Raw genomic sequence first — 114,410 nt, forward strand, 5'->3', positions numbered from 1 at the left:
GGAGCTGGGGTCGCGCTCGGACGGCTTGAGGATGAAGCAGTTGCCGCAGACGATGGCCAGCGGGTACATCCACAAGGGAACCATGGCCGGGAAGTTGAACGGTGTGATACCGGCGACGATACCCAAGGGCTGGAAGTCGGACCAGGCATCGATGTTGGGGCCGACGTTGCGGCTGTACTCGCCTTTGAGTACCTCAGGGGCTGCGCAGGCGAATTCGACGTTTTCGATGCCGCGCTTGAGTTCGCCCGCCGCGTCTTCCAGCGTCTTGCCGTGCTCTTCACTGATCATCTGCGCGATTTTGCTTTCGTTCTGCTCCAGCAGTTGCTTGAAGCGGAACATCACCTGGGCGCGCTTGGCCGCCGGGGTCTTGCGCCAGGCCGGGAAGGCGGCCTTGGCGGAGTCGATGGCCAGTTGCACGGTTTCGCGGCTGGCCAGGTGCAGTTTGCGGATGGGCTGGCCGGTCGACGGGTTGAAGACATCGGCCGTACGGTCGCCGCTGGAAACCAGATCGCCGTTGATCAAGTGTTGGATAGTGCTCATGCAAAGGGCTCCTGAGGAAAAGGGTCAGTCGATCTGGTTGAGGGCTTCGCCAACGGCGTCGAACAGGCGGTCAAGGTCTTGCGGCTGGGCATTGAAGGTTGGGCCGAACTGCAGGGTGTCGCCGCCGAAGCGCACGTAGAAGCCGGCTTTCCATAACTTCATGGAGACTTCATAGGGGCGCACGATGGCGTCGCCATCCCGCGGTGCCAGCTGGATTGCACCGGCAAGGCCGTAGTTGCGGATGTCGACGATGTTTTTCGCACCCTTGACGCCGTGCAGCACGCTTTCGAAATGCGGTGCCAGTTCAGCGGCGCTCTGCACCAGGTTTTCGCGCTGCAGCAAGTCCAGCGCGGCAAGGCCGGCGGCGCAGGCTACAGGGTGGGCCGAGTAGGTGTAACCGTGGGGGAATTCCACGGCGTACTCGGGCGTCGCCTGGTTCATGAAGGTCTGGTAGATCTCGGTGCTGGCAATCACCGCGCCCATCGGAATGGCGCCGTTGGTGATCTGCTTGGCGATACACATCAAGTCCGGGGTTACGCCAAAGGTGTCGGCGCCGAACATGGCGCCGGTGCGACCGAAGCCGGTGATGACTTCGTCGAAGATCAGCAGGATGTTGTGCTGGTCGCAGATTTCCCGCAGACGCTTGAGGTAGCCTTTGGGCGGCGGCAGGACGCCCGCCGAACCGGCCATGGGCTCGACGATCAGGGCGGCAATGTTGGAAGCGTCGTGCAGCTCGATGACCTTGAGCATTTCGTCGGCCAGGGCGATGCCGCCCTCCTCCGGCGATCCTTTGGAGTAAGTGTTGCCCGGCAGCAGGGTGTGCGGAATATGGTCCACGTCCATCAATTGGCCGAACATCTTGCGGTTGCCATTGACCCCGCCCAGGCTGGTGCCGGCGACGTTGACGCCGTGGTAGCCACGGGCCCGGCCGATCATCTTGGTCTTGGTGGCCTGGCCTTTCAGGCGCCAGTAGGCACGGACCATTTTCACGGCGGTATCGCAGCACTCGGAGCCGGAGTTGGTATAGAAGACGTGATTGAGGGTGCCGGGGGTCAGGTCGGTGATCTTTTCCGCCAGCTGGAACGACAACGGATGGCCGTACTGAAACGCGGGCGAGTAGTCGAGCACACCGAGTTGGCGCGACACCGCTTCCTGGATTTCCTTGCGCGTGTGACCTGCACCGCAGGTCCACAGACCGGAAAGGCTGTCGTAGATCTGGCGGCCCTTGTCATCGGTCAACCAACTGCCCTGGGCCGCGACGATGATCCGAGGATCACGTTGGAAGCTGCGGTTGGCGGTGTACGGCATCCAGTGAGCGTCCAGCTTGAGCTGGCTGGTCACGCCGACGGGGGCGTTCTCGGGCATGTTCATGGGCACAAACCTCTTTGAGCGATTGAAGACGCGTTGACAAGCGTGTTGCCCCTACGGTGTCACGGCGATAAAGTCTGGAAAATTCAACTTTTGCGATCTTCAGTCAGGCATTCACTAAACTATGAGCCGCCGTCCCGATCCTCTCGCGCAGGTCAGTGATTTCGATATTCGCCTGCTGCGTATTTTCCGCAGCGTGGTGGAGTGCGGCGGTTTTTCCGCGGCGGAGAACGTGCTCGGTATCGGTCGCTCGGCGATCAGCCAGCAGATGAGCGATCTTGAGCAGCGCCTGGGTCTGCGCTTGTGCCAACGAGGCCGGGCCGGTTTTTCGCTGACCGAGGAAGGTCGCGAGGTGTATCAGTCGGCCCTGCAGATGCTGGGTGCGGTGGAGAGTTTTCGCACCGAGGTCAATGGCCTGCATCGTCATTTGCGCGGTGAACTCAACATCGGCCTGACCGACAACCTGGTGACGCTTCCGCACATGCGCATCACCCATGCGTTGGCGCAGTTGAAGGACCGCGGGCCGGACGTGCGCATTCAGATCCGCATGATCGCTCCGAGCCAGGTCGAGCAAGGGGTGCTCGACGGCAGCCTGCACGTGGGCGTGGTGCCGCAGGCAAGTCCGCTGTCCGGGCTTGAATACCAGCCGTTGTACAGCGAGCGCTCGCTGCTGTACTGCGCGGTGGGCCATCCCCTTTTCTACGCCGACGATACGCAGCTGGCCGATGCACGGCTGGATGCACAGGAGGCGATCGCGCCGACCTTTCGCTTGCCGGCCGAGATTCAGGCTTGTTACCAGGCGCTCAACTGCACGGCCAGCGCTTCGGATCGCGAGGGCATGGCGTTCCTGATTCTGACCGGGCGCTATATCGGCTATCTGCCGGACCACTACGCGACGTTCTGGGTGCAGCAGGGACGACTGCGCGCGCTCAAGCCCGCCGAGCGGTTCTATGACTTGAGCCTATCCTGGGTCACGCGCAAGGGTCGGCGCCCGCATTTAGTGCTCGAGAGCTTTCTGGAAAGTTTGTACGAAACGCGCTGACTGCCCTATCTCATTGATCCCCAAAGCGTTGTGAACACCGCGCGGTAAAACCTGAGCAGTTGGACAGCTTTTTGCACGGCTGCCTTGCAAAGCGAGGACTGACCCCAGCCCATCGCCCGTGCCGAGACTCCGACGCCATGCCTACCGATACGTCCATGCCCAGCGAACTGATCTACGGTCTGCATGACCGTCCGGCCCCCATGACGTCGATGCTGGCGGCTTTGCAGCACGTACTCGCCGCTTTCGTCGGGATCATCACACCGCCGCTGATCATCGGCTCGGCGTTGGGCCTCGGCACGCATTTGCCGTATTTGATCAGCATGGCGCTGTTGGTGTCCGGCATCGGCACCTTCATCCAGGCACGCCGTCCGTTCGGGATCGGCGCGGGCATGATCTGCCTGCAAGGCACCAGTTTTGCCTTTCTGGGGGCGGTGCTGTCGGCGGGCTTCATCGTCAAGCAGCGCGGGGGCAGCCCGGAAGACATTCTGGCCATGATTTTTGGCGTGTGTTTTTTCGGCGCGTTGGTGCAGATCGTATTGAGCCGCTTCATAGGTCAGCTACAGCGTGTCATTACCCCGCTCGTGACCGGTATCGTGATCACGCTGATTGGCGTCAGCTTGATCAAGGTGGGTATCACCGACCTGGGTGGGGGCTTCAACGCGCCGGATTTTGGTGCGCCGGGCAACCTCGCCCTGGGCGCGTTCGTGTTGGTGGTAATCATTCTGCTGAATCGCAGCACCACGACCTGGCTGAGGCTGTCGGCGATCATCATCGGTTTGGCGGTGGGCAGCCTGGCCGCCTGGTTCAGTGGCAAGCTAGTGATCCAACCGCTACCTGACCTGCCGCTGATCAGTGTGCCGGTACCTTTCAAGTTCGGTTTCGCGTTCGATTGGACGGCGTTTCTGCCGGTGGCGCTGATCTACCTGATCAGTACCCTGGAGACGGTGGGCGACCTGACGGCGAACTGCATGCTGTCGCGGCAGCCCATCAGTGGGCCGAGCTATATCGAGCGACTCAAGGGTGGCGTGCTGGGCGACGGCGTGAGTTGCATGCTGGCCGCTACGTTCAGCGCCTTTCCCAACACCACGTTCGCGCAAAACAACGGAGTGATCCAACTCACGGGCGTGGCCAGCCGCTACGTAGGGCTGTACATCGGCGTCGTGCTGATGCTGCTCGGGCTGTTGCCGATGATCGGTGCCGTGTTGCAGCAGATCCCCAAGCCGGTGCTGGGCGGCGCCACCTTGGTGATGTTCGGCAGTGTCGCCGCGGCTGGGGTGCGGATCCTGGCGCAGTCGCCGCTGGATCGGCGCAACATGCTGATCATCGCCACCTCGTTCGGCGTGGGCCTGGGAGTGGCCGCGCAGCCCCAACTGCTGCACCGCATGCCACAGCTGGTGCAGAACCTGTTCGACTCGGCGATCACCAGTGGCGGGGTCACTGCGCTGATCATGTGCCTGTTGTTGCCCGAACCCAAGCACAGTGGCGAAGTGTCGACGCAGCGACTGGAAAACGAGCCGGTCTGAGCGACATTTTCGCAACGATGCTTGTCGGATCGGAACAGGTGCGTTATCAACGCATCTGCCTAACCCACACGATTGGCTCGGAACCACCCCATGATGCTTGAAGTCCCCGCGCACAGCGCCTCGGCCAATGGCAAGCCTGCCAGCCGCATCCGCCAGAGGAATGAGGAAGCGATTCTGAAGGCGGCCGAAGACGAATTCGCCCGGCATGGTTTCAAGGGCACGAGCATGAACACCATTGCGCTCAACGCCGGGCTGCCTAAGGCCAATCTGCATTATTACTTCACCAACAAGCTGGGCCTGTACATCGCCGTGTTGAGCAACATCATCGAGTTGTGGGACAGCACCTTCAACACGTTGCAGGCCGAGGATGATCCAGCCCAGGCGTTGACCCGCTACATTCGCGCCAAGATGGAGTTTTCCCGTCGCCAGCCGCTGGCGTCGCGGATTTTCGCCATGGAGATCATCAGCGGTGGCGAGTGCCTGAGCGAATACTTCAGCCAGGACTACCGCAGCTGGTTCGCCGGGCGCGCCGCGGTGTTCAAGGCCTGGATCGATGCCGGTAAAATGGACCCCGTCGACCCCGTGCACCTGATCTTCCTGCTGTGGGGCAGCACCCAGCATTACGCCGACTTTGCCACGCAGATCTGCCGGGTGACCGGCCAGGCGCGGCTGACGCGGGAGGATTTCGAACAAGCCGGTGACAACCTGATTCGCATCATTCTGAAAGGATGCGGACTGACCCCTGCGGTGTGATCACTGCAACAGCCAAGAGATAGCGATGCCTTCCACCCTGCTGGGCCCTTGCGAGTTTCGCGAAGAGATTCGCAAGAGTCGATTCATCACCCTCGCCGCGCCCATTGCCAGCGTGCAGGACGCCCAGGCGTTCATCGAACAGAACAGCGATCTGGCGGCCACCCACAACTGCTGGGCGTGGAAAATGGGTGACCAGTACCGCAGCAACGACGACGGCGAGCCAGGCGGTACGGCGGGCCGACCCATTCTGGCGGCCATCGAGGCGCAGGACTGCGACCAGGTGGTGGTGCTGGTGATTCGCTGGTACGGCGGTATTCAGCTGGGCACCGGGGGATTGGCCCGCGCCTATGGCGGCGGTGCGAACAAATGCCTGCAACAGGCACCCAAGCGTCTGCTGATCGCGCGGGTGGCAGTGTCGTGTTCCTGCGCGTTCAGCGAGCTGGTCCTGGTCAAGCTTCGCGTGGCCGAGGCTGAAGGGTTGGTGACTGCGGAAGATTTCACCAGCAATGGTGTCGACCTGCAGTTGGCAGTGGCCAGTGAAGTCATCCCGACCCTGGCGCAGCAGCTGGCCGACCTTTCGCGGGGGCGGATCGTGCTGCAAGACGCTGTTTCATGAACATGCGGCCTGTCCACGGTGAGTGCTAGTCTGTTTCCTTTTCCAGGAGCGTCGCGATGACAACTGCAAAGAAAGCGCTGGTGATCGGTGCCTCCCGTGGCCTGGGCCTGGGGCTGGTGGAACGCTTGAGCGAGGATGGCTGGGAAGTGACGGCCACGGTTCGTGATCTGGGCAATGTCCCGGCCGGGCTGACGGCCACCGGGGCCACGGTGGAAGCGCTGGAGATGACTCGGCTGGAATCGATGGATGCATTGGCCCAGCGTCTGCAGCAGCAGCGCTTCGCTCTGCTGTTCATCAATGCCGGGGTGTCCGGACCGGCGGGCTACAACACCGATCAGGCCAGCGATGCGCAGATCGGTGAGCTGTTCGTCATCAACGCCGTGGCACCGATCCGCTTGGCCCAGCGACTGGCGGGCAATGTCGCCGACGGCGGTGCGATTGCGTTCATGAGCTCGGTGCTCGGCAGCGTGGCGATGCCCGAAGGGTCGCCCATGGCGTTGTACAAGGCGAGCAAAGCGGCCTTGAATTCGATGACCAATACGTTCGTGACCGAGCTGGCGCGGCCTGCGCTGACGGTACTGGCGATGCACCCGGGGTGGGTGAAGACCGACATGGGCGGTGAAGGGGCCAGTCTGGACGTTGCCACCAGTACCCGGGGATTGGTGGATGTGATCACCGGGCAGTTGGGCAAGGGTGGGTTGCAGTTTCTGGATTATCGGGGGGAGAGGATTGATTGGTGAGGGGTTTGCAGGGGTGTCAGAGGAGGCCTCTTCGCGGGCAGAGCCCGCTCCCACAGGATACGGGTTCTACCAGTGGAATCTGGTTTAGAGGCCCAGGATCGATAGCATGATGAAGGTTGCGAACAGTACGAAGTGAGTCATGCCTTCGATGGCGTTGGTTTCGCCGTCGTTGAGGTTGATTGCGCAGACCAGCAGGGTGATGAAGATCATCACGGTCTGCACGGGGGTCATGGCCATCTGGAACGGCTGGCCGCTGTACAGGGCCAGGCCTTCCATGACCGGCACTGTGAGAATCACCGTCGACAGCGAGGCGCCCAATGCGATGTTGACCACCGACTGCATGCGGTTGGCCAGCGCTGCGCGCAAGGCGGTGAGGATTTCCGGAGCGGCAGAGATGGCCGCCACCAGGATGGCGGTCATGACCGGCGGTGCGCCGGTGCCTTCCAGGCCCAGGTCGATGGTCTTGGACATGACTTCGGCCAAGGCGCCGATGATGACGATACCGAACACCAGGGTACCCACTGACCAGCCCAGATGGACCGGCTTCTCGGGTTCCGTGGTCACGCCCTTGCGCTTCTTCTTTTCCGGGTAGTTGTAGCTGAAGAAGTAGCTGTGCGGGCCGACCTGCATGCGCAGGAACAAGGCGTAGAGCACCAGCATGGCGCCGATGGTGAAGCCCGAATAGACCTTCCAGTTGCCCTCAGGGATGAACTCGGGGACCACCATGGACACGCCCATGGCGGTGAGGATCATGACGCTGTAGCTGCGCGCCGAATCGTCGTTGTAGGACTGTTCGCCGTGCTTGAGGCCACCCATCAGCGCAGCGAGGCCGAGGATGCCGTTGATATCGAGCATCACCGCCGAATAGATGGTGTCGCGCACCAGGGTCGGGGACGGCTCGTTGCTCATCATGATGCCCAGTACCACCACTTCGACCAGTACCGCCGAGAGGGTGAGGATCATGGTGCCGTAGGGGTCGCCGAATTTTTCTGCAAGCAATTCGGCATGTCCCGCCACGCGCACCGAGGCGAAGATGATCGCCACGACCAGGGCGATGCCTGCGCCCAATGCCACGCCTTGGCCGTGGCTGAGCAGGTAGTGCTCGGCCGGAAAGGCGACGCATGCGGCGATCACCGCCAGAAGTAGAAATTTTTCCTGCTTGAGTAACGCGATCATGGCCTGCCTTCGCTGATTGCTGCGACCTGTGCCGCGGTAAGTAACTGGATGTAACAAGAATCAGCGGATGAGAGTATGCAACAACGGCAAAGGTTCAGGGCCGGACCTGTGCCTGGGCCACCAGCCAGTCATGGATGGCGCGTCGAGTGGGGGTATTGAGGGCGCCTTCGCGGTACGCCAGCACGTATTTCTTGCGCGCCTGGATCGGCCATCCGAACGGCACGATCAGCGAGCCCTGTTCCAGCTCGTCGGTGATCAACGCCCGGCGAGCGATGGCCACACCCATGCCCATGCGTGCGGCGTCGATGGTCAGGTGGTTGCGATTGAAGGTGTGTCCACGGCGTACGTCGATGCCTTCGGCGCCGATGGCCGACAGGTAGAACTCCCACTCCGCGTATTCATAACTGCCACGCCAGGCAGTAATGTCGTGCAACAGCGGGAAGTGCACCAGTTGGCCTGGGCTGTCCAAGGGTGGCCGACCTTCGAGCAGCAGTGGCGAGCAGACCGGGAACAACTCTTCCTCCAGCAAGGGCGTGGTGACCAGGCCGGGGTAGCTGCCATCGTTGAGGTCGATGGCCAGGTCGAAGTCATCGTCGCGCAGGGAGCCGCTGCTGTCTTCGGCGATCACGCGCAACTGCAGCTCGGGAAACGCCCGTTCCAGGCTGGGCAGCCGTGGCATCAGCCACTTGCTCAGAAAGGAGGGAATGCTGCGCAGCTTGAACACCCCGCCGATCGCTCCGGAATGCAACAGCCGCAATTCTTCGTCGATGCGGCTGTGCACTTCGTTGGCAACCACGGCAAGCCGCTGGCCCTGTGCAGTCAGTTGCAGACCGCGCCCCACGCGGTGAAACAGCGGAAAGCCGAGCCGATCCTCCAATTGCTTCATCTGCTGGCTGATGGCGCCAGGGGTGACGTGCAGTTCGTCGGCGCAGCGGGTGAAGGACAGATGCCGCGCGGCACAAGCAAACACCTGCAGCCAGGCGTGCATTTGGGCATTGAGGATTTTGCTCATCGGTGAGCCCCGCTAAACAATGACTTAGTAAGTATCGTTTGTCTGAAATGTCTGTCAGCCCAAAGATAAGGTACGAGTGTATAGAGAGAAATTGGGGCAGACATGGCTATCAGCGTATTCGACATGTTCAAGATCGGCATCGGCCCGTCCAGTTCGCACACGGTGGGGCCGATGCGCGCTGCTGCCCTGTTTGCCAAACACCTGACCGAGCAAGGCATGGCGCCGCTGGTGGAGCGCATCGAGGCTCGCTTGTATGGCTCGCTATCGGCGACCGGCGTGGGTCATGGCAGTGACCGCGCGACCCTGATGGGCTTGATGGGCGAATGGCCCGACCGGGTCGATCCGCAGACCGTCGGGCCACGGGTCGACGAGGTGATCCAGCGGCAATGCCTGCACCTGGGTGATCATGCGATCAATTTCGACTGGCAACGCGACATGCTGCTGCTCGATGAGAGCCTGCCCTACCACCCCAACGGCATGACCCTGCTGGCGCACCTGCAGAACGGCGAGGTGCACGAGCAGACCTACTATTCGGTCGGCGGCGGGTTCGTGGTCGATGCCGAGCAGGCTGCCAGTGGTGTGCTGGACAACGACACCACGGCCCTGCCCTACGATTTTTCCTCGGCAGCGCAGTTGCTGAGCCTGTGCAAGCGCACCGGCCTGAGCATCTCGGCGCTGATGATGGAGAACGAAAAGGCTTGGCGCACCGAAGAGCAGATCCGCGAGCAACTGGCGGTGATCTGGCAAGCGATGCAAGCCTGCGTGGACAAGGGCCTGACCGGGCAAGGCATTCTGCCCGGCGGGCTGAACGTGCGACGCCGTGCCTATCGCCTACACCAGAACCTGCAGGAAATCGGCAAGCCCAACGTCATCGGTTCGACCTTGAGCGCCATGGAGTGGGTCAACGTCTTTGCTTTGGCGGTGAACGAAGAGAATGCCGCCGGCGGGCGCATGGTGACCGCGCCCACCAACGGCGCGGCTGGCATCATTCCGGCGGTGCTGCACTACTACATGAAATTCTGCCCCGAAGCGTCGGCCGACGACGTGGTACGCTTCTTCCTGGCAGCGGCGGCGGTAGGCATTCTCTGCAAGAAGAACGCTTCGATTTCCGGTGCCGAGGTAGGGTGTCAGGGCGAGGTCGGTTCGGCTTGTGCCATGGCAGCGGCTGGCCTGGCCGAAGTGCTTGGCGCGACGCCCGAGCAGGTCGAGAACGCGGCCGAAATCGGCCTGGAACACAATCTGGGCCTGACCTGCGATCCGGTCGGCGGCCTGGTTCAGGTGCCGTGCATCGAGCGCAATGCGATTGCCGCCGTCAAGGCGATCAACGCCGCGCAGATGGCGCTGCGCGGTGATGGCGAACACTTCATCTCGTTGGATCATGCGATCCGGACCATGCGCGACACCGGCGCCGACATGCACGACAAGTACAAGGAAACCTCGCGCGGAGGTTTGGCGGTCAATCTGGTGGAATGCTGAGGCAGGTCCATCGTTTCGAGGGTGAGCGAAAGCGTGCGAATCACTCGTAAAAGAGAATGTTTTTTGATCGCGACAGCCTGATATGGAATAGTACCCGCCGTTTTTGCACGCCTGCCCCAGCGTGCACGCTTACAGCGAAGGTACTTGTCCATGCGCAGCTCCCGCCTCATCTCGTTGATCGCCGTCAGTACGCTGGCCCTGTGTGCCAAGCTGGCGGTCGCCGCGCCCATCACGATCGAGGATGGTCAGCACACTGTCCACCTGCCCCAGGCGCCACAACGCGTGGTGGTGCTGGAGTTCTCCTTTCTCGACAGTCTTGCGGCCGTGGGCGTCACCCCGGTAGGGGCCGCTGACGATGGCGATGCCAACCGCGTGTTGCCACGGGTTCGCCAGGCGATTGGCCAGTGGCAGTCGGTGGGCTTGCGCGCCCAGCCCAGCATCGAACAGATCGCTCGGCTCAAACCTGACCTGATCATCGCCGATCTCAACCGCCATCAGGCGCTGTACAGCGATCTGGCGAGCCTGGCACCAACCCTGCTGCTGCCCTCGCGCGGCGAAGACTACGAAGGTAGCCTGAAGTCCGCCGAGCTGATCGGCCAGGCCTTGGGCAAAAGCGAGGCCATGGCAGCGCGGATCGCGCAGAACCGCCGCAGCCTGGCTGACATCGCTGGGCAGGTGCCCGCCGGGACCAAGGTGCTGTTCGGTGTGGCCCGCGAAGACAGCTTTTCCGTACACGGACCGCACTCCTATGCGGGCAGCGTACTGAAAGCCATTGGCTTGCAGGTACCTGCGGTGCGCAGCAACGCCGCACCGACCGAGTTGGTCAGCCTGGAGCAACTGCTGGCGCTGGACCCCGCCTGGCTGCTGGTCGGGCACTACCGGCATCCGAGCCTGGTAGACACCTGGAGCCAGCAGCCACTGTGGCAAGTGCTGGGCGCGGTGCGCAATCACCAGGTCGCGGAAGTCGACGGTGACACCTGGGCACGCAACCGTGGGGTGATGGCGTCCGAGCAGATTGCCGAGGATGCATTGGCCATTCTCAAAGGCGGCAAAGCCGCCATGACGCCCTGAATGAAGCGTGGGTGGGCGATGGCGCTGGGCGCGGTGGCCGTCGGCGGGCTGTTCTGGATGTCGCTCTATGCCTGGTCGCCGTTCAAGATCAGCCAGGCCGATGCGTTCAACGGACTGTTCAGTCAAGGCCGTGAAGGCGGCAACATGGCCTACATCGTTGCCCAACTGCGGGTGCCACGAGCGCTGTGCGCGGCCTTGGTCGGTGCCTGTTTGGGGCTGGCTGGCGCCTTGATGCAGGGCATTACCCGCAACCGCCTGGCCTCGCCGTCCCTGTTCGGGGTCACGGCGGGTGCGGCGCTTGGATTGGCATTGTTTTCCACAGGCCTGGTGGCCCTGCCGTTTGCCGGCGGTGCACTGCTGATGACGTGTCTGGGTGGCGCCCTGGCCTGGGTGATCGTCTTCAGCCTGGGTGGCGCCTGGTCGCCGGCGGCGGCGCAAGGTCGACTGGTGCTGGCCGGAGTTACGGTAGCAGCACTCTGCGCGGCATTGACCCGGCTGACGGTGATACTGGTCGAAGCGCAGGCGCAGAGCGTACTCAACTGGCTGGCCGGATCACTGGCCAACGTGGGTGCCGCGCAACTGCAACTGCTGTGGCCGTGCACCTTGGTGGGCGCAGTGTGGGCCATGTTCTGCGCGCCGCGCCTGAACCTGGTGAACCTGGGCGAGGACGCGGCGCGCTCCCTGGGCGTCGGAATCGCCAGCCTGCGCCTGCAGGTGTTCTTCGCCAGCCTGCTGTTGGTGGGCGCCAGCGTCTGCGCGGTCGGGCCCATTGGCTTCGTCGGCCTGATCGCGCCGAACATTGCCCGGCAGTACCTGGGCAACGATTATCGCTGGCTGATTCCAGCCAGCGCCTTGCTGGGAGCTGCGATCGTGCTGGCGGCCGACCTGCTGAGCCGCGCCGTGGCCTTTCCGGTGGAAACGCCGGCTGGGGTAGTGACCGCCCTGATCGGCGCACCGTTCTTTCTATACCTTGCCAGGCGTACGCGATGACTCGGCCCTACCCTCGCCTGCTGGCCCTGCTCATGCTGCTGCTCGCAGCTCTATGGCTGAGCTTGAGCGCGGGCACCTCCTGGCTTGCACCAGGCGCAGTGTTCGATCACCTGTTGGCCCACGACCCGCTGGATTTCGAGGTGTGGAACCACCGTCTGCCGCGCGGGCTGATCGCCATCCTGGCAGGCAGCGCTTTGGGCCTGGCAGGTGCCTTGGTGCAGGGGGTGATCCGCAACCCCCTGGCCTCGCCGGAAATTCTGGGCGTGACCCAGGGCGCCGGGCTGGCCCTGACCATTGCCATCATCGCTTTCCCGCAGTTGCCCTTTACCTGGCTGCCGTTGGTAGCGGGCGTGGGGGGTGCCGGCGGCGCGCTGCTGTTGGCGCTGTACAACAGCGGCCTGAGTTTTTCCGGCGTACGCTTTGCGCTGTCCGGGGTGGCAATCGCCGTCACCTTGTCCAGCATCACCGAATTTCTGATTCTGTCGCACCCGCTGGACATCAACACGGCCCTGCTCGCCCTGACGGGGAGCCTGTGGAGTCGCAACTGGCATCATGTCGCGCTGGCCCTGCCGTTCCTGCTGCTGATGCCGTTGGCGCTGAGCCTGGCAAAACCGCTGAACCTGATCGGCCTGGGTGATGAGGCGGCGCACAGCCTGGGCACCGCGCTTGCGCGCACGCGCTGGCTGGCGATGGGCATGGCGGTGCTGTTGAGCAGCCTGGGCGTGGGCATCATCGGGCCGGTGGGCTTTCTCGGCCTGGTCGCGCCGCACATGGCGCGGCGACTGGTGGGGGGGCATCATCAGCACCTGCTGCCCGCTGCGATGCTGATCGGCGCGCTGCTGCTGGTGCTGGCCGACACGCTGGGGCGTACCCTGATCGCGCCCAGCGAGATCCCGGCAGGCATTTTGACCGCAGTGATCGGTGCACCCTACTTTCTCTGGCTGCTGGCACGTTTCAAGGGCTGACCTCATGAGTATCATCAAGGCCGACCAGGTCGATATCGGCTACGGCGCCAAGCCCATCGTACGCAACCTTTCGTTCACGCCCCCCGCCGGGCAGGTGACTGCGCTGATCGGCCCCAATGGGTGTGGCAAGTCGACACTGCTCAAGGCGCTGGCGCGCATCATCACGCCGCAATCGGGCACGGTGAGCCTGGATGGCCAGGCATACGCACAACTGTCGTCGCGTGTGCTGGCACAAAAGGTCGCGTTTCTGCCGCAAGTGCTGCCCATTCCCGAAGGTGTCAGCGTCGCCCAACTGGTGGCCTATGGACGCAGCCCGCACAACAGCTTCTGGGGGCGACTGAGCGGCGCGGACCGTGGCGCCGTGGATCAGGCCCTGCAGCGCATGGGCCTGGCACCGCTCGCCGATACCGCGCTGGCGGACCTCTCCGGCGGTCAGCGGCAGCGGGCCTGGCTGGCCATGGTGCTGGCGCAGAATACGCCGGTGGTGTTGCTCGACGAGCCCACCACCTACCTGGATATCAGCCATCAAGTGGAGCTGCTCGACCTGATGCGCGAGCTGGCAGCCGAAGGCAAGACCGTGGTCACCGTGTTGCACGACATCAACCAGGCCTGTCGCTACGCCGACCACGTGGCGGTGATGCACCAAGGCCGCCTGGTGGCCGATGGCACGCCTGCGCAGGTCATCGATGCCGAACTGATGCAGCGGGTGTTCGAGGTGCAGGTGCAGATCGTTCGCGAACCGGTGGCGGGCACGCCGATGTGCGTGGTGGAAAAGAGCACGCGCGCCTCGGTGTGAACACTGCCGGGTCCTGCCCAGGCTCGGCCGAGCGTCGGCGCGACCCTGCCGGCCAGCCCTGCGCGGCTGCGAGTCAGGGGCAATACCTGTAGAATCGGGCCCGATTGCACCTGATGAGAGAATGAAGACACCATGTACGACTGGCTCAATGCCTTGCCCAAGGCCGAACTGCACATGCACCTTGAAGGCTCGCTGGAACCCGAGCTGCTGTTCGCCCTGGCCGAGCGCAACAAGATCGCATTGCCCTGGAATGATGTAGAGGCGCTGCGCGGAGCCTATGCGTTCAACAACCTGCAGGAGTTTCTCGACCTGTACTACCGCGGTGCCGATGTGTTGCGCACCGAGCAGGATTTCTACGACCTGACCTGGGCCTACCTGTTGCGCTGCCAGGCGCAGAACGTGGTGCACACCGAACCGTTCTTCGACCCGCAGACCCACACCGACCGTGGCATCGCCTTCGAAACGGTGCTCAACGGCATCACCGCGGCACTCAAGGATGGCCGCAGCCAGTTGGGCGTCGACAGCGGTCTGATCCTGAGCTTCCTGCGCCACCTCAGCGAAGACGAAGCGCAGAAGACCCTGGACCACGCCCTGCCGTTTCGTGATGCGTTCGTGGCCGTCGGCCTGGACAGCTCGGAGATGGGTCATCCGCCGAGCAAGTTCAAGCGTGTGTTCGACCGTGCTCGCGACGAGGGCTTCCTGACGGTGGCGCATGCGGGTGAGGAAGGTCCGCCCGAGTACATCTGGGAAGCCCTGGACCTGCTTAAGATCCAGCGTATCGACCACGGCGTGCGGGCCATCGAGGACGAGCGCCTGATGCAGCGCATCATCGACGAGCAGATTCCGCTGACCGTGTGCCCGCTCTCCAACACCAAGCTGTGCGTGTTCGAGCACATGGGCCAGCACAACATTCTGGACATGCTCGAGCGTGGCGTGAAGGTCACGGTCAATTCCGATGATCCGGCCTACTTCGGTGGCTACGTCACCGAGAACTACCACGCGCTGCACACCCATCTGGGCATGACCGAAGATCAGGCCCGGCGCCTGGCGCAGAACAGCCTGGATGCGCGTTTGATCAAGCCGTGAGACAGGCGGCGCTGCGCGCCGCCTTGCCTTCCCATCACGTACCCAAACGGCCGATCTCGCTCATGCCCAACCGGGTCACCTGCAGCGAGCGGCTGTCTTCGTTGAGCTTGAGCCAGCCCGATTGCAGGAACAGGGTCAGCAGCCCTGCACCCAGCGCGCCGCCGACGTGTGGCCGCTGGGTGCTCCAGTCGCAGCAGCTGTTCAACGGCTGGCGCTCGCGATTGACCAGCGCCTGGGTATAGATACCGCGACTGGCCAGACGGCTGCTGCCCAGCGCCGTGACTTCGAGCCGTTGCTCATAGTGCTCCAGCCAGCCGTTCTGAACCATGCGCTGGAACAGGTCGGCCGCCAGTACACCCCCCAGATGATCGCCGCACAGCCGCGCCTGATGCAGGGCTTTGGGTGAGCGCAACAAGGGGACGCTGATCGGCGCCGCCATCTGCGTATTGGCCTGCACCAACGAGACGCTGGCCAGTGCTTCCACTGCGGCGCCCACCTCTGGCTTGGCCAGGCGGAAGAAGCGCTTGCGTCCACGGGCCTCGAGCGTGAGCAGCCCGCCCGCCGACAGCCGCGCCAGGTGCGCGCCTGCAGAAGAGGCCGATACACCTGCCAACGATGCCAGCTCGTCGGCGCCTCGGGTGGTGCCGTCGATGAGGGCCCAGAGCATGGCGCTGCGCTTGGGGTCGGCCAGCAATGTGGCGATCTGGCTGATGCAAGGTGTTGGTTGCATGTGTTCACTCCCTGTGGATACGTTCGTCAATCTGGCAATGGTTGCCGGGGTGATTATATGCACCCTGCGGTTGTACGGAATTGGACGAAATCGTCGGGGCTGATCCTCGAATGCGAGGGATATGCAATACCCTGTACTTGTATTCACTGTGCTTACCGGCGGCATTTTCCAGGACATTTGCTCAAGTGCCCGCAACGTATCGCTCGCTTGCCGAAAAGCCGATTGAAGACAGGGGTGAATGCAGGTTAGACCTCACAGCCAATACGGATTTTTCCCGCAATGCCCGTCCTTTCAGACCTACATGATTGTCTTGGAGGCAGTACGGCCGCCGTCAGTCCGACAGGCAGCCGGCGACGCTCGCTGGCTCGAAATGAGGACTACACTGGGTCCTCATCTCGAGCCCGAGGACATCGCAATGAACGTTCTTCTTTCCGAGTCGAAGCAAGCGCGTGGCAGCCGTTGGCAGGTGCGCATGGACCAGCACGTGGTGTCGTTTCGCAGCGAGGCCGAGGCGCGGGCTTTCATCGCCACGCTCGAAGCCCGGCTGCAGGCGCCCCATGGCCTGCCGCAGGCGCAGCAGGCCAGCGCCGGCTAGGCGACTACCTGCAGGTCGCGGCGCTGCTGGCAGCGGCGTGTCAGTACCGCTGCGCAAACGGCCAAGATGCCGCAACCGGCGATCACCGATGCCATGGGCATGGCGGTGCCGTCGTGCAGTACACCCACCAGGGATGCAGCACCGGCGGCGAGGCTGAATTGCAGGCACCCCAGCAGCGCCGAGGCGCTGCCGGCGCGTGAACCCTGTCCGTTCATGGCGCACGCCGAAGCGTTGGGGATGATCGCACCCAGGCTCGCCAGGCAGACGAACAACGGGACCAGCAACGGCCACAATTGTGCTGGCTGCATTGCGCTGAGTGCGAGCAGCACGATGCCTGCTGCCATATAGACCCAGACGGTGCGCGACAGCAGCCACGCCGGGCCGCGACGTGACAGCAAGCGGGCGTTGACTTGCGCCGTCAGGATGAACCCGGCGGCGTTGCTGCCAAACAGCCAGCCGTAATGCTCGGCCGGTACGCCATAAAGCTTGATGAACACGAAGGGTGAACCGGCGATATACGCGAACATGCCGGCCATGGCGATTCCGCCGGTCAACGCGTGGCCCATGAACACCGGGTCCAGGAGCAGTCCACCGTACAGCTTCGGCGCGCCGCTGAGTGGGCGTCTCGGCCGGTCCGCCGGCATGCTTTCGGGCAGGCCCAGGGCGACGGCCAGGGTGCAGCCGGCACTGAACAGCGTCAGCAGGATGAAGATCCACTGCCAGCCCCAACTGTTGACCAGCACGCCGCCCAGCATGGGTGCCAGGATGGGCGCCAGGCCCATGACCAGCATCAGTTGCGAGAAGACCTTGGCCGATCCGACCGCGTCGCATTTATCGCTGACGATGGCCCGGGCCAGCACCATGCCTGCGCAACCGCCCAGGGCCTGGACGAATCGGGCGACGATCAGCCATTCCAGAGTGGGTGCGAAAGCGCACGCGAGCGACGCCAGGGTGAACAACGAAACGCCCACCAGCAATGGCACTCGGCGACCGAAGCGATCCGCGACCGGGCCATAAATCAGCTGGCCGATCGACAGACCCAGGAAGTAGGCCGCCAGGGTGGTCTGGATGTGTTTTTCGTCGGTGGCAAAAGAGAGCGCCATGGCCGGGAAGCCAGGCAGGTAGAAGTCGATCGCCAAGGGGCCGCATGCGCTGAGCGCCCCCAGGATCAGGATGGTCTTCACGTTCATCGGGTATTCACTACGTCCAGGCATAACAGGCGAGCTAGTTTAACCGGGTTGCACGAGCACCGGGGTGAAGGTTCCGTCGAGGGGGTTGGCCGTGTGTAATGCCAGTCGCGGTGTGTCCGGGTGAACGCGTTGCGGCCGGACGCGGCTTGCACCGCTGCTACAGGGACGGTGTTGGCCGTAGGTGGGTTATGCGAGGGACGCGCTGTAGCCTTCTTCAGCGATGAGCTGAACGATTCGCTCGGGCGGCAGGTGGCTGTTGGTTTCGACCTTGCCGGCAGCCAGGTCGACCTGGACCTGGGCGGCCGGGTCGTGAGCGCTGATCGCCTGGGTCACGGCGCGTACGCAATGGCCGCAGGTCATGCCTTGCACGTTGAACTGTTGCATGGGGGATACCTCGCTGGAAGGAATTGAGACCATTGTCAACCTTCCCATCGGGGCAAGGTCAAGTTCTGGGCAGCGCGGCCGGGCTGGAATTCCTGGCGTCGCTCGTCCAAGCTGGACACTGACCCCATTGGCAGGAGAGATTCGATGCGCCCGATGATTCCATGGCTGTTCGGGATATGTGCCCTGGCGGCACAAAGCGTCTGGGCCGGCGCGGGTACCGGTCAACCGTATGGGATCCTGATCGTCTCTCGAGAGCGGCTGGAAGTGGCCACGTCCTGCGAGATCGGGGTCTACCTGCAAGACCAACTGGTCGGGCGGCTGTTTCAAGAGCAGGCGACGTCCTTCAACTTGCCACCAGGACCCGTGTCGGTGGGCCTGCGCCAGCTACCGGGGCAAATGCCCGGTTGCGCGCCGGGCATCACCGAGTACAAGCCGGTAATCGTGACGTTGCAGGCCGGGCAGATTCAAAAATTCCGCATCGCTGCGAGCAGCGCCGGCCTGTACCTCAAGCCCGAGCCGCTGGACTATTGACCTTGCCCAAGAGGCAAGGTTGATACTAGCGCAAACGCTACCGAGGATACACGAGCATGAACATTGGCCAGGCCGCCCGTGAAAGCGGCCTCAGCGCAAAGATGATCCGTTACTACGAATCCATCGGACTGCTCAAGCCAGCCCTGCGCAGCGACAGCGGCTACCGCCTGTATCAGGCTGCAGACCTGCACACACTTGGCTTCATCAAGCGCTCACGAGATTTAGGGTTTTCCCTGGAAGAAGTGGCGAAGCTGTTGACGCTGTGGCAGGACCGCCAGCGCGCCAGTGCCGATGTGAAGCAGTTGGCACGCAGGCACATCGACGAGCTCGACCGCCGCATTGGCGAGCTGAGCAACCTGCGTGACACCCTGGAGCATCTGGTAGACCACTGCCACGGCGACGACCGCCCGGACTGCCCGATCCTTCAGGAACTGGCGTCCGGGGGCTGCTGCAACTGACACTGGGGAAGAACTACCCCATTGCATGACCGACGGTTTACTGCAACCAGGGCGGTGGCGGTTCTTCGGTGGTCTTGGTCGGCTGATCGTCGGCTTCGCGCGCGGCACGTCGGCGAATGTCGTCCAGGCGCGCGGCCTCGATTTCACGCATGACGCCGCCGACATCGGCCTCCACTTCCTCTTCGGCGAACTCGCCCGTCAGCACACTGGCAGGGTGCAGCTTGCCTTCTTCGTACAGCGCCCACATTTCCTTGGCGTAGCGCGTCTGGCGAAGCTCGGGGGCGAAGCGACCGAAATAGCTGGCCATGTTGCCAACGTCGCGCTCCAGCATGCTGAAGGCATGGTTGTTGCCCGCCGCGTCCACGGCCTGGGGCAGATCGATGATTACCGGGCCGTCGGGGGTGAGCAGTACGTTGAACTCCGAGAGGTCACCGTGCACCAGACCCGTGCAGAGCATGAGCACGATCTGGTGGATGAGGAACGCGTGGTATTCACGGGCCTGATCGGGCTCCAGCTCGACGTCATTCAGACGTGGCGCCGCATCGCCGTACTCGTCGCAGATCATCTCCATGAGCAGCACGCCCTCGAGAAAATCGTACGGCTTGGGCACACGCACACCGGCGCTGGCCAGCTTGAACAGCGCCGCGACCTCGGCGTTCTGCCAGGCATCTTCGGTTTCCTTGCGGCCGAACTTCGAGCCCTTGGCCATGGCCCGCGCCTGTCGGCTGTTGCGCACCTTGCGGCCTTCCTGATACTCGGCCGCCTGGCGAAAGCTTCGTTTGTTCGCCTCCTTGTAGACCTTGGCGCAGCGCAATTCCTTGCCACAGCGCACCACATAGACAGCTGCTTCTTTACCGCTCATCAGCGGTCGCAGCACCTCGTCCACCAGACCGTCCTCGATCAGCGGTTCAATGCGTTTTGGAGTCTTCATCAGCTTTTATTCTGGGTCCTTCGTAGCCAAACACGCGAATTCTGACGGCATCCTCTCACAGCGAGCGCGGCTTGCCGACCCGAGCCTGTAAAAGGATGCAAACAACTCGCCAAGCGATGGGCGATCATAGCGCTTTCGCAGCCTGCGGACCGCGCCGCTCGCCCATTAAAGTTCGCCCGGGGTGAAGCCGAACAACCCCTTGAATGCGGCGATGAAGGCGGATGTCGATTCGTAACCGTTGTTCAGCGCAGCGGTGGTCACGCTGTCACCCTTCTCCAGGGCTTGCAGCGAGGACAGCAGCCGCATGCGCTGGCGCCAGGCGCGGAAGCTCAGGCCGGTTTCGCGCTGGAACAAGCGCATCAGGGTTTTCTCCGAGGTGCCGAGACGGCCAGCCCATTGCGTCAGCGTGGTGGTTTGATCGGGAGCGGCGATCAACTCGTTGCACAGGGCCAATAACCGATGTTCCCTGGGCAGGGGCAGGGAGAACGCTACCTCGGGCAGCACCGCCAGTTGATCCAGCAACACCTGCACCAGCCGCGCCTGCGCGGTGTCGCCTGCCGGGTATTCGTGGGGCAGCTCGCAGAACCCCTTGATCAGCTCGCGTGCCAGCGGTGTGACCTCGAGCACCTTGCAATGCTGGGTAAGCCACGGCGATTCATCCCGGCGTACGTACAGGCTGCGCATCTCGGCGCGCATCGAAGTGACGACCTTGTGTTCCACACCGGCCGGAATCCAGATGCCCCATTGCGGCGGCGCGAAGAAGTTGCCTTCGTCGGTATGCACGCCCAGAACGCCGCTGATGGCGTAGGAAAACTGCGCCCAGTCGTGTCGATGGGCGGGTGTCCACGACCCTGCGCCCAGGCTTTCGGCGCGTGCATACAGGGGCCGAGGCAGACTGACCAGGGCAGGAATGGCGCGTGGTGGCGAAACTTGTCCGTTTGCCGGCATTGATTGGCCCTCTATCGCGAGACGGTAGGAGAGTGCCTGAGTTAGCCTGTGGATCTCAATGTCCATCGACGTACAGGCGATTCACTCATGCACATTTTCAAACACCTCAAGCGCGTGGTGACCGACTGGTTTCTCTGCGGCATGGTGCTGGCGGTCTTTCTGGCCTGGCTGTTTCCGCGGTTCGGCGCCACGGGCGGGGCCATGCATGCAGGCCTGGTGACCAATATCGGCGTGTTCATCGTGTTCTTTCTGCATGGCATGAACCTGTCCAGCGAGCAGATTCGCCATGGCTTGAAGAACTGGCGCCTGCACGTCATGGTCCAGGCCTTCACCTTCGTAGTATTCCCACTCCTGTGGCTGGCCTGCGACAAGACACTCGGTGCCTTCATACCCGGGACTCTGATGGTGGGCTTCCTGTACCTGGCCGCCTTGCCGTCGACCATCTCGTCATCGGTGGCACTGACCGGCAGTGCGGGCGGCAATGTGCCGGCGGCGATTCTCAATGCCAGCCTGTCCAGCGTGCTGGGTATCTTCATCACGCCGTTTCTGTGTGCACTGGTAATCGGCGGTGGTTCGGGCGGCATCGACCTGGGTGAGACCCTGCTGGACCTGTGCGCCATGCTGCTGTTGCCGCTGGTTCTGGGGCAACTGTTGCGGCCGTTGTTCGGCACGTTTTTCGGACGGCACAAGCGCTACACCAACCTGATCGACAAGGCGGTGATCCTGCTGCTGGTGTATGCGGCCTTCTGCAACTCGATGGTGTCGGGGTTGTGGCAACAGCAAGGGCCGTCAGTACTGGCCATGGCGGTCGGAGGCAGTGCCCTGCTGTTGGCGCTGATTCTGTTGCTGACCACGCGCACCGCCAAGTGGCTGGGGTTCAACCACGCCGACAAGGTGGCTGCGGTGTTCTGCGCCAGCAAGAAATCCCTGGCCGCCGGCGCGCCGATGGCGGCGCTGATTTTCAACGGCAACCCCGGCCTGGGCCTGATCCTGCTGCCGATCATGATCTACCACCCGCTGCAGTTGATCGTGTGTTCGATCATGGCGGAAAACTATGCCAATCGGCTGCGCATGGAAGCGGCCGGCCTGCCCCTGGACGCCACCGTCACCGCTCGATGATAGCGGTGACGCCCTGACCGCCGGCGGCGCAGATGGAGATCAGACCGCGGCCGCTGCCTGCGGTCGCCAGAAGCTTGCTCAGGTTGCCCAGAATACGGCCACCGGTGGCCGCGAACGGGTGCCCTGCCGCCAGGGAGCTGCCCTTGACGTTGAGGCGGGAGCGATCGATCGACCCCAGGGGTGCATCCAGCCCCAGACGGGTACGGCAATAGTCCGCGTCTTCCCAGGCCTTGAGCGTGCAGAGTACCTGTGCGGCAAAGGCTTCATGAATTTCGTAGTAGTCGAAGTCCTGCAGGCTCAAACCGTTGCGGGCCAGCAGTCGCGGTACCGCGTAGACCGGGGCCATCAGCAGCCCTTCCTCGCCGCCGACGAAATCAACCGCAGCGGTTTCGCCGTCGCGCCAGTACGCAAGTACGGGCAGCCCGCGCTCCTTTGCCCATGCTTCGCTGGCCAACAGCACCACCGAAGCGCCGTCGGTCAAAGGCGTGGAGTTGCCTGCCGTGAGCGTACCCTGCGGGCCTTTCTCGAACACCGGCTTGAGCGCCGCCAGTTTGTCCAGGGTCAGGTCGGGACGCAGGTTATGGTCACGCACCAGACCACCGAACGGCGTACTGAGGTCGTCGTGCCACCCTTGGGCATAGGCCGCCGCCAGGTTCTGATGGCTGAGCAGCGCCAATTCATCCTGCTCCTGGCGAGGAATGGCCCAGTGTTGCGCCATCAGCTCGCAGTGCTGTCCCATCGATAATCCAGTACGGGGCTCGCCGTTGCGTGGCAATTCGGGTTTCAAATGCTGTGGTCGCAGTTGCAACAACGCCTTGGCCCGTTCGCCGAGGGATTTCGCACGATGGGTTTGCAACAAGATCTGACGCAGGCCTTCATCGACCGCGATCGGTGCGTCGGAGGCACTGTCGACGCCGCCGGCAATGCCGCATTCGATCTGGCCCAGGGCAATCTTGTTGGCCACCAGCAGCGCGGTCTCCAGGCCCGTGCCGCAAGCCTGCTGGACATCGTAGGCCGGGGTCTGCGCGGACAGCCGCGAGCCGAGTACGCATTCACGGGTCAGATTGAAATCGCGGGAGTGCTTGAGCACCGCGCCAGCCACGACTTCGCCCAACCGCAGGCCGTGCAGCGCATGGCGTTCGATCAGGCCCTCAAGCGCGGCGGTGAGCATGGCCTGGTTGCCGAGCCGGGCGTAAGGCCCATTGGCACGCGCGAACGGGATACGGTTGCTGCCGACGATGGCGACCCGGCGCACCGTATTCGTGTCAAGGTTCATGGCGGACATCCTGGGTTGGAAGAAACGTGCTGCAAAGGACCCAGGCGAACGACGCGGGCCTTGCCGTGGTCCACACTTTGAACCCTTTGACCCGGAGCACGTTCCATGTCCGATCGATATATCGACTTCGCCAACTCCGACCTCGGTCGTCGCCTGGTAGGTGCTGTCGGCCTGCCATCGCCGGCGCGTCTGGAGCGATGGCAGGCCGGGCGATTGCGACCTGTGGAAGGCGCCCTGCTGTTGGGCGGCGGCGCTCTGGCGAACAAAGTGGCCGGCTTTGCCCAACGCTTGACCGACACCGCCTACGGTGTCGGCGACCTCCCAGATTGGACGGCAGGGCTAGGCCCCAAACTCAAGGCTGTGGTTTTCGACGCCAGCGCCATCGCCGACAGCTCGCAACTGGCACGCCTGCGCGAGTTCTTCCAGCCGGTGATCAAGAGCCTGGACCACAACGCGCATATCGTCATCCTTGGACGCAACCCGCGCGACCTGGACGATCCCGAAGCGCACATTGCCCAACGCGCGATAGAAGGTTTCAGCCGGTCGCTGGCCAAGGAACTGCGCAACGGCGGTACTTTGCAGTTGCTGTATGTCGCGCCACAAGCCGATGAGCAACTCGAAGGTGCCTTGCGCTTTTTTCTCTCGCCCAAGAGCGCGTTCGTGTCTGGCCAGGTGCTGTCGCTGCAAGCCAGCAACTCGCAGGTCACCGACTGGACCCGCCCCCTGGCCGGCCGCAAGGCACTGGTCACAGGTGCCGCACGTGGTATCGGCGCCTCGATCGCGGAAACCCTCGCGCGCGACGGTGCCGAGGTGATCCTGCTCGACGTGCCCCAGGCCCGCCATGACCTGGAAGCGCTGGCAGCGCGCCTGGGCGGCCGTACGATAGACCTGGATATCTGCGCCAGCGATGCGCCCAGTCGCCTGATCGAAGCGCTGCCCGAGGGGGTCGACATCGTCGTGCACAACGCAGGCATCACCCGTGACAAGACGCTGGTCAACATGACGCCCGAGTACTGGGACTCGGTCCTTGCGGTCAATCTGCTCGCCCCGCAACGCCTGACCCAGGCGTTGTTCGACAGTGGCACCTTGCGCGATGACGGCCGAGTGGTGCTGCTGTCGTCGACCTCAGGCCTTGCCGGTAACCGCGGGCAGAGCAACTATGCAGCCAGCAAGGCCGGACTAATCGGCCTGGCCGAGGCGTTTGCGGCCCGGCTGGCCACGCGCGGCGCAACTATCAACGCCGTGGCGCCGGGCTTCATCGAAACCGGCATGACCGCGCAGATGCCCTTCGCCCTGCGCGAAGCCGGCCGACGCATGAGTTCGCTGGGCCAGGGAGGTCAGCCCCAGGACGTTGCCGAAGCGATCGCCTGGTTGGCGCAGCCCGGCAGCGGCGCCGTCAATGGTCAGGTCCTGCGCGTGTGCGGCCAAAGCATTCTGGGAGCCTGACATGGCCATCCATTGGCAGACCCTGACGCGCAACCCCGACCTGCCCAGCGCCTACTTGAAAGCTGCGTTCAACCGCAAGGTCACCGGCGAGCGCCTGCCCGAGCTGGGTCTGCGCTGCAGCCTGTCGGCCGACCCGCGGCACCTGGCGGCCTACCGCGAGCGGTGCGGATTCGGTGAGGGTGGCATGTTGCCTGCCACCTACCCGCACGTCCTGGCGTTTGCCTTGCAGATGCACCTGCTGACCGATAAACACTTCCCGTTCCCCCTGCTGGGCCTGGTGCATCTGCGCAATCGTATCCAGGTATTGCGCCCCTTGGGCGGCGTTGCCGGCGTACGGGTCAGCGTACACGCGCAGAATCTGCAAGCCCATGAGAAAGGCGTGACGTTCGACCTGGTAACCCAGGTCGATGACCCTTTAGGTCCGCTCTGGCAGGAACACAGCACAATGCTGTGTCGCCAGGCCCGGATCGAAGGTTTGTCACAGCCGGTGCAGGCCCCGGCTCAACCGGCCGAGCCGGCGCTGGTGGCCGTGCATCGCTGGTATGCCGCCGCCGATACCGGGCGACGCTACGCGCGGGTGTCGGGCGACTACAACCCGATTCACCTCAGTGCCCTGAGTGCTCGCCTGTTCGGTTTTCCCACTGCCATCGCCCACGGCATGTGGAGCTTGGCGCAGACCGTGGCGGCCTTGCGCGAACGCCTGCCGCGGAGCAATTACCAGTTGGCGGTGGAATTCCACAAGCCAGTACGTCTGCCCAGCGAGTTGATCCTGAGCGCCAGTGCCGCAGGCCTGGATGGGCAATTGGCGCTGCATGGCCGCGACGATCTGTTGCACATGAGCGGAACCTGGGGGCCGGTGGCCCAGTAGCTATTGCGTTCGGCAAAGTTCGGCTTGAAGCTATGCGCCTTCAGGAGCTTTGCAATGAACCTAGACGCACTTATCCAACGCCTGCACCAGATTCGTGAAAACAACGACTGGCGGCGTTTCCACAGCCCGAAAAACCTGGCCATGGCGGCCAGCGTCGAGATGTCCGAACTGCTGGAAATCTTCCAGTGGCTGACCGAAGACCAGTCGCGACAACTGTCGGCCGAGCAACTCGAACACGCCGGCCAAGAGGTCGGCGATGTGGTGCTGTACCTGTTGCTGCTGTGCAGTGAACTGGGGCTGGACATGGATCAGGTGGTACGCGCCAAGCTGGCCGACAGCGAACGGCGGTTCGCTCGATGAGCGACCGCCATTTCGATCAGCTGGCGACCCGTTTCGCGGAAAAGATCTATGGCGGCGCCAAGGGCGCGATCCGACTGGCCGTGCTTCAGGCCGATCTGCTCGAAGCGTTGCCGAAGCGATCCCTGCGCGTGCTGGACGTCGGTGGTGGCCTGGGCCACATGGCCTTGTGGCTGGCCGAGCAAGGCCATCAGGTCACCTTGAGCGAACCAGCCGAGCCGATGCTCGACGGCGCCCGCGAGCGCTTTGCCGCCGCAGGCCAGAACGCCACGTTCATCCAGGCGTCCTGGCAACAGTTGCCCGAGCTCGAGCTACCTGCATTCGACCTGGTGATCTGCCACGCGGTGCTGGAATGGCTGGCCGAACCCCATGCCATTCTGCCCGTCCTGCATTCGCTGACCGCCGCACATGGCTGGCTGTCGCTGGCGTTCTACAACCGCGATGCGCTGGTCTATCGCAACTTGCTCAAGGGTCACTTCCGCAAGCTGCACAGCAATGAGCTGGCCGGCGAGAAGCAGAGCCTGACGCCCCAGCAGCCGCTGGACCCACGCGAGCTGGCCACGCAACTTGAAGGCACATGGCGTGTCGAATCAACAAGCGGTGTCCGCGTGTTCCATGACTACATGCCCATCGACTTCCAGAAGCGCGCCGACCTTGAGCAACTGGTGGAAATGGAGCTGGCCCATCGTCGGCATCCGGCATTCGCTGGCCTGGGTCGCTACCTGCACTGGATCTGCCGCCCCGCTTGATCGGTATTCTTGATCGGTATTAGTGGAGACTGCCATGCGTCGCCTGTCCCTTTGCGCTGTTTGCCTGGCCTTGGCGGCCTGTCAAAGCCCCAACCCCTACGTCGCCAGTTCCAGACCCTTGCCGCCGGCACCTGCGCAAGCGGCACAGACGTTCGATGCCAGTGCCTACCCGGCACCCCCGCGCGATTACGCTCGGTACCGCAATTGGGCGTGGGTCAATGGCCAACTGCCTGCTGGCACCAGTTGGGCGGACTCGGCACAGATTGCCGAAGCGGTCAGCAACGCGCTCGACCAACGTGGCTTGCGACCCCAGCGCGGCGGTGACACTGCAGACCTGCGAGTCGGCACCAGCCTGCGCATGGAAACCCGCCTGCAACAGACCCGCGACGACGTTGGCTACGGCGCTGGTTATGGGGGCGGTTATGGCCCCTACGATCGCTATGACCGCTTCGGTGGCTATGGCAGTTATCCAGTGGTGCGCACCTACCAGATCCAGGTAATGGTGGTGCGCATCGACCTGTTCGACGGCAAAAGCGGCCAGCCTGTCTGGAGCGCCAGTGCTGAAACCAGCAGCCAGGGCAGCCTGAGCGATCGTAACGAGGCGTTACGTAACGCGGTGCAAAAGGCGCTCACGGCTTATCCTCCGTCCTGATCCACAGGAGATTTCATCATGTTGCGTCGTCTTGCCGTTCTACCGTTGGCCCTGGTACTGGCCGCGTGCCAAACCCCTCGGGTCAATCATGACTTCGATGCAAGCCGCGACTTCGGGGCCTACCGCAGTTGGGCCTGGAAAGAGCCGGCGGTGCAATATCGGCCGGACGATCCACGGGTCCGCAGCGATCTCACCGAGCAGCGCATTCGCCAGGCGGTAAGCAGTCAACTCGATCAGCGCGGCCTGCGACCTGCCGCTGCCGGTGGCCGTGCCGACGTGACCTTGCAAGCGTACCTGATCGTCGACAACCGTCAGCAGCAGGTCACCACCAACTACGGCGGCGGTTGGGGCGGTGGTTACTGGGGGCCGTACTGGGCCTCACCTGCCATGAATGAAACGCGCAACATCGACTACAAAGTGGCGACCCTGCAGCTGGACATGCTCGATGCCCGGGACGGCAAGTTGGTGTGGCGTGGCAGTACCGAACAGTTGGTCAACGACAATGCCGTGTCGCCCAATGAACGCAGCACTGTCATCCAGAAGGCAGTGAACGACATTCTTTCCACCTACCCGCCACGCTGAGCCACTGCGGGCGCGTGAAAAAAAGTGTGGCAGCCACCCCATCGTCGAGCGCGAGGCGTCTAGTCTGAAAACAGAAGGCCTGTTTCAGAAGTGATCCACTGTCGTACTCAAGCGGGTGCTGCCATGCCAAGTCTCGTTCTTCTGTTGTGGTTTACCCTGTGTGCCGAACAGGACATCCGCCATCGGCGCATCGCCGACACACTGACCGTTGGCGCAGGGGTGCTGGCGCTGGTGTGCCTTTTCTCCACTGGGCACACCTGGATCGGCTCGAGCATGGTCGAGGCGGCAGCGGCACTGGTGCTGAGCATGGCTCTGACCCTGCCGGGCTACCTCAATGGCCGGCTGAGCTGTGGCGAGGTCAAGCTGCTCTGGGCGCTGGCCCTGGCGTCAGACAGCAGCCACCTGATCGGAACTCTGATCGGCGGCATCATCGCCCTGGTGTTGTGGGTGTTCGTCACACCCTTGATCTGGCAGCGCCTGAGCATTCGCTATCGGCGCAAGGCGGTCTACCTGGACCCAAATGCGGCGACGGTGCTGCCGCTCACTCCCTTCCTGCTCGCTGGATTCGTGCTGACCCTGTTCTGGTTGAGCTGACGACACGCTCAGTCGACGACGGTCAATTCGACCCTGGCCGTCTGCCCTGCTTCATCCAGCACACTGACCTGATAACGTCCCGTGCGCTCGAACACGGCGTTCAGACTGCCGTCGTCGGCGAGTTGCTCCTGGGGCGCGCCATTGATGAACCACCACCGCAAGCCTTGCCCGCCGAGCGTGGCGAGGTGCAGCCGCAAGGGACCGCTGTGGGGCGTTGGATGGCGCAGGCGATCGCCACTGCGTGCTCCGACGATCGATAGCGGCGCCATGGCCGGCAAGGGCGGCGCGGGGCACTCAGGGTCTTCATCTGGCAATCGTAGTGCGCGGTGCTCGGCCTTGGGTAGCCAAGGTTCAAGGGCAGCAGGCCAGAGTGCGATGGATCTTGCCTGAGCACCAGGGCAAGAGACGCTCGCACGTAGCCCGCGGGGCGAAAGCCAGACCTGCTCCAGCAGACCCGTCCCAAGTGGCTGATCCAGTGCCTGCAAGGTGGGCGGGACGGTGTTGTCCAGGGTCCAGGCAAAGCGCTGGCGGCGGCAGTTGGGGTCGCCGCGATCCAGCGGCTGGCCCAGGGGCCAGCAGATCGCAGCCACGCCGACGCTGGACGGTACGGGCTGGATGGGCGCAGCGATAGCCCGCTGCGTGTCGCGGTTGCTTAGCACATCGTGTACCTGCAGCATCAAGGGTGCGGCCGAGGCCAGGCCGAACTGGCCGGGTACCGGAGTGCCATCGGGCCGACCGATCCACACCCCGACCAGATAACGGGGCCCCACGCCGATCGACCAGGCGTCCCGGAAGCCATAACTGGTACCGGTCTTCCAGGCCAATGCCGGACGCTGGACGAGGTTGGCGTGCAGGTCTTGATCGGGCCGCGCCTGACCGCTGAGGATGCGCCGCACGATCCAGGCCGCGCCGGCCGACATCATGGGCCGCTCGTGCAGTCCATCCTGCGGCTGCCAGCGCAGCGCAGCGCTGTTGCCGCCTCGCGCGAATGCGCTGTAGCCGGCCACCAGATCGTCGAGCCGGCTGCCCACGCCACCCAGGATCATCGCCAGATTGGGCTCGGCGGCCAGAGGCCAGCTCAGGTTCAGGCCACCGTTGCGCAACTGCGCAGCGAAGCGCCTGGGGCCCAAGGCTTCGAGCAACTGCACGGCGGGCAGGTTGAGCGACAGGGACAACGCCGAGCTGGCTGCAACCGGACCGCTGAACCCTGCGGAGAAATTGCCAGGGCGGTAGTCGCCGTACCGACGCGGGACATCCTGCAGCAGCGACTCGGAGTGAATCAGGCCCGCATCCATGGCCATGCCATAGAGAAACGGCTTGAGCGTGGAGCCCGGCGATCTGACGGCACTGACCATGTCGACATGGCCGAAGCGCCGGGCATCGGCGATGTCGACGGAGCCCAGGTAGGCGCGCACGGCCATGGACTGTGCGTCCACCACCAGAATCGCCGCCGATGTGCGTTCGGGCAGGCGCGTGCGCCAGCCCAGCAGCAGGTCTTCCAGACGCCGTTGCAGGCTGGCGTCGATCAAGGTGTGGATCAGCGGTGGGCTGTCGCTGCGGTTCAGCCGGCGGGCCAGCAGCGGGGCCAATGCTGGCTCCTGCCGCGGGGCCAGCAACAAAGGCTCTTGTTGCGCTTCGCGGACCTGCGCGACGGACCACACGCCATAGTCGGCCATGCGTTGCAGCACCTTGTCCCGAGCGGCCTGGGCCCGCTGCGGATGTCGATCCGGGCGCAGGCGGCTGGGCGCCTGGGGCAGTACTGCCAGCAAGGCGGCTTCGCTGCGGGTGATATGCGCCGGTGACTTGCCCAGATAGGCCCAACTGGCCGCTGCCACGCCTTGCAAAGTGCCACCGAACGGCGCGCGATCCAGGTACAGCGTCAGGATCTGCGTCTTGCTCAGGTGCCACTCCAGCTGCACGGTGCGCCATAACTGCCGCAGCTTGCCGGACAAGGTCCGCGAGTGTGGATCGAGCAGCCGTGCGACCTGCATCGACAGCGTACTGCCGCCGGACAGCACTCGCCCACCGCTGAGGTTGAGCCACGCTGCGCGGGCAAGCGCCAGCGGATTGATGCCGGGATGCTGATAGAACCAGCGGTCCTCATAGGTCAGCAAGGCTTCGAGGTAATAAGGCGAAACCTGCTCGAGGCTGACCGGATAGCGCCATACGCCTTCGGCATCGGCAAAACGCCACAGCGGTGTGCCGTCCTCGGCGAGCACCACGCGCGCGAGGTCATCGCCAGGCAGCGGCAGCGGCCAGAGGCGGTCGGCCAGCCACAAGACCAATACCGGCACACAAAGCGCCAGCAGCGCGCGACGGATGAACCTGCATCGATGCGACTTTGCCAAAACGAGAACGCGGCGAATCAAGGGCGCCGACCTTGCAGGCGCTGTCGGGAACTTGATTCGTGGGTGCATGGCCAAAGGGGGCACAATGGCATGAATGCCACTAACCGAATCAGGACGCGACTATGCATGTAGAAGGCTTTTTCGAGTGGTTGGGACAGGCCCTGGGCGCCATCATCCGCTGGGTAGTGGACAGCCTGAGCTGGTTGTTCAGCCTGCTCGGCAACGCAGGAGGCAACTTCGTCGACGGCCTGTCACGGACCTTGGGCATGGACACCAACATCGTCACCATCGCGGCCCTGATCGTGGGCCTGCTGTTCCTGTACTCCGCGGTCCGGGCGTTCATGCGTGCATCGATCATCATGGGTGTCATCTGGGCCGTGCTGGGCCTGTGGTTGTTGAGCTGGATCATTCAATAGCGCCGGTAGCGCACGGCAGGGGCAACCATCGGCTGCCCCTGCCGGGCCTTACCGGGGCCTTACCGTAAGGTCCGAAGGAGTGGCGCCGACCGCCTGCCAGTTGGGCCGGTACATCGACTCCACCTGGGGTGGCGGCACCTTATAGGTACCCGGCGTCACGGCACGGGCCAGGTACAACAAGTGTGTGCTGCCGTAGCCCTCGAGCTTGAGCGCGGCCACGTAGCGGTCATCGCGAAACTCCTGATGCTGCAAACTGGCATTCTGCATCGATTCACGCCACTGCCTGACGTTGCTGCCGGCGCTGTCCAGGCTGGCGGCGCTTTGCGCCAGATTCTGGTTCTCGATTTCCAGGCCAGCGGGCAGCAGATCCACCACCAGCGCATCGGGTACACGCTGCTTGGCGCTTACCGCCAGATGCACCAGCACCAGATCACCGCTTTTCAGGGTATCGAGCTTGAGCGGTTCGCCGTCCAAGCCCAGGTATTGGCGACGGATCGAGAGCGTGTCGGCGTGCAGTGCCGGAGGCCGAACCGGGTAGCCCGACAGGGTCAGCTGCTGGTACAGCGGCTGCTGCGCCTCACTGCTGACGGTGAGCGACTCGGACAGCGCGCTGCCGGCCAGTTTCAGGGCTGGCTGGGTGTCGCTCAGCTGATGACTTGCGCCGGCACTTTGCAGCTGGGCGGTCCAGGGTTGTTGAGGCTTCGCCAGGGCGTTGCGACCGGCCAGATAGACCGCGTTGCGCTCCTGGGTCGACAGCCAGCTGCTGCTGGCGAGCAGGTCCGAAAGAGTGAACAGGCGTTGTTCGAGTGTCGGCTTGCTCAGCTCGTTTTCCTGCAGCAAGGCGAGCACCAAGGCCTGATCCCGTAGCGGGCTGCCATAGTCGCCAAGCCACTCGTTGTCACTGCGGCCCGCCGCTAGCCCGGCTTGCAAGGCTTGGTCGGCACGGGGCTGGTCACCCATTTTCTGCAGGGCAATGGCCAGTTGCACGAGGGGCAGGCCCGAGCGTGCATCGGTGCGCCGTTCGAACAGGCTGCGCAACGCGCCCAGTGGCGCCTGTTGACTGCGTGCAAGCACCAGACCCGCGTAAGCCTGGACAGCAAAGCGGGTGTGTTCCAGGTTGTCGCTGTAGTCAGCCTCGATCAGGTCCCGCTCCTGCAGGTAGCGCAGCAGTCGCTCGCCCGCCTTCTTCAAGGGCTCTGGGGGTACGGCGTAGCCTTGATCGCGGGCGCGCAGCAGGAAGTCGGTCACATAGGCCGTCAGCCAGTACTCTTCTTCGCCCTCCGCGCTCCACAAGCCGAAACTGCCGTTGTAGCGCTGCATGCCCAGCAGCCGCTCGATGCCGACTTCCATCTTGCGCTTGCGCTCGGCATCCGTGTCGCCCCCCACGCCCAGCTTCTCCAGGCTGGCGGCATCGGAATACAGCGACGGGTACAGGCCGCTGACGGTTTGCTCCAGGCAGCCGTAAGGATATGCCCTGAGCGCCTTGATCTGCTCACCGATGTTGAGCGGCGGTCGGCTCGACAGCGTCAGCAGGGCCTCACGCCCTGCGGGTTCGAAGGGCGATAGGGCACCGGCAGGCAGCGTCCAGGGTTGTTGGTCCTTGAGCACGCTGCGCAGATGACTGACCAGCGCCGGATAAGGGGGACGCACGCCCAGGGTCCAGTTGCGGGCAATGGGCGGCAGGGTTTCGCCGGGCAGGTCGATGCCATCGATCAGCACTTTGATGTGCCCCTGGCCCAACCCGCCTGAGGCTTGCACCTGCACGTACAGCGTCTGACGCTCGCCCTTGGCCAACTGCAACTGCTTACGGGGGGCGTCCACCAGGGTCAACGGGCCTTCGGTATTCAACTGCACGGTCAGGGTCTGTGCACGTTCGGTCAGGTTGGTGACGTCGAGCGCGATACGAGCCTGGTCGCCCCCTGCAAGGAAGCGTGGCGCAGACAGCTCCGCAACCAACGGCGCGGCGACGACGGTCTTGGCCTCGGCCATGCCGAAGCGGTCCTCGGTCCAGGCTTGCGCCATCAGGCGCAGCTCGCCGTTGAAGTCGGGGATATCGACGGTCAGTTGCCCTTCGCCTCGTTCGTCTAGCGTCACGGGGGTGCTTTGCAGGGCGACGATGTTGACGCTGGTCGGCGGGCGCTTACCGCCCTTGGCCAAGTCAGCCGCATCGCCCCCGAAAGCCAGGCTGGCCAGTCGCCCCTGCCCCGCTTCGATCAACTGGCCATAGATGTCCAACTGGTCGGCACCGTAGCCCTTGCGACCGAACAATGCGGCGAAGGGATCGGGTGTGGCGTATTGAGTGATATTGAGGATGCCCACGTCCACTGCGGCCAGCAGCACATGGGCCTGACGCGGGATGCTGCCGTCGCTGTTGCGCGCCTGCACCTTGACCGTGAGCGGCTGCTGGGGACGCATGGTAGCGGGCGCGTCGAGCGTCAGCGCCAGCTTGCGTGCGGCGCGATCGAGCGGCAGGTGCAGCAGGCCGACCGCGCGCTTGGGGGTGACGTTGGCCTTGCGCTCGCCAGGACGAATCACCAGCGCGCTGATGTAGAGATCATGCCGGGCCCATTTCGGATCGACCTTGATGTCGAAGGTCTTGCCCTCGGCGGGCACGTCGATCTCCTGCCACCACAAGGGGCCTTCTGCAGACTCCACCAGCAGATAGCCGTTACCGGCGGCCGGTGGCGTCACCGTTACCCTGGCGGTGTCGCCGTCACCGTAGTGGGGCTTGTCAAGTGCCAGCTTGACCTGGTCCGGGCGTACCGCGCCGCCTTCGGTGTTGTCCTGCCAACTGTAGCCGGCCCAGAAGCGCAGGCTGCTGACCAGACCGGTTTGTGGATCCTCGACCTCGACGCGATAGGGCCCCCACTCCACCGGGAAACTGACCTTGGCGGTGGTGCCCTCGGCGACCGAGAGCGTTTCTTCGCTGAGGTTCAGGTATTTCTCGTTGTAGTTGTAGCTCCAGCCGTCGCTCTCGGAGTAGTTCCAGTAATAGTCGCGGCGCTCGCGCACCAGCCGTACCTTGAGGGCATCGGCAGCCAGCTTGTGACCCTGAGCGTCGGCCACCAGCACCTCGAACTCGGCCGGGCCATCACCGTCGACGTTCTCGCCGTCGAACATACCGCGGACGCCCGGCAGACGATCCGCAGGCCAGACCGGTTGCACCAGCCGACGGGTGATGGGCCGGCCGCCGGACTCCTGCAGGCTGGCTTGCAGCACCACTTGCAGCGGTGACCTGGCTTCGCTCCAGCGGCTGTCGATGGCGAGGTTCGTCTTGCCCTGCGCATCGAGGGTGGCTTCGTCGAGCTCCAGGTCCTGGCTCAGTTCGCCTTCGGTCAGCGAACCGAACTGGAAACCGGGCAGCGCGGGCACGGCCTCGCGCAGGGGGCGCACGTAGACCTGGCCGCTCAGCCGATTGCCTGAAGCCGGTGCGCCGTAGAGGTAGCGGCCGGTCACGTCGACATTCAGCGCATCGGCAGGCGCAATGGGCATGTCCTGGCCTTTGAGCTCCAGCGCCATGCGCTCGGGGAGGAAGTCTTCTACCTGAAACTCGTAGACCTGGGGCTTGCCGTCGCCCAGGTCGAGCAACAATTGCCAGCGTCCGGTCGGTGCTTCGCCGGCCAGTGGCAATTGATACCGATACAAACCCGACTCGTCAGGCTGCCAGACGAATTTGCGGCTGAGCTGGTCGTCCGGGCGGCGGACCTCGACGTTCACCGGTTGCGGCTTGACCGGGTGCCCGTCGTTGTCACGCAACAAAGCATTGAGCAGCACGGTTTCGCCGGGACGGTAGAGGTCGCGCGGGCCGAAGACGAAAAACTGCAATGGATGTGCCTTGGGCCCGGCGATGTCGAACTCGGCCAGATCGAGGGCTGCGGTGTTCAGGCGCAGCAAACTGGTCTGCTCGCCCAAGTGTGCCAGCAGCACCTCGGCTTTCACCGGCGAGGGCAGTTCAGCGTGGCCGGCGGCGTCGGTCTTGCCTTCGCCGATGACCCGGCCCTTGCCGTCAAGCAGTTGCAGGCTGACGTCGGCCAGGGCCTTGCCGCCTTCCAGGGCTTGGGTAAAGACATCCATGCGGTCGGCGTAGCGATGCACGGACAGACCGATGTCGCTCAGCGTGAAGAGCGTCGCCGGTTGGGCGTAGTCGTAGGTGCCCGAGGCGCGCATCACCGCCAGATAGACACCCGGTTGCTGCAACGGCTCGATGCCGGCGATGGGCAGCAGCAGAGTCTCGCGGGTGTTGCGCGCAGGATCGAGATCGAAGCGACCGCCGTAGACCAGTTCGGCCATGGGCAACAGCTCGCGGGATTCATAGCTTTGCAGGCTGCTGTTGCGGCCCCAGCGACTGAGAAACGCCGGCAGCTGCTCGGGCCGTATACGGAAGAATTCGACATCGACCTTGTCGACGTTCAAGGCAATCACCGGCAAGCCTTCGGCCAGGCGAGTCGGCAACAGCGAGCCGCGGCTGGCAAAACCCACGGTGGGCTGCAGGTCCTGGGTTTCCAGACGGCTGGTGTAAGAGGTGGCCAAGGTGGTGCGGTTCACGGAAAGCAGGCCGGCATCCACCGTCAGCACCAGTTTGCGCTTGGGCTCCAGATGGCGAAAGCGCAGCTCCATGAAGTTGTCGGACAGCTCCCAGGCGCCATCCAGCTTGCCACGGGTGCTGTCGACCAGGTGCACCTTGTCGGCGAAGTTCTGCTGGGGATCCAGTGGTGCGCTGAAGGTCAGCGAAAGGGTGCTGGCGCCGTCGAGCTGGATTTCGGAGGCATCGGCGACGGTCAACTCGCGGCCTTCGTAGCGCTTCGCCAACGCCGGCAGATCGACGACGGCTCCAGGGTTGGCCGTAGCCGTTGCGGCCACTGGCGGCGATGGTTCGACGGGTTTTTCCGCGGTCGATGAATCGCACCCGCCGAGCAGGGCCAGGGCGCAGGCCAGAAACAGTCCTTTGTTCAATGTGAAGTACCTGGGGCAGTGAAAAGCAAGGCTGAGAATATATATCAATATTGACGTTTTCGTAGGCAGGGTTACCGGTTGAGACAACTGTGCCGCGGTGTTGCGGCTGTGGGCTACAATCGCCGCCCTGACGACGGAGCTTGCATGTCCACCCTCATTACCGACTGGCGCCATCGCCCGACCCACAAGCGCGTCTGGGCCCTGGCCGCGCCGATGATTCTGTCCAACCTGTCAGTGCCGCTAGTGACGCTGGTGGACAGCGCCGTGATCGGCCATCTGCCCCATGCCCACCAGTTGGGCGCAGTGGCCGTAGGTGGCAGCCTGTTCACGTTCATGGTGTCGCTGATGAGCTTCCTGCGAATGGGCACCACGGGGTTTGCCGCGCAGGCGGCCGGGCGCCGAGACGGTAATGCGTTGCGCCAGATCCTGGTGCAGGGCCTGGGCCTGGGACTGTTGTTTTCCCTGCTGCTGTCGATGCTGGCCCTGCCCTTCAGCCACCTTGCCCTGAGCTTCATGTCGCCGTCGGCTGCACTGGAGCAAGCCACCCACGACTTTTTCCAGACACGCCTGTTGGGGCTGCCCGCCGCCCTGGCCAGCTACGCCTTGATCGGCTGGTTCCTTGGCACTCAGAACGCACGCGCGCCCTTGCAACTATTGCTGACCACCAACCTGGTCAACATTGCCCTGAACCTGTGGTTCGTGCTCGGCCTGGACTGGGGCGTCGTAGGCTCGGCGCGCGCGTCGGTCATTGCCGAATGGGTCGGCGCCCTGCTCGGCCTGAGCCTCACCCGCCCATCCCTGCGCGCCTATCCGGGGCATCTGCTGTGGACGGCGCTCAAGGCATGGCGCAACTGGCAGCCGCTGCTGGGCGTAAACCGCGATATCTTCCTGCGCAGCCTGGCGTTGTCCGGGGTCTTTCTGCTGATCACCCTCCAGGGCGCCCGTTTCGGCGACGCCACCGTGGCCGCCAATGCGCTGCTGCTCAATGGCCTGTTGATAACTGCTTATGCGCTCGACGGCCTGGCCCATGCGGTCGAAGCGTTGTGCGGCCATGCCATCGGTGCACGCGATCGGCAAACGCTGCGCCGCTCGATGGTGGTGGCCTTCGGTTGGTCGTTGATTGCCAGCAGCGGGTTTGCCGTGCTGTTTCTGCTCGGTGGGCATGTGTTCGTCAACCTGCAGACCGACATCCCCAGTGTCCGCGACGCGGCCTATCCGTTCCTGCCCTACCTGGCGGTGCTGCCGCTGATTGCGGTGGGGAGCTATCTGCTGGACGGCCTGTTCATTGGTGCAACGCGGGCACGGGAGATGCGCAACGCGATGCTGGTCAGTGTGGCGGTGATGGTGCCGATTGGCTGGTTGAGCGCGGCGCTAGGGAATCATGGCCTGTGGATGAGTTTTCTGCTGTTCATGGCGCTGCGTGCGGCGACGCTGGGGTGGACGGCGTGGCGGTTGCAGCGGCGGGATGAGTGGGTGTCTTAGTTACGTGTGGTTTGTCAGGGCCCTTTCGCGGGTAGAACCCGCTCCCACAGAAAGCGCTGTTCCACAGGGGACCCTCCCTTTCAAGGGTGGGCTGTGACGAAGCGGGCCACGTCGTCGACTACCGGTGCGAGCCAGCGCAGGGGCCAGGCGAAAGAGGCAACCAGGGTGCGGTGATTCAGCCGGCGGTAATAGCGCTCCTGCACCGCGACACCGGCGCTGCGCAGTCGGCGCGCCAGGCCTTCGCTGTTGCGCACCGGGTCCACGGTCGAGTCGTGGGTAGCGGCAATGAGCAACGCCGGTGGCGAGCCAGCCAGCGGCTGGTTGATAGGCTGAGACTCGGGCGGGGAATCGGGGAAGAAGAATACCGGCTGGGCTTCGGGGTTCTCGATGGGCAGGAAATCATAGGGGCCGGCTAAGCCGACCCAGCCGCGCAAGGCATCGGCAGGCACCCCGGCTTTACGCAACCACTGCGGATCGAGGGCGAGCATGGCTGCGTTGTAGCCCCCGGAACTGTGGCCCATCAGGAACAGACGGCGAGCGTCACCACCGTACTGACCGATGTTTCGATAGGTCCAGGCAACGGCTTGAGCACCGTCCTCGAGAAAGCTGGGATAGCGCACCTGCGGATACAGCCGGTAATCGGCGACCACAACGAGCATGCCGCGAGCGGCGAGGGACTGGGCGACGAAACGATAGTCGCCCCGCTCGCCGCTGTTCCAGGTGCCCCCATAGAAAAAAACCACCACCGGTGTGGCCGGCAGTGGTCGAGTGGGACGATAGACATCCAGCTTCTGCCGCGGGTCGAGGCCGTAGGCCACGCCCTGCGTAGGCTGGTAGTCACTGGATGGTGTCACCACATCCAGGGTGCGCAACCCGGAGCAGCCGCCCAGCAGCCCCAGCAGCCCCAGCAGGGCAGCGAGGGCGAGCAGCCGGGCAGCCAGGCCCATGCGTTACGAGGACAGGTACGAGGAACGGGTCAGGCCCAGGCGCAGGGCGTCCAGGTACTGGGTGCGTTCGCGGGCAGTGATCTTGGCGCTGGCAACCTTGTCACGGTAATGCGTCATCAACTCTTCGGGAGACAGGTGTACATAGCGCAGCATGTCTTCGATGGTGTCATGGGTTTCGATACCGGCGCTGTACACGCTGCCATCCTGACGCTGATAGATGTTCACCGAGTCGGTGTCGCCGAACAGGTTGTGCATGTCGCCCAGAATTTCCTGGTACGCGCCGACCAGGAAGATGCCCAGCAGGTAGTCCTCACCCTGGTTGACGGCGTGCACCGGCAGGCTGGTCTCGATGCTTTGCTCGTCCACGTACTGCTTGATCTTGCCGTCGGAGTCGCAGGTCAGGTCCTGCAGCACGGCGCGACGCAGCGGTTCTTCGTCGAGACGATGCAGCGGCAGGATCGGCAGCACCTGGCCGATGGCCCAGGTGTCGGGCAGGCTCTGGAACACCGAGAAGTTACAGATGTACTTGTCGGCGAGCTTGTCGTTGAGCTCGTCCAGCACCTGGCGATGGGAGCGCTGACGCGCCTTGAGCGAGTTGTGCAGGCGACGGCACACGGCGAAGTAGCACTGTTCGGCCAAGGCCTTCTGCGCCAGGGTCACCTTGCCGTCGGCGTACTGCGCAGCGATGTCGCTGATGTAGTGGGTCGCGCGCCAGTAGTTCTCGGTGACCATCTCGATGTCGGTCGGACCCAGCAGGTCGACCAGCCACTGCAGGGTTTCGGGCAGGCTCTGCTTGTCAACGATCTCGGGGACTTCATCGTTGTGACGTTCGACGTCGGTAACCTGCACCACCAGCATGGCATGATGCGCGGTCAGCGAGCGGCCGCTTTCCGAGAAGATGTGCGGGTGGGGCATGCCCTGGGCATCGCAGAACTCCTTGAGCATGCCCACCACGACACCGGCGTAGTCGTCCATGTCGTAGTTGATCGAGCTGGCGTTGCGCGAATGGGTGCCATCGTAGTCGACCCCCAGGCCGCCACCGACGTCGATGTGATCGACCGGCAGGCCGAGGGAACGCAGCTCACCGTAATAGCGGATGGCTTCCTTGAAGCCGTGCTGGTAGTCCGCCAGGTTGGCGATCTGCGAACCCATGTGGAAGTGCAGCAGGCGAATGCCCTGGTCCAGCCCGGCTTCGCGGAAGCGCTCGACCACCGACAACAGCTGTGCGGCAGACAGGCCGAACTTGGACTTCTCACCACCGGTGTCGGCCCATTTGCTCGACGCCAGGGACGACAGACGCACGCGCAGGCCGATCTGCGGCTTGACCTTGAGGTCGGCCGCTTCCTCGATGACCAGGGCCACTTCGGATTCTTTTTCGATGACGATGAAGACGTTGTGGCCCAGCTTCTGGCCGATGAGGGCCAGACGAATGAATTCGCGGTCCTTGTAGCCGTTGCAGACGATGGTCCCGCCTTTGGGCGCCAGCGCCAGTACGGCGAGCAGCTCAGGCTTGGAGCCGGCTTCCAGGCCGATGGAGACGCCTTCGGTGGCAATGATGTTTTCCACCACCGCTTCCTGTTGGTTGACCTTGATCGGGTACAACGCGGTATAGCGGCTCTGGTATTCCAGACGCGCGATGTTGGCGTCGAAGGCACCGGTCAACTGGCGTACACGGTCCTGCAGTATGTCGGGAAAACGTACCAGCAACGGCAGCGACAGGCCGCTCTTGCGCAGGTGGTCGACCTGTTCGTAAAGATCGATCGGCGAGCTGTCCGGGCCGTTCGGACGAACCTCGACACGGCCAGCCTCGTTGATGGCGAAATAGCCCGCGCCCCAGTGGCGGATGCCATATACGCTGCGGCTGTCGGCCACGGTCCATTGGCTGCCATCGTCTTTGCGTGTGCGTCGTACGGACATCGAAGTCCCCTATGAAAAAAGTCGGTTGTCGCGGGCCGGCGGGCCCTGCGCAGTGTAGAGGGTAAAGATGACGATTGCTGCGCCTGCTGGGGTAGACCCCGGCGCGTACTTCAAGTTTACAAGGCGTGCGGCTCAGCCACCGGATTTGCGGGCCTTGAAGCCCTGCTTGACCAGTTCGGCAAGCAGCAGCTCGACATGGTCGCCCTGGATCTCGATGATGCCGTCTTTCAAGGCACCGCCCGTGCCGCAACGGCGCTTGAGGGTGGTCGCCAGTTCCTTGAGTGCATCGGCTGGCAGCGGGACGCCAGTGATGGTGGTCACGGTCTTGCCACCACGGCCCTTGCTTTCGCGCCGCACCCGGGCGATGCCGTCGCCTTCGGGCACGGCCGTTTGCTTGCAGGTGCAGGCGTCGATGGGCTGACGGCAGTCCGGGCAATGCCGACCGCTGTCGGTGGAGAACACCAGGCCGCCCAGGGCGGCGAAGGATGCGGCTTTCTTTGCCACCGGCATGCCTCATGTGAAGTGGATCAGGCCGCGCAGTTTAACGGGAAAAGGGATGTGTGCTAAGTGCCTGGAGGGGGCATTTGCCGAGGTTGCGCGGATTTCATGAAGCGCTGTGGAGTATCCGCGGCTGTGCGGCGTCTGTTTCGCGGCCGATGACCGCTCCCACGGGGGCGTGACACTTGTGATCTTGTGAGAGCGGTCATTGGCCGCGAAGAATTCGGCCCGCCAAGTCTCGTCAGGCGTTGTCGCGGCAGGCCAGAAAGCGCAGCAAGGCTGCTACGGAATCGGGGCAATAGGGCTCGGTCGTGCTCTCGTCCAGGGCCTGTTGGACCGGGATGAACCGTGCCTCCAGAACCTCCTCGGGTTGCAACTCCAAGGGCCCATCCCACACCGCCGAGAACACCGCGCACCAGACCCGGTTGCCCGGCTGGTCGAAAAGAAACAGTTCGTGAGCGGTCAATTCGACTCCGCTCACGCCCAATTCTTCTTCCAGTTCACGGGCAGCCGATTCGGCATAGGTCTCGTCGCCCTGCACCATGCCACCCGCGGCCACGTCCCAGTAGCCTGGATAGATCGCCTTGCTCAGCGTGCGCCGGTGCACGCACAGCTCACCCTCACCGTTGAACAGCAGGATGTAGGTGCCGCGGCCAATCAGCCCACGCTCACGCAGCTCGGCCCTGGGCAGGGTTCCCAGCAACTGGTCGGACTCATCCACCCAGGCGATCGACTCGGCATCGGACGCAGCACGATGTTCGACCTCCTGGGTCGAGATGGGCATGTCCTCAGCCCTGCGTCAGCAACTGACGAAGGTCGATCACCGCAGCGTTGGCCCGCGAAATGTAGTTGGCCATGACCAGCGAATGGTTGGCCCACATGCCGAAGCCGCTGCCATTGAGGATCATCGGACTCCACACCGGTGCCTGGGAGGCTTCGAGTTCACGGATGATCTGACGCACGCTCACGGTTGCATTCTTCTTGGCCAGGACGTCGGCGAAGTCGACTTCGATGGCGCGCAGCAGATGGGACAGCGCCCACGCCTGGCCGCGAGCCTCATAGAACACATTGTCGATCTGCATCCACGGGGTTTCGACGATTTCTTCGTCGACCTGAGGTGCCTGGCCGGCAATCACGCTTTCGGTCTTGAGTGTGGTGTTCAGCTTGACCCGACCGACGCTGGCCGACAGGCGTTGCGACAGCGAACCAAGGCGGGTACCGACGTCGCCCAGCCAGTTGTTCAGGTTGTCGGCACGGGTGTAGAACAGCGCGTTGGTCTGACTTGGGTCGGACAGGCGATTCTGGTAGCGGGTCAGCAGGTTGATGCCTTCCTGGAACTCGGACTCGCTGGAAGGCAGCACCCAGCTCTTGTTGTCGAAGTTGAAGCGTGGCTCGGCACGGGCCAGGTCACCGTCTTCGGCAGACTGCGACTGCGAGCGCGCGAAGTCCTTGCGCAAGGCACGGCTCAGGTCGCGGACCTGGACCAGCACGCCGTATTCCCAGCTGGGCATGTTGTCCATCCACAGGCCGGGCGGAAGACGGTCGTTGGAAATGTAGCCACCGGGTTTGTTCAGCAAGGTCGAAGCCACGGCCTTGAGAGTTTCCACAGTGGTGTAGCCGACGACCATCTGGCGTCCGTCACGCTGGGCAGCTGCCTGGGCATTCTGCTGCACCGGGAACAGTTCGGGCTCTTCGCTCCAGTACCAACCCAGCAACAGGGTCACTACCAGATAGACCGCCAGCGCGCCCAGTACCGCCTTGCTCAACAGCAGGCTTTTGACAGAGCTGCGTGGGCCGCCGCCGGTGTCGGCACGCTCCCGCGCTTCACCGTTGCCCGCACGATTCTTCCAGTCCAGCATGGCTTATGTCCTTTCTATCGCGGAATTCATGGGTTCTGACCTCGTCACCTGGCTAACGTGCCTCGCAGGGGCAAAGTTTTCCGGGAGAGAAAGCACTTTGGCACTATAAAGGATGTGCAGGACTGTCGCAGCCGCAGCAAAGGCATCTGAATGTGTCAGACCCTGAGTCCAGCAGCATTAGACGTACAGGCTAAATGCCATCTTTTTCTCGGCAATTCATGAGCCTGTAACAGACCAACCCTACCTTCACGCACTGACCATTTCGCTGTTGGTAGTGCCCCATGCGCCTGAAACTGCTCACCAATCTGAACACCCTGTTGCTAGTCGCCGTCTGCACTGCGCTGGCAGCCACCCTGTGGTGGTCGCAGAGAGCCTTGGAGCAGCCCTACCTGCTGATGGAACGCTACCTGCAACTGTCGCGGCAGTTCCAGGACGACGTGGTGCGCAACGTTCAGGATTATCTGAGCAGCGGCGATGCGTTGCGCCATGCCGAAGCCACGCAGGGGCTGACCCGGCTGCATGAGGGGGTCGACAGCCTGCCGACAGCACTGACCGGCGCACTGCAGAACGATGTGCAGGCGCTGATGACCTTCAGTGCCGAACAACTGCTGGCTGCCGGCAAGCTGGCGGGCGATCCACAGGCACTGCTGGTGCAGGCCGAGCGCGAGCTGGGCGCTACGCTGGAGCAATTGGCCCGGTATGCCGAGGGCAACGGGGCGTATCAGGCAACGCTGCTGACCGCCAGCCAGCATTTGGCCCGGCTGACCCTGGCCCGGGAAAAGATGGTCGGCAGCGGGCGCAGTGCACTGGCCGAAGACGTCGAGCGCGAGCTGGCCGGCATCAAGGCCCAGGCCACCACCCTGCAGGGCCTGCCGTTGCTGGGGATTGCCAGCGCCAGCGCGTCGAGCGCCGATGATTTCGCTGCGTTGATGGGCTTGCAGAACGACGCCGCCAGTGGCACCCAGGATGACGGTGTGGACCTCAAGCGCGAGCTGGCCAGCCTGCTGACGCGCTATCCAGCCGAACTGAGCCGTACCCGTGAGTTGATCCAGCGGCGGACCGAGCTGGCCGATGCCGCGCAGCAAAGTATCGATGCTGTACAGCAGGGCCTGGGCGCACTGGAACCCGCCGTGCGCGGCCAACACGCAAGCATCCAGGGCGAAGTAAGGCTGCTGCAAGGGGCCATGATCGGCCTGATCCTGCTGATCGCATTGCTTATCGACCGCATGCAGCGACGCCTGGCCGGCGTGCTGACACGTCTGGACCCGGCCCTGTCGACCTGGGCCGAGGGCGACTTCGCCAAGCCCATTGCCCTGGGCCGTACCAACCATGAGCTGCAGGCCATCGAGGCCTCCCTCAATCGTTTGCGCCTGTACCTGGTCGAGTTGGTCGGCACCATTCGCCAGAACGCCGAGCAGGTCGCCGGCAGCAGCCATCAGTTGGCCGAACTCAGCGGCGGCCTGCATCGAGGGGCGCTGCGCCAGGCCGGCGATACCGCGCAGATTCGCGATGCGCTGGGCGAGCTGGAAGCGACCATCGGCCAGGTGGCCGACGACGCCAGTCAGGCAGCCGCAGCCAGCCGCTTGGCGGGGGATGCGGTGGAACATGGCCAGCAGGTCATCGGGCAGAGCCTCAGGGGGCTGCACGCGCTGGTGGGTGAAGTGCAGGGCAATGCGCAGATGATCGAGCAGCTCGCCGAGGAGTCGGCCACCATTGGTGGGGTACTGACCGTGATTCGCTCGATTGCCGACCAGACCAACCTGCTGGCGCTCAATGCCGCCATCGAGGCCGCTCGGGCCGGCGAAATGGGTCGTGGTTTTGCAGTGGTGGCTGAAGAGGTTCGCTCGCTGGCATCGCGCACGACCGGGGCGACCCATCAGATCCAGAGCTTGATTGCCGGCCTGCAAACCACAGCGCGCGAGTCCGTGCAGGGCATCCGCGCACAAGTGGTTCACGCCCAGGCCACGGCAAGTCAGGCCGAGGCTGCGGACGGCGCACTGGCGCAGATCGTCACGGCGATCCAGACCATCTCCGACACCGCCGTGCGTATCGCCGACTCGACGGCCCAGCAAAGTGGCGCAGTGGGCGACATTCGCGAGCACGGCGAGCGCATTCACGGCTTGGGTGAAGACAACCTGAGGCGCATCGACCAAGGACGCGCCCAGGGCGAGCAGCTGTTGCTGCTCGGCGGCGAGCTGCGCACGGCGGTGCAGGCGTTCAGGGTGTAAAGCTGGGGGATGGCGCGGGCGGCTCTTTTCTGGGCGACCCTCTCCGGGCGACCCTATCTAGGCGACCCTATCTAGGCGACCCTCTCCGGGCGACCCATCCTGTTACATGAAATTGGGGTGGGGTGATTCGGCAGTACCGCACGGCTCCAGTATGATGCGCGCTCAGTTGCTGTTAGAGAAACGTCATGCGCCGCCTGCTCTGCCTTTTGTTGTTGGTTCTCGCACTGCCCGTCGCAGCCTCTGGCCTGCTCGACACGCGGCCCAGCGCCACCCTGGGAGGTGCATCGCTGAACAACAGCGCCGACTTCCTGCCGGTCGGCCAGGCGTTCCAGCTCGAACAGGTGCAGTCCTCGGCAGAAGACATCACCCTGCGCTTCGTCATTGCCGAAGGCTACTACCTCTATCGCCATCGCTTCGAATTCAAGGCCGAACCCGCCGACGTCGTGCTGGGCGCGGCACAACTGCCCGCCGGCGAGCAGAAGCACGACGAGTATTTCGGCGATGTCGAGGTCTACCACGGCATTCTCGACGTGCACATCCCTCGCCCTGCCGGTGACCAGCGGGCCCTCACCCTGGCGGTGACGTTCCAGGGCTGTGCCGACAAGGGCCTGTGCTACCCGCCGGCAACCCAGCGCCTGTCCGTGGCCGGCATTGGCCAGGCTGCACCGGTAGCGACCGAGGCGCCGGTTACCGGTGGCTGGCATTGGCACGAACTGGCGCTGTTCTTTCTCGCCGGCATTGGCTTGACCTTCACGCCCTGCGTATTGCCGATGCTGCCTATTCTGTCCGGCGTGGTCCTGCGCGGGCAGGTGGGTGGGCTGCGAGGCTTCAGCCTGTCGCTGGCCTACGTGCTGCCCATGGCGGTCTGTTTCGCCCTGCTCGGCGCGCTGATGGGCAAGTTCGGCGCCGAGCTCAACCTGCAGGCACGCTTGCAGTCGGTCTGGGTGCTGGTGCCGTTCGCGCTGTTCTTCGTCGTGTTTGCCCTGGCCATGTTCGGCGTGTTCGAGCTCAAGCTGCCAGCGGCCGTGAGTCAACGCCTGGATCGCGTGGCGGGCAATGCCAAGGGCGGCTCGCTGTGGGGTGCGGCGGTGCTCGGCGTGGTGTCGAGCCTGCTGGTGTCACCCTGCGTCTCGGCGCCGCTGGCCGGAGCGCTGCTCTATATCAGCGCCAGCGGCGATGCCCTCGGTGGCGGGTTGAAACTCTTTGCTCTGGGCCTGGGTATGGGCGCGCCACTGCTGCTCGTGGCCACGGGCGGTGCGGCCTGGTTGCCCAAGAGCGGCCCGTGGCTGGTGACCGTCAAGAATGCCATCGGCGTGCTGCTGCTGGGCCTGGCGATCGCCCTGCTTGCCCGAGTGCTGCCGGGCAGTGTCACGCTGTTGTTGATCGGCCTGCTGGCCGCCGCTATCGGCGTGTTCATGGGGGCGCTGGAGTGGGTGGTCAAGCCTGCGCGCCAGCGCCTGCAACAGGTAGTGGGGCTGGGCTTTCTGTTCTACGCCCTGGCCTGCTGGCACGGCGCCCTGAGCGGCCACTCCGATCCTTTCCAGCCGCTGGCACGCCCGGCCGCCATTGCTTCGAGCTCCACCACGCCAAACGTCTCGGCCGATGCCTGGCAGACGATCACCACCACCGACGGCTTCGAGCAGGCACTGCAACAGGCCACCGCCGCCGGCCAGCCGCTGGTATTGGACTGGTATGCCGACTGGTGCATCAGCTGCAAGGTCATCGAGCATGAAGTGCTGACCGACCCGCAGGTGATCGCGGGGCTGGCAGGTTATCGCAAGGTGCGCCTGGACATTACCCAGAGCAACGCCGAACAGCGTGCCCTGCTCGATCGCTTCAAACTGTTCGGCCCGCCTGCCTTGCTGTTCTTCGACGCCAACGGCAGCGAACAGGTTGGCTCGCGAGTGGTTGGCGAAATCGATGCGGCAACCTTCGCAGGAAAAATCCCGGCTTTGGGTAATCCGTGACACTGGCAGTGACCAGAACCGACAAGCGAGTCACAAATTTTGCGCAAACATCGGACAACGTGCAGGCTATTGCGCTTAACTGGACATACGCCCGAGCTTTCCGGCATAGTTCGCCCGCTCAACCCATGAACCTGGTGATGAGAGGCCACTGAAAGCAAGGCTGCTCCAACGGCTTTTGTCGGCGGATGTCACCCCTGACGTGACGCGCCGCTGTCGATGAGCATCCCACTGTTCGACGTGCGTATTTTTCACCGGCACGTTCAAGAATTTTCGCCGCCACTCGGCCCTTTTCAACGGCACAAGTGTTCGCAGCCTTCCTAGAAAGGCGCTTGGCACAGAACACCTACTGAACGCCCCTGACCGACCCTTGGGAGTTGATGATTAATGGATATTCGTAAAGTCAAGAAACTGATCGAGCTGCTGGAAGAGTCCGGCATCGACGAGCTGGAAATCAAGGAAGGCGAAGAGTCCGTACGGATCAGCCGCCACAGCAAGACCCCGGCCCAGCAGTACTATGCGCCCGCGCCGATGGCAGCGCCTGCCGCGGCACCGGTCGCCGCTGCACCGGCTGCAGCCGCCGAGCCTGCCGCTGCCAAGTTCAACGGCACCGTCGCTCGCTCGCCAATGGTCGGTACTTTCTACCGCAAGGCTTCGCCAGCGTCGCCGGCGTTCGTCGAAGTGGGCCAGACTGTGAAGAAGGGCGATACCCTGTGCATCGTCGAAGCAATGAAAATGATGAACCACATCGAAGCTGAAACCAGCGGTGTGATCGAATCGATCCTGGTAGAAGACGGTCAGCCGGTTGAGTACGACCAGCCGCTGTTCACCATCGTTTGACCAGCGGAGAGCCTGCGATGTTGGAAAAAGTTCTGATCGCCAACCGCGGCGAAATCGCCTTGCGGATCCTGCGTGCCTGCAAAGAGCTGGGCATCAAGACCGTTGCCGTCTACTCCAAGGCCGACAAGGAGCTGATGCACCTTGGCCTGGCTGACGAATCGGTGTGCATCGGCCCTGGGCCTGCCAATCTGTCCTATCTGCACATCCCGGCGATCATCGCTGCGGCCGAAGTGACCGGCGCCACCGCCATTCACCCAGGCTATGGCTTTCTCGCCGAGAACGCGGATTTTGCCGAGCAGGTCGAGAAATCCGGTTTTGCCTTCATCGGCCCAACCGCCGAAACCATCCGCCTGATGGGCGACAAGGTCTCGGCCAAGCACGCGATGATCGCGACCGGCGTACCGACGGTACCCGGCTCCGATGGCCCGCTGCCCGAAGATGAAGAAGAAGCCCTGCGCATCGGCCGTGAAGTCGGCTACCCGGTGATCATCAAGGCCGCTGGCGGCGGCGGTGGTCGCGGCATGCGCGTGGTACACAAGGAAGAAGACCTGATTGCCTCGGCCAAGCTGACCCGTACCGAAGCAGGCGCGGCGTTCGGCAATCCGATGGTGTACCTGGAAAAATTCCTGACCAACCCACGCCACGTGGAAGTTCAGGTGCTCTCCGACGGTCAGGGCCAGGCGATCCACCTGGGCGACCGCGACTGTTCGTTGCAGCGTCGTCACCAGAAGGTCCTGGAAGAAGCGCCGGCACCGGGCATCGACGAAGCCGCACGCGAGGAAGTCCTGGCACGCTGCGTCAAGGCCTGCATCGAGATCGGCTACCGCGGCGCCGGCACGTTCGAGTTCCTCTACGAGAACGGCCGTTTCTACTTCATCGAGATGAACACCCGCGTGCAGGTGGAGCACCCGGTGTCGGAGATGGTCACGGGTATCGACATCGTCAAGGAGATGCTCAGCATCGCCGCTGGCAACAAGCTGTCGTTCACTCAGGATGACGTGGTCATTCGTGGTCACTCGCTGGAGTGCCGGATCAACGCCGAAGACCCGAAAAGCTTCATCCCCAGCCCCGGCACCGTCAAGCATTTCCACGCACCGGGCGGCAACGGCGTTCGCGTCGATTCGCACCTGTACAGTGGCTATGCCGTACCGCCGAACTACGACTCGCTGATCGGCAAGCTGATCACCTGGGGCAAGGACCGCGACGAGGCCATGGCCCGTATGCGCAATGCCCTGGACGAGATCATCGTGGACGGCATCAAGACCAACATCGCCCTGCACCGCGACCTGGTGCGTGATGAAGGTTTCTGCAAAGGCGGCGTCAACATCCACTACCTGGAACACAAGCTGGCCAGCCAGAAGTGATTGGGTTGTTGATGTGAAGTTGTAAGCGAAAAAAGGACCCGGCTTTCGAGCCGGGTTTTTTTTGGCCCTTGCGCCCCTCCTCGCGTAAACTGGCGCGCTCGTCGCAGCGACCGTGCTGCGCCCCCCGTTTAGATCGAAGGTGCCCGCCATGCCTTGGCTGCAAGTCCGTCTGGCCATCAGCCCAGAACAAGCCGAAACCTATGAAGACGCCCTGCTGGAAGTCGGTGCCGTGTCCGTCACGTTCATGGACGCCGAAGACCAGCCGATCTTCGAACCCGAACTCAATACCACGCCACTGTGGTCGCACACCCATCTGCTGGCGCTGTTCGAAGCCGATACCGACGCAGGCGCGGTGTTCGCCCACCTGCAATTGCTCACCGGTGCCGCGTTGCCCGAACACCATGCCGAGGTGATCGAGGATCAGGACTGGGAACGCAGCTGGATGGACAACTTCCAGCCCATGCGCTTCGGTCGCCGCCTGTGGATCGTGCCCAGCTGGCACGAGGCACCGGAGCCTGGCGCGGTCAACCTGTTGCTGGACCCGGGCCTGGCGTTCGGCACCGGCACCCACCCCACCACGGCCCTGTGCCTGGAGTGGCTGGACGGTCAGCAATTGCAGGACACCCAGGTGCTGGACTTCGGCTGTGGCTCGGGCATCCTGGCGATTGCCGCACTGCTGCTGGGCGCACGCCAGGCAGTCGGCACCGACATCGATGTGCAGGCGCTGGAAGCTTCCCGCGATAACGCCCAGCGCAATGGCATTGCCGACGAGCGCTTCCCGGTGTATCTGCCTGCCGATTTGCCTGCACAGCAGGCGGACGTGCTGGTGGCCAACATTCTTGCAGGGCCGTTGGTCAGCCTTGCGCCTCAGCTCGGCAGCCTGGTTCGACCCGGCGGGTTGCTGGCATTGTCCGGCATCCTCGCCGAGCAGGGCGAGGAAGTCGCCGCCGCCTACGCCCAGGACTTCGAGCTGGATCCGATCGCCAACCGTGATGGCTGGGTCCGCATCAGCGGCCGTCGTCGCTGAGACCCGGCCAGAAAGCCCCCCTGCCCTACCAGGACCTGCGCATGAGCGAGAGTTTCGTCACCCAGTGCCCGCATTGCCAGAGCAGCTTCCGCGTCAACCACAGCCAGTTGAGCGTGGCGCGCGGTGTGGTTCGCTGCGGCTCGTGCCTGCAGGTTTTCAACGCGGCCCGGCAGTTGCTGGAGCAGAGCGCGACCCTGATCCCGGCCAACCTGCCCCGCCCGCCGGAGCTTGCGCCACGGCCGTGGGCCAACGGTGACATCGACCTGGACCAGCTCGAGCTGGGGGACGCCCCCAGGATAGACAGCCTGAGCGCGCGGCGGGACGATGCCGATGCCGAGTCGACAGCCTTGCCGCCGATCATCGAGCGTCAGCCTGCACTGGATGAGGCCGAGGTGCCCGAGGCCGCCAGCAGGACCGAGCCGTCGCTCTCCCAGCCTGAACCCCTCGACGAGCGCCACTACGAGAATCACGACGACAACGAGCCATCCATAGACGGCCATGGTCGACTGTCGGCACTGGACGAGCACGACCGGGACGAGCCACCTGTCACTTCGTTCGGCACGACCCGCAAGACGCAGGGCATGCGTAACGAGCCGGCCGTGCGCGATGAGGACGACTTGGCCGACCTGCTGGACGAGCCGATGCAATTGGCGTGGGAGAAGCCTCGCCCGCATTGGGGCAAGCGCTTGATGTGGCTGGGCCTGGCGATCGTGGCCGCCCTGGGCCTGGGTGTGCAATATGTGGTGTACCACTTCGGTGAGCTGGCTCGACAGGACCAGTACCGGCCGCTGTTCCAGCAGTTGTGCCCCGTAATGGGCTGCAGCGTGCCGGCCAAGGTCGATATCGCCCTGATAAAAAGCAGCAACCTGGTGGTGCGCAGCCATCCCGAGTTCGCCGGGGCGCTGGTGGTGGATGCGATCATCTACAACCGCGCCGCGTTCTCGCAACCGTTCCCGTTGCTGGAACTGCGGTTTGCCGACCTCAACGGACAGCTGATCGCCAGCCGTCGCTTCAAACCCAGCGAATACCTGGACGGCGAGTTGGCCGGCAAGGCCGAGATGCCGCCGCAGACGCCCATCCACATTGCCCTGGACATCCTCGATCCAGGCCCTGCTGCCGTCAACTACAGCCTGAGTTTCCGCTCGCCCGAATAGCCCGATGTTCTGCCGGACGGGTGGATGCCGCCCATCCAAACCTGTCCGCGCGGGCAGATAACTGTTCAGATTTTATCCAAATCGATCTTTAACCCGTCATCGAGAGCGGGTATTATGCCAACCCTTTTTCGCACTCTCATGATCCGGCCCCACAACAGGGAAGTCCTATGTCGGCGGTACGCATCGGCCCATACACCTTGAACAACTCGCTGATTCTGGCGCCTATGGCCGGGGTCACCGACCAGCCCTTTCGTCAGTTGTGCAAGCGCCTGGGCGCAGGCCTGGTGGTGTCGGAGATGGTCACCAGCGACATGAGCCTGTGGAACAGCCGCAAGTCCCGTCTGCGCATGGTTCACGAAGGCGATCCCGAGCCACGCTCGGTGCAGATCGCCGGAGGGGACGCGCAGATGCTGGCCGAGGCGGCACGGGCCAACGTCGAGGCGGGTGCGCAGATCATCGACATCAACATGGGCTGTCCGGCGAAAAAGGTGTGCAACAAGGCAGCGGGGTCTGCCTTGCTCAAGGATGAAGCGCTGGTGGCGCAGATTCTCGAGGCGGTGGTGGGGGCCGTGGATGTGCCGGTCACCCTGAAGATTCGTACCGGCTGGGACCGTTCCAACCGCAATGGCATCAGCGTTGCAAAGATTGCCGAGCAATCGGGCATCGCCGCGTTGGCGGTCCACGGTCGCACACGCGCCGACCTCTACACCGGCGAAGCCGAGTACGACACCATCGCCGCGATCAAGCAGGCGGTGTCGATCCCGGTCTTTGCCAACGGCGACATCGATTCACCGCAAAAAGCCCGGCAGGTATTGCAGGCGACCGGTGCCGACGGCCTGCTGATAGGCCGCGCCGCGCAGGGTCGGCCCTGGATCTTCCGGGAGATCGAGCATTACCTGCGTACCGGTGAACTGCTGCCGGCACCGCAGTTGAGTGAAGTGGAAAGCATTCTGCTGGAACATCTGCAGGCCCTGCACGCCTTCTACGGCGATGTGATGGGCGTGCGCATCGCCCGCAAGCATGTTGGCTGGTACCTGTGCACACAGCCCGGCGGGCGTGAATTTCGCAGCCATTTCAATGGGCTGCAAGAGACGCAAGAGCAATGCGCCAACGTTCGCGAGTTTTTCGGCGAACGCTATAGAAGCCTTGGTGAAAGGGACGCGAAAGAGGTGGCCGCATGACGATGATGAGCGAGACTTTAGTGAGTGGAACAACGCCTGTGAGCGACAACGTAAACCTCAAGCAGCATCTGAACACGCCGAGCGAAGAGGGTCAGACCCTGCGCGGTAGTGTCGAGAAGGCGTTGCACAACTATTTTGCCCACCTCGAAGGCGCCTCCGTCACGGACGTGTACAACCTGGTGCTGTCCGAAGTCGAAGCTCCCCTGCTGGAAAGCGTCATGAACTACGTCAAGGGCAACCAGACCAAGGCCAGTGAGATGCTGGGCCTGAATCGCGGCACCCTGCGCAAGAAACTCAAGCAATACGACCTGCTGTAACCGAAGCATTCAAACCAGAAAAGGCGACCCAGCGGTTCGCCTTTTTTGTTGACTTCTACGCTTTGAAGATGGAAATCGTGATGACCGACCAGACCACCCGCCTGCCGATCCGCCGCGCCTTGATCAGCGTTTCCGACAAGACCGGGATCGTTGAATTCGCCCGCGAACTGGAAGCCCTTGGCGTCGAGATCCTGTCCACCGGCGGTACCTTCAAGCTGCTGCGCGACAACGCCGTGGCCGCTGTGGAAGTGGCCGACTACACCGGCTTCGCCGAGATGATGGACGGCCGCGTGAAAACCCTGCATCCGAAGATCCATGGCGGCATCCTCGGCCGCCGCGGTACCGACGACGCCATCATGGCCGAGCACGGCATCAAGCCGATCGACCTGGTGGCGGTCAACCTGTACCCATTCCAGGCCACGATTTCCAAGCCCGGCTGCGACCTGCCGACGGCCATCGAGAACATCGACATCGGCGGGCCGACCATGGTCCGCTCGGCGGCGAAGAACCACAAGGACGTGGCCATCGTGGTCAACGCCGGTGACTACGCGCAGGTGTTGGAAAGCCTGAAAGCCGGCGGCCTGACCTACGCGCAGCGCTTCGACCTGATGCTCAAGGCCTTCGAGCACACCGCTGCGTACGACGGCATGATCGCCAATTACATGGGCACCATCGACCAGGCCGGCGACACCCTGAGCACCGAAGGCCGCGGCGAATTCCCGCGCACCTTCAACAGCCAGTTCGTCAAGGCACAGGAGATGCGCTACGGCGAGAACCCACACCAGAAGGCAGCCTTCTACGTCGAGGCGCAGCCGGCCGAAGTAGGTATCGCTACGGCGACCCAGCTGCAGGGAAAGGAACTGTCCTACAACAATGTGGCCGATACCGACGCCGCGCTGGAATGCGTGAAGAGCTTCGTCAAGCCAGCCTGTGTGATCGTCAAGCACGCCAACCCGTGCGGCGTGGCCGTGTGCCCGGACGCCGAGGGTGGCATTCGCCAGGCCTACGAACTGGCGTACGCCACCGATACCGAATCGGCTTTCGGCGGCATCATCGCCTTCAACCGCGAGCTGGATGCGGCCACTGCCCAGGCCATCGTCGAGCGTCAGTTCGTCGAAGTGATCATTGCCCCCAGCGTCAGCGAAGAGGCTCGCGCCATCGTCGCGGCCAAGGCCAATGTCCGTCTGCTGGCCTGTGGACAGTGGTCGGCCGAGCGCGCCGAGGCCTGGGACTACAAGCGGGTGAACGGCGGGTTGTTGGTGCAGAGCCGCGACGTCGGCATGATCGGCGCCGACGACCTCAAGGTGGTGACTCGCCGGGCACCGAGCGAGCAGGAAATCCATGACCTGATCTTTGCCTGGAAAGTGGCCAAGTACGTCAAGTCCAACGCCATCGTGTACGCGAAGAATCGCCAGACCATCGGCGTCGGTGCCGGCCAGATGAGCCGGGTCAACTCGGCGCGCATCGCCGCGATCAAGGCTGAACACGCCGGGTTGCAGGTGCAGGGCTCGGTCATGGCCTCGGATGCGTTCTTTCCGTTCCGCGATGGCCTGGACAACGCGGCCAAGGTGGGCATCACCGCGGTGATCCAGCCCGGTGGTTCGATGCGTGATGCCGAGGTGATTGCGGCGGCCGATGAAGCCGGGATTGCGATGGTTTTCACCGGCATGCGCCACTTCCGCCACTAACTTGGCGACGGCCGCATTGAAGCGGGTATCTGCCGCGTTGGAACCGGTGTCGCCGATGCTCATTGCCAATAGGCAACTGCGCTCAGCGCCACCGGTTCCGCCTTGCATCTACCCACTCCACTGCGACCTCCTGCAGTGATGTTCCAGGGGTACGCCACCCCTGTAGCAGCGGCGCGAGCCGCGTCAGGCCGTTACGCGATATACCGCGAACACCCTTAGAATTCCGCTTTACCGAGGTTTTGAACCATGAACGTATTGATCATTGGCAGCGGCGGGCGTGAACATGCGCTGGCCTGGAAAGTCGCCCAGGACCCGCGGGTCGAGAAAGTCTTCGTGGCGCCGGGCAACGCAGGCACCGCTATCGAAGCCAAGTGCGAGAACGTCGCTATCGACGTGCTGGCATTGGAGCAGTTGGCCGACTTCGCCGAACAGAACGTGTCCCTGACCATCGTCGGCCCGGAAGTGCCGCTGGTGGCCGGCGTGGTCGACCTGTTCCGCTCGCGCAACCTGGACTGCTTCGGGCCGACCGCAGGCGCGGCCCAGCTCGAAGGGTCGAAGGCGTTCACCAAGGATTTCCTGGCGCGGCACAAGATTCCCACCGCCGATTACCAGAACTTCACCGAGATCGAGCCGGCTCTGGCCTATCTACGTGAAAAAGGCGCGCCGATCGTGATCAAGGCCGATGGCCTGGCTGCCGGCAAGGGCGTGATCGTCGCCATGACGCTGCAGGAAGCAGAGGACGCGGTGCGCGACATGCTCGCTGGTAACGCCTTCGGCGACGCCGGTTCGCGGGTGGTCATCGAAGAGTTCCTCGATGGCGAGGAAGCCAGCTTCATCGTCATGGTCGACGGCAAGAACGTGCTGCCCATGGCCACCAGCCAGGACCACAAGCGTGTCGGCGACGGCGACAGCGGCCCGAACACCGGCGGCATGGGTGCCTACTCCCCTGCCCCGGTGGTGACCGCTGAGGTGCATCAGCGGGTCATGGACCAGGTGATCTGGCCGACCGTTCGCGGCATGGCCGACGAAGGCAATGTCTACACCGGCTTCCTCTATGCCGGTCTGATGATCGACAAGGCCGGCAATCCCAAGGTCATCGAGTTCAACTGCCGGTTCGGCGATCCGGAAACCCAGCCGGTCATGCTGCGTCTGCAGTCGAGCCTGATTCTGCTGATCGAAGCGGCCTTCGCCCAGGCGCTGGACAAGATCGAAGCCCAGTGGGACCCACGTCCGAGTGTCGGCATCGTGCTGGCGGCCGGCGGATACCCCGGCGACTACGCTAAGGGTGATGTCATCGGTGGCCTGGATGCAGCGGCCGCCGAGTCCGGCAAGGTGTTCCATGCCGGTACCGCGCTCAAGGACGGCCAGGTGGTGACGGCAGGCGGCCGTGTGCTGTGTGCCACGGCGCTGGGTGACAGCGTCGGCGCCGCGCAGCGCCAGGCCTATGCATTGGCCGCAAAGGTCGATTGGTCGGGTTGCTTCTATCGTCACGACATCGGCTACCGGGCCATCGCCCGTGAAAACGGCGAATAAGCAGCAGGTACGCGCGGTAACGGTCGGGGGCTTCAAGCCCCCGACATACGTTTTACGGCGCACATGGCTATAATCAGGCATTCATCTACGAAGGGATTTCGCCTTGCGCTGGCTCAGGACTGCCATAGGATTCACCGCTGGCCTGCTGGCCCTGCTCTGTGTGCTTGGCGCCCAGGCAGAGTCGGCAGGCGGCTGGTCGATGTTGATGGACGAGGACGGCCGGCTGCAGTTGGGCGACGTGCGCTCCGAACGCTTCCAGAACCAGTTCGCCCCCGTGCAGTTGCGTCAGGTCAACGCCGCCGGGCCAGAAGGTGCGCTTTGGCTGCACTACCGTCTGCCGCCGAGCGAGCAGGAACTGTTGCTGCGTATTTTCTGCCCTGATCTGAAAGCCCTGGATTTCTATGTGCTCGATGCCGACACGCTGATCAGGCGCATCTCGTCCGACACCGACGTTAACACCGAGGCACCGCTGGCCAGCAGTGACCATTTACTGACCTTGCCGGTGAGCCAGAAACCGCTCGACGTGTACCTGCGCATCGCCTCCGAACACCAGATTCGCCCGAGCATCGTTCTGCAATCGTCTTCGGCAGCGGCCGCCGACCAGCGCGAGCCGTTGCTGTTCGGCCTGCTGCTGGGCTGCGTGGCCATGCTCATCCTGCACAACCTGATGTGCTTCGCCCATCGGCGCTCCAGCAGCAGCCTGTGGCTGGCCTGTTCCCAGGCCTGCCTGCTGGCCTCGGCGCTGATCCTGTTCAATTTCACCGGCCCCTGGGTTTCGCTATGGCCGGCAGCCCGCACTCCGGCTGCCTACAGCGCGCTGCTGCTGGCGTCGATGACCGGGCTGATGTTCTGCCTGCGTTTCTTCGCGGTGCGCGGACACCAACGCTCCAATCGCATCATCAAGGCCGAGGTCGCCCTGATCGCCCTGTGTGGGCTGCTGCTGCTGTTCATCGACGGCCTGCCGTTCAACTTCTTCGCCTATGGCCTGCTGGCCCTGACCAGCCTGACCATGCTGGTGATCGGCGTCTGGCACTGGCTGCAGGGCTATCGGCCGGCCCGCACCTTCTGCCTGGGCCTGCTAGTGTGCAACCTGGGCTGCCTGGTGGTCTTGCCAGCGCTGCTGGGCCTGACCCGTACCCCCTCGCAGTGGCTAATCTTCACCCTGCTCGGGTTTGCCATGGTGGGCGGGGTGATCCTCAATACCGCCCTGACCCAGCGCCTGCGCAGCATCAGCGAAGATCGCTTCAGTGCCAGCCGGCAACTGGCGGCCAGCACCGCCGAGATCAACGCCAAGGCCGAATTTCTGGCCAAGCTCAGCCACGAGATACGCACGCCCATGAACGGTGTGCTGGGCATGACCGAGCTGTTGCTGGGCACGCCGCTGTCGGTCAAGCAGCGCGATTACGTGCAGACCATCCACAGTGCCGGCAACGAGTTGCTCGGGTTGATCAACGAGATACTGGATATCTCCAAGATCGAATCCGGGCAGATCGAGCTGGACGACGTGCAGTTCGATCTGCACGCATTGATCGAAGACTGCCTGAACATCTTTCGCGCCAAGGCCGAGCAGCAGAACATCGAGCTGATCAGCTTCACCCAGCCGCAGGTGCCGCGGGTCATCAGTGGTGACCCGACGCGCTTGCGCCAGGCGCTGCTGAGCCTGTTGGACAACGCGCTGAAGAAGACCGACCAGGGCGAGATCCTGCTGGTAGTAGCGCTTGACCAGCGCAGCGCCACCCCGCGCCTGCGCATCGCCGTGCAGGACAGCGGCGAGCCAATGCCGGGTGCCGAACGCGAAGCGCTGCTGCACACCGAATTGCGCAGCACCAACCTGCTCGACGGCAACCGCCTGAGTGGGCACCTGGGGCTGGTGATCGCGCGGCAACTGGTGCTGTTGATGAAGGGCGATTTCGGCATCAAGAGCGGCAGCGAGCACGGCAGTACCTTGTGGCTGACCCTGCCGCTGGATCCGCTGCGCCTGGAGCAGCCGTCTTCGGATCTGGACCTGCCACTCAAGAACGCGCGGGTGCTGGTGGTCGACGACAACGAAACCTGTCGCAAGGTGCTGGTGCAACAGTGCAGCGCCTGGGGCCTGAATGTCAGTTCCGTGCCATCGGGCAAGGAGGCCCTGGCCCTGCTGCGGACCAAGGCGCACCTGCGGGACTATTTCGACGTGGTGCTACTGGACCAGAACATGCCCGGCATGACCGGCATGCAGCTGGCTGCGAAGATCAAGGAAGATCCGAGCCTGAACCACGACATTCTGCTGATCATGCTCACCGGCATCAGCAACGCGCCGAGCAAGATCGTCGCGCGCAATGCCGGGATCAAGCGCATCCTGGCCAAGCCAGTGGCCGGCTATACCCTCAAGACCACGCTGGCCGACGAGCTCAGCCATCGTGGCGACATCGAGGCACCGCCGCCCGCCGCCGCGCACCTGGCACCGATTGATCTGCCCAGTGACTTTCGCATCCTGGTGGCCGAGGACAACAACATTTCCACCAAGGTGATCCGTGGAATGCTCGGTAAGCTCAACCTGCATCCGGACACCGCCAGCAACGGCGAAGAAGCCCTGCGGGCGATGAAGGCGCAGCGTTACGACCTGGTGCTGATGGACTGTGAGATGCCGATCCTCGATGGTTTTTCCGCGACCCGGCAGCTGCGCGCGTGGGAGATGGGCAACCAGCGCGTGCGCACGCCGGTGGTGGCGCTGACCGCGCATATCCTCAGCGAGCATAAGGAGCAGGCACGCCAGGCCGGCATGGACGGGCACATGGCCAAGCCGATCGAAATGTCGCAGCTGCGTGAGTTGGTCGAGCATTGGGCGGCGCAGCGCGAGGCCATCGTGCCGCCTTTGAAAACCCTCTGACCCCGCACAGGCCCCTGTAGCAGCGGCGCGAGCCGCGTCGGCGTTACACGCGGTGTGTCAGGAAATACGCGGTGTGGCCGGACGCGGCTCGCGCCGCTGCTACAGGAGCTGTCATTCGGCGGCGGTGCGCGGGCGGCTACAGGGTCAGGGTTTGCTGCCGTACCAGCGTGGGGTGTAGACCCAGGTGCCGCCTGCGGCCTTGGCGAAGGTGCAGGTGGTGGAGGACCCCACCAGCACCATGGTGCGCATGTCCACCTGTTCGGGGGTCAGCTCGCCCAGGGTGATGACCCGCAGGGACTGGCCAGGCCGACCGATGTCTCGGCCAAGGACCACGGGAGTGGCGGGCGCACGGTGCTGGCGGACGATCTCCAGCGCCTTGCCCAGCTGCCAGGGCCGCGAGCGGGAAATCGGGTTGTAGAACGCCAGGGCCAGGTCAGCCTGGCAGGCCAGGTCCAGGCGCTGCTCGATGATGGCCCACGGCTTGAGGTTGTCGGACAGCGACAGCACACAGAAATCGTGGCCCAAGGGCGCGCCGGCTTGAGCGGCGGTGGCCAAAGAGGCCGACACGCCTGGCAGCATTTCCAGCTCTACCGCGTGCCAGCTTGGCTCGGTGGATTCGTGGAGCGCTTCCAGCACCGCCGCCGCCATGGCGAACACGCCAGGGTCGCCGGACGACACCACCACCACCGAACGGCCCTGAGCGGCCAACTCGAAGGCATGCCGGGCGCGCTGCATTTCTTCGCGGTTGTCGGTGCAGTGCAGCACCTGGTCGGGGCGAAACGGGCCGGCCATGCGCACGTAGGTCTCATAGCCCAGTACATCGTTGGCCCGCGCCAGCTCCGCCTTGACCGCCGGAACCATGAGGTCGGCAGCGCCAGGCCCTAGGCCGATCACGGCCAGACGTCCGCGCGGCCGGCCGATGCCGGGCAGATCCAGCGGCTGATCGGCCACGGCGATCGCCAGGTGCTCGCCGATCGCTATAGGCGAGGACTGCGGCACTTCTTGAAGGGCCAGCTGCGCCAGCGAACCCTGCGCCGGGGCAAACCGCAGCGGTACGCCGAGCGCTACGGCGGCGTCATGCAGCGCAGCATTGGCCATGTCGTGTTCGTCCGCCAGCAGGCACGCCAGCGATGGCAGGGCAATTGCGCTGCGCTGCAGCGCGTCGCGCACGGCCTGGGCAAGCTCGGGCTGTGCCGCATTCACCGCGACCAGCACATTGCGCGGGTGGATGAGCAGTTCGTTGGCAGAGGGCTGCCGCGCATCGCTGCCAACATGGATGGTCAGCCGCGCCTGGGCATCCTCGGGCAGCCGCGCGTCGGCCAGCCAGGGCGCTGTGCCTTCGACGCGCACTTGTTCACCGGCGAGCAGATCGGAAACGAAGCGCTTGCCCAGTTCCAGATCGGCCAAGGCGTAGCCATCGGGCGGGTTGAGCAGGCAGATGCCGAAACGCAGCTCGCCACTGGTGGTGATCGCTGCGGCGACTCCCAGCCCAGCGCCGATTTCGCGAGCCAGCACGTTGACCCCGGCCAGGCCACCCAACAGCGGCACCACGGCGCTGCCATCTTCGGCCACGGCCAGCACGGGGGGCTCGGCGCCCTTCTCGAGCAGCACTGGCGTCAGGCTGCGGATGACGATGCCCGCAGCGCACAGGGCGATGATCGGTGTGTCTTGCTGGTAGAGCTGGCGCAAGGTGGCGCCGAAATCCTGGTAACTGCGGTCGACACCGGTCACGCGTTCGGCCAGGCCGTGGATCAGCGCCTGTGGATACAGTTGCTGCAGGCGCCGGGCGGTGGCCAGGGCACCGTTGCCGAGAATGACGATTGCTGGAGCGTTCATCAGCCTTGCCACCTCTCGCCTGGAACGATGATCAAGGAAAAATACGGCGACGAGGTCGGGTCGACCTCGGCCAGCGGGACGATCTTCTGGTTGGCCATGGTGGCGCGTTCGACGTATAGCGCACGCTCGGCCAGACCCAGTTCGGCCAGCACTTCGCGGACTTTGTGGAAGTTGCGGCCCAGTTTCATGATCACCGCGGCATCGGCGTCGGCCAGGCGTCGCTTGAGGTCGTCCGCCGGCAGCACGCCCGACAGCACCGACAAGCTCTGATTGCGGTACACCAACGGCGCACCCAGCACCGAGGCGCCACCGAGCATCGAGCAGACGCCGGGGATCACCTGGGCCTCATAGCGCTCGGCGAGCCGGTCGTGCAGGTACATGTAGGAGCCATAGAAGAACGGATCACCCTCGCAGATCACGGCCACGTCGCGGCCGGCATCCAAATGCGTGGCCACGTCCAGGCTGGCGGTGTCGTAGAAATCGCTGATGACCTGTTCATAGGACAGCGGCGCGGGCAGCGCTTCGGTCGTGACCGGGTAGATCAGCGGCAGCAGGGTCTGCTGGGCCTGCAAGTGACCCTCGATGATGCCGAAGGCATTGCCCTTCTTGCCCTTGGCGACGAAATACGCCACCACCGGCGCCTCGCGCAACAGGCGCAGTGCTTTTACGGTGATCAGTTCGGGATCGCCCGGGCCTACGCCCAGTCCCAGCAGACGGCCACGCGGTTGCATCACTCGACCTCCGTGGCCAGTGCATTGACCGCCGCGGCCGCCATGGCGCTGCCGCCCTTGCGGCCCTCGACGATGACGAACGGCACGCCACGGCTGTCGGCCGCCAGCATCGCCTTGGACTCGGCCGCGCCGACGAAGCCGACCGGAAAGCCCAGAATCAAGGCAGGTTTGGGCGCGCCGGCATCGATCATGTCGAGCAGGTAGAACAGCGCGGTTGGCGCGTTGCCGATGACCACTACCGAGCCGGCCAGGTGGGGCCGCCACAGTTCCAGCGCCGCCGCCGAACGGGTGTTGCCCAGGGCCTGAGCCAGGGCAGGCACGCTGTCGTCCTTGAGGGTACAGATCACCTGGTTGTTGGCCGGCAAGCGAGCGCGGGTGATGCCTTCGGCAACCATGCGCGCGTCACACAGGATGGGCGCGCCAGCCGCCAGGGCATCGCGCCCGGCCTTGCCGGCGCCGGGCGAGAAGCGCAGGTCCTGGACGACATCGACCATGCCACAGGCATGAATCACCCGCACGGCGAGTTTTTCCAGGTCGGCGGGGATCTGGTCCAGCTTCGCTTCAGCACGAATGATGGCGAAGGAGTTGCGATAGATCTCCTGACCATCGCGGATGTAGTCAATCATGGGTGTCGCTCCGTGAGCGGTCGCGCAGCAGGGCAGCGGCCGCATCCAGTGAAAGGTGGCGCGCGGCCAGGGTCCCGAATCCGGGTGTTCCGGCGGCGCGCAGATACAGGTCGTAGTGGCCGGCGCTACTGGCCAGCAGGGTCGCTGGGGCGACATGGGCGGCGGCGCATGAGCGTGGGCAGCCGCTGAAGTGGACGCTCAGTGGCGCCCGATCAGGCAACAGCGCGGCCAGGCGAACGGCATCCGCCTTGGTGTCGGCCAAGCCCTTGGCACAGCCGCTGGCGCCCGTGCAGGCGATCATGGCGGCCAGTGGCTGTTGCGGACCGGTGATGAAGCCCAACTCGGCCAGGGCTTGGAGCACCGGCTCGGGATCGCATAGATCAGGCAGCAGCAGGCCTTGCCATGGGGTCATGCGCAGGGTGCCGTTGCCGTGATCGCGAGCGAGCTGGGCGGCGCCGCGCAGCATCACGGGAGTCAGCCGTCCCAAAGGGGCCAGGGTGCTGATGAAGCTCAGGCCTGGTTGGCGCTGTGGCTGGATGCCCAGTTTGAAAGCGGCCAGCGGCTTGTCCAATGGTGCGGGGTCAACAGGCAGACCCAGGGTGCTCAGGAATGCTTGGGTGGCGTCCGCGCCGGCGAGCAGATCGCGCATTCGCGTATGTTCCGGGCGCGCCCGTTCGAGGAAGCGTTGCAGCACTGCCACCACCAGCGCATGGCCCTGGGCGAAGGGCACGGCGCCCACGGCAGGGTCGCTTCCGGGACAGCCGGCCAGGCCGAACGCCCACATGCATTGCCCGTCGCGCTTGAAGGCAGACAGCCACAGGTCGTGGTGGTGGTCGAGCATCGCCAGGCGCTCGCCACCGTGCAGTTGCACGGCGAACTTGGCCGACAACGCATGAAAGCGGGACTCGGTTTCCAGGCTGTGGATGATCTGCGCGGCCAGCGGACGGGTATCGACCACCTGTTCGGGGTCGATGCCGGCACTAGGGCTGAGCATGACGTTGCGCACATCGTCGCCGGCCGCCTCCCGGGGACCCAGCCCGGCCTGCAGCAGGCAGTCGATCAGCGACTGCTGACGGTCGCCGATACCGCGAATCTGCAAGTTGGCGCGGTTGGTTGCCTCGATCGTCCCCCCGGCGTACCGCTCGGCTGCCTCGGCCACCGCATCGGCCTGCTCGGCGTGCAACTCGCCACCGGCCAGCTTGATGCGGCAGATGCCTCCGTCCAACGCCTGCACGATACGCAGCAACCCCGGACACGCCGAGGGGCGGACAACGTTCGAGGTCGTGTTCAAAGGGGCACCGGGCACACGCGAAAAACCACTGGCAAGGGTAAGGCGCGGTATTATGCCTGCTTTGGCCGAAGGCATGAAAAGTCTGCCCGTCGGAATAGTTTTGTATGAGGAATATTCATGTCGGCCTGGCTGACCCTGGTAGGTATCGGTGAAGACGGTTTTGCAGGACTGGGCAAGCAGGCGCGCCGGGCGCTGTTGAGTGCCCGGCGCATCGTCGGCAGCCCGCGCCAGCTCGAATTGCTGCCGCGCTGCATCGTCGGTACCCGGGTCGCCTGGCCCAGTCCGTTCAGCCTCGATGCCGTGCTGGCCGAGCCTGGCGATGCAGTCTGCGTGCTGGCCAGCGGTGATCCGATGCTCTATGGCGTCGGCGCCAGCCTGGCGCGGCAGATTCCGGCAGCGCAGATGCACGTGTTGCCCTCGCCGTCCTCCTACTCACTGGCGGCGGCCCGCCTGGGCTGGCCACTGCAAGACGTGGTGACCCTGTCGGTAGTCGCCCGCCCGGTGGCGGCGCTGGCCGCGCATCTGTACAGCGGCCAGCGCCTGCTGGTCTTGAGCAACGACGGCAGCAGCCCGCAGGCCGTTGCACAGTTACTGTGCGAGCGCGGCTTCGGCCCTAGCCGCATGACGGTACTCGAACACCTGGGCGGGCCCAGGGAGCGGCGCATCGATGGGGGCGCAACCGACGACTTTGCCGACATCGCCGCGCTGAACCTCATCGCCATCGACTGCCAGGCCAGCCCGGACGCCCCGCGTCTGTCCCCGCTGGCCGGCCTGCCCGACAGTGCCTTTCGCCACGATGGCCAACTGACCAAGCGCGACATCCGCGCGGTAACCCTGGCACGCCTGGCCCCCCAGCCAGACGAGCTGCTGTGGGACGTCGGCGCCGGGTGTGGCTCGATCGGCATCGAGTGGATGCGGGCCCACCCCAGTTGCCGAGCCATCGCGGTCGAGTCCGACGAAGGCCGTCAGGCCTTGATCGAACATAATCGTGACGCCCTGGGTGTGCCCGGCCTGCAACTGGTGCGCGGGCGGGCGCCGGATGCGCTTGCCGGTTTGCCCGCACCCGACGCCATCTTCATCGGCGGTGGCGTTACCCGCGAAAACGTCCTCGCCGATTGTTGGGCAGCGCTCAAACCCGGCGGTCGCCTGGTGGCCAACGCGGTCACCCTGCAGAGCGAACTGGCCCTGGTGCAATGGCGCGAGTGCCACGGTGGCGAACTGACCCGGCTGCACATTGCCCAGGCGGCCCCGCTGGGCGAGTTCGACACCTGGCGCCAGGCGTTGCCGATCACCCTGCTCGACACGGTCAAGCCCTTCGATGCGTGAAGAAACGGCGGAGCAACCGGCCCCGCTGCGCAGCGGCCTGACCACCGGCAGCTGCGCCACGGCCACCAGCCTGGCCGCCGCCCGGCTGTTGCTGGGCGGTGGTGCCAGCGATGCGGTGCATATCGTGCTGCCCAAGGGCAAGCAGGTATCGATGCGCCTGGAGTTCTGCCGATTGAATGCCGACGGCGCCGAAGCCGGCACCCTCAAGGACGGCGGCGATGACCCGGATGTGACCCACGGCGCGCTGTTGCACACCCAGGTCCGCCTGCTGGATACGCCCGGCATCCGCTTCCTGGCCGGCGACGGCGTGGGCACTGTCACCCGCCCGGGGCTGGTGTTGGGCGTCGGCGAGCCGGCCATCAACCCGGTCCCTCGGCGCATGATCAGCGAACACTTGGCCCAGTTGGCCGAAGAGCATCGCTACGGCGGCGGCTTCGAGGTCACTGTCAACGTCGAGAACGGTGCCAGCCTGGCGCTCAAGACCATGAACCCGCGGCTGGGCATCCTCGGCGGGCTGTCGATCCTGGGCACCAGCGGCATCGTTCGGCCATTTTCATGCGCAGCCTATATCGCCTCCATTCATCAAGGCATCGATGTGGCGACCACCAACGGCTACCGGCACATCGCCGCCTGCACCGGCAATGCCAGCGAGGACACCATGCGCCAGGTCTACGCGCTGCCCGAGATTGCCTTGATCGAGATGGGCGACTTCGTTGGTGCGGTGCTCAAGCACGTGCGCAAGGTGCCGCTGGACAAGCTCAGCCTGTGCGGCGGTTTCGGCAAGATCAGCAAGCTGGCAGCCGGGCACATGGACCTGCACAGTCGTCATTCGAGCATCGATCTGGTGCAGCTGGCAGGTTGGGCGAGCGACGTCGGCGCAGGGAGTGATCTGCAAGCGCGGATTCGCGAGGCCAACACCAGCCAGCAAGCCTTGGCCCTGGCCCATGCCGAGGGCGTGAGGCTGGGCGATGAAGTCTGTCGCCATGCCTGGCGGTTCGCCCGCAGCGTGGTGCAGGATCGGGTTCAGGTAGAAGTGTTCGCCATCGACCGCCAGGGCGGCATCGTCGGACAGGCGGGGGGCACTCCATGAAGCGCATCCTGCTGCTGGGTGGCGTAACCGAAGCCTTGGCGATCGCTCGGACCTTTAGCCCGGAGCACGTCTACAGCCTGGCCGGCGTGGGTCGCGTGCCCACTGACCTGCGCTGTCAGGTGCGCGTCGGCGGGTATGGCGGGGCCGAAGGGCTGGCGGCGTATATCCGCACTGAAGGTATTACGCTGCTGGTTGACGCGACTCATCCCTACGCAGCGCAGATCAGCGCCAATGCGGCGAAGGCGGCTGGCCTGGCGGGCATCGAGTGCTGGGCGTTGCGACGTCCGGCCTGGCAGCCGCAGGCCGGTGACGATTGGAGAGAGGTGGCCGACTGGGCCGAACTGGTGCAGGCACTGACGCCGTTCCGGCGACCGCTGTTAACCCTGGGTCGCGAGCCATTGCAACACTTGCAGGAGATTCCGCCGCATCAGCACTGGACCCTGCGTGCGCTGGACCCCTACCCCGGCACGGAGCGCTGCGAGGTGATCGGCGCCCGCGGCCCCTTCCGCCTCGACGACGAACGCGCCCTGTTCGCCCAGCGCAGCATCGATGTGCTGATCAGCAAGAACAGCGGCAGTGGCGCTACCGAGCCCAAGTTGCAGGTGGCGCGGGAGTTGCGGATTCCAGTGCTGGTGCTCAAGCGCCCGACCCTGCCAAAGGTGGATCGCACCTTCATGGATGCAGCAACGCTGTTGGCGCAGATGAATCAGATCGCGGTGTTTTTGTAGCAGCGGCGCAAGCCGCGTCCGGGTCGCGCGCGGTGGATCAGATTTATCACGTGTGCCGCCGACGCGGCTTGCGCCGCTGCTACAATGGCGGCTTTCGTGCCGGGGTGTCTGCGATGAAAAGGTTCTGGTGTGCTTGTGTGCTCATGCTGCTAGCTGTCGCCGCGCAGGGCGAGGTTCGTCAATACAAGGCCGGCGACCTGCTGATCGTCGAGCCCTGGGCGCAGGAACTGCCGCCCAATGCGCCCACCGTTGCGGTGTATTTCGAATTGCGCAACCGCGGACTGGACAACGACACCCTGACCAGCGTCGACACGCCAATCGCCGGTGACGCGCAACTGCACCAGCACATCAGCCAGGACGGCATGATGAAGATGCAGCAGGTTCAGGGCGTGACCATTCCGGCCAGTGGCCACGCAGTGTTCGCGCCCATGGCATTTCACGTGATGCTGCTGGACCTCAAGCTGAGCAGTCCCTTGCAGGCGGGCCAGCATTTCCCGCTGACGCTGCATTTCGCCAAGGCGGGTGATTTCGTGGTCGAGGTGCAGGTGCTCACCCAGGCGCCGGTGCAGGACGATGCCGGCGAGCACGCGCATTGACCCGATGAGCCGCCCGAGCGCCAGGCGCCCTTCTTCTCGGCCGTTTGCCCAGGCCCGCGCCAGCTGGATCAGCCTCTTCGCAGTGCTGATGATGTTCATCGGCCCGTTGATTTCCCAGTCGATGCCGATGGACCACACGCGGTCCGGCATGGCCATGGACAACGCCATGTCCGGCATGGATCACGCGGCCCATGGCGAACATCATGGCAGCGGTGCGGGCAGTGGGTCGGGCAGCGGGGAACTGCATGCCCTGATGGAGAAATGCGGTTACTGCAGCTTGTTCTTCCACTGCCCGGCGCTGCCTCAGGCGTTGGGTATCGCGGGCGCGACTTCGCAGCGTCCGCACAGTGCCTTCGTTGCCCGGCCTCGCGAGGGGCATGCGACTCAGGCCGTGTTTCCCGGTGCGCGCACGCGTGCGCCACCCTCAATGGTTTGATCGTCGAATCCGAATGACTGTGAGTTGATGCGGTGTCTGCGCAGGCCTATTCGCGGGTAGAGGACTTGCCGTCCGCCCCGCTCCCACAGGTCGGCATTGGCATCGCGCACGTCAACGTTGAACACAACGATACCGTTGGAACACCTTTCATCTATGAAAACCTCTTTCTACAACCTTGCCTGGCGTTGGCATTTCTACGCCGGGCTGTTCGTCGCGCCGTTCATGATCCTGCTGGCGCTGACCGGGATCATCTACCTGTTCAAACCGCAACTGGACCCGTGGATGTACCGCGATCTGCTGGTGGTGCCGGTGGCCGAGCAGCGCCTGAGCGCCGATGAGCTGCTGTTGCGCACGCACAATGCCTACCCGCGTGGCGTCATCGGCCAGTACCTGCCACCCAGCACTGCCGAGCGCAGCAGCCAGTTCGTGGTGCATGCCGATGGCCGCGAGCTGAATGTGTTCGTCAATCCCTACACCGGCGAACTGCTGGGTGAGCAGGATGCCAAATGGAACCTGCAAGCCGTGGCCAGGGCGCTGCACGGCGAGCTGATGGTCGGCACCGTCGGCGACCGCCTGGTGGAGCTGGCCGCTGGCTGGGGCATCGTGCTGGTGATGTCCGGCCTGTACCTGTGGTGGCCGCGCGGCACCGCAGGCAGCGGCGTGCTCTGGCCGCGCTGGCGCAGCCGCGGCCGCGCGCTGTGGCGCGATATTCATGCGGTCGTCGGTTTCTGGGGCGCGGCGTTGTTGCTGGTCATGCTGCTCAGCGGCATGACCTGGACCGGGTTCTGGGGCAAGCAGTACGCCGAAGTGTGGAACCGCTTCCCCGACGCCATGTGGAACGCCATGCCCAAGTCCGACGAGCAGGCCGGCACGCTCAACCAGGCCCACCGCCAGACCGTGCCCTGGGCCATGGAAAACACGCCCATGCCTCAGTCCTCTGGCGCACATGCCGAACACATGGGGCATGGCGGGCACATGCAGATGCCGGCGGCGCCGTTGGTCAGCCTGCAAAGCGTTGTCGACACGGCAACCCGGCTGCAGGTGGAACCTGGCTACAGCATCACCCTGCCCACCACGGCAAGCGGTGTGTTCACCGTGGCGGTATTCGCCGACGATCCGCGCAACGACGCGACGGTGCATATCGATCAGTACAGTGGGCAGGTGCTGGCCGATGTGCGCTGGGAGCATTACGGCCTGGTTGCCCGCGCGACCGAAACCGGGGTGATGCTGCATGAAGGCAAGATGTTCGGGCCGGTCAATCAGATCATCGTGCTGCTGGTGTGCCTGATGATCCTGCTCAGTTCGGTCAGCGGGCTGGTGATCTGGTGGAAACGCCGGCCCCAGGGCAAGCTCGGTGTGCCGCCGCTGCGCCATGACTTGCCGCGCTGGAGGGTGGCGGTCGGGGTGATGGTTGCAGTGGGGGTGGCGTTTCCGTTGGTGGGCGTTTCACTGCTGTTGATCTGGGCGGTGGACCAGGTGTTGGTTCGCCTGCGGCCGCCGATCGAAGCGATCTGAGTCATCCTGCTGGATCTGCGGTGCTACCGGACGCGGCTCGCGCCGCTGCTACAGGGAACCTCAGTGCCCCCCATAGCAGCGGCGCAAGCCGCGTCAGCGGTGCACACGGTCCCCGTAGCAGCGGTGCAAGCCGCGTCAGCGGTGCACACGGTCTCTGTAGCAGCGGCGCAAGCCGCGTCCAGCGGTACACCCAATCCCCGTAGCAGCGGCGCGAGCCGCGTCGGCGGGCGGCGCAGCGCGTCGTTCGGCTGGGGATGAAATCCGGCGCACCAATACCTTCCACTGAAACGCACCACCCCTCGCATCGAGCACCAACGCGGTGCGACCGATATTCGTCCAAGCCCCCCCCTCGCCCCCTATCCCGCACCTGCGCGCACTCCGGCACACCCCTTGCAAAGCTCCGCTGAGAAGTCCCCATCTGCCTCACTAAAAAAACATTCGTACATGGAGATTGCACAATGAAGCGTCGCAGCTTGATCAAGGCGTTCACCCTTTCTGCATCGATCGCTGCCATGGGTCTGTCCTGGACGATTCAGGCTGCCGAGACCATCAAGGTCGGCATCCTGCATTCGCTGTCCGGCACCATGGCGATCTCGGAGACTTCTCTGAAAGACATGGCCCTGATGACCATCGACCAAATCAACGCCAAGGGTGGCGTGAACGGCAAGATGCTCGAGGCGGTGGTAGTGGACCCGGCGTCCAACTGGCCGTTGTTCGCCGAGAAGGCACGCCAGTTGATCACCCAGGACAAGGTGGCGGTGGTGTTCGGCTGCTGGACGTCGGTGTCGCGCAAGTCGGTGCTGCCGGTCTTCGAAGAGCTCAACGGCTTGCTGTTCTACCCCGTGCAGTACGAGGGTGAAGAGATGTCGCCGAACGTCTTCTACACCGGCGCGGCGCCCAACCAGCAAGCGATCCCGGCAGTCGAATACCTGATGAGCGAAGACGGTGGCGCGGCCAAGCGCTACTTCCTGCTGGGCACCGACTACGTCTACCCGCGCACCACCAACAAGATTCTGCGCGCCTTCCTGCACTCCAAGGGCGTGGCCGACAAAGACATCGAAGAGGTCTACACCCCGTTCGGTCACTCGGACTACCAGACCATCGTCGCCAACATCAAGAAGTTCTCGGCCGGCGGCAAGACTGCGGTCATCTCCACCGTCAACGGCGACTCCAACGTGCCGTTCTACAAGGAACTGGCCAACCAGGGCCTGAAGGCCACCGACGTGCCGGTCGTGGCGTTCTCGGTCGGCGAAGAAGAACTGCGCGGCATCGACACCAAGCCGCTGGTGGGCAACCTGGCAGCGTGGAACTACTTCCAGTCGGTGGAGAACAAGGAAAACACCCAGTTCGTCGCCGACTGGAAGGCCTACGCCAAGGCCAAGAACCTGCCGAACGCCGCCACCGTGGTCACCAACGACCCGATGGAGGCGACCTACGTGGGCATCAACATGTGGGCGCAGGCCGCCAACCAGGCCAAGTCCACCGACGTGGACAAGGTGCGTGAGGCCATGGCCGGGCAGACCTTCGCCGCGCCGTCGGGCTACACCCTGACCATGGACAAGACCAACCACCACCTGCACAAGCCGGTGATGATCGGCGAGATCGAGGACAACGGTCAGTTCAACGTCGTATGGAAGACCGAAGAGCCGATCCGCGCCCAGCCGTGGAGCCCGTACATTCCGGGTAACGACAAGAAGCCGGACCACGCCGTGAAGAGCAACTGATCCAACCTGCTTTGCAGGGCCACCGTAAACGCGGGTTCTCTGTAGGAGCGGTCATCGGCCGCGAAGGGTCACCGCGGTGTGTCTGACAGACCGCAGTGCTCTTTTCGCGGCCACGGACCGCTCCTAGGGGGGACCGAGGTTTTCCGTGGGAGCGGTCATCGGCCGCGAAGGATCACCGCGGTGTGTCTGACAGACCGCAGTGCTCTTTTCGCGGCCACGGACCGCTCCCACGGGGGACCGGGGCTTTGCGTGGGAGCGGTCATTGGCCGCGAAAGGGCTTTGCGCTGCATTCATGGAAGCGCCTATCGGCCGCCATTGCCGTCAATTCAAAGGACTTGCCATGTCCCTTAGCAAATTCTTCGTCACTGCCGTCCTGCTGTTGCCCCTGCTGGCCAACGCCAACGACGCCAGTGATTTTACCGGCGCCTCGTCCGCCGAGCAGGTGCGCCTGCTCGAAGCCTGGGCGGCGCAGCCAGAGCCGGTGCGGCTCGACCTGCTCGACGCCTTGCAGGAAGGCCGGGTTGCCGCCGATGCCGAGAAAAAACCGTTCATCGAAACCAACGGCCAGATGACTCCCGCCGACGGCACCGCCGCGGCCGTGGAACCAGTGCGCAAGCTGCGCCTGAACAACCGCCTGCGCGGCCTGGTGGAAACCGCCCTTGCCAGCCACCAACTGCAGAGCGACGACGCCCAGGTTCGCCTCGCCGCTGCGCAGCAACTGCAACGCACCGCGCAGCCCAACCAGCTGGCCTTGCTCGACCGCCAAACCACTGGTGAACAGGACGAAACGGTGAAAACCGCCTTGACCCTCGCCCTGGCCAACCTGCAACTGGTCGCTGCCGAGCCCGCCGTACGCCTGGCCGCCGTGCGCCTGCTGGGCGAAACCGGTGAACCCCTGGCGCGCACCCGTCTGGAAAACCTGCTGGCGCCGGGCGTGGAAACCGACCCGGGCGTGCGCACGGCCGCCGAGACCAGCCTGGCGCAGGTGAAACGCAAGCTGCTGATCGGCGACATCCTCGGCCAGGCCTTCAGCGGCATGTCCCTGGGCTCGATCCTGCTGCTCGCCGCTTTGGGCCTGGCGATCACCTTCGGGCTGCTGGGTGTCATCAACATGGCCCACGGCGAAATGCTCATGCTCGGCGCCTATTCGACCTACGTCGTGCAGATGCTGATCCAGCGCATCGCCCCCGGCGCCATCGAGTACTACCCGTTGATCGCCCTGCCTGTGGCGTTCTTCGTCACCGCAGGCGTCGGCATGATTCTGGAACGCACAGTGATTCGCCATCTGTACGGTCGCCCACTGGAAACCCTGCTGGCGACCTGGGGCATCAGCCTGATGCTGATCCAGGCGATTCGCCTGATCTTCGGCGCGCAGAACGTGGAAGTGGCCAATCCGGCCTGGCTCTCCGGTGGCTGGCAGGTACTGCCCAACCTGGTGCTGCCGTACAACCGCATCGTCATCATCGCCTTCGCGCTGTTCGTGGTGGTACTGACCTGGCTGCTGCTGAACAAGACCCGCCTGGGCCTCAACGTGCGTGCCGTAACCCAGAACCGCAACATGGCCGCCTGCTGCGGTGTGCCCACCGGGCGCGTCGACATGCTCGCCTTCGGCCTGGGCTCGGGCATCGCCGGCCTGGGTGGCGTGGCCCTGAGCCAGATCGGCAACGTCGGCCCGGACCTGGGCCAGAGTTACATCATCGATTCGTTTCTGGTGGTGGTGCTGGGTGGCGTCGGCCAACTGGCCGGTAGCGTGTCCGCCGCGTTCGGCCTGGGCATCGCCAACAAGATCCTGGAGCCGCAGATCGGTGCGGTGCTGGGCAAGATCCTCATCCTCGCGCTGATCATTCTGTTCATCCAGAAACGTCCGCAAGGCCTCTTCGCACTGAAAGGACGGGTGATCGACTGATGAATCAGCCATTGATGCTCACTGCCGCGCAGAAAGCCGGCCCGAAAGTGACCCTCGCCATCGGCGTCGTGGTCCTGGCGATCCTCATCGCCCTGCCGCTGCTGTCGCTGCTGCCGGCCAGCAACGGTTTGCAAGTGTCGGCCTACACCCTGACCCTCGTCGGCAAGATCCTCTGCTACGCCATCGTCGCCCTGGCGCTGGACCTGGTCTGGGGCTACGCAGGTCTGCTGTCCCTGGGCCACGGCCTGTTCTTCGCGCTGGGCGGTTATGCCATGGGCATGTACCTGATGCGCGAAGCGGCCGGCGACGGCCTGCCGGCCTTCATGACGTTTCTATCGTGGACCGAACTGCCCTGGTTCTGGGTCGGTACCGAACATTTCCTCTGGGCCCTGTGCCTGGCGGTGCTGGCGCCGGGCGTGCTGGCCCTGGTGTTCGGGTTCTTCGCCTTCCGCTCGCGGATCAAGGGCGTGTACTTCTCGATCATGACCCAGGCCCTGACCTTCGCTGGCATGCTGCTGTTCTTCCGCAACGAGACCGGCTTCGGCGGCAACAACGGCTTCACCAACTTCCGCAGCATTCTGGGCTTCAGCATCACCTCGCAAGGCACGCGGGCGGTGCTGTTTCTGCTCACCGTGGCGTTGCTGGTGCTGAGCCTGTACCTGGGCTGGCGCCTGGCCCGCAGCAAGTTCGGCCGGGTGCTGACCGCGCTGCGCGACGCCGAGAATCGGCTGATGTTCTGCGGTTACGATCCACGCGGATTCAAGCTGTTCGTCTGGGTGCTCAGCGCCGTGCTCTGCGGTCTGGCCGGCGCGCTGTACGTGCCACAAGTGGGGATCATCAACCCCAGCGAGATGTCGCCGACCAACTCCATCGAAGCCGCCGTGTGGGTGGCCCTGGGCGGACGCGGCACGCTGATCGGGCCACTGTTGGGCGCCGGCATCGTCAACGGCATGAAGAGCTGGTTCACCGTGGCGTTTCCCGAATACTGGCTGTTCTTCCTTGGCGCGCTGTTCATCATCGTCACGTTGTACCTGCCCAAGGGCGTGATCGGCCTGTTGAAGAAGAGAGGTGAACAATGAGAATCACCGCAACCGGCGAGTTCATGCTCGAACCGATCCTCGACCCCAACAGCGACGCCGGCACCAGCCGCGATGCCATCGGCCTTGGCCGGGCCAGCGGACCGGGGCTGAACACCCGACACGGGACGATTCTGACCCTGGAAGACATCAGCGTCAGCTTCGACGGCTTCAAGGCGCTCAACGACCTCAACCTGTACATCGGCGTCGGTGAGCTGCGTTGCATCATCGGCCCCAACGGTGCCGGCAAGACCACCCTGATGGACGTGATCACCGGCAAGACCCGACCTACCACGGGCAAAGCCTGGTTCGGCGAAACCCTGGACCTGACCCACATGAGCGAGGTGCAGATCGCCCAGGCCGGCATCGGCCGCAAGTTCCAGAAGCCGACCGTGTTCGAAGCCTTGAGCGTGTTCGAGAACCTGGAGCTGGCGCAAAAGACCGACAAGTCGGTCTGGGCCAGCCTGCGCGCACGGCTGACCGGCGAGCAGCGCGACCGCATTGCCGAAGTGCTGGAAACCATTCGCCTGAGCGCGTCGGTCGATCGCCCGGCCGGCTTGCTGTCCCACGGCCAGAAGCAGTTTCTGGAGATCGGCATGCTGCTGGTGCAAGACCCGCAATTGCTGCTGCTCGATGAACCGGTAGCAGGCATGACCGACGCCGAAACCGAATTCACCGCCGAGTTGTTCAAGACCCTGGCCGGCAAGCATTCGCTGATGGTGGTGGAGCATGACATGGGCTTCGTCGGCTCGATTGCCGACCATGTCACCGTGCTGCATCAGGGCAGCGTGCTGGCCGAAGGTTCGCTCGAGGCGGTGCAGGCCGATGAGCGGGTGATCGAGGTTTATCTGGGGCGTTGAGGTCCATTCGCGGCCACTGACCGCTCCTACGCTCGATTATCGTAGGAGCGGTCAGTGGCCGCGAAGAAGCCCCACCCAGACACTGCAACAACAAGGACAAACCATGCTCCAAGTCGACCAGCTTCACCAATACTACGGCGGCAGTCACATCCTGCGCGGCCTGTCGTTCGATGTGAAAATAGGCGAAGTGACCTGCCTGCTCGGGCGCAATGGCGTGGGCAAGACCACCCTGCTCAAGTGCCTGATGGGCCTGATTCCGGCCAAGCAAGGCAGCGTGACTTGGGAAGGCAAGCCGATCACCGCATTCAAGCCGCATCAGCGGGTGCATGCAGGCATCGCCTACGTCCCCCAGGGCCGCGAAATCTTCGGCCGCCTCACGGTCGAGGAAAACCTGTTGATGGGGCTTTCACGCTTTCCCGGCAGCGAAGCGCGCGAAGTGCCGGCGTTCATCTACGAATTGTTTCCGGTGCTGCTGCAGATGAAACACCGCCGTGGCGGCGACCTGTCCGGCGGCCAACAGCAGCAACTGGCGATTGGTCGTGCTCTGGCGAGCCGACCACGGTTGCTGATTCTCGACGAGCCCACCGAAGGCATCCAGCCCTCGGTGATCAAGGAAATCGGCGCCGTGATCAAGCAGCTCGCCGCACGTGGCGACATGGCCATATTGCTGGTCGAGCAGTTCTACGACTTCGCCGCCGAGCTGGCCGATCAGTACCTGGTCATGTCGCGCGGTGAGATTGTCCAGCAGGGTCGCGGTGAAAACATGGAGACCGAGGGTGTACGTGGCCTGGTAACCATTTAATCTTCCGCGACCCGAACAAGAATGAAGGCCATGAATCTACCCGTCACTTCCCTGCCCTACACGCCCAGCTGGCACGCCCGGCTGGAGCTGGGCTACGCACGCTTCGGCGACAGCACGCGACCGACCCTGCGCCGCCACTTGGGCCCCTTGCGGGTGCAGAAGCATCTGTACGCCGAAGGGCCCGAGGTGTGCCAGCACATCATCGTGCATCCGCCGGGGGGCATCGCTGGCGGCGATCGGTTGGACATCAGCGCCCAGGTTCAGGCCAACGCCTGGGCGCAGTTGACCACGCCCGGCGCGGCCAAATGGTACCGCGCGCTCAGTCCGGCCTATCAAAGCACCGAGCTGCACGTGGCCGCTGGCGCTACCCTTGAATGGCTGCCCCAGGAAACCATCGTCTACAGTGCCGCCCAGGCTGAACTGGACACCCGTATCCATCTGCAGGGCGATGCCCGGCTGTTCTATTGGGACATCGTCGCCGTGGGTCGTCCGGCGGCCGCCGAGCGCTTCGACCAGGGGCATTTCCAGTCACGCCTGGAGATTCGCCGCGACGGTGAGCTGCTCTGGCACGAGCGCCAGCGCATCGTCGGCGACGACGGCCTGCTCGACTCGGCCGTGGGCCTGGGCGGCAAGCCGGTGTTCGCCACCTTGCTGGTGACCGGCGAGATCGACCCGGCTCTGCTCGAACGCTGCCGTGGCCTGACGACCCGCGTGCGCGGCGACCTGAGCCAGTTGCCGGGGCTGCTAGTGGCCCGCTGCCTGGCCGACGAGGCGCTGCATGCGCGCGACTGGCTGATCCAGCTGTGGACGCTGCTACGCCCGGCCCTGCTGGGCCGCGAAGCGCTGGCGCCACGGATCTGGAGCACCTGACTGATTCCTGCCTGCCTGGCTACCTACCAAAATTCTCAAGGAACACCCATGGACCTGACACCCCGCGAAAAAGACAAGATGCTCATCTTCACCGCCGGCCTGGTGGCCGAACGCCGTCTGGCCCGTGGCCTGAAGCTGAACTACCCGGAAGCCATGGCGCTGATCTCCGCCGCCTTGCTCGAAGGCGCCCGCGATGGCCAGACGGTCGCGCAGCTGATGCACTACGGCACCACCCTGCTCACCCGCGAACAGGTCATGGAAGGCATTCCGGAAATGATTCCGGAAATCCAGGTAGAAGCCACCTTTCCCGACGGCACCAAGCTGGTCACCGTCCATCAACCCATCGCCTGAGGCACGGCCATGATTCGAGATGCAACCGAGCGCGATCTGCCCGGGATCTGCGCGATCTACAACGATGCGGTGCTCAATACCACGGCGATCTGGAACGAGCAGCCGGTCGACCTGGCCAACCGCCAGGCCTGGTTCGAGGCCCGCAGGGCGCAGCGTTATCCGATTCTGGTCGCCGAGGAACAGGGCGAGGTCGTCGGCTATGCGTCGTTCGGTGACTGGCGCCCATTCGAAGGGTTTCGCTACAGCGTCGAGCACTCGGTGTACATCCGCAACGATCAGCGCGGCAAAGGCCTCGGCGCGCGCCTGATGCAGGTGCTCATCGAGCGTGCCCGCGAGGGCGGCAAATACGTCATGGTGGCCGCCATCGAAAGCGGCAACCAGGCATCGATTCATCTGCACGAACGCCTGGGCTTCACCACCACCGGGCAGATGCCCCAGGTCGGCATCAAGTTCGGCCGCTGGCTGGACCTGACCTTCATGCAACTGGCCCTCAACCCAGGCGCCGAGCCGCCCCAGGAGTCGGCTTGAACCGCCGTCCTTCATCACTTCGAGGAGCTCTCCCATGATTCCCGGCCAATACCAGATCCAGCCTGGCGACATCGAACTCAATGTCGGGCGGCGTACCTTGAGCCTGACCGTGGCCAACAGTGGCGATCGACCGATTCAGGTGGGGTCGCACTATCACTTTTTCGAGACCAACGATGCGCTGCACTTCGATCGCCCGGCCACGCGCGGCATGCGGCTCAACATTCCTGCCGGGACGGCGGTGCGCTTCGAACCGGGCCAGAGCCGCGAGGTGGAACTGGTGGACCTGGCCGGGCTGCGCCGCGTGTATGGCTTCGCCGGCCGCGTCATGGGTGATCTCTGAGCACGTCCCCCTCTGTAGGAGCGGTCCTTGGCCGCGAAGGAGGCAACGCGCTCTACCTGATACACCGCAGCGGGCCATTCGCGGCCGATGACCGCTCCTACAGGGGCCACACACCATTGAATTGCAGGGCACACCGATGAAGATTTCCAGAGAAGCCTACGCCGACATGTTCGGCCCCACCGTCGGTGACAAAGTCCGTTTGGCCGACACCGACCTGTGGATCGAAGTGGAGAAGGACTTCACCACCTACGGCGAAGAAGTCAAATTCGGCGGTGGCAAGGTCATCCGCGATGGCATGGGCCAGGGCCAGTTGCTGGCCGCCGACGTGGTCGACACGTTGATCACCAATGCCCTGATCATCGATCACTGGGGGATCGTCAAGGCCGACGTCGGCCTCAAGGACGGGCGCATCGCGGCCATTGGCAAGGCCGGCAACCCCGACATCCAGCCTGACGTGACCATCGCCATCGGCGCCAGCACCGAAGTGATCGCTGGCGAAGGCATGATCCTCACCGCCGGCGGCATCGACACCCACATCCACTTCATCTGCCCGCAGCAGATCGAAGAAGCACTGATGAGCGGCGTCACCACCATGATCGGCGGCGGCACCGGGCCGGCCACCGGCACCAACGCGACCACCTGCACCTCGGGCCCCTGGCACATGGCGCGCATGCTCCAGGCCGCCGATGCCTTCGCCATGAACATCGGCTTCACCGGCAAAGGCAACGCCAGCCTGCCCGAGCCGCTGATCGAGCAGGTCAAAGCCGGCGCCATCGGCCTGAAACTGCACGAGGACTGGGGCACCACGCCTGCTGCCATCGACAACTGCCTGAGCGTGGCCGACCAGTACGACGTGCAGGTGGCCATCCACACCGACACCCTCAACGAGTCGGGCTTCGTCGAGACCACCCTGGCCGCCTTCAAGGGCCGCACCATCCACACCTATCACACCGAGGGCGCCGGCGGCGGTCACGCCCCGGACATCATCAAGGCCTGCGGCTTCGCCAACGTGCTGCCCAGTTCGACCAACCCGACTCGCCCGTTCACCCGCAACACCATCGACGAGCACCTGGACATGCTCATGGTCTGTCATCACCTGGACCCCAGCATCGCCGAAGACGTCGCCTTCGCCGAGAGCCGCATCCGCCGCGAGACCATCGCCGCCGAAGACATCCTCCACGACCTCGGCGCATTCTCCATGATCAGCTCCGACAGCCAGGCCATGGGCCGGGTCGGCGAAGTGATCACGCGCACCTGGCAAACTGCCGACAAGATGAAGAAACAACGCGGCCCGCTGCCAGAGGACGCCGCAGGCAACGATAATTTCCGCGCCAAGCGCTACATCGCCAAATACACCATCAACCCGGCCATCACCCACGGCATCAGCCATGAAGTCGGTTCGGTCGAGGTGGGCAAATGGGCGGACCTGGTGCTCTGGCGCCCCGCCTTCTTCGGCGTCAAGCCGACCCTGATCCTCAAGGGCGGTGCCATTGCCGCCAGCCTCATGGGCGATGCCAATGCCTCGATCCCGACCCCGCAACCGGTCCACTACCGGCCGATGTTTGCCAGCTTCGCAGGCTCGCGCCACGCCACCAGCCTGACCTTCATCAGCCAGGCGGCACTGGACGCCGGGGTGCCCGAGCAGTTGGGCCTGAAAAAACAGATCGCGGTGGTCAAAGGCTGCCGCTCGGTGCAAAAGACCGACCTGATCCACAACGGCTACCTGCCCGACATCGACGTCGACCCACAGACCTATCAGGTCAAGGCCGATGGCGTGTTGCTGTGGTGCGAGCCGGCCGAGGTGCTGCCCATGGCGCAGCGCTATTTTCTATTTTGAAAAGAGCGGATTTGAAAGGACTTCTCTGACAGGACCGCCCTGCCCCAACCGCGCCTAACTATGTAACCCGCTGATTCATGGCGGATTCCCTAAGGTGTAGCTCCCATCGATACAGGAGCTGCACCATGCCCGTCACCACTGCGCTATCCGCTGAAAACGTCAGCGCCATCGCCGACCGTTACTACGAGAACTTCCCCGACCTGCGCGAGTGCGCACGGGATTGGGGTATCAAGCTGCTCAAGTTCCATACCGACCTCGATCTGGATCCGGACAAGGTCTACTGGCACGACTTCGACAATGCCCAGAACAACCCGCGGGCCCACACCGGCCAGCAGCACATGGGCAGGCCCAAGCAGACGCTGACCGTCACCGAGCTGGTGCTGCGCCGATTCAAGACGTTCTACCAGGTGAACTTCGACCTGCTCGATCAGATGTCCGGGTTCTATACCGTGCAGCAGGCCGACATCTACAACGAGACCAACGAAGTGCCGCTGGCTCCTTCGTGGATCATGCGGGAATTCTGGGCCACGGATTTCTCGGCCCACTATCAGAAGCGCCTGGGTATTTTTCTGCGCGACTATGCCGATGACGGCCGCGTGCTGATCAAGATCCTGTTCTTCAGCTTTGTCTGGAATGCCTACAACTCCGGCGCGCTGAACGCCAAGGAACTGATCCTGGTGTTCGATGCATTCGTCGGACCGGTCGCAGGCCCGCCTACCCTGGAAGACCTGAAGAAACTGCACAAGAGCCGCACCTTGACCACGGTCAAGAGCTTCACGCTCGGCGACCTGACTTCGTTCGACATACTGCGCATTACCACTGGTGAGGGCCCGGAAATCCTCTACATGCCGGCCGGTTGGTTCAGAACCTTCCACAGTGAACAGCACCTGTACGAATGGGTCGCCGAGACAGCCGCACAGGAGCAGCAGCGCGAACGACTCATCGCCCATTTCGATACCCCCGGGGAGTCGAGCGTACCGCCGCGCACGCTGTTGCTGGCGACACTGGAACGCATCCGCACCACGCCTTGGCAAGCGGGGCAGCGCCTGCTCAACGGTGCTGCCGTGACCATCGAAAAGGATGCTTTCAGCTTCCTCTTCGACTCAGTGCGCAACCGTCTCAAGCTCGATGCCAAACAACTGTTGAGCAGCAATCACGAGCTGCGCAAGGAATTGTTCCTGGTCGACCTGGAAGCCTTCATGCGCATCGTCACGCCCCTGGCACCGGCCGACTCGGTGGTAGCGCTGGTGGCGGTGGCGGCCGGCTCGGTTGCCTTCGGCGCCCACCTGGCCAGAGCTGTGCGTGGTTCCACGCCACGTGAGCGGCAAAGTGCATTCAGGGCGGCAATCCTGGACGCGCTGAATATCCTTCTGGACATGCCGTTGCTGCGCGGGGTGAGTAACGAGACCGTGGTACACCTCGGCAACTTCGAAGAACTGGGGGCAGCCCTGGATCTGGAGGCCGGGAATCTGGCGCAGATCGACCGCGTCGTGCCAGGCAACTCGCAGCTCGATGCCATTGCACTCGACGAGAATCTGTCCGACTTGCCGGAAGGGACAGGTATCTACCAGGGCGTGTTCACCAACCCCGAGGGCGACCATTACATTCGCCTCGACGGCAAGGTCTTCCAGGTCACCTACATCGAGGCGCTGGAACGCTGGGTGATCGTCGATCCCGTTGCGCCGCTGCAGATCCAGGGCAGTTTTCCGGTGCAGCGAGACTGGAAGGGCCGCTGGGAGCTGTTCACGTTGACCGCGCCCGGCAGCCCCACCGTCAGCACCGATACCCTGGCCGCCTTCGATACGGCACCGGGGTTTCGCGACATCACCGCAATGCTGATCAAGCCGGGTGCGCATCAACTGATGACCGGCCCCATCGACAGCGTCCTGCGCACCGCGCGTTCGCAGTTGATCGAGCTGCGTACGGCCCTGGGTGCCAAGGCCGAAGCGTTCTTCCTCAGCTCCGTCCCACAGCGCAGTCCGCGCCTGCCGGCCTTGAGCAGCACCATGACGCCCAAGGAGTTTTTCACTCAGGTGTATGCCAGCAACACCGGGCTGGTGGTCAACGAAGCCAGGAATGCCGTCGGCAGCTGCCAGCTGTTGATCAAGTACATGTCCACGCTCAAGGCCCAACAGGTCAAGACGCTGTACGTCCAGGGGCTGCTCAAGGACCTGCACCAGGACCTGCTCGATCAGTTTCAGAAGACGGGCATACTGGGCCGCGACCTGGAAAAGACGCTGCGCGACCTGCACAACCGAGGCACCCGCCTGGACGGTGGCCGCTACACCCTGCGCCAGGTACTGGTAGAAGCGCGGCGCCAGGGCATCAACGTCCGAGCGCTGGATTGCGCTGCCAGCCTGTCCAGCGACGGCTTGAGCAATTCCTCCCCGCACCTGCAACAACGCCTGCGTGTCTACTATGCCTACAAGCGCATCGAAGCGTTGCAGAGCCTGAAACCCGATGAAAAATGGCTGGCACTGACCGACCAGACCCTGGCCAACCACTACAGCCGCACTCCCGGGCTGGCGGGTCTGACCGGCACGCCCAGCCTGCGGGTCAAGTTGGTGGACAGCGATCAGCCGTTACGTTTCGGCATCGATACCGGTGAGGTGCTGGCCCCGGACCTGATACCGGTTCGGGGCGATATCAGCCTGAAGATGCCAGCGTCCAGCAAGAATACTGGCACCAATGTCTAGCGGTGGCAGTGTCTAGAAGTAGCAGGGTCTAGCGGTATCGGGGCCTGGCGGTATCAGCGCCCCCAGTTCTGACGCGGGTCGAATTCGGCGTGCTTGGCCAGGGTTTCCCAGGCCTGCCGAGTGGCCTCGTCGGCCGCTGGCGGCATCACCACCTTGAGCTGGGCGAACGCGTCGCCTCGTCCGCCCTGCTTGTTCTTCAGGCCCATGCCCTTGACGCGCAGACGCTGGCCGTTCTGGCTGTCCGGACGGATCGTCAGGTTGATCCGGCCGGTCAGCGTGGGCACGGCAACCTTGGTGCCCAACGCCACTTCCCAAGGGGCCAATGGCACCTGAATGATCAAGTCGTGACCGTCCACCTCGAACAGCGGATGCGCGGCCAGGCGCAACGTCAGGAACAGATCGCCGCTGGCGCCACCCGCCACGCCAGGTGCGCCCTGGCCCTTGAGGCGGATACGCTCGCCATCGACGACCCCGTTGGGAATCTTCACGTTGAGGTTCTTGACCACATCGGTCAGACGCTGGCCACCGGCGTTGTACTGCGGCACCTTGAAACTGATTTTCTTCGATTCGTCGGCCAGCGTTTCCTCGAGCGACACCGCCAGCTCCATTTCCACGTCCTGGCCTTTGCGCGCAGCACTGCGCTGACCGCCGCGACCGAACGGGCTCTCGCCTGGCCCACCGCGACCACCGCCATTGCCGAAGATGGTGCTGAAGAAGTCGGAGAAGTCGCCGGCGCTTTCATCGTGAAAACCACCGCCGCCACGCCCCTGCCAACCCGGCGGCCCCTGGAAGGGCCGGCCATGCTGGCCGTATTTGCGCAGCTCGTCATACTCGGCGCGCTTGTCGGCATTGCTCAGCGCTTCGTAGGCCTCGCTGGCCTCCTTGAACTTGTCCTCGGCGTCCTTTTCCTTGCTGACGTCAGGGTGATATTTACGCGCAAGCTTGCGGTAGGCGGTCTTGATCGCCTTCTCGTCCGCCGTCGGCTCGACGCCCAGAATCTTGTAGTAGTCTTTGAAATCCATCTAAGCATCACCATCAATGAGCGAATGCGCGCCGCCCGCGCCTACTGGTCGGACTCGGCAACGCATGGGAAGTTTATCGGCTGCAGGCCACTGGATGTGAACAGTGAGTTGTACAGCACGGTCGATGGCTAGAAGGTTGGGGCCGCCGGCGCACTTTCAAGACAGCCGCGGCGCTTGATTCTGTACGCAACTGGCATACACTGCGCGGCCGTTTTTTGAACAGACTGCCTTGCCATGAAAAACGCATCCCCGGCCCGCGCCTGCGGCATCGACTTCGGCACCTCCAACTCCACTGTCGGCTGGCACCGCCCGGGCAGCGAGACGTTGATTGCGCTGGAAGACGGCAAGATTACCCTGCCTTCGGTGATCTTCTTCAACTTCGAAGAGCGTCGCCCCGTGTACGGCCGCCTGGCCCTGCACGAATACCTGGAAGGCTACGAAGGCCGTCTGATGCGCTCGCTCAAGAGCCTGCTGGGCTCCAAGCTGATCAAGCACGACACCAGCGTGCTGGGCACGGCGATGCCGTTCAAGGACCTGCTCGGGCTGTTCATCGGCGAGCTCAAGCAGCGTGCCGAAGCCAACGCCGGGCGCGCCTTCGACCAGGTCGTACTGGGACGCCCGGTGCATTTCGTCGACGACGACGCGGCCGCCGACCAGGAGGCCGAAGACACCTTGGCTGAGGTGGCGAAAAAAATCGGTTTCAAGGACGTGTCGTTCCAGTTCGAACCCATCGCGGCCGCCTTCGATTACGAGTCCACCATCGAGCGCGAAGAGCTGGTGCTGATCGTCGACATCGGCGGTGGTACGTCCGACTTTTCTCTGGTACGCCTGGCGCCCGAGCGGCGCGGACTGGATGACCGCTCTGAGGACATCCTGGCCACCGGTGGCGTCCACATCGGCGGGACCGACTTCGACAAGCAGCTGAGCCTGCAGGGCGTCATGCCGCTGTTCGGCTATGGCAGCCGCATGAAGAGCGGCGCCTTCATGCCGACCAGCCACCACATGAACCTGGCGACCTGGCACACCATCAACTCGGTGTACCTGCAAAAGTCGCAACTGGCCCTGGGCAGCATGCGCTACGACATCCAGGACACGGACGGCATCGACCGGCTGTTCAAGCTGATCGAAGAGAAAGCCGGGCATTGGCTGGCGATGGAGGTCGAGGAGACCAAGATCCAACTGACCGAAGCTGCCAGCCGCCTTGTCGCGCTGGATCGCATCGAGCCGGGCCTGAGCGTGGAGTTGACCCGTGCCCTGTTCGAGGCGGCCATCGATAACCTGCTGGAACGCGTGCGCGGCAGTGTCGGCGAGTTGCTGAACAAGGCGGGTGTGGGCGTGGAGCAGGTCGACACGGTGTTCTTCACCGGCGGTTCGAGCGGCATTCCGGCCCTGCGCAACAGCGTGGCGGCAATGCTGCCGAATGCGCGGCATGTTGAAGGCAACATCTTCGGCAGCATCGGCAGCGGCCTGGCCATCGAGGCGCGCAAGCGCTACGGCACGGAGTAAGGCAGGCTCGGCCTCTTCGCGGGCAGAGCCCGCTCCCACAATAAAGGCAGGGCTGGCCTTAAAGGCAGGGCTGGCCTCTTCGCGGGCAGAGCGCTCGCCGCCCGCCCCGCTCCCACAATACCTGTGGGAGCGGGCTCTGCCCGCGAAGAGGCCAGTAAGCCCTACACCAACTGAGCCTGCCTCAACTCACTCTTCAGATACGCATAGTAGATCGGTCCCGCCACCACCCCGGGCAGGCCGAACGCCGCCTCGAAGATCAGCATCGCCAGCAGCAGCTCCCACGACTTGGCACTGATCTGCCCACCGACGATCCGGGCGTTCAGGAAGTACTCGACCTTGTGGATGAGTATCAGATAACCCAGCGCCGCCATCGCCACCCAAATCGACAGCGACAGCCCGACGATGGTGATCAAGGTGTTCGAGATCAGGTTGCCGATCACTGGCAACAGCCCGAGCAGGAAGGTCAGCACGATCAGGGTCTTGGTCAGCGGCAGCTTGATCCCGCACAGTGGCAGCACCACGGCCAGGAAAATGGCGGTGAAGAAGGTGTTCAGCAGCGAGATCTTGATCTGCGCGAAAACGATGTTGCGAAAGGCCCGCACCAACAGTGACAGGCGATCGAACAGCGCCGCTGCCAGGGGCTTGCGCCGGTCAGGATCGGGGATCGCCTGCAGCGCGATGATTGCGCCCAGCACCATGCCGATCAGCAAGGTCACGAACATGTGCGCCGCATCCTTGCCGACCAGTTGCAGATCACTCAAGTGCTTGCTCAGCCAGCCACTGATGGCCACCCGAAATTCGGCAGCGCTGGCTGGCAGGTAGGCATCGATAAAAGGCGGCAGTTGGCCGCGCGCCCGATCGACCACACCCATGAACTTGTTCAGCGAAGCGCCTGGGTTTTCCGCTTCGTGCAGAACGAAGCTGATGACGCCTGCGAACAGCAGCGCCAGGCTACTGACCACCAGGGTGCCCAACAGCGCCACTGCCACCCAGCGCGCACGCCGCCCGGCAATCAGTCGTTCCAGTTGCGGCGTCAGCATGTTCACCAGTTCGAAGACCAGCAGGCCGGCCAGCAGGCTGGGCAGCAAGCGCATCGGCAAGACCAGCAGGAGGCCGCCGAACACCAGAATCCAGCTGGCGATCAGCACTTGACGCGAAGAGAACATGGGCATAAAGCCTCAGAAGCGAGCGATTCGAAAGGACAGGCAGTCTGCCAGCGTTGCGAGCGAAGGGCCAGTAGGCGAACACATGCCGACCCACGGGGAAATTGCGTCATTTGTTTTCCGGCGCAGACCACTTGTGCAGGGTCTGGCCAACACGGGAACGGGCAAAAAATTTCAGAACTAACGCCCTGCCACGGCGCTCCAAAGCTGCACGGGGCCACTCACGGCCCATCGAAGGAGCGACTCCCCATGTACAAGCAATCCTTGGCAGCACTGTGCGTCATCGCCTCGCTGGCCGGCTGTTCGTCGAACACCACCGTGCAGAACCCGGTGGACTTCGTGACCTACCGCGACGCGCCTCTGGTCAAGCAGGTCGAGAAAGGCATGACCATGCAACAGGTCCTGGCCATTGGCGGCACGCCTTCGACCGTAGTGGCCGGCACTGCCAACTCGATGTACGGCACCTGCAACAACTACATCCTGACCCGTGAAGGCCATCAGCAGCCTTACTACGTGAGCTTCGACAGCTCGGGCCGTGTTGCTACCAAAGGCTTCATGACCTGCGAGCAGCGCAAGCTGAACGAAACCGCGCCGTAAGCCTGCTTCAGGCGGCTGACGAAAGGCCCTCCCCAGGCCATTTGTAATAAAACTTTTCGTCGCCGCCGCCACTCACATTCCTGTAGCGACATTCATGCAATGACGCATCTGCACCGATCCCGCCGGGTTCCGAATTCGGAACAACAGAGCGCGACGGCTCAAACCGTATAGCTGGAGATAGACATGCTGAATCTCGAAACTTCCCAACTGACATCCGTACAAGACCTGCGTGCCCGCGCACGTCAGAACGTCGATCAAGGCGCCGTCACTGAAGGCTACAACGCCGACCGCGAAGAGATCATCAAACTGCTCAATGGCTCGCTGGCCACAGAGCTGGTCTGCGTGTTGCGCTACAAGCGCCACTACTTCATGGCCAGTGGCCTGAAGGCCAGCATTGCGGCCGACGAATTCCTTGAGCACGCCGAGCAGGAAGCCGAACACGCCGACAAGCTGGCCGAGCGCATCGTGCAGCTGGGTGGCGAGCCGGAATTCAACCCTGACCTGCTGAGCAAGAACTCCCACGCACAATACGTGGCAGGCAACACGCTCAAGGAAATGGTCTACGAAGACCTGGTGGCGGAGCGGATCGCTATCGACAGCTACCGTGAAATCATCCAGTACATCGGCGACAAGGATCCTACCACTCGCCGCATCTTCGAAGACATCCTGGCCCAGGAAGAAGAACACGCCGACGACATGGCCGACATTTACAACGCGCTGTAATCGTCAGTCGCAGGCCCCAAGCCAGAACTCAGGTTCTGGCTTTTTTGTGCCCGGTCATTTTGCCTGGACCCCGTGGGAGCGGTACGTAGCCGCGAAAAACACGACCCGATTCAACTGACACACCGCAGCGCCCGTTTCGCGGCCGATGACCGCTCCTACAGTTGCTCCCAAAACCCGTGGGAGCGGTCCGTGGCCGCGAAAAACACGACCCGATGCAACTGACACACCGCAGCGCCCAATTCGCGGCCGATGACCGCTCCTACAGTTGCTCCCAAAACCCGTGGGAGCGGTCCGTGGCCGCGAAAAGGCCACCCGGTTCAACTGACACACCGCAGCGCCCATTTCGCGGCCGATGACCGCTCCCACAGAAACGGCTCAAGACCCCGGCACGGTCTTCGGTGCCTTGCCCGACTTCATCTGCTCGAGCAGCGGCGTACATTGGTTCGGCTCACCGCCGCTGGGAGCGACCAGTGCGAGCAACCCAGCCGCTGGCCCGATGGTAGCGCCCAAGGCAACCATGCCCGCACCGCGCAACAGCAACGGCACCGCTTGTACCCCGGCATTGGGCTTGGCGAACGGGCCGCGGACATACAAGGGCGAGCGCAGTGACAATAGGCGGAAGCCCTTGGATTCCGGCGAAATCTTCAGATCCAGCTGTTCCTGCTTGAAGTTCACGGTGCCATCGATGTAGATGATCGCGTTCTCGGTATCGAAGACGAACAGATCGGTGCTGGCCAGGCCATTCTTGATGCCCAGCGACGCGGCGGCGCAGTTGATGTCCACTTCCTTGTCGCCGAATATCTTGCCGACCAGGTAATTGCCCACGTTGAGTCCGGCAATTTCCATCAGGTCGCGGCTCACCGCGCCGTCATTGACCAGCATCTTCAGGTTGCCGTCCGCCGAACCCAACAGGGCCGCTATCGAATTGCCAGTGCCGGCAATGTCGGCATCGCCGTTGAGCTGACCGAAGCTGGTACGCATGGGTTCGAATGTGGGAAACAGTTGCTTGAGCTGGAACCCGCGCGCGGTCAATTTGGCCCGACCCTGCAACGGCGTGGTACGGCCGTTCAGCGAGATCTGGGCGTCCAACTTGCCACCCGCCACGCCAAAGCGCAGGGGCTCGAGGCGCAGATTGCCGTCGTCCAGAACCACGTGGGTATACAGGTCCGTGAACGGCAATTCCTCGCTGTGGACGATCTTGCGTCCGGTGAATTCCACATCGGCGTCCATGGCGCGCCAGCGGTCGGTCTTGAACTCCTCCACCGGCAGGACCTTGCCGGCCGGTTGCTTGCTCGCCCCACCCCGGGCCTTTTGTTCGGCATTGGAGTCGGCGCCGATCAACGGCTTGAGGTCCGCGAACAGCAGTTGGTTCGACACCAGCGCGCCGCTCAACTTGGGCCGGGGCTGACTGGCCACGAACCCCAGATCGCCATGGATGTCGCTGTTGCCGATCTTGCCGTTGAAGCCCTCGTAGCGGAACGATGCGCCACTGGGCTCGTGCAGCTTGACCAGCAAGTGCCCATCGGTTTCGTACGCAGGGGAATCGGGCAGGGTCACGCCGGTCAGTGGATACAGGTTGCCCAGGCTGCTGCCGCTCAGACGCAGGCGCAAGTCCAGGGCTCCCAGGTTGCGAGGGTCGGTCAGCGTGCCGGCAACCGCCGCCCGGGTATCGGCGATACGCACGTCGACCTGCACGGGAAACGGTCGAGACGCATCCTGCAACGCCAGCAGCCCGCCGATCTTGCCTGAGCCCGACAGCGGCAAGCCTTTGTAGCGTCCATCGACCTTGAAGCCGAATGCATAGTCCTGCGCACTGGCGCCCTGGTCGGCGACTTTCTTGGCCGCGCCGCTGCCGACGATGTCACTGAACGGGATGGGTTTGCCCAGCGGATCGATCAACACCTTGACCGAGGTCTTGAGCGTCTGGTCGTCGAACGCCACCACGCCCTTGTCGAAGCCGATGGCGCCGATGTCCATGACCCATTTGGACGGCTCGGCGTCAGGGTCCTTTTCATCGAACTGGAAAGTCCAGTTGGCACGGCCGTCGGCCAGTCGCTGCAAAGCGACATCGGGGCCGGTCAGGTCGATACGCGGGATGACCACGCGCTGGGCCAGTAGCGGCAAGGGCGAGAGGCGAAATTCGACTTTCTGCAGGCTGGCCATCTGAGGTTTCTGTGACCAGTCGGGGTTGCCCAGGGTGATGTCCTGCGCGACGAAACGCGGCCATGGCACCCAGGCACGCCAGCCACCTTCGTCCGTTTCGCGTTGCCAATGCACGGCAAGGTCACCGTTGATGGCGAAGGGACGATGCAGCGCTTCGGATACTTTTTCGTTCAGTGTGGGCTTGATTCGATTCCAATCGAAGGTGGCGATCACCACCACCAATATCACCAGCAGGACCAACAGGCTGCCCAGGGTCCAGGCGACGATTTTACGTGGGCGCGTCATTGCGGGCTCCTTGAGACTGCGTGCTCCCGCGAGCACAGGGGGTGCTACCTAACAAGGGTAGGACTGATAAACGCCTTGAGGGTTTAGTTTTTGGGTTTTTCACTCCCTGATGCGAGCCGCTTTAACAGCGGATGCGGTGCGCCCGATGCAATGCGATCAACCCGGACGCGGCTCGCGCCGCTGCTACAGGGATCGCGGTCTGCCCCGACAGCGGTTCAGGCCGACCCGCGCCCACCCCCTGTAGCAGCGGCGCGAGCCGCGTCGGCGGTGCATGCGATACGCCTGATGCAACGCGTCCAATGCAGAAGCCGTATGCGGTATTCATTATCAACGTTACCGATGGTGACGCGCGACGACAGTGCTTCGGACCTGAAAACACACCGCACTGGTGCACTGAAACCCTCGATCTAGAGGCCTCGCGACAAAACATCATTTTCGTTGATTGTTACCATTGCCTTTATGAACTTTTCTATCGAATTTCAAAGAGTAGCATTGGCTCTGTACCCAATTACTGCCCTCCCAAGGAGCGCCTACATCATGAAACGCCAATTACTGCTTTCCCTGACCCTTTCCGTCCTTGCTGCCAATGCTTTCGCCATGCCCGCCGCGGATCAAAGTGTTTCCGCCGAGCTGCGCTCCAGCGCCGCCAGCTACAGCCAGCCCTACCTGGCCGAAGATGGCTCCGATCGCACTCCACAGGGTGCCGTAGCCGAGAACGGTTCCGACCGCACTCCTCAGGCCACTTTCGCTGAAGACGGTTCGGATCGCACCCCACAAGGCACCTTCGCCGAGAACGGCTCCGACCGCACCCCTCAGGCCACTTTCGCTGAAGATGGTTCGGATCGCACCCCACAAGGCACCTTTGCCGAGAACGGCTCCGACCGCACCCCTCAGGCCACCTTCGCTGAGGACGGTTCGGATCGCACTCCACAGGGTACCTTCGCCGAGAACGGCTCGCAGCGTCTGCTGGATCGTCAAGACCAAGCCAACGCATGAGGCTGTTGCCTGATGTCTCCGACAAAGCCCGGTTTCCCCAGACCGGGCTTGCCGATCCAACCTGATCCACCCTTGCTGTAGCCTATCGCTCCGCCCTCTCGGTTCGACGCCCAGCCTGTCTATTTGCTAGAGTTCTTCGCTGCCCTTCATAGAAGCACCGTCGATGTTGCCTCGCGCCGAACAGAAACAGCAGACCCGCCTCGCCCTCCTCGAAGCCGCACGCCAATTGATGGCGGCCGGTCGAGGCTTCGGCAGTATCAGCCTGCGCGAAGTGGCCAAGGCTGCCGGCATCGTGCCTACCGGTTTCTACCGCCATTTCGACGACATGGATCAGCTCGGCCTGGCCCTGGTCAACGAAGTCGACGCCACGTTCCGCGCCACCCTGCGCCTGGTTCGTCACCATGAAATAGTGGTCGGCGGCCTCACGGCTGCGTCGGTGCGCATCTTTCTCGACGGCGTGGCCGCCAATCGCCCGCAGTTCCTGTTCCTCGCTCGCGAACAATACGGTGGTTCCCTGCCCGTGCGTCAGGCGATTGCCACGTTGCGCGCGGCCATCAGCGCGGACCTGGCCACCGACCTGGGCTCCATGCCCAAGTGGCAGCACCTGAGCAGCGCCTCGCTACAGGTCATGGCCGACCTGGTGGTCAAGGCCGTGTTCGCCACACTTCCGGAACTGATCGACCCACCTGCGGCCGATCTTCCCGCCCACCTGACGCCTGAAGCGAAAATCAGCCAACAACTGCGCTTCATCTTCATCGGCGCCAAGTACTGGAAAGGCCTGACCCAGTAGCGTCGATGGCGCACCGTGGTGCACGCGCCTTGGCGGCGCACCATTAAAGCGCACTCATCCGCCCTGAAAGCAGGCGCCCCCTTTGGATTCCCGGTTCGATCCCTGGGTTGGCAAGACACTTGCTCTGCATTGGCCATTGCCCTTCAGACGGATGCTTCCAATGCTGGTTATCCATCGCCGAATTGCACCCGCAAGCCAATGGGCGGCCGAAGTCCATCTGAACTTCGAAGCCCGCAGCAAAAGTCGCCTGCGCTGTTTCAGTGCCGAAGGTGAAGATGTAGGTCTGTTTCTGGAACGCGGCCAACCGCCGCTGCACGACGGCGAATGCCTGCAGGCCGAAGACGGCCGCGTGGTACGCGTATGCGCCCGCCCCGAGGCCTTGCTCCACGTCACCTGCAGCAACGCCTTCGAGCTGACCCGCGCCGCCTACCATCTGGGCAATCGCCACGTCGCCCTGCAAGTCGGCGACGGCTGGCTGCGCCTGCTCGATGACTATGTGCTCAAAGCCATGCTCGAACAGCTTGGCGCACAGACCCAGCCCCTGCTCGCACCCTTTCATCCCGAGCACGGTGCCTACGGCGGTGGTCACCACCATTCACGCCACGGCGAAGAAGATTTCAACTACGCGCCCAAACTGCATCAGTTCGGCGTGCGCACGTGAACAACGCCTGGGCCTTGCTGCGCCTGGCCAGCCCACAGCTGCCAATTGGCGGCTACAGCTATTCGCAGGGCCTGGAAATGGCCGTGGAAAACGGCGCGGTGAACGATGCGCAAAGCGCCCATCGCTGGATCGCCGACCAACTGCTGCTCAACCTGGCACGTTTCGAGGCGCCCCTGCTGCTGGCCCATTGCGTGGCCGCTGGCGAAGAGGACTGGGGGCAACTGCTCGAGCTGTGCGCCGAACACCGCGCCAGCCGGGAAACCCGCGAGCTGCAACTGGAAAGCCGGCAAATGGGCTATTCGCTCAAGCAACTGTTGCTGGGCCTTGCCGAACTGGACGCCCCAGCCCGCCACTACCTGGCTCAGATCGAAGAACCGCACCTGGCCCTGGGCTGGGCGCTGGCCGCACGCGCCTGGAACATCCCGGCGCAGGACGCGCTGGCCGCCTGGTTGTGGAGCTGGCTGGAAAACCAGCTGGCGGTGCTGATGAAAACCCTGCCCCTGGGCCAGCAGGCCGCCCAACGCCTCACCACACAGCTGCTGCCGACACTGCAGCAGGCGCAGCTCGCTGCCACCGACCTGGATCCCCAACACTACGGCAGCGCCGCCTTCGGCCTGTCATTGACGAGCATGGCCCATGAGCGCCAGTACAGCCGTCTGTTCCGTTCCTAGGAGAATCGCGATGAATACCCAACCCCTGCGTGTCGGTATCGGAGGCCCGGTAGGTTCCGGCAAGACCGCCCTGACCCTGGCCTTGTGCCTGGCCCTGCGCGAGCGCTACAACCTGGCGGTGGTCACCAACGATATCTACACACGCGAAGACGCCGACTTTCTGGTGCGTAACGAAGCGCTCGCCCCGGAACGCATCATCGGCGTGGAAACCGGTGGTTGCCCGCACACGGCCATCCGTGAAGATGCCTCCATCAACCTCGAAGCGGTGGACCAGCTCAATCGACGTTTTCCTGGCCTGGATCTGATTCTCGTCGAATCGGGTGGAGATAACCTGTCCGCCACCTTCAGCCCGGAGCTGTCGGACCTGACCATCTACGTGATCGATGTGTCCGCCGGCGACAAGCTGCCGCGCAAAGGCGGCCCCGGCATCTGCAAGTCCGATCTGCTGGTGATCAACAAGATCGACCTGGCGCCATTGGTAGGCGCGTCGCTGGAGATGATGGACGGCGACACCCGCCGCATGCGCGGCGAGAAGCCGTTCGTGTTCAGCAACCAGAAGACCGGCCAGGGCCTGGAGCAGATCATTGCTTTCATCGAACGCCAAGGACTGCTCGACGCCGCCTGAGCCACCGGCACCCTAGCCCTGCATTACAGTGAACATGACGATAAGGAACAGACGCGCATGAACTTCAAGACGCTTTTCACCTGTGCAGCCCTGCTGCTGACACCGGCCATGGCCTTCGCCCATCCGGGCCACGGCGACAACGGCCTGCTGGCCGGCATCGGTCACCCCCTGGGCGGCCTCGACCATCTGCTGGCGATGCTTGCCGTCGGCCTGTGGGCGGCGCAGCAGCAAGGCGCCGCGCGCTGGGCACTGCCGTGCGCGTTCGTCGGCACCATGCTCATCGGTGGTCTGCTCGGCTTTGCCGGCCTGCAATTGCCGGCGCTGGAGAGTGGTATCGCCGCCTCGGTGCTGGCGCTGGGCCTGGCCGTGGCGCTGGCCGTGCGACCTCCTCTGGCCCTGGCCGTGATCGCTACCGCAGCGTTCGCCCTGTTTCACGGCGTGGCCCACGGCCTGGAGCTGCCGGACATGTCCAGCCCGGTTGCCTATGCCGCAGGCTTCGTAGCGGCCACCGCGGCACTGCATGCCGCCGGCTATGCCGTCGTGCGGTTCCTGCCCAAGGCCGCGGCGCCGCTGGTGCGCGTGGCAGGCGCCCTGTCGGCCATGACCGGCGCATGGCTGCTGGTCGGCTGATTGCAGCATGGCCCCCCCTGCTCTGGGGGGCCGACGTTTAGGCGCCCTGCTCGACACCTGCTACCATGTCGCGCAAAACGCCTCCGATGATCCCGCCAATGCCTGACCCATCGCTGCACGCCGCCCTGGCGGCCACTCAAGCACACTTTCGCGAAATCGTACTGCCACTGTGGCAAGGCGCAGGCTTCAACACCGAACTGGGCCTGCCGTTCGAAGCGGTGAACGCCACTGGCCAGCCGTTGCCGGCGCAACGCTATCGCGCCATGGCGTGCGCTCGTCAGCTGTATGTGTTTTCCAGTCTGATCGACCAGCCCGGTGCCCGCGAACACGCCGCCACCCTGTTCCGCTCCCTGCAACGGCATTTCCATGATGCCGAGCACGGCGGCTGGTTCTACAGCATCGACGAGCGAGGTGCACCGCTGGATCGGCGCAAGGACCTGTATACCCACGCCTTCATCGTCTTCGCCTGTGCTCATTACTGGGCCAAGGTGCGCGAGCCGCTGGTGGAATCGGTGCTCAACGCCGCCCTGGAAGTGATCGCCACGCGGTTTTCCACAGGTGACGGCCTCTACGAAGCGCTGCTCGGGGAAGACTGGAGCGATCAGGGCGCAGGCCCTTTGCAGAACCCCTTGATGCACTTGGCCGAAGGCTTCCTGGCAACCGTGGCCGTGCGTGACGATAAGCCCGCCCAGGCGGCGCTGCTGGCCCTGTGCGAGGCCATGCAGGCGCGTTTCGTGGAACCCGAACACGGCATCATGCTGGAGAAGCCGCGCGGCGCTGTGGATAACTGGTTCGAACCGGGCCATCAGTTCGAGTGGCTGTTTCTCGTGCAGACCTCACCGTTACTGCAGGGCAGCGCGCTGCACCAGTCCCTGCAGCGCGCTTTCACCTACGCACAACGCACAGGCGTGCAGGACGGCGTGGTCATGGCCATGCTCAAGCTCGACGGCCAGGTGTTGGATGCCACGCAACGCATCTGGGCACAGGCCGAATACCTGCGGGCGCTGGCCCTGCAACCCGGGACCGACGTCGGCCAGCAGTTGCGGGTCCTGAGCGAGCGCTTTCTGCACCCCGCCGGCTGGCACGAGTGCCGCGATGGCCAGGGTGCGGTCAGCCGCACCGACATGCCGTCGACCACGCCTTACCACCTTCTGACCTGCTATCAAGGCCTCCAGGCACTCACCTGACGCTCGCGCCGATCACGCCTTGCCAGGACGCTCGACCGCGAAGCCGGCCCAGGATTGCGTGACCGGCATCACTTCCAGGCTGTTGATGTTGATGTGCGCAGGCTGGGTCAGAATCCAGTAGATGGTTTCGGCGATGTCCTGGGGCTGGATCGGGTTGGCGCCTGCATAGGTGGCATCGTAGCGCGCCTGGTCGCCGCCGAAACGCACCAGCGAGAATTCGCTTTCGCACATGCCGGGCTCCAGGTTGGTGACGCGCACGCCGGTACCCTGAAGATCACAGCGCAGATTCAACGAGAACTGCCCGACAAAGGCTTTGGTGCCCCCGTACACGTGGCTGCCGGGATAGGGGTAATTGCCAGCCACGGAGCCCAGGTTGACGATGGTGGCACCCTTGCCGTGGGCGATCAGGCGCGGCAGCAGCAGGCGCGTGGCGTAGATCAGGCCCTTGATGTTGGTATCGACCATGGTGTCCCAATCGTCCAGGTCGCACTTGGGCGCAGGATCGGCGCCCAGCGCCAGGCCGGCGTTGTTGACCAGGCCACTGATGGTGGCGAACTCCTCGGGCAGCCCGGCAATCGCAGCCTCCATGGCCTTGCGGTCGCGCACATCGAGCACCAGCGGGTGCACCCGCGTTTTTGCCGACAGCTCTTCGCTCAGCGCTGTCAGACGCTCTTCGCGGCGGCCAGTCAGGATCAACGACCAACCTGCTTCGGCAAAACGCCGGGCACAGGCCTCGCCGAATCCGGACGTGGCGCCAGTGATGAATACCGTTGAAGTCATGGGGGTCTCCTGAGGGTGTAGCCACGCAGCATGGGCGCCTGATGCTCAGGCCGCTCGCACCGTCGCCACTGGGGATGAGGTTTTGCAGAATGCCCGGCGAATGAAGTGTGTGCAACTGATCAATAATCGATCAGGCCCGGCAAACCCCTATGGCTACGGGCCCGCGGCGGGTTACCAGCATCTTATCCACAAGCAGTTCCACAGAGATTGTGGGCAAGTAGAACTGCGATCATCAGTTCATGGCACGCCTGAAAAGACGTCTTTAGAACTTTTTGGCTTGACCGGCCAGGGGTATTGCGTATGCAAACGCCTGGCGTAGTTAGTCATGGTCATACGACCAAAGGCGCAAGGCCAGTAAATCCGCCACTTCTCGAGGTATTTCCAAGGCTTGTTCACAGACTTATCCACAGGATGAGCAGGGGCAGTCACACGGATTGGCACGGTGGATAAAACAGTTGACAAAGGTGGCCGACGGCCCTTCCAACCATGCTGTACGCTTTTTGATCAACAGCCTGAAAGCCACGCCAGACGCGGCCTGCAAGGGAGTACCACCATGTTGTCCACAACCGGTTCCACAGCAATTGGGGACAAGCCTTCAATGTGGCAGTTCGGTGACAAACCGTGGTTTTATGTCGCACGCAGGGGCTGTGGTGAATTTGTTTTCCACAATTGTACGCGCTCATGAAAAACGCCCCTGACGGGGCGTTCGGTAACTTCAATGCCAAGCTTCAATGCCCGCCCAGATAAGCGTTGCGCACCTCGTCGTTGCTCAGCAGTTCACGGCCCGTTCCGGTCAGGCGGATCTCGCCGTTGACCATCACGTAGGCACGGTCCGATAGCCGCAGGGCATGGTTGGCATTCTGTTCCACGAGGAAGATGGTCATGCCGCCCTTGGCCAGTTCGCGCAGGGTCGAGAAGATCTGCTTGACCACGATCGGCGCTAACCCCAGCGAGGGCTCGTCGAGCAACAGCAGCTTGGGCCGGCTCATCAGCGCACGCGCAATGGCCAGCATCTGCTGCTCGCCACCGGACATGGTCATGGCGCGCTGGTTGCGACGTTCCTTGAGCCTTGGAAACATGTCGAACATGCGCTGCATGTCTTCGCTCGAGTGCTTGTCGCCGATGGGAATGGTGCCCATCATCAGGTTCTCTTCCACCGACATGTCGGGAAACACCCGGCGGCCTTCCGGCGACTGGGCGATACCGTTGGAAGCGATGTAGTGGGACGACTTCTGGGTGATGTCGGTGCCACGGTAGATGATCTGCCCTGCACTGGCGCGCGGCTGGCCGAAAATCGACATCAACAGCGTCGACTTGCCCGCGCCGTTGGAGCCGATCAGGCTGACCGTCTCGCCCTCGTTGATGTGCAACGAGACTTTCTTCAGCGCCTGGATCGGGCCGTAATGAACGTCGATCTCCTTCAATTCGAGGATGGGCGTACTCATACCAGTTCCTCTTCTTCGGCACCCAGGTAGGCCGCGATGACCTTGGGGTCGTTGCGGATCTGCTCCGGCTTGCCCTTGGCGATGACGTTGCCGTGGTCCAGCACCACGATGTCGTCGGAAATGCTCATTACCATGCCCATGTCGTGCTCGATCAGCACCACCGTCATATCGTGTTCGTCACGCAGCAGGCGGATCATGCCGCTCAGTGCCTCGGTTTCCTGGGGGTTGAGGCCCGCCGCCGGTTCGTCCAGGCAGATCACCTGAGGACGGGTACACATGGCCCGGGCAATTTCCAGACGTCGCTGCTGGCCGTAGGAAAGCTCACCGGCCAGGCGGTTGGCGCAGTTCACCAGATCCACTACTTCCAGCCAGTAGAAGGCGGTCTTGATGGCGTCTTCTTCGGCCTTGCGGTAGCCCTTGGTATTCAGAATGCCCGCCAGCATGTTGCGGTTGACCCACATGTGCTGGGCTACCAGCAGGTTTTCCATCACCGACATTTCCTTGAACAGACGAATGTTCTGGAAAGTCCGAGCCAGACCTGCGCGGTTCACCAAGTGGGTACCGCCGAACATCTTGTACCAGACGCGGCTGGCGAAACTGCGCGGCGAGACGAAGTCGGTAGCCTGGAACGGTTCGCCCAGCAGCTTGATGACGTTGGTCTTCTGGCCGCGGGCGTTGAGTTCGATACGCCCACCGGTGGCTTTGTAGAACCCGGTGAGGCAGTTGAAGACCGTGGTCTTGCCGGCACCGTTGGGGCCGATCAGGGCGAAGATCGAGTTGCGCCTGACCTGCAGGCTGACATCGCTCAAGGCCTTGATGCCGCCGAAATGCATCATCAGTTTCTCGACCGAAAGAATGACTTCGTTATTCATGGCGTCGTCCCCTTGGCATCGATCAATGCACCCTTCACCGGCTTGATACCGGTACGGCTGATACGGATCAGGCCACGAGGTCGCCAGATCATCATCAACACCATCAGTACGCCGAACAGCAACACCCGGTATTCGGAGAAACTGCGCAGCAACTCTGGCGCCACGGTCAGTACGAAGGCTGCAATCACCACGCCCACGGTCGAACCCATCCCACCGAGGACCACGATGGCGAGGATCAGCGCCGACTCGAAGAAGGTGAACGAGGTAGGGTTGACAAAGCCTTGGTAGCTGGCAAAGAACACCCCGGCCAGACCTGCAGTGGACGCGCCGATGGTGAACGCCGAAAGTTTGACCAACACATGGTTCAGGCCCATCGAGCGGCAGGCGATCTCGTCTTCGCGCAGCGCTTCCCAGGCACGCCCTACCGGCATGCGCGTGAGTCGATGCTTGATGTACAGAACCGCCAGTACCACGAGGAACAGCACCGCGTAGATGAACAGGAATTTCAGGTCGGGGTTGTATTCGAAACCGAAGTACTCATGGATCGGCACCCCGCCATCACGGGCGCGACGGCCGAATTCCAGACCGAAGAAGGTAGGCGACGGCACAGGTACGCCGTTCGGTCCGCCCGTGAAGGACAGCCAGTTGTTGAGCACCAGGCGAATGATCTCGCCGAAGCCCAGGGTCACGATGGCCAAGTAGTCGCCGTGCATTCGCAACACCGGGAACCCCAGGATGCACCCCGCCAGCGCCGCAGCAATGGCGGCCAGCGGCAGCGCCGACCAGAAGCCCAGCCCCAGGTACTGGTAGCCCAGCGCCAGGCCGTAGGCGCCGATGGCATAGAACGCCACGTAGCCCAGGTCGAGCAGACCGGCCAGACCGACCACGATGTTCAGGCCCAGACCCAACAGCACATAGATCAAGCCGAGGATCACCACGGTGAGGATGTACTTGTTGGCGAAAATCGGGAACACGATGGCAATCACGATCAGCGCCGGAATGATGAAGCGCAGCCGCGACTTGTAGTCCGGCGGCAGCACGTGCACACCGGAGCCCGAACTCTCGAAGCTCTGCGAGATGGCCAGCCCCCGAGGCGTCTGCAGGAACAGGCTGAGCAGGAAGCGCCCGGCCATCACCGCCGCCACCAGCCACGCCACGCGTGCCGGTTGCAGGTTGAAGCTGTAGCCGTCGAGCACGATGCCGACGATGGGGCCGAACACGATCAGCGCCAGCAAGCCGGCAATGACCATGTCAACCAGGCTTTTCTTGATATCGACAGGTTTGGCAGTAGGTGCGGACATACTTATACCTTCGCCACGAGTGGGCGACCCAGCAGGCCTTGGGGACGGAAGATCAGGATCAGCACCAACAGGCCGAAACTGAACACATCCTTGTAGTCGGAGTTGATCAAGCCGGAGAACTGCGATTCGGCAACCCCCAGGATCAGGCCACCGAGCATCGCACCGGGCAACGAGCCGATGCCCCCCAGTACCGCTGCAGTGAACGCCTTGATGCCGATGATGAAGCCGGCATAGAAGTCGAACGTGCCGTAGTTCATGGTGATCAACACACCGGCCAGGGCCGCCATGGCGGCGCCGATGATGAATACGTAGGAGATCACCCGGTCGGTGTTGATGCCCAGGATGGAGGCCATCTTGCGGTCCTGCTGGGTGGCGCGGCACATGCGCCCCAGCTTGGTGAACTTGATGATGTAGGTCAGCACGCCCATGCCCACGAAGGCGGCGATGAGGATGAAGATCTTGGTGTAGGTGATCTGTACGAAACCGGTACCCACTTCGAAGCGCCAGGCGCCTTCGAGCAGCGTCGGTACGCCTTGCTGACGAGCACCCTGGCTGATCTGCGCATAGTTCTGCAGGATCAGCGATATGCCGATGGCGCTGATCAGCGGCGCCAGCCGGGTCGAGTTGCGCAGCGGCTTGTAGGCCACGCGCTCGATCACGAAGCCGTACACGCCGGTCACCACGATGGTGAATATCAGCGTGCCGAGAATCAGGAACGGAAAGGATTCGAGGCCGAAGAACGACAGCACGGCCAGGCCGATGGCCGCCAGGTAGGCGCTGATCATGTACACGTCGCCGTGGGCGAAGTTGATCATGCCGATGATGCCGTAGACCATGGTGTAGCCAATGGCGATCAAGCCGTACACCGACCCGAGGGTCAGGCCGTTGATCATTTGTTGCAGGAAGATACCGTCCATCATGCACTCTCACGAACGTCTGGAACCGCGCACCGCGCAATGGGCAGGCAGACCTGGAGCCTGCCCGCCCACCGTAAGGCGGTATTAAGGAAAACAGGGGCTACCCCTGGGTAGCCCCGGCTGGCGAGCGCCAGCGCAAACGTCCTACTTCTGCTGTTCCAGCTGTTTGTACTTGCCCTCGGCGTTCCATTGGTAGACCACATAGTCGGAGACCTTCAGGTCGCCTTTGCCGTCCCAGGCTTTCTCGCCCATGACGGTCTTGACCGGGTTGGCCTTGAGCCATTTGGCAGCCTCTTCGCCCTTGTTGGACTTGGCGCCGTTGAAACCTGCGGCCAGGGCCTGCAACGATGCATAGGCGTACAACGTGTAGCCTTCAGGCTCGTAGCCGGACTTGCGGAACTGGTCGACCACGGCCTTGCTGTCGGGCAGCATGCGCGGATCGGCACCGAAGGTCATGTAAACGCCGTCGACGTACTGGGCACCGCCCGCAGTCGTGACCAGTTCGTCGGTGACGATGCCGTCATCGGACATGAACCTGACGTCCTTGAGGCCCTGCTCGCGCATCTGCCGAACCAGCGGACCGGCTTCGGGATGCAGGCCGCCGAAATAGACCACGTCGGCGCCGGTGGAGCGGATCTTGGTGACCAGGGCGCTGAAGTCTTTCTCGCCGCGCGTCAGACCTTCCTCCAGAACGGGCTTGACGCCACGGGCGGTCAGTTGCTTGGCAGTGGCATCGGCCAGGCCTTTGCCATAGGTGTCCTTGTCGTTGATGACCGCGACTTTCTTGCCCTTGAGTACGTCGACGATGTAGTCGCCGGCAACGATGCCCTGCTGGTCATCCCGGCCGCACATGCGGAATACCGCTGCCAGGCCGCGCTCGGTAACGGTTGGGTTGGTCGAGCCAGGGGTGATCATCAGCACACCTGCGTCTGCGTACACCTCGGACGCCGGAACGGTCGACGACGAACAGAAGTGCCCCACCACCCCGATTACTTTGTCCTGATCGACCAGGCGGTTGGCCACAGCCACCGCTTGCTTGGGCTCGCAGGCATCATCACCGGCTACCACCACGATCTTTTCGCCGTTCACGCCACCGGCTGCGTTGATGGCTTCCGCTGCCGCTTCTGCACCCTTCATGTACTGCTGACCGAACGATGCGTTGGCACCGGTCATTGGCCCTGCTACACCGATCTTGACGTCGGCTTGAACAATCGACGAAGCGCCCAGCGCAGTTGCCACTGCGAGAGCCAGAAAACCTTTCCTGTAGAACGTCTGCGACATGAGTGGTGCTCCTGAATTTTTTTGGTTGGCACTACAACTTCAGCGCCAACCTCCGAGCAAGCGCCGTGCCAGCGCATTTACCCCCGTTGCAGAGTTTTCACTTTCAGAGGTGCGAGGCAGCGCCTCGACCATTTTCTACAGGTCGTGCAACCGCCTGGAACGGGCGTGGTGATACCCGACGACAATACCGGTACAACCCCTGGGCGCCATCATTGCAACCGCTCATTGCAGGAGTGGGCAACCATGCTGTAACAGCGGACGTAACCGAAGTGCACACTGTCGGTGCATAACTGCTACACCGCGCACCACAGGATCCTCCCGAAGCGCCCTGCTCAGGCCGCTCCGGCAACATCGCTCGAGCCATTGGCGACGCAATGGCACAGGACCGCACGGTCGCGACCACCCGTGTTCCAAAAAGCTGGCAGAATGTGCCCTTACTGTGTGCCACCGCTGCTCCAAATGAGGCACGCGGTTCTGGAGACCCTGATGAGCGAGAGCGTATTCGCCGATCGCATCGTGCAAAACCTGCTCGACACCGATCTGTACAAGTTGAGCATGATGCAGGCTGTACTGCACAACTACCCCAACGTCGACGTCGAGTGGGAGTTTCGTTGTCGCAACGGCGAAGACCTGCGGCCTTACCTGCACGACATTCGCGAACAGCTCGAGCAGCTGTCCGAATTGAGCCTGGGTCCGGATCAGCTGAGCTTCCTGGAAGGCATCAACTTCATGAAGCCGGACTTCCTGCGCTTCCTGGGCTTGTTCCGCTTCAATCTGCGCTACCTGAGCATCGGCATCGAGAACGATCAGTTGTTCATCCGCCTGCGCGGACCGTGGCTGCACGTGATTCTGTTCGAGGTGCCGTTGCTGGCAACGGTCAGCGAGGTGCGCAACCGCATTCGCTATCCCGATGTGCTGCTCAGTCAGCCCCGGGAAAAACTCTACCGCAAGTTCGAATGGCTGCAGGCCAATGCCAGCAGCGAAGAACTGGCCGAGCTGCAGGTAGCGGATTTCGGTACCCGTCGGCGCTTCTCATACAAAGTGCAGGAGGAAGTGGTCACGGTGCTCAAGCACGAGTTTCCGGGGCGCTTCGTCGGCACCAGCAACATGCACCTGGCCCGCCAGCTGGACCTCAAGCCGCTGGGGACCATGGCCCACGAGTGGATCATGGCCCACCAACAGCTGGGACCACGGCTGATCGACAGCCAGATCGCGGCACTCGATTGCTGGGTCCGCGAATACCGCGGTCTGTTGGGCATTGCCCTCACCGACTGCATCACCATGGACGCGTTTCTCGGCGATTTCGATCTCTACTTCGCCAAGCTTTTCGATGGCCTGCGCCACGATTCGGGTGACCCGGTGGTATGGGCGGAAAAAGCCATCGTCCACTACCGCAAGCTGGGCATCGATCCGATGACCAAGACCCTGGTGTTTTCCGATGGGCTGAACCTGCCCAAGTCGCTGGAGATATTTCGCGCCTTGCGTGGGCGCATCAATGTCAGCTTCGGCATCGGCACCAACCTGACCTGCGACATTCCAGGCGTGGAGCCGATGAACATCGTGCTGAAGATGACCGACTGCAATGGCCAACCGGTGGCGAAGATTTCCGACGAAGCCGCCAAGACCCAGTGCCGCGACCCCAATTTCGTCGCCTACCTGCGCCACGTGTTCAAGGTGCCGGAGCAGGCGTAACACACGCGCCCCAGGTCCCGATGGCAGCGCAGTGCCTGTAGGAGCGGTCCGTGGCCGCGAACGGGCCGACGCGTTCAAACAGGCATACCGCGGCGCCTTCTTCGCGGCCAATGACCGCTCCTACCAGGGAGCGGTCGAGACTCAATCAACCAGGGTCACCGCCCCTTTCATCATGGCCAAATGACCTGGGAACGAGCAGAAGAACAGGTACTTCTGCTCGGCCGACAGTTTCGACACGTCGAACGACACCGAATCCTTCTCTCCGGCGCCGATGACCTTGGTGTACGCAATCACACGCTCGTCGCCTTTCTTCAGGTAGCTGTTGTCGATACCGGCACTCATGCCGTCCATCGCGATGCCGCGTGCGTCGTCTTCCTTGCTCAAGACCCAGTTATGCCCCATGACCTCCTTGGGCAGGCTGCCGGAGTGGGTCAGGTTGACGGTGAACGTCTTGCAGCTCTTGCTGATCTCGATGGCTTTGGTGCCGAAAGTCATCTGGTCGGTCGAATCGACGGTGGTCGAACACTCGGCCGCCAGTAATTGACCGCTGGCCAAGGCGAGCACCGATACCGCTACCGCTTTTGCAAACATGTGAGTCTCCAGGCAAGGGGAAAAGCTACGGCAGCCATCATTTCATGATTGGCCGCACGCTGCAGCTATCTGCCAGCAGTCAGACATTCGCTGTAAAGATTCGGCTCACGCCATCGGCAGCACAGTCACGCGCACCTCGGGATCATGCCCGCCGCCGCCCAGAATCACTCCACGCAGTGGCGACACGTCGCTGAAATCACGCCCCCACGCCAGGGTGATGTGTTCCAGGCCCGGCTGGACATTGTTGGTCGGGTCGAAGTCGACCCAACCCAGCACCGGGCAGAACACCGACACCCAGGCATGGGAAGCATCGGCGCCGATCATCCGCGGTTGCCCCGGTGGTGGCTGGGTCAGCAGGTAGCCGCTGACGTAACGCGCCGCCAGGCCGCGCGAACGCAGGCAGGCCAGCATCAGGTGAGCGAAGTCCTGGCACACCCCACGGCGGTTTTCCAACACCTCGACCAAGGGTGTCGCCACCTGAGTGGCCGTGGCATCGAAGGTAAACTCGCTGAAAATCTTCTGCATCAGCGCTTGCGCACCTTCCAGCATCGGCCGGCCAGGCACGAAGCAGCTTGCCGAAAACGCCACGAAGCTTTTCTTGAGGCGTACGTAAGGGGATTCGAAACGGTAGCGACAGGCTTGCAGCACGTCTGGCGCCACCGGCCGGCCGCTGTAGCAGAAAGCGTCGCGGGTGAATTCCCAGGCCGGCGAGCGAGCGAACTGCAGCGGCGTTCGGGGCAGTACCTCGACGTGCAGGCGAGCACCGACTTTGAGCTCGTCGTGGGGACGTTCGAAAGCCAAGCGTGTCAGCGGATTGCCGAACACGTCGAGTTCGTCGGTGCGTCGGGTCGGCTCCGGACTGATCTGCAACGCCTGCTCATGGCATACCTGCCAGGCACAGGGCCTGGGCCACAAGTGCGCCAGCTGCTTGGCCAGTGACACCGGGCTGTCGTAGCAATAGCGGGTGTCGTGAACGATCTGGTAATGCGCGCCCATTACACCGACACCGTTTGCTGACTGACATCATCGACATGGACGAAATGGCGCAACGCCAGACGGTCCGAGACCTGCACGCTGACGCTGGCAATGTCCTGCAACAGGCTGCGCAGACCATCGAGCACGGCGCGCACGCTGGCTTCGCCGAACAGTGCGTTTTCCAGGGTGCCCAGATCGAACCGGGCCACGCGCTCGATGAGCGGCTCCAGGGCGCGATCCACCGGCATGTCGAATTCATCGCTCAGGCGGCGCACGGCACGCGCGACCAGCTTGAGCTGGAACAACACGGCATGGGGGTTCTGGGCATCGAGCAGAAGCAGATCGAGCACCGGGATCAACTGCGGCACGGCCAGGTAGCGCGAACGGTAGGTAATACTGCTGTTGCCCAGTTCGAGCAGCCAGTCCAGGCCGGCTTGGTCATCCACTGCATCGCTTGCCAGGAACGCCGACAGGCCATTGCTGAGAAACTGCAGGCGCTCGATACGCCTTCCGATCATCAGAAAACGCCAGCCTTCGTCGCGGGTCATGTCGTCCAGGGCGAAACCGGACAGCGCGGCCAGGTTCATCACCAGCCGATTGAGGAAATCGAGCAGCTCGCCCAGGTCCGGCACTTGCGTTTCCAAGGCCAGGGACTCGCGCTGCAGTTCGCCCAATGCCTGCCAGTTCTCGCGCGACAGCTTGCTGCGTACCTGGAACGCCGCCCACTGCAGGCGTTGCAGGTTGGCGCGCAGACTGAACGCCCAGTCTTCGCCACGCAGCGCCATCAACAAACGCTCGCGCAGGTCGCCTTCTTCGGGCAGCAGGTTGAGGTTCTCGGCAAGATCGACCGCGGCCTGCAAGGCATGGGGATCGTCGCCATCCAGATAGCGGCCGAGAATGATCCGCAGCAGTCGCGCGCTGCCGTCGCAACGCTCGCAGTAACGGCCAAACCAGAACAGATTTTCCACCACCCGCGAAGGCAGGTAGGGGTCCATGCGCACCAGGTCGTGGGCGCCGATGGTGCGTTGCGCCCGCCACTGCTCGCCAACCGGGGCGTGCTCGCCCAGCACCCAGGTGTCCTTGCTGGCCCCGCCGTGCTGCATCGACACCACTTCGGCATCGGCATCCGTGGCCACGCGGGTCAGGCCGCCGGGCAATACTCGATAACCGTCGGCGGCGGCGACTGCAAACACGCGCATGCCGATCGCCCGTGGCTGCAGATGGCCGCCCTGGCAATGCCAGACCGGTGCCTGGGACAGCTGCGCCATCTCCTGGGCCACATAAGCATAGGGCCGAGCCTGAATGCGTTCGGTCAACGCCTGGCGCTGGATGGTGTTCAGGTCGCGACCGAACACCGGGCCGAAGTTTTGCGAGGGGAAGGCCGGCTTGATCACCAGCTCGTCCAGGCGCTCGAGGGCTTGTGCGAGCACCGGCGGTTCGCCGCACCACCAGGTGGCGATCGACGGCAGGATCAACGTTTCGTCGTACAGGTGCTCGCAGATCCGCGGCAAAAACCCGAGCAGCCCAGGCGATTCGAGCACACCACTGCCCAGCGCATTGGCCACCATCACGTTGCCCTGGCGAACCGCGTCCAACAGGCCGGGGACACCGAGGGCCGAATCGGTACGCAGCTCCAGAGGATCGCAGAAATCGTCGTCCAGGCGACGCATGATCGCATGCACCCGCCGCAGGCCGCTCAAGGTCTTCAGGTACACCGTGGCCTCGCGCACGGTCAGGTCACTGCCCTCCACCAGCGGATAACCCAGCTGACGCGCCAGGTACAGGTGTTCGAAATAGCTTTCGTTGAAACGCCCCGGTGTCAGCAGCACCACCAGCGGCGTCTCCTGGGCGCCGGGTGCCAGGCGGCTCATGGTGTCCTGCACGGTCCGGAAGAAACCGGCCATGTGCTCGACCTTGAGGTCGCGGTACAACTCGGGAAACGCCCGCGACAGGCTCATGCGGTTTTCCAGTGCATAGCCGGCGCCGGAAGGCGCCTGGGTGCGGTCGGCGGTCACCCACCAGCGGCCATCGGGCGTGCGCGCCAGATCGGCGGCATACAAGTGCAGGAAGGTGCCTTGCGGTGGCCGCATGCCTTGGCACGGCCACAGGTAGTTGTTGTGTCCGAAGATCAGCTCGGCAGGCAACAGGCCCTGGGCGATGAGCGTCTGTGGACCATAGATATCGGCCAATACCGCATTGAGCAAGCGGGCCCGCTGGGCGATGCCGGCGGCCACCTGACGCCATTCGTGGGCCGGAATGATGTGCGGCAGCAGGTCCAGCTCCCACGGCCGATCGGCCCCCTTGGGGTCGGCATAGACGTTGTAGGTCACGCCGTTTTCCTGAATCTGCCGGGTCAGCGAGGCCTGGCGCTGCGACAACTGCCCCGGTGCACTGCGCTGCAACTGCTCGAACAGGCGCCGCCAATGCGGCCGGACGCCGCCATCGGCTTCGAGCATTTCATGATAGGACCCGCCGGACAGCGGGTATCGATCAAGCAGGTCAGACATGGCAAAGCTCGGGAGCGGCGTTGAGAAGAACGATTATCGCAGCCTGCACGGTGCACGGATACCGTCCAAGGGTCACACCCCACCCGGTGGGACGCGGCGCATGTCCAGGGTCATCGGCCAGTCATCGTCGACCTTGAGCGGTGGCAGAACTGTCTGGCCAGGGCTGTGGCCGATCCGGAAGAACCGCGCCAGCCGCCTGCTCTCGGCTTCGTTGGCATTCACCGGAAGGCTTTCGTAGTTGCGGCCACCGGGGTGGACCGCATGATACTGGCAGCCGCCCAGCGAGCGCTGCGTCCAGGTATCGACGATGTCGAAGGTCAAGGGCATATCGACTTGATCGGTAGCGCGCTCGCCAAGGTCCGGCTGCCAGGCACGGTAACGCACCCCGGCGACGAACTCGCCGGCACGGCCGGTCGCGGTCAACGGCAATGGCCGGCCATTGACGGCAATCCGGTACCGATCCGCCAGCAAGCCGCTGACCCGAACTTGCAGGCGCGCAAGGGATGCGTCCGGCGACTGCGGCGTGCCGCTGGCACTGCCGCGTCCGGGGCCGGGCTCCAGGGCGTGGCGCAGCTCCAGTTCGATACTTTCGACAGCGTAGTCACCCATCATGGGAAAGCGGAACGCCAGCTGTGCGGCAAACCACTGGCTATCCATCGCATAGCCCGCCGCGTTGAGATCGCCGATCACTTCGGCAAAATCGCGCTCGATGAAATACGGCAGCATGAAGCGGTCGTGCAGTTGCGAGCCCCACCGGGTCAACCTGGCCGGTGCGTAAGGCGTGCGCCAGAAACGCGCGACCAGGCTGCGCAACAACAGTTGCAGAGCCAGGTTCATGCGCGCATGGGGCGGCATTTCCAGCCCCTGCAACCGCAGCACGCCCTGGCGTTCGCCCGGCCCGTCGCCCTCCAGCTGGGCGATGCAGAACTGCGCGCGGGCAGGATCACCCGTCACATCCACCAGCAGGTGACGCAACAGGCGATCGATCAGCCCCGGCGGGCATGACATGCCGGGTGCGGGCACTTGCGCCAGGGCGATCTCGAGTTCGTACACTGCATCGCTGCGCGTCTCGTCCACTCGTGGGGTTGGCCAGGCCGTGCCACTGAACAGGTAGGTCAACGCTGGGTGGTCATGCCAATAGCCAATCAGGCTGCGCAGCAGGTCGGGCCGACGCAGGAAGGGTGAGTCCTGCGCAGTTGTACCGCCAAGCAGCAGCGGATTGCCGGCGCCGGTACCGCTTTGCCGACCGTCGATCATGAACCTCTGGGTCCCCAGGCGGTTCAATCGGGCCTGCTCGTAAAGGTCACCGACCTCCTCGACCGACTGCGCCCAACTCGTCGATGGCGGCATGTCAGCCTTGAACACGCCAGACGTCGAAGTGGCACTGAACCGGCTGGAGGGCAGCTCGATTCCAGCCTCCCGTGGTACGGCATCGGCAGTGTCGATGGCCACGAAGCTGGGCTCGCTGCCGATGCTCAGGCGCACATCCAGCGCGTGCAGTTCGGCATCGACGCGCCGCCCCAACGCCTGCATGTCCGCCCATTGCTGCTCGCTGACCGGCCAGGTGACTCGCGGCGTCTGCCAGATGCGCTGCACCGACATGTGGTGCGAGAACGTCACCTCGCACGGCTCCACCCGCCCGCTGATCGGTGCCGCCGACGAAGGCTCCGGGCTGCAGGCCAAGGGGATATGGCCTTCACCGGCGAACAGACCGGACGTGGCATCCAGGCCGATCCAGCCGGCACCGGGCAGATACACCTCGCACCAGGCATGCAAGTCGGTGAAATCGACATCGGTACCGGATGGACCGTCCAGCGCCTGCTCGTCGGCGACCAGCTGGATCAGGTAGCCGGACACGAAGCGCGCCGCAACCCCCAACCTTCTCATCAACTGCACCAGCAGCCACGCAGAGTCGCGGCACGACCCGGCCCCGGTAACAAGGGTGTGCTCGGGCGTCTGCACGCCCGGCTCCATGCGCAGCAGGTAGCGGATGTCCTGGCTCAGTTGCTGGTTGAGCCTGACCAGAAACTCGATGCTGGGAATGGGCGTGCGGTCGATGCCGTCCAAGTACGTTTGAAACCTGGGCGTCAGGGCCAGGGTTTCCAGATAAGGGGCCAGCTCGTGCTGTTCCTCCTCGGTGTACGCGAAGGGAATCTGCTGTGCGTGCGGTTCGAGAAAGAAATCGAAAGGGTTGAACACGGCGATCTCGGCCACCAGGTCCACCTCGATGCGCAGCTGTGTGGCTTTCTCCGGAAACACCAGGCGGGCCAGGTAGTTGCCTTGAGGGTCCTGCTGCCAATTGATGAAATGCGCCTGCGGCAACACCTTCAAGGCATAGGAAAGCACTCGCGTGCGGCTGTGCGGCGCCGGGCGCAAGCGCACCACTTGAGGGCCGACATCGATGGCGCGGTCGTAGTGATAATGCGTGACGTGGTTCAGTGCGACATGAATCGGCACGGCGTGCCTCCTGCGAGCCTGGGCGTTGGAGATACCGCGCAAGACTTATGCCATCGAGGGCAGCTGCGGCAACGGCCTCCGGCGTGCCCGTGGGTCTGGCACCGGAAGGTACTGCGCCCCTCGGGGTTGCTTCCCATGGTTGCTCCTCATGGGTTGTAGCAGCGTCGCACACATTGAGCGCGCCGTCTTGCGATAAACATGTATCGCCGTGCCGCTGGGTCGCCACCCTAGATTGGATGCTTCATTCATCACGGAGCATCCACATGAGCACACACGACGAAACGTCCGAATTCGAACCGCTGCCGACACCCGAAGCAGCACGACAGGAGCCGCAGTTCGATACACGCGAAACCTGGCAGACCTATCAGCGAGAGCACTACAAATGGCGTACCGGCCTGGACAACGTCAACGATGCCGACATCCCTGAAGACGAAGGCGACCTGCCGCCGCCCAGTGCCGGCGACATCGCGCTGGAGGTGGGTTTGGGCCTGCTGGGCTCCGGTCCCGGCGCACAGGTCGGTCGAGTTACCCGGCCAGGCGTGGGCCGCGCACCGCTGCGGCCCTCGACGCCGCGTCCACTTGGGCCAGGCAAGCCGATTGCGGCCGTACTGGCAAAGCCGGCGCCGGCGCGCAATGCCTTCAAGCTCAACGCCAAGTTGGCCAATGCTCTGCGCAAGCTCAGCGCCGCCGGTCGAATCAACGCTGGCGCCAGTGCAGCCGACGACTTGCCTCCCGTGCGCAGTTCAGGCGATATCTCCTTTCTCGAAGCCTTGCTGCAGCAGCGCGCCAACAGCAATGCCCGGGCCATCGGTCAGATCGAAACCACCGCCGAGATCAAGGCCATGGATTTCCAGGTGCCTGAACGTATCTTCCGCGGCCATCAGGGCAATACGGCGCAAGAGATTCCTCAGACCGGCCTGCAGCGCGCCCCGGGTGGGCGCCTGGAAGGTGACGACTACCTGGCGGCGATCATCAAGCACACGGCTCGGCAAGGGGGCAGTGCCGGCGAGGTCCTGTCGCTGAGTGCCGACAAGGCCGTTGCCAGCAGATTCGCCAAGGGCCGAGGGGTGCCGGTGTTCGAAGTCGATACCACCCACGACCCGAAGGCGTATCGCACCATCGGCGACATCCTGCTGACAGACGCCGAGCGCTTGATACTGGCCAGGAAAGTCACGCGCGCGACCGTGCTCAAGGCCGTCGACAATATCGGCGTGCATCAGGAAGCGGAGGTGTTCTATGTGAAGGGCGACATTCCCGCCACCCACGTGGTGGGCGTGGCTGGCTGAACGCTCCGGCAGCGCCCCTGGGCTGCAGGGGAGCAGCCCAGAGGTAGTCCAGCGTCAGCGCGGTACGACTGGCTGCCGCGTTGGCTTCTTGCCTTTGCCAGGCTTGGCCGCCTGCTGGCGATCACGGGCAGCCTGCTTGCTGCGGGCTTCGGCGGCAGCCTTGGCCTGCTCGCGCTTGTCCCACGGCTTGGAGCCGTCGCTGGCACGCGGCGGCAACCCGGTGTGCTGGGTCAGGATGCGCGTTTCCTTGGCCACCTTGTGGCTGCCGGCCGGCGTGGAGTTCTTGCGCCGCGCACTCTGGTAGGTGTCGGTGGCCGGCTGATGCAACGGAATCAGCTGGTTTTTCCCCGGACCGATCAGGTCGGCGCGGCCCATGCGCTCCAGCGCTTCGCGCAGCATCGGCCAGCCCTTGGGATCGTGGTAGCGCAGAAACGCCTTGTGCAGACGGCGCTGCTCCTCGCTCTTGACGATGGTCAGGTTATCGCTTTTGTAGGTGACCTTGCGCAGCGGGTTCTTGCCCGAGTGGTACATGGCTGTGGCCGAGGCCATCGGCGAGGGGTAGAACGCCTGCACCTGGTCGGCACGGAAGCCGTTGCCCTTGAGCCACAGTGCCAGGTTCATCATGTCTTCATCGGTGGTGCCGGGGTGGGCGGCGATGAAGTAAGGAATCAGGTACTGCTCCTTGCCCGCCTCTTTCGAGAACTTCTCGAACATGCGCTTGAACCGATCGTAGGAGCCGATGCCCGGCTTCATCATCTGGTTCAGCGGACCTTCCTCGGTATGCTCCGGGGCAATCTTCAGGTAACCGCCGACATGGTGGGTCACCAGCTCCTTCACGTACTCCGGCGACTCGACCGCCAGGTCGTAGCGCAAACCCGAAGCAATAAGGATCTTCTTCACCCCCGGCAATGCCCGCGCACTGCGGTACAGCTGGATCAAGGATGAGTGATCGGTATTAAGGTTCGGGCAGATGCCTGGGAACACGCACGACGGCTTGCGGCACGCGGATTCAATTTCCGGGCTCTTGCAGGCAATGCGGTACATGTTCGCGGTCGGCCCGCCGAGGTCGGAAATCACCCCGGTGAAGCCCGGCACCTTGTCGCGGATCTCTTCGATCTCGCGAATGATCGACTCTTCGGAACGGTTCTGGATGATCCGCCCTTCGTGCTCGGTGATCGAGCAGAAGGTGCAGCCACCAAAACAGCCACGCATGATGTTCACCGAGAAGCGAATCATGTCGTAGGCCGGGATCTTCTGGTTGCCATAGGCCGGGTGCGGAACCCGGGCGTAGGGCATGCCGAACACGTAGTCCATTTCCTCGGTGGTCATGGGAATGGGCGGCGGGTTGAACCACACGTCCACTTCGCCATGGCGCTGCACCAGTGCACGGGCATTGCCGGGGTTGGTCTCCAGGTGCAGCACGCGGTTGGCGTGGGCATACAGCACGGCATCGCCCCGCACCTTCTCGAAGGACGGCAGGCGGATGACCGTCTTGTCCCGGGTCATGCGCGGGCTGGCCAGGATCTGCACGACCTTGGCTTCGTTCGCATCCTCGACGTTGCCCTTTTCCTGCTCGATGGCGCAGGCCTGGGTGTCCTGGGTGTTCACGTACGGGTTGATGATCTTGTCGACCTTGCCCGGCCGGTCGATACGGGTCGAGTCGACCTCGTACCAGTCCTTGGGCGTGTCGCGGCGAATGAACGCGGTGCCGCGAATATCGGTGATCTCTTCGACCTTCTGGCCATAGGACAGGCGCTGGGCCACTTCGACGATGGCGCGCTCGGCGTTGCCGTACAGCAGGATGTCGGCGCAGGCGTCGATCAGGATCGAATGGCGCACCTTGTCCTGCCAGTAGTCGTAGTGCGCAATGCGGCGCAGCGACGCCTCGATGCCGCCCAGCACGATCGGCACGTGCTTGTAGGCTTCCTTGCAGCGCTGGCTGTAGACCAGGCTGGCGCGGTCTGGCCGCGAGCCGGCCAGACCGCCAGGCGTGTAGGCGTCGTCGGAGCGCACTTTCTTGTCGGCGGTGTAGCGGTTGATCATCGAGTCCATGTTGCCGGCCGCGACCCCGAAGAACAGGTTCGGCTCGCCCAGCTTCATGAAGTCGTCCTTGGACTGCCAGTTCGGCTGGGCAATGATGCCCACGCGAAACCCCTGGGCTTCCAGCAGCCGGCCGATGATGGCCATGCCGAACGACGGATGGTCGACATAGGCATCACCGGTGACGATGATGATGTCGCACGAATCCCAGCCAAGCTGATCCATCTCCTCCCTGCTCATGGGCAGGAAAGGCGCTGGGCCGAAGCATTCGGCCCAGTACTTGGGATAGTCAAAAAGCGGCTTGGCTGCTTGCATGTCGATGACCGTATGAAAAATCGCGGGCGCGGAATATAGCACAAAAAATAACCAATTCCGATGGCTTTAGTCGGAAATAGGCGGCGGAGACATTTATCCGGTAGACCTGATAAACCGCAGTGACCCTTTCGCGGGCAGAGCCCGCTCCCACACGAAGCGGTGCTGTACGCGGCCCCTGTGGGAGCGGGTTCTACCCGCGAAGGGGCCGGACCTGCAGAATCACTACTCGTCGTCGTCGAAGTTGTAGCTGCCCGGCGCCAGGTTCTCGAAGCGGGTGTACTTGCCGATGAACGCCAGGCGAATGAAACCAATCGGGCCGTTGCGCTGCTTGCCGATGATGATCTCGGCGATGCCCTTGTGCTCGGTTTCCGGGTGATACACCTCGTCGCGATACACGAACATGATCACGTCGGCGTCCTGCTCGATGGCACCGGATTCACGCAAGTCGGAGTTCACCGGACGCTTGTTCGGCCGCTGCTCGAGCGAGCGGTTGAGCTGCGACAGCGCCACCACCGGGCAATTGAATTCCTTGGCCAAGGCTTTCAACGAGCGCGAGATCTCGGAAATCTCGTTGGTACGGTTGTCACCGCTGGAGCCGGGAATCTGCATCAACTGCAG

The 114,410-nt window shown here is 63.7% G+C and carries 100 protein-coding genes (2 of these 100 only partly in view); 64 read left to right on the top strand and 36 right to left on the bottom strand.

The window, feature by feature from the left end:
• Positions 1-540, bottom strand: the 5' portion of a protein-coding gene (locus LT40_RS13230) for a CoA-acylating methylmalonate-semialdehyde dehydrogenase (RefSeq protein ID WP_043190891.1). The gene continues 954 nt to the left of window position 1, outside the view; the window shows 540 of its 1,494 coding nt (coding positions 1-540); the start codon lies at positions 538-540; its stop codon lies off the left edge, out of view.
• Between the two features lie 24 nt (positions 541-564).
• Complete coding sequence (aptA, locus tag LT40_RS13235) at positions 565-1,911, bottom strand: omega-aminotransferase AptA (protein WP_043190894.1); 1,347 nt, start codon at positions 1,909-1,911, stop codon at positions 565-567.
• 121 nt (positions 1,912-2,032) lie between these two features.
• On the opposite strand from aptA, the gene LT40_RS13240 reads away from it, so the two are divergent.
• The 5 genes from LT40_RS13240 to LT40_RS13260 all read left to right on the top strand — a co-directional run bounded on the left by LT40_RS13240 (position 2,033) and on the right by LT40_RS13260 (position 6,582).
• Positions 2,033-2,950 carry a LysR family transcriptional regulator gene (locus LT40_RS13240; protein WP_043190897.1) on the top strand — a complete coding sequence of 306 codons (918 nt, stop codon included), beginning with the start codon at positions 2,033-2,035 and terminating at the stop codon, positions 2,948-2,950.
• Between the two features lie 137 nt (positions 2,951-3,087).
• Positions 3,088-4,473, top strand: a complete 1,386-nt coding sequence (locus tag LT40_RS13245; protein WP_043190900.1) for a nucleobase:cation symporter-2 family protein — start codon at positions 3,088-3,090, stop codon at positions 4,471-4,473.
• 90 nt (positions 4,474-4,563) lie between these two features.
• Entirely contained in the window at positions 4,564-5,226 is a 663-nt protein-coding gene (locus LT40_RS13250) for a TetR/AcrR family transcriptional regulator (RefSeq protein WP_043190903.1), read from the top strand.
• A gap of 25 nt (positions 5,227-5,251) precedes the next feature.
• On the top strand, positions 5,252-5,842 hold the full coding sequence (locus tag LT40_RS13255) for an IMPACT family protein (protein WP_043190906.1): 591 nt from the start codon (positions 5,252-5,254) through the stop codon (positions 5,840-5,842).
• Positions 5,843-5,898: 56 nt separating this feature from the next.
• Positions 5,899-6,582 (top strand): SDR family oxidoreductase, encoded by a 684-nt coding sequence (locus LT40_RS13260; RefSeq protein ID WP_043190908.1) that lies wholly within the window; start codon positions 5,899-5,901, stop codon positions 6,580-6,582.
• Positions 6,583-6,666: 84 nt separating this feature from the next.
• Here the strand turns inward: LT40_RS13260 and LT40_RS13265 are convergent, their stop codons facing one another.
• Both LT40_RS13265 and LT40_RS13270 read right to left on the bottom strand, forming a co-directional pair.
• Positions 6,667-7,758, bottom strand: a complete 1,092-nt coding sequence (locus tag LT40_RS13265; RefSeq protein WP_043190910.1) for a calcium:cation antiporter — start codon at positions 7,756-7,758, stop codon at positions 6,667-6,669.
• 94 nt (positions 7,759-7,852) lie between these two features.
• Positions 7,853-8,770, bottom strand: a complete 918-nt coding sequence (locus LT40_RS13270) for a LysR substrate-binding domain-containing protein (protein WP_043190912.1) — start codon at positions 8,768-8,770, stop codon at positions 7,853-7,855.
• Between the two features lie 102 nt (positions 8,771-8,872).
• Between LT40_RS13270 and LT40_RS13275 the strand changes: the two genes are divergently transcribed.
• The 6 genes from LT40_RS13275 (at position 8,873) to LT40_RS13300 (ending at position 15,154) form a co-directional block, all read left to right on the top strand.
• Entirely contained in the window at positions 8,873-10,246 is a 1,374-nt protein-coding gene (locus LT40_RS13275; RefSeq protein WP_043190914.1) for an L-serine ammonia-lyase, read from the top strand.
• A 150-nt stretch (positions 10,247-10,396) separates the two neighbouring features.
• Positions 10,397-11,317: a Fe(3+) dicitrate ABC transporter substrate-binding protein gene (locus LT40_RS13280; protein ID WP_043190916.1), complete on the top strand. Its 921-nt coding sequence runs from the start codon at positions 10,397-10,399 to the stop codon at positions 11,315-11,317.
• The gene (gene fecC / locus LT40_RS13285) at positions 11,318-12,307 is read left to right on the top strand and encodes an iron-dicitrate ABC transporter permease FecC (RefSeq protein WP_043190918.1); all 990 of its coding nucleotides are present in this window, start codon (positions 11,318-11,320) and stop codon (positions 12,305-12,307) included.
• Positions 12,304-13,272 carry an iron chelate uptake ABC transporter family permease subunit gene (locus tag LT40_RS13290; protein ID WP_043190921.1) on the top strand — a complete coding sequence of 323 codons (969 nt, stop codon included), beginning with the start codon at positions 12,304-12,306 and terminating at the stop codon, positions 13,270-13,272. Before fecC ends, LT40_RS13290 begins: the two co-directional genes overlap by 4 nt.
• A 4-nt stretch (positions 13,273-13,276) precedes the next feature.
• Positions 13,277-14,068, top strand: a complete 792-nt coding sequence (fecE, locus tag LT40_RS13295; protein ID WP_043190924.1) for a Fe(3+) dicitrate ABC transporter ATP-binding protein FecE — start codon at positions 13,277-13,279, stop codon at positions 14,066-14,068.
• A 132-nt stretch (positions 14,069-14,200) separates the two neighbouring features.
• On the top strand, positions 14,201-15,154 hold the full coding sequence (locus LT40_RS13300; protein ID WP_043190927.1) for an adenosine deaminase: 954 nt from the start codon (positions 14,201-14,203) through the stop codon (positions 15,152-15,154).
• Positions 15,155-15,188: 34 nt separating this feature from the next.
• Here the strand turns inward: LT40_RS13300 and LT40_RS13305 are convergent, their stop codons facing one another.
• The gene (locus tag LT40_RS13305; protein WP_043190929.1) at positions 15,189-15,884 is read right to left on the bottom strand and encodes an ArsR/SmtB family transcription factor; all 696 of its coding nucleotides are present in this window, start codon (positions 15,882-15,884) and stop codon (positions 15,189-15,191) included.
• 415 nt (positions 15,885-16,299) lie between these two features.
• On the opposite strand from LT40_RS13305, the gene LT40_RS13310 reads away from it, so the two are divergent.
• Positions 16,300-16,479, top strand: a complete 180-nt coding sequence (locus LT40_RS13310) for a hypothetical protein (protein WP_043190932.1) — start codon at positions 16,300-16,302, stop codon at positions 16,477-16,479.
• Here the strand turns inward: LT40_RS13310 and LT40_RS13315 are convergent.
• A complete protein-coding gene (locus LT40_RS13315) occupies positions 16,476-17,669 on the bottom strand; it encodes a multidrug effflux MFS transporter (RefSeq protein ID WP_043190935.1) in 1,194 nt (397 codons plus the stop codon). The genes LT40_RS13310 and LT40_RS13315 overlap by 4 nt on opposite strands.
• Before the next feature lie 186 nt (positions 17,670-17,855).
• Positions 17,856-18,053, bottom strand: a complete 198-nt coding sequence (locus tag LT40_RS13320; protein ID WP_043190937.1) for a heavy-metal-associated domain-containing protein — start codon at positions 18,051-18,053, stop codon at positions 17,856-17,858.
• Between the two features lie 144 nt (positions 18,054-18,197).
• On the opposite strand from LT40_RS13320, the gene LT40_RS13325 reads away from it, so the two are divergent.
• Both LT40_RS13325 and cueR read left to right on the top strand, forming a co-directional pair.
• Positions 18,198-18,584, top strand: a complete 387-nt coding sequence (locus tag LT40_RS13325; protein WP_043190939.1) for a hypothetical protein — start codon at positions 18,198-18,200, stop codon at positions 18,582-18,584.
• 56 nt (positions 18,585-18,640) lie between these two features.
• A complete protein-coding gene (gene cueR, locus LT40_RS13330; protein ID WP_043190942.1) occupies positions 18,641-19,042 on the top strand; it encodes a Cu(I)-responsive transcriptional regulator in 402 nt (133 codons plus the stop codon).
• A gap of 37 nt (positions 19,043-19,079) precedes the next feature.
• Here cueR and LT40_RS13335 read toward each other — a convergent pair whose 3' ends face one another.
• Positions 19,080-19,973 (bottom strand): PA4780 family RIO1-like protein kinase, encoded by an 894-nt coding sequence (locus LT40_RS13335; protein WP_043190945.1) that lies wholly within the window; start codon positions 19,971-19,973, stop codon positions 19,080-19,082.
• 165 nt (positions 19,974-20,138) lie between these two features.
• Positions 20,139-20,921 carry an AraC family transcriptional regulator gene (locus LT40_RS13340; RefSeq protein WP_043190947.1) on the bottom strand — a complete coding sequence of 261 codons (783 nt, stop codon included), beginning with the start codon at positions 20,919-20,921 and terminating at the stop codon, positions 20,139-20,141.
• 87 nt (positions 20,922-21,008) lie between these two features.
• On the opposite strand from LT40_RS13340, the gene LT40_RS13345 reads away from it, so the two are divergent.
• A complete protein-coding gene (locus LT40_RS13345; RefSeq protein WP_043190948.1) occupies positions 21,009-22,040 on the top strand; it encodes a bile acid:sodium symporter family protein in 1,032 nt (343 codons plus the stop codon).
• Here the strand turns inward: LT40_RS13345 and LT40_RS13350 are convergent.
• Positions 22,027-23,316: an acetyl-CoA C-acetyltransferase gene (locus LT40_RS13350; RefSeq protein ID WP_043190951.1), complete on the bottom strand. Its 1,290-nt coding sequence runs from the start codon at positions 23,314-23,316 to the stop codon at positions 22,027-22,029. The genes LT40_RS13345 and LT40_RS13350 overlap by 14 nt on opposite strands.
• 105 nt (positions 23,317-23,421) lie before the next feature.
• On the opposite strand from LT40_RS13350, the gene LT40_RS13355 reads away from it, so the two are divergent.
• The 7 genes from LT40_RS13355 (at position 23,422) to LT40_RS13385 (ending at position 28,564) form a co-directional block, all read left to right on the top strand.
• Positions 23,422-24,762, top strand: coding sequence for a 3-oxoacyl-ACP reductase (locus tag LT40_RS13355; RefSeq protein WP_043190954.1), 1,341 nt, complete (start codon positions 23,422-23,424; stop codon positions 24,760-24,762).
• Between the two features lies 1 nt (position 24,763).
• The gene (locus LT40_RS13360; RefSeq protein WP_043190955.1) at positions 24,764-25,630 is read left to right on the top strand and encodes a MaoC family dehydratase; all 867 of its coding nucleotides are present in this window, start codon (positions 24,764-24,766) and stop codon (positions 25,628-25,630) included.
• 54 nt (positions 25,631-25,684) lie between these two features.
• The gene (locus LT40_RS13365; RefSeq protein ID WP_043190957.1) at positions 25,685-25,990 is read left to right on the top strand and encodes a MazG-like family protein; all 306 of its coding nucleotides are present in this window, start codon (positions 25,685-25,687) and stop codon (positions 25,988-25,990) included.
• Entirely contained in the window at positions 25,987-26,736 is a 750-nt protein-coding gene (locus tag LT40_RS13370; RefSeq protein WP_043190959.1) for a methyltransferase domain-containing protein, read from the top strand. Before LT40_RS13365 ends, LT40_RS13370 begins: the two co-directional genes overlap by 4 nt.
• A 34-nt stretch (positions 26,737-26,770) precedes the next feature.
• Positions 26,771-27,388, top strand: coding sequence for a DUF4136 domain-containing protein (locus LT40_RS13375; RefSeq protein ID WP_043190960.1), 618 nt, complete (start codon positions 26,771-26,773; stop codon positions 27,386-27,388).
• An 18-nt stretch (positions 27,389-27,406) separates the two neighbouring features.
• Positions 27,407-27,970, top strand: coding sequence for a DUF4136 domain-containing protein (locus LT40_RS13380; protein ID WP_043190961.1), 564 nt, complete (start codon positions 27,407-27,409; stop codon positions 27,968-27,970).
• 123 nt (positions 27,971-28,093) lie between these two features.
• Entirely contained in the window at positions 28,094-28,564 is a 471-nt protein-coding gene (locus LT40_RS13385; RefSeq protein WP_043190963.1) for a prepilin peptidase, read from the top strand.
• 8 nt (positions 28,565-28,572) lie between these two features.
• On the opposite strand, the gene pbpC is transcribed toward LT40_RS13385, so the two are convergent.
• The gene (pbpC, locus tag LT40_RS13390; protein ID WP_052393532.1) at positions 28,573-30,885 is read right to left on the bottom strand and encodes a peptidoglycan glycosyltransferase PbpC; all 2,313 of its coding nucleotides are present in this window, start codon (positions 30,883-30,885) and stop codon (positions 28,573-28,575) included.
• Positions 30,886-31,034: 149 nt separating this feature from the next.
• Between pbpC and LT40_RS13395 the strand changes: the two genes are divergently transcribed.
• Positions 31,035-31,328, top strand: coding sequence for a hypothetical protein (locus tag LT40_RS13395; RefSeq protein WP_043190966.1), 294 nt, complete (start codon positions 31,035-31,037; stop codon positions 31,326-31,328).
• A 48-nt stretch (positions 31,329-31,376) separates the two neighbouring features.
• Here LT40_RS13395 and LT40_RS13400 read toward each other — a convergent pair whose 3' ends face one another.
• Positions 31,377-36,281: an alpha-2-macroglobulin family protein gene (locus LT40_RS13400; RefSeq protein ID WP_043190968.1), complete on the bottom strand. Its 4,905-nt coding sequence runs from the start codon at positions 36,279-36,281 to the stop codon at positions 31,377-31,379.
• Between the two features lie 144 nt (positions 36,282-36,425).
• Here LT40_RS13400 and LT40_RS13405 point away from each other — a divergent pair, with 144 nt between their 5' ends.
• Positions 36,426-37,763, top strand: a complete 1,338-nt coding sequence (locus tag LT40_RS13405; protein WP_043190970.1) for an MATE family efflux transporter — start codon at positions 36,426-36,428, stop codon at positions 37,761-37,763.
• 80 nt (positions 37,764-37,843) lie between these two features.
• Here the strand turns inward: LT40_RS13405 and LT40_RS13410 are convergent, their stop codons facing one another.
• The 5 genes from LT40_RS13410 to LT40_RS13430 all read right to left on the bottom strand — a co-directional run bounded on the left by LT40_RS13410 (position 37,844) and on the right by LT40_RS13430 (position 42,984).
• Positions 37,844-38,710, bottom strand: a complete 867-nt coding sequence (locus LT40_RS13410) for an alpha/beta hydrolase (protein WP_043190972.1) — start codon at positions 38,708-38,710, stop codon at positions 37,844-37,846.
• A 3-nt stretch (positions 38,711-38,713) separates the two neighbouring features.
• Entirely contained in the window at positions 38,714-40,627 is a 1,914-nt protein-coding gene (gene speA, locus LT40_RS13415) for an arginine decarboxylase (RefSeq protein ID WP_043190973.1), read from the bottom strand.
• 132 nt (positions 40,628-40,759) lie between these two features.
• Positions 40,760-41,131, bottom strand: a complete 372-nt coding sequence (locus tag LT40_RS13420) for a translation initiation factor Sui1 (protein ID WP_043193674.1) — start codon at positions 41,129-41,131, stop codon at positions 40,760-40,762.
• A gap of 235 nt (positions 41,132-41,366) precedes the next feature.
• On the bottom strand, positions 41,367-41,909 hold the full coding sequence (locus LT40_RS13425; protein ID WP_043190975.1) for an NUDIX hydrolase: 543 nt from the start codon (positions 41,907-41,909) through the stop codon (positions 41,367-41,369).
• Positions 41,910-41,913: 4 nt separating this feature from the next.
• On the bottom strand, positions 41,914-42,984 hold the full coding sequence (locus LT40_RS13430) for a DUF2333 family protein (protein ID WP_043190979.1): 1,071 nt from the start codon (positions 42,982-42,984) through the stop codon (positions 41,914-41,916).
• Positions 42,985-44,210: 1,226 nt separating this feature from the next.
• Between LT40_RS13430 and LT40_RS22155 the strand changes: the two genes are divergently transcribed.
• From LT40_RS22155 to LT40_RS13485, 11 genes are all read left to right on the top strand, one after another.
• Positions 44,211-45,212 (top strand): methyl-accepting chemotaxis protein, encoded by a 1,002-nt coding sequence (locus tag LT40_RS22155; protein ID WP_475276229.1) that lies wholly within the window; start codon positions 44,211-44,213, stop codon positions 45,210-45,212.
• A 185-nt stretch (positions 45,213-45,397) separates the two neighbouring features.
• On the top strand, positions 45,398-47,179 hold the full coding sequence (locus LT40_RS13440) for a protein-disulfide reductase DsbD (RefSeq protein ID WP_043190985.1): 1,782 nt from the start codon (positions 45,398-45,400) through the stop codon (positions 47,177-47,179).
• A gap of 384 nt (positions 47,180-47,563) precedes the next feature.
• On the top strand, positions 47,564-48,016 hold the full coding sequence (gene accB, locus LT40_RS13445) for an acetyl-CoA carboxylase biotin carboxyl carrier protein (RefSeq protein ID WP_043190988.1): 453 nt from the start codon (positions 47,564-47,566) through the stop codon (positions 48,014-48,016).
• A gap of 17 nt (positions 48,017-48,033) precedes the next feature.
• The gene (gene accC / locus LT40_RS13450; protein WP_043190993.1) at positions 48,034-49,380 is read left to right on the top strand and encodes an acetyl-CoA carboxylase biotin carboxylase subunit; all 1,347 of its coding nucleotides are present in this window, start codon (positions 48,034-48,036) and stop codon (positions 49,378-49,380) included.
• Between the two features lie 148 nt (positions 49,381-49,528).
• Positions 49,529-50,407 (top strand): 50S ribosomal protein L11 methyltransferase, encoded by an 879-nt coding sequence (prmA, locus tag LT40_RS13455; protein WP_043190996.1) that lies wholly within the window; start codon positions 49,529-49,531, stop codon positions 50,405-50,407.
• Positions 50,408-50,448: 41 nt separating this feature from the next.
• Positions 50,449-51,561: a DUF3426 domain-containing protein gene (locus LT40_RS13460; RefSeq protein WP_043191000.1), complete on the top strand. Its 1,113-nt coding sequence runs from the start codon at positions 50,449-50,451 to the stop codon at positions 51,559-51,561.
• 167 nt (positions 51,562-51,728) lie between these two features.
• Positions 51,729-52,742 (top strand): tRNA dihydrouridine synthase DusB, encoded by a 1,014-nt coding sequence (dusB, locus tag LT40_RS13465; protein ID WP_043191004.1) that lies wholly within the window; start codon positions 51,729-51,731, stop codon positions 52,740-52,742.
• Complete coding sequence (gene fis / locus LT40_RS13470; protein WP_043191008.1) at positions 52,739-53,059, top strand: DNA-binding transcriptional regulator Fis; 321 nt, start codon at positions 52,739-52,741, stop codon at positions 53,057-53,059. The genes dusB and fis overlap by 4 nt, the downstream gene beginning before the upstream one ends.
• A gap of 80 nt (positions 53,060-53,139) precedes the next feature.
• A complete protein-coding gene (gene purH, locus LT40_RS13475; protein WP_043191012.1) occupies positions 53,140-54,747 on the top strand; it encodes a bifunctional phosphoribosylaminoimidazolecarboxamide formyltransferase/IMP cyclohydrolase in 1,608 nt (535 codons plus the stop codon).
• Positions 54,748-54,993: 246 nt separating this feature from the next.
• The gene (gene purD, locus LT40_RS13480; protein ID WP_043191015.1) at positions 54,994-56,280 is read left to right on the top strand and encodes a phosphoribosylamine--glycine ligase; all 1,287 of its coding nucleotides are present in this window, start codon (positions 54,994-54,996) and stop codon (positions 56,278-56,280) included.
• Positions 56,281-56,383: 103 nt separating this feature from the next.
• Entirely contained in the window at positions 56,384-59,149 is a 2,766-nt protein-coding gene (locus tag LT40_RS13485; protein ID WP_043191017.1) for a hybrid sensor histidine kinase/response regulator, read from the top strand.
• Between the two features lie 144 nt (positions 59,150-59,293).
• Here the strand turns inward: LT40_RS13485 and cobJ are convergent, their stop codons facing one another.
• Genes cobJ through cobG form a run of 4 tightly spaced genes read right to left on the bottom strand, consistent with a single transcriptional unit; the run spans position 59,294 to position 63,708 of the window.
• Positions 59,294-60,985: a precorrin-3B C(17)-methyltransferase gene (gene cobJ / locus LT40_RS13490; protein WP_237749262.1), complete on the bottom strand. Its 1,692-nt coding sequence runs from the start codon at positions 60,983-60,985 to the stop codon at positions 59,294-59,296.
• Positions 60,985-61,716, bottom strand: a complete 732-nt coding sequence (locus LT40_RS13495; RefSeq protein WP_043191021.1) for a precorrin-2 C(20)-methyltransferase — start codon at positions 61,714-61,716, stop codon at positions 60,985-60,987. The genes cobJ and LT40_RS13495 overlap by 1 nt, the downstream gene beginning before the upstream one ends.
• Positions 61,716-62,342 carry a precorrin-8X methylmutase gene (locus LT40_RS13500; RefSeq protein ID WP_043191023.1) on the bottom strand — a complete coding sequence of 209 codons (627 nt, stop codon included), beginning with the start codon at positions 62,340-62,342 and terminating at the stop codon, positions 61,716-61,718. Before LT40_RS13500 ends, LT40_RS13495 begins: the two co-directional genes overlap by 1 nt.
• Complete coding sequence (cobG, locus tag LT40_RS13505; RefSeq protein WP_043191026.1) at positions 62,335-63,708, bottom strand: precorrin-3B synthase; 1,374 nt, start codon at positions 63,706-63,708, stop codon at positions 62,335-62,337. The genes LT40_RS13500 and cobG overlap by 8 nt, the downstream gene beginning before the upstream one ends.
• Positions 63,709-63,750: 42 nt before the next feature.
• Between cobG and LT40_RS13510 the strand changes: the two genes are divergently transcribed.
• The 17 genes from LT40_RS13510 to LT40_RS13590 all read left to right on the top strand — a co-directional run bounded on the left by LT40_RS13510 (position 63,751) and on the right by LT40_RS13590 (position 82,314).
• Positions 63,751-64,959 (top strand): bifunctional cobalt-precorrin-7 (C(5))-methyltransferase/cobalt-precorrin-6B (C(15))-methyltransferase, encoded by a 1,209-nt coding sequence (locus LT40_RS13510; protein ID WP_043191027.1) that lies wholly within the window; start codon positions 63,751-63,753, stop codon positions 64,957-64,959.
• Positions 64,952-66,049 carry a cobalt-precorrin-5B (C(1))-methyltransferase gene (locus tag LT40_RS13515; RefSeq protein ID WP_043191030.1) on the top strand — a complete coding sequence of 366 codons (1,098 nt, stop codon included), beginning with the start codon at positions 64,952-64,954 and terminating at the stop codon, positions 66,047-66,049. The genes LT40_RS13510 and LT40_RS13515 overlap by 8 nt, the downstream gene beginning before the upstream one ends.
• Positions 66,046-66,777, top strand: a complete 732-nt coding sequence (locus tag LT40_RS13520; protein ID WP_043191033.1) for a cobalt-precorrin-6A reductase — start codon at positions 66,046-66,048, stop codon at positions 66,775-66,777. Before LT40_RS13515 ends, LT40_RS13520 begins: the two co-directional genes overlap by 4 nt.
• A gap of 143 nt (positions 66,778-66,920) precedes the next feature.
• Positions 66,921-67,373 carry a copper chaperone PCu(A)C gene (locus LT40_RS13525; RefSeq protein ID WP_084139813.1) on the top strand — a complete coding sequence of 151 codons (453 nt, stop codon included), beginning with the start codon at positions 66,921-66,923 and terminating at the stop codon, positions 67,371-67,373.
• Between the two features lie 4 nt (positions 67,374-67,377).
• On the top strand, positions 67,378-67,809 hold the full coding sequence (locus LT40_RS13530; protein ID WP_043191035.1) for a DUF2946 domain-containing protein: 432 nt from the start codon (positions 67,378-67,380) through the stop codon (positions 67,807-67,809).
• Positions 67,810-67,962: 153 nt separating this feature from the next.
• Positions 67,963-69,324 (top strand): PepSY-associated TM helix domain-containing protein, encoded by a 1,362-nt coding sequence (locus LT40_RS13535; protein ID WP_043191037.1) that lies wholly within the window; start codon positions 67,963-67,965, stop codon positions 69,322-69,324.
• Positions 69,325-69,782: 458 nt separating this feature from the next.
• Positions 69,783-71,048: an urea ABC transporter substrate-binding protein gene (urtA, locus tag LT40_RS13540; protein ID WP_043191040.1), complete on the top strand. Its 1,266-nt coding sequence runs from the start codon at positions 69,783-69,785 to the stop codon at positions 71,046-71,048.
• A 340-nt stretch (positions 71,049-71,388) separates the two neighbouring features.
• Positions 71,389-72,954 (top strand): urea ABC transporter permease subunit UrtB, encoded by a 1,566-nt coding sequence (gene urtB, locus LT40_RS13545; RefSeq protein WP_043191043.1) that lies wholly within the window; start codon positions 71,389-71,391, stop codon positions 72,952-72,954.
• On the top strand, positions 72,954-74,033 hold the full coding sequence (gene urtC, locus LT40_RS13550) for an urea ABC transporter permease subunit UrtC (RefSeq protein WP_043191047.1): 1,080 nt from the start codon (positions 72,954-72,956) through the stop codon (positions 74,031-74,033). The genes urtB and urtC overlap by 1 nt, the downstream gene beginning before the upstream one ends.
• Positions 74,030-74,890 carry an urea ABC transporter ATP-binding protein UrtD gene (gene urtD / locus LT40_RS13555; protein WP_043191050.1) on the top strand — a complete coding sequence of 287 codons (861 nt, stop codon included), beginning with the start codon at positions 74,030-74,032 and terminating at the stop codon, positions 74,888-74,890. The genes urtC and urtD overlap by 4 nt, the downstream gene beginning before the upstream one ends.
• A 103-nt stretch (positions 74,891-74,993) precedes the next feature.
• Complete coding sequence (urtE, locus tag LT40_RS13560; RefSeq protein WP_043191053.1) at positions 74,994-75,692, top strand: urea ABC transporter ATP-binding subunit UrtE; 699 nt, start codon at positions 74,994-74,996, stop codon at positions 75,690-75,692.
• Positions 75,693-75,722: 30 nt separating this feature from the next.
• A complete protein-coding gene (locus LT40_RS13565; protein ID WP_043191055.1) occupies positions 75,723-76,562 on the top strand; it encodes an urease accessory protein UreD in 840 nt (279 codons plus the stop codon).
• 48 nt (positions 76,563-76,610) lie between these two features.
• The gene (locus tag LT40_RS13570; RefSeq protein WP_043191057.1) at positions 76,611-76,913 is read left to right on the top strand and encodes an urease subunit gamma; all 303 of its coding nucleotides are present in this window, start codon (positions 76,611-76,613) and stop codon (positions 76,911-76,913) included.
• A 9-nt stretch (positions 76,914-76,922) separates the two neighbouring features.
• Positions 76,923-77,441, top strand: a complete 519-nt coding sequence (locus LT40_RS13575; RefSeq protein WP_043191058.1) for a GNAT family N-acetyltransferase — start codon at positions 76,923-76,925, stop codon at positions 77,439-77,441.
• Between the two features lie 34 nt (positions 77,442-77,475).
• Positions 77,476-77,781, top strand: coding sequence for an urease subunit beta (locus tag LT40_RS13580; RefSeq protein WP_043191062.1), 306 nt, complete (start codon positions 77,476-77,478; stop codon positions 77,779-77,781).
• A gap of 136 nt (positions 77,782-77,917) precedes the next feature.
• The gene (ureC, locus tag LT40_RS13585; RefSeq protein WP_043191064.1) at positions 77,918-79,618 is read left to right on the top strand and encodes an urease subunit alpha; all 1,701 of its coding nucleotides are present in this window, start codon (positions 77,918-77,920) and stop codon (positions 79,616-79,618) included.
• A gap of 125 nt (positions 79,619-79,743) precedes the next feature.
• Positions 79,744-82,314: a membrane-targeted effector domain-containing toxin gene (locus LT40_RS13590; protein WP_043191066.1), complete on the top strand. Its 2,571-nt coding sequence runs from the start codon at positions 79,744-79,746 to the stop codon at positions 82,312-82,314.
• Between the two features lie 53 nt (positions 82,315-82,367).
• Here LT40_RS13590 and LT40_RS13595 read toward each other — a convergent pair whose 3' ends face one another.
• Positions 82,368-83,336, bottom strand: coding sequence for a DnaJ C-terminal domain-containing protein (locus tag LT40_RS13595; RefSeq protein WP_043191069.1), 969 nt, complete (start codon positions 83,334-83,336; stop codon positions 82,368-82,370).
• Positions 83,337-83,570: 234 nt separating this feature from the next.
• Between LT40_RS13595 and LT40_RS13600 the strand changes: the two genes are divergently transcribed.
• Entirely contained in the window at positions 83,571-84,842 is a 1,272-nt protein-coding gene (locus LT40_RS13600) for an Hsp70 family protein (protein ID WP_043191071.1), read from the top strand.
• A 161-nt stretch (positions 84,843-85,003) separates the two neighbouring features.
• Here LT40_RS13600 and LT40_RS13605 read toward each other — a convergent pair whose 3' ends face one another.
• Positions 85,004-86,014, bottom strand: a complete 1,011-nt coding sequence (locus LT40_RS13605; RefSeq protein WP_043191073.1) for an AI-2E family transporter — start codon at positions 86,012-86,014, stop codon at positions 85,004-85,006.
• A 240-nt stretch (positions 86,015-86,254) separates the two neighbouring features.
• Between LT40_RS13605 and osmE the strand changes: the two genes are divergently transcribed.
• Positions 86,255-86,602 (top strand): osmotically-inducible lipoprotein OsmE, encoded by a 348-nt coding sequence (gene osmE / locus LT40_RS13610; RefSeq protein ID WP_043191075.1) that lies wholly within the window; start codon positions 86,255-86,257, stop codon positions 86,600-86,602.
• Positions 86,603-86,785: 183 nt separating this feature from the next.
• Positions 86,786-87,325 (top strand): ferritin-like domain-containing protein, encoded by a 540-nt coding sequence (locus LT40_RS13615; RefSeq protein ID WP_043191077.1) that lies wholly within the window; start codon positions 86,786-86,788, stop codon positions 87,323-87,325.
• 375 nt (positions 87,326-87,700) lie between these two features.
• Here LT40_RS13615 and LT40_RS13620 read toward each other — a convergent pair whose 3' ends face one another.
• A complete protein-coding gene (locus LT40_RS13620; protein WP_043191079.1) occupies positions 87,701-89,773 on the bottom strand; it encodes an AsmA family protein in 2,073 nt (690 codons plus the stop codon).
• 537 nt (positions 89,774-90,310) lie between these two features.
• Here LT40_RS13620 and LT40_RS13625 point away from each other — a divergent pair.
• From LT40_RS13625 to LT40_RS13655, 7 genes are all read left to right on the top strand, one after another.
• Complete coding sequence (locus LT40_RS13625) at positions 90,311-90,769, top strand: hypothetical protein (RefSeq protein WP_043191081.1); 459 nt, start codon at positions 90,311-90,313, stop codon at positions 90,767-90,769.
• 163 nt (positions 90,770-90,932) lie between these two features.
• Positions 90,933-91,559: a TetR family transcriptional regulator gene (locus tag LT40_RS13630; protein ID WP_043191083.1), complete on the top strand. Its 627-nt coding sequence runs from the start codon at positions 90,933-90,935 to the stop codon at positions 91,557-91,559.
• 160 nt (positions 91,560-91,719) lie between these two features.
• Positions 91,720-92,220 (top strand): urease accessory protein UreE, encoded by a 501-nt coding sequence (gene ureE, locus LT40_RS13635; protein WP_043191085.1) that lies wholly within the window; start codon positions 91,720-91,722, stop codon positions 92,218-92,220.
• Positions 92,217-92,891, top strand: coding sequence for an urease accessory protein UreF (locus LT40_RS13640; protein WP_043191087.1), 675 nt, complete (start codon positions 92,217-92,219; stop codon positions 92,889-92,891). The genes ureE and LT40_RS13640 overlap by 4 nt, the downstream gene beginning before the upstream one ends.
• A gap of 10 nt (positions 92,892-92,901) precedes the next feature.
• Positions 92,902-93,516 carry an urease accessory protein UreG gene (gene ureG, locus LT40_RS13645; protein ID WP_043191090.1) on the top strand — a complete coding sequence of 205 codons (615 nt, stop codon included), beginning with the start codon at positions 92,902-92,904 and terminating at the stop codon, positions 93,514-93,516.
• A 57-nt stretch (positions 93,517-93,573) separates the two neighbouring features.
• Positions 93,574-94,146 carry a HupE/UreJ family protein gene (locus LT40_RS13650; protein WP_043191092.1) on the top strand — a complete coding sequence of 191 codons (573 nt, stop codon included), beginning with the start codon at positions 93,574-93,576 and terminating at the stop codon, positions 94,144-94,146.
• A 98-nt stretch (positions 94,147-94,244) separates the two neighbouring features.
• Positions 94,245-95,333: an AGE family epimerase/isomerase gene (locus tag LT40_RS13655; protein WP_043191095.1), complete on the top strand. Its 1,089-nt coding sequence runs from the start codon at positions 94,245-94,247 to the stop codon at positions 95,331-95,333.
• A 12-nt stretch (positions 95,334-95,345) separates the two neighbouring features.
• On the opposite strand, the gene LT40_RS13660 is transcribed toward LT40_RS13655, so the two are convergent.
• The 6 genes from LT40_RS13660 to LT40_RS13685 all read right to left on the bottom strand — a co-directional run bounded on the left by LT40_RS13660 (position 95,346) and on the right by LT40_RS13685 (position 101,929).
• Positions 95,346-96,113: an SDR family oxidoreductase gene (locus LT40_RS13660; RefSeq protein WP_043191097.1), complete on the bottom strand. Its 768-nt coding sequence runs from the start codon at positions 96,111-96,113 to the stop codon at positions 95,346-95,348.
• Between the two features lie 728 nt (positions 96,114-96,841).
• Positions 96,842-97,558, bottom strand: a complete 717-nt coding sequence (locus LT40_RS13665) for an ABC transporter ATP-binding protein (protein WP_043191100.1) — start codon at positions 97,556-97,558, stop codon at positions 96,842-96,844.
• Positions 97,555-98,430, bottom strand: a complete 876-nt coding sequence (locus LT40_RS13670) for an ABC transporter ATP-binding protein (protein ID WP_043191103.1) — start codon at positions 98,428-98,430, stop codon at positions 97,555-97,557. The genes LT40_RS13665 and LT40_RS13670 overlap by 4 nt, the downstream gene beginning before the upstream one ends.
• Entirely contained in the window at positions 98,427-99,731 is a 1,305-nt protein-coding gene (gene livM, locus LT40_RS13675; protein WP_043191105.1) for a high-affinity branched-chain amino acid ABC transporter permease LivM, read from the bottom strand. Before livM ends, LT40_RS13670 begins: the two co-directional genes overlap by 4 nt.
• A gap of 2 nt (positions 99,732-99,733) precedes the next feature.
• Positions 99,734-100,648, bottom strand: a complete 915-nt coding sequence (locus LT40_RS13680) for an ABC transporter permease subunit (RefSeq protein WP_043193677.1) — start codon at positions 100,646-100,648, stop codon at positions 99,734-99,736.
• Between the two features lie 144 nt (positions 100,649-100,792).
• The gene (locus tag LT40_RS13685; RefSeq protein ID WP_043191107.1) at positions 100,793-101,929 is read right to left on the bottom strand and encodes a branched-chain amino acid ABC transporter substrate-binding protein; all 1,137 of its coding nucleotides are present in this window, start codon (positions 101,927-101,929) and stop codon (positions 100,793-100,795) included.
• A 486-nt stretch (positions 101,930-102,415) separates the two neighbouring features.
• Between LT40_RS13685 and pncB the strand changes: the two genes are divergently transcribed.
• Positions 102,416-103,621 (top strand): nicotinate phosphoribosyltransferase, encoded by a 1,206-nt coding sequence (gene pncB / locus LT40_RS13690; RefSeq protein ID WP_043191109.1) that lies wholly within the window; start codon positions 102,416-102,418, stop codon positions 103,619-103,621.
• Positions 103,622-103,762: 141 nt separating this feature from the next.
• Here the strand turns inward: pncB and azu are convergent, their stop codons facing one another.
• From azu to LT40_RS13710, 4 genes are all read right to left on the bottom strand, one after another.
• On the bottom strand, positions 103,763-104,212 hold the full coding sequence (gene azu, locus LT40_RS13695) for an azurin (RefSeq protein WP_043191111.1): 450 nt from the start codon (positions 104,210-104,212) through the stop codon (positions 103,763-103,765).
• Positions 104,213-104,317: 105 nt separating this feature from the next.
• Complete coding sequence (locus LT40_RS13700) at positions 104,318-105,208, bottom strand: transglutaminase family protein (protein ID WP_043191112.1); 891 nt, start codon at positions 105,206-105,208, stop codon at positions 104,318-104,320.
• Positions 105,208-107,694: a circularly permuted type 2 ATP-grasp protein gene (locus LT40_RS13705; RefSeq protein ID WP_043191115.1), complete on the bottom strand. Its 2,487-nt coding sequence runs from the start codon at positions 107,692-107,694 to the stop codon at positions 105,208-105,210. Before LT40_RS13705 ends, LT40_RS13700 begins: the two co-directional genes overlap by 1 nt.
• A gap of 72 nt (positions 107,695-107,766) precedes the next feature.
• Positions 107,767-110,151, bottom strand: coding sequence for a transglutaminase family protein (locus LT40_RS13710; protein ID WP_043191117.1), 2,385 nt, complete (start codon positions 110,149-110,151; stop codon positions 107,767-107,769).
• 263 nt (positions 110,152-110,414) lie between these two features.
• On the opposite strand from LT40_RS13710, the gene LT40_RS13715 reads away from it, so the two are divergent.
• Positions 110,415-111,437, top strand: a complete 1,023-nt coding sequence (locus LT40_RS13715) for a hypothetical protein (RefSeq protein WP_043191119.1) — start codon at positions 110,415-110,417, stop codon at positions 111,435-111,437.
• A gap of 54 nt (positions 111,438-111,491) precedes the next feature.
• On the opposite strand, the gene LT40_RS13720 is transcribed toward LT40_RS13715, so the two are convergent.
• Positions 111,492-113,792 carry a YgiQ family radical SAM protein gene (locus LT40_RS13720; protein WP_043191121.1) on the bottom strand — a complete coding sequence of 767 codons (2,301 nt, stop codon included), beginning with the start codon at positions 113,790-113,792 and terminating at the stop codon, positions 111,492-111,494.
• A gap of 222 nt (positions 113,793-114,014) precedes the next feature.
• Positions 114,015-114,410: the 3' end of a replicative DNA helicase gene (dnaB, locus tag LT40_RS13725; RefSeq protein WP_043193679.1), read on the bottom strand. The gene runs 1,002 nt beyond the window's last position; only the last 396 of its 1,398 coding nucleotides appear in the window; its start codon lies off the right edge, out of view; its stop codon occupies positions 114,015-114,017.

The sequence above is a fragment of the Pseudomonas rhizosphaerae genome, assembly GCF_000761155.1.
Taxonomy (GTDB): domain Bacteria; phylum Pseudomonadota; class Gammaproteobacteria; order Pseudomonadales; family Pseudomonadaceae; genus Aquipseudomonas; species Aquipseudomonas rhizosphaerae.

What these genes read in the sequence shown, in the direction of transcription:
- aptA (WP_043190894.1), bottom strand. Translation starts at nt 1,911, where the DNA reads ATGAACATGCCCGAGAACGCCCCCGTCGGCGTGACCAGCCAGCTCAAG.
- LT40_RS13240 (WP_043190897.1), top strand. Translation starts at nt 2,033, where the DNA reads ATGAGCCGCCGTCCCGATCCTCTCGCGCAGGTCAGTGATTTCGATATT.
- LT40_RS13245 (WP_043190900.1), top strand. Translation starts at nt 3,088, where the DNA reads ATGCCTACCGATACGTCCATGCCCAGCGAACTGATCTACGGTCTGCAT.
- LT40_RS13250 (WP_043190903.1), top strand. Translation starts at nt 4,564, where the DNA reads ATGATGCTTGAAGTCCCCGCGCACAGCGCCTCGGCCAATGGCAAGCCT.
- LT40_RS13255 (WP_043190906.1), top strand. Translation starts at nt 5,252, where the DNA reads ATGCCTTCCACCCTGCTGGGCCCTTGCGAGTTTCGCGAAGAGATTCGC.
- LT40_RS13260 (WP_043190908.1), top strand. Translation starts at nt 5,899, where the DNA reads ATGACAACTGCAAAGAAAGCGCTGGTGATCGGTGCCTCCCGTGGCCTG.
- LT40_RS13265 (WP_043190910.1), bottom strand. Translation starts at nt 7,758, where the DNA reads ATGATCGCGTTACTCAAGCAGGAAAAATTTCTACTTCTGGCGGTGATC.
- LT40_RS13270 (WP_043190912.1), bottom strand. Translation starts at nt 8,770, where the DNA reads ATGAGCAAAATCCTCAATGCCCAAATGCACGCCTGGCTGCAGGTGTTT.
- LT40_RS13275 (WP_043190914.1), top strand. Translation starts at nt 8,873, where the DNA reads ATGGCTATCAGCGTATTCGACATGTTCAAGATCGGCATCGGCCCGTCC.
- LT40_RS13280 (WP_043190916.1), top strand. Translation starts at nt 10,397, where the DNA reads ATGCGCAGCTCCCGCCTCATCTCGTTGATCGCCGTCAGTACGCTGGCC.
- fecC (WP_043190918.1), top strand. Translation starts at nt 11,318, where the DNA reads ATGAAGCGTGGGTGGGCGATGGCGCTGGGCGCGGTGGCCGTCGGCGGG.
- LT40_RS13290 (WP_043190921.1), top strand. Translation starts at nt 12,304, where the DNA reads ATGACTCGGCCCTACCCTCGCCTGCTGGCCCTGCTCATGCTGCTGCTC.
- fecE (WP_043190924.1), top strand. Translation starts at nt 13,277, where the DNA reads ATGAGTATCATCAAGGCCGACCAGGTCGATATCGGCTACGGCGCCAAG.
- LT40_RS13300 (WP_043190927.1), top strand. Translation starts at nt 14,201, where the DNA reads ATGTACGACTGGCTCAATGCCTTGCCCAAGGCCGAACTGCACATGCAC.
- LT40_RS13305 (WP_043190929.1), bottom strand. Translation starts at nt 15,884, where the DNA reads ATGCAACCAACACCTTGCATCAGCCAGATCGCCACATTGCTGGCCGAC.
- LT40_RS13310 (WP_043190932.1), top strand. Translation starts at nt 16,300, where the DNA reads ATGAACGTTCTTCTTTCCGAGTCGAAGCAAGCGCGTGGCAGCCGTTGG.
- LT40_RS13315 (WP_043190935.1), bottom strand. Translation starts at nt 17,669, where the DNA reads ATGAACGTGAAGACCATCCTGATCCTGGGGGCGCTCAGCGCATGCGGC.
- LT40_RS13320 (WP_043190937.1), bottom strand. Translation starts at nt 18,053, where the DNA reads ATGCAACAGTTCAACGTGCAAGGCATGACCTGCGGCCATTGCGTACGC.
- LT40_RS13325 (WP_043190939.1), top strand. Translation starts at nt 18,198, where the DNA reads ATGCGCCCGATGATTCCATGGCTGTTCGGGATATGTGCCCTGGCGGCA.
- cueR (WP_043190942.1), top strand. Translation starts at nt 18,641, where the DNA reads ATGAACATTGGCCAGGCCGCCCGTGAAAGCGGCCTCAGCGCAAAGATG.
- LT40_RS13335 (WP_043190945.1), bottom strand. Translation starts at nt 19,973, where the DNA reads ATGAAGACTCCAAAACGCATTGAACCGCTGATCGAGGACGGTCTGGTG.
- LT40_RS13340 (WP_043190947.1), bottom strand. Translation starts at nt 20,921, where the DNA reads ATGCCGGCAAACGGACAAGTTTCGCCACCACGCGCCATTCCTGCCCTG.
- LT40_RS13345 (WP_043190948.1), top strand. Translation starts at nt 21,009, where the DNA reads ATGCACATTTTCAAACACCTCAAGCGCGTGGTGACCGACTGGTTTCTC.
- LT40_RS13350 (WP_043190951.1), bottom strand. Translation starts at nt 23,316, where the DNA reads ATGAACCTTGACACGAATACGGTGCGCCGGGTCGCCATCGTCGGCAGC.
- LT40_RS13355 (WP_043190954.1), top strand. Translation starts at nt 23,422, where the DNA reads ATGTCCGATCGATATATCGACTTCGCCAACTCCGACCTCGGTCGTCGC.
- LT40_RS13360 (WP_043190955.1), top strand. Translation starts at nt 24,764, where the DNA reads ATGGCCATCCATTGGCAGACCCTGACGCGCAACCCCGACCTGCCCAGC.
- LT40_RS13365 (WP_043190957.1), top strand. Translation starts at nt 25,685, where the DNA reads ATGAACCTAGACGCACTTATCCAACGCCTGCACCAGATTCGTGAAAAC.
- LT40_RS13370 (WP_043190959.1), top strand. Translation starts at nt 25,987, where the DNA reads ATGAGCGACCGCCATTTCGATCAGCTGGCGACCCGTTTCGCGGAAAAG.
- LT40_RS13375 (WP_043190960.1), top strand. Translation starts at nt 26,771, where the DNA reads ATGCGTCGCCTGTCCCTTTGCGCTGTTTGCCTGGCCTTGGCGGCCTGT.
- LT40_RS13380 (WP_043190961.1), top strand. Translation starts at nt 27,407, where the DNA reads ATGTTGCGTCGTCTTGCCGTTCTACCGTTGGCCCTGGTACTGGCCGCG.
- LT40_RS13385 (WP_043190963.1), top strand. Translation starts at nt 28,094, where the DNA reads ATGCCAAGTCTCGTTCTTCTGTTGTGGTTTACCCTGTGTGCCGAACAG.
- LT40_RS13395 (WP_043190966.1), top strand. Translation starts at nt 31,035, where the DNA reads ATGCATGTAGAAGGCTTTTTCGAGTGGTTGGGACAGGCCCTGGGCGCC.
- LT40_RS13405 (WP_043190970.1), top strand. Translation starts at nt 36,426, where the DNA reads ATGTCCACCCTCATTACCGACTGGCGCCATCGCCCGACCCACAAGCGC.
- LT40_RS13410 (WP_043190972.1), bottom strand. Translation starts at nt 38,710, where the DNA reads ATGGGCCTGGCTGCCCGGCTGCTCGCCCTCGCTGCCCTGCTGGGGCTG.
- speA (WP_043190973.1), bottom strand. Translation starts at nt 40,627, where the DNA reads ATGTCCGTACGACGCACACGCAAAGACGATGGCAGCCAATGGACCGTG.
- LT40_RS13425 (WP_043190975.1), bottom strand. Translation starts at nt 41,909, where the DNA reads ATGCCCATCTCGACCCAGGAGGTCGAACATCGTGCTGCGTCCGATGCC.
- LT40_RS13430 (WP_043190979.1), bottom strand. Translation starts at nt 42,984, where the DNA reads ATGCTGGACTGGAAGAATCGTGCGGGCAACGGTGAAGCGCGGGAGCGT.
- LT40_RS22155 (WP_475276229.1), top strand. Translation starts at nt 44,211, where the DNA reads ATGCAGCGACGCCTGGCCGGCGTGCTGACACGTCTGGACCCGGCCCTG.
- LT40_RS13440 (WP_043190985.1), top strand. Translation starts at nt 45,398, where the DNA reads ATGCGCCGCCTGCTCTGCCTTTTGTTGTTGGTTCTCGCACTGCCCGTC.
- accB (WP_043190988.1), top strand. Translation starts at nt 47,564, where the DNA reads ATGGATATTCGTAAAGTCAAGAAACTGATCGAGCTGCTGGAAGAGTCC.
- accC (WP_043190993.1), top strand. Translation starts at nt 48,034, where the DNA reads ATGTTGGAAAAAGTTCTGATCGCCAACCGCGGCGAAATCGCCTTGCGG.
- prmA (WP_043190996.1), top strand. Translation starts at nt 49,529, where the DNA reads ATGCCTTGGCTGCAAGTCCGTCTGGCCATCAGCCCAGAACAAGCCGAA.
- LT40_RS13460 (WP_043191000.1), top strand. Translation starts at nt 50,449, where the DNA reads ATGAGCGAGAGTTTCGTCACCCAGTGCCCGCATTGCCAGAGCAGCTTC.
- dusB (WP_043191004.1), top strand. Translation starts at nt 51,729, where the DNA reads ATGTCGGCGGTACGCATCGGCCCATACACCTTGAACAACTCGCTGATT.
- fis (WP_043191008.1), top strand. Translation starts at nt 52,739, where the DNA reads ATGACGATGATGAGCGAGACTTTAGTGAGTGGAACAACGCCTGTGAGC.
- purH (WP_043191012.1), top strand. Translation starts at nt 53,140, where the DNA reads ATGACCGACCAGACCACCCGCCTGCCGATCCGCCGCGCCTTGATCAGC.
- purD (WP_043191015.1), top strand. Translation starts at nt 54,994, where the DNA reads ATGAACGTATTGATCATTGGCAGCGGCGGGCGTGAACATGCGCTGGCC.
- cobJ (WP_237749262.1), bottom strand. Translation starts at nt 60,985, where the DNA reads ATGAACGCTCCAGCAATCGTCATTCTCGGCAACGGTGCCCTGGCCACC.
- LT40_RS13495 (WP_043191021.1), bottom strand. Translation starts at nt 61,716, where the DNA reads ATGCAACCGCGTGGCCGTCTGCTGGGACTGGGCGTAGGCCCGGGCGAT.
- LT40_RS13500 (WP_043191023.1), bottom strand. Translation starts at nt 62,342, where the DNA reads ATGATTGACTACATCCGCGATGGTCAGGAGATCTATCGCAACTCCTTC.
- cobG (WP_043191026.1), bottom strand. Translation starts at nt 63,708, where the DNA reads ATGCCTTCGGCCAAAGCAGGCATAATACCGCGCCTTACCCTTGCCAGT.
- LT40_RS13510 (WP_043191027.1), top strand. Translation starts at nt 63,751, where the DNA reads ATGTCGGCCTGGCTGACCCTGGTAGGTATCGGTGAAGACGGTTTTGCA.
- LT40_RS13515 (WP_043191030.1), top strand. Translation starts at nt 64,952, where the DNA reads ATGCGTGAAGAAACGGCGGAGCAACCGGCCCCGCTGCGCAGCGGCCTG.
- LT40_RS13520 (WP_043191033.1), top strand. Translation starts at nt 66,046, where the DNA reads ATGAAGCGCATCCTGCTGCTGGGTGGCGTAACCGAAGCCTTGGCGATC.
- LT40_RS13525 (WP_084139813.1), top strand. Translation starts at nt 66,921, where the DNA reads ATGCTGCTAGCTGTCGCCGCGCAGGGCGAGGTTCGTCAATACAAGGCC.
- LT40_RS13530 (WP_043191035.1), top strand. Translation starts at nt 67,378, where the DNA reads ATGAGCCGCCCGAGCGCCAGGCGCCCTTCTTCTCGGCCGTTTGCCCAG.
- LT40_RS13535 (WP_043191037.1), top strand. Translation starts at nt 67,963, where the DNA reads ATGAAAACCTCTTTCTACAACCTTGCCTGGCGTTGGCATTTCTACGCC.
- urtA (WP_043191040.1), top strand. Translation starts at nt 69,783, where the DNA reads ATGAAGCGTCGCAGCTTGATCAAGGCGTTCACCCTTTCTGCATCGATC.
- urtB (WP_043191043.1), top strand. Translation starts at nt 71,389, where the DNA reads ATGTCCCTTAGCAAATTCTTCGTCACTGCCGTCCTGCTGTTGCCCCTG.
- urtC (WP_043191047.1), top strand. Translation starts at nt 72,954, where the DNA reads ATGAATCAGCCATTGATGCTCACTGCCGCGCAGAAAGCCGGCCCGAAA.
- urtD (WP_043191050.1), top strand. Translation starts at nt 74,030, where the DNA reads ATGAGAATCACCGCAACCGGCGAGTTCATGCTCGAACCGATCCTCGAC.
- urtE (WP_043191053.1), top strand. Translation starts at nt 74,994, where the DNA reads ATGCTCCAAGTCGACCAGCTTCACCAATACTACGGCGGCAGTCACATC.
- LT40_RS13565 (WP_043191055.1), top strand. Translation starts at nt 75,723, where the DNA reads ATGAATCTACCCGTCACTTCCCTGCCCTACACGCCCAGCTGGCACGCC.
- LT40_RS13570 (WP_043191057.1), top strand. Translation starts at nt 76,611, where the DNA reads ATGGACCTGACACCCCGCGAAAAAGACAAGATGCTCATCTTCACCGCC.
- LT40_RS13575 (WP_043191058.1), top strand. Translation starts at nt 76,923, where the DNA reads ATGATTCGAGATGCAACCGAGCGCGATCTGCCCGGGATCTGCGCGATC.
- LT40_RS13580 (WP_043191062.1), top strand. Translation starts at nt 77,476, where the DNA reads ATGATTCCCGGCCAATACCAGATCCAGCCTGGCGACATCGAACTCAAT.
- ureC (WP_043191064.1), top strand. Translation starts at nt 77,918, where the DNA reads ATGAAGATTTCCAGAGAAGCCTACGCCGACATGTTCGGCCCCACCGTC.
- LT40_RS13590 (WP_043191066.1), top strand. Translation starts at nt 79,744, where the DNA reads ATGCCCGTCACCACTGCGCTATCCGCTGAAAACGTCAGCGCCATCGCC.
- LT40_RS13595 (WP_043191069.1), bottom strand. Translation starts at nt 83,336, where the DNA reads ATGGATTTCAAAGACTACTACAAGATTCTGGGCGTCGAGCCGACGGCG.
- LT40_RS13600 (WP_043191071.1), top strand. Translation starts at nt 83,571, where the DNA reads ATGAAAAACGCATCCCCGGCCCGCGCCTGCGGCATCGACTTCGGCACC.
- LT40_RS13605 (WP_043191073.1), bottom strand. Translation starts at nt 86,014, where the DNA reads ATGCCCATGTTCTCTTCGCGTCAAGTGCTGATCGCCAGCTGGATTCTG.
- osmE (WP_043191075.1), top strand. Translation starts at nt 86,255, where the DNA reads ATGTACAAGCAATCCTTGGCAGCACTGTGCGTCATCGCCTCGCTGGCC.
- LT40_RS13615 (WP_043191077.1), top strand. Translation starts at nt 86,786, where the DNA reads ATGCTGAATCTCGAAACTTCCCAACTGACATCCGTACAAGACCTGCGT.
- LT40_RS13620 (WP_043191079.1), bottom strand. Translation starts at nt 89,773, where the DNA reads ATGACGCGCCCACGTAAAATCGTCGCCTGGACCCTGGGCAGCCTGTTG.
- LT40_RS13625 (WP_043191081.1), top strand. Translation starts at nt 90,311, where the DNA reads ATGAAACGCCAATTACTGCTTTCCCTGACCCTTTCCGTCCTTGCTGCC.
- LT40_RS13630 (WP_043191083.1), top strand. Translation starts at nt 90,933, where the DNA reads ATGTTGCCTCGCGCCGAACAGAAACAGCAGACCCGCCTCGCCCTCCTC.
- ureE (WP_043191085.1), top strand. Translation starts at nt 91,720, where the DNA reads ATGCTGGTTATCCATCGCCGAATTGCACCCGCAAGCCAATGGGCGGCC.
- ureG (WP_043191090.1), top strand. Translation starts at nt 92,902, where the DNA reads ATGAATACCCAACCCCTGCGTGTCGGTATCGGAGGCCCGGTAGGTTCC.
- LT40_RS13650 (WP_043191092.1), top strand. Translation starts at nt 93,574, where the DNA reads ATGAACTTCAAGACGCTTTTCACCTGTGCAGCCCTGCTGCTGACACCG.
- LT40_RS13655 (WP_043191095.1), top strand. Translation starts at nt 94,245, where the DNA reads ATGCCTGACCCATCGCTGCACGCCGCCCTGGCGGCCACTCAAGCACAC.
- LT40_RS13660 (WP_043191097.1), bottom strand. Translation starts at nt 96,113, where the DNA reads ATGACTTCAACGGTATTCATCACTGGCGCCACGTCCGGATTCGGCGAG.
- LT40_RS13665 (WP_043191100.1), bottom strand. Translation starts at nt 97,558, where the DNA reads ATGAGTACGCCCATCCTCGAATTGAAGGAGATCGACGTTCATTACGGC.
- LT40_RS13670 (WP_043191103.1), bottom strand. Translation starts at nt 98,430, where the DNA reads ATGAATAACGAAGTCATTCTTTCGGTCGAGAAACTGATGATGCATTTC.
- livM (WP_043191105.1), bottom strand. Translation starts at nt 99,731, where the DNA reads ATGTCCGCACCTACTGCCAAACCTGTCGATATCAAGAAAAGCCTGGTT.
- LT40_RS13680 (WP_043193677.1), bottom strand. Translation starts at nt 100,648, where the DNA reads ATGGACGGTATCTTCCTGCAACAAATGATCAACGGCCTGACCCTCGGG.
- LT40_RS13685 (WP_043191107.1), bottom strand. Translation starts at nt 101,929, where the DNA reads ATGTCGCAGACGTTCTACAGGAAAGGTTTTCTGGCTCTCGCAGTGGCA.
- pncB (WP_043191109.1), top strand. Translation starts at nt 102,416, where the DNA reads ATGAGCGAGAGCGTATTCGCCGATCGCATCGTGCAAAACCTGCTCGAC.
- azu (WP_043191111.1), bottom strand. Translation starts at nt 104,212, where the DNA reads ATGTTTGCAAAAGCGGTAGCGGTATCGGTGCTCGCCTTGGCCAGCGGT.
- LT40_RS13700 (WP_043191112.1), bottom strand. Translation starts at nt 105,208, where the DNA reads ATGGGCGCGCATTACCAGATCGTTCACGACACCCGCTATTGCTACGAC.
- LT40_RS13705 (WP_043191115.1), bottom strand. Translation starts at nt 107,694, where the DNA reads ATGTCTGACCTGCTTGATCGATACCCGCTGTCCGGCGGGTCCTATCAT.
- LT40_RS13715 (WP_043191119.1), top strand. Translation starts at nt 110,415, where the DNA reads ATGAGCACACACGACGAAACGTCCGAATTCGAACCGCTGCCGACACCC.
- LT40_RS13720 (WP_043191121.1), bottom strand. Translation starts at nt 113,792, where the DNA reads ATGCAAGCAGCCAAGCCGCTTTTTGACTATCCCAAGTACTGGGCCGAA.